General features: G+C 70.6%; 105 protein-coding genes and 1 tRNA gene (1 of these 106 only partly in view). 42 read left to right on the top strand and 64 right to left on the bottom strand.

Features of this window, described 5'->3' with window-relative positions; all coding sequences use genetic code 11:
- The 5 genes from AB0J91_RS17440 to AB0J91_RS17420 form a co-directional block, all read right to left on the bottom strand.
- Window positions 1-292, bottom strand: the 5' portion of a protein-coding gene (locus tag AB0J91_RS17440) for an MFS transporter (RefSeq protein ID WP_363869700.1). Its footprint begins 899 nt before the window's first position; 292 of the gene's 1,191 nt are visible here — the first part of the coding sequence; its start codon is at window positions 290-292; its stop codon lies beyond the left edge, outside the window.
- Window positions 293-369: 77 nt separating this feature from the next.
- Window positions 370-693, bottom strand: coding sequence for a putative quinol monooxygenase (locus tag AB0J91_RS17435; RefSeq protein ID WP_363869697.1), 324 nt, complete (start codon window positions 691-693; stop codon window positions 370-372).
- A gap of 15 nt (window positions 694-708) precedes the next feature.
- Window positions 709-1,734, bottom strand: coding sequence for an NAD(P)-dependent alcohol dehydrogenase (locus tag AB0J91_RS17430; RefSeq protein ID WP_363869694.1), 1,026 nt, complete (start codon window positions 1,732-1,734; stop codon window positions 709-711).
- A complete protein-coding gene (locus AB0J91_RS17425; protein ID WP_363869691.1) occupies window positions 1,731-2,465 on the bottom strand; it encodes an iron-sulfur cluster assembly protein in 735 nt (244 codons plus the stop codon). The genes AB0J91_RS17430 and AB0J91_RS17425 overlap by 4 nt, the downstream gene beginning before the upstream one ends.
- Window position 2,466: 1 nt before the next feature.
- A complete protein-coding gene (locus AB0J91_RS17420) occupies window positions 2,467-3,465 on the bottom strand; it encodes an amidohydrolase family protein (RefSeq protein WP_363869688.1) in 999 nt (332 codons plus the stop codon).
- 176 nt (window positions 3,466-3,641) lie between these two features.
- On the opposite strand from AB0J91_RS17420, the gene AB0J91_RS17415 reads away from it, so the two are divergent.
- The 3 genes from AB0J91_RS17415 (at window position 3,642) to AB0J91_RS17405 (ending at window position 7,177) form a co-directional block, all read left to right on the top strand.
- Window positions 3,642-5,108, top strand: coding sequence for a helix-turn-helix domain-containing protein (locus tag AB0J91_RS17415; protein WP_363869685.1), 1,467 nt, complete (start codon window positions 3,642-3,644; stop codon window positions 5,106-5,108).
- Between the two features lie 201 nt (window positions 5,109-5,309).
- Window positions 5,310-6,311, top strand: coding sequence for an alcohol dehydrogenase catalytic domain-containing protein (locus AB0J91_RS17410; protein ID WP_363869682.1), 1,002 nt, complete (start codon window positions 5,310-5,312; stop codon window positions 6,309-6,311).
- 20 nt (window positions 6,312-6,331) lie between these two features.
- Entirely contained in the window at window positions 6,332-7,177 is an 846-nt protein-coding gene (locus tag AB0J91_RS17405) for an SMP-30/gluconolactonase/LRE family protein (RefSeq protein ID WP_363869679.1), read from the top strand.
- Between the two features lie 13 nt (window positions 7,178-7,190).
- On the opposite strand, the gene AB0J91_RS17400 is transcribed toward AB0J91_RS17405, so the two are convergent.
- From AB0J91_RS17400 to AB0J91_RS17390, 3 genes are all read right to left on the bottom strand, one after another.
- The gene (locus AB0J91_RS17400) at window positions 7,191-7,979 is read right to left on the bottom strand and encodes an NPP1 family protein (RefSeq protein WP_363869677.1); all 789 of its coding nucleotides are present in this window, start codon (window positions 7,977-7,979) and stop codon (window positions 7,191-7,193) included.
- Between the two features lie 207 nt (window positions 7,980-8,186).
- Window positions 8,187-8,639 carry an NUDIX domain-containing protein gene (locus AB0J91_RS17395; RefSeq protein WP_363788315.1) on the bottom strand — a complete coding sequence of 151 codons (453 nt, stop codon included), beginning with the start codon at window positions 8,637-8,639 and terminating at the stop codon, window positions 8,187-8,189.
- Between the two features lie 139 nt (window positions 8,640-8,778).
- Window positions 8,779-9,681, bottom strand: coding sequence for a MerR family transcriptional regulator (locus AB0J91_RS17390; protein ID WP_363869674.1), 903 nt, complete (start codon window positions 9,679-9,681; stop codon window positions 8,779-8,781).
- A 609-nt stretch (window positions 9,682-10,290) separates the two neighbouring features.
- On the opposite strand from AB0J91_RS17390, the gene AB0J91_RS17385 reads away from it, so the two are divergent.
- Both AB0J91_RS17385 and AB0J91_RS17380 read left to right on the top strand, forming a co-directional pair.
- Window positions 10,291-11,079 carry an alpha/beta fold hydrolase gene (locus AB0J91_RS17385; RefSeq protein WP_363869671.1) on the top strand — a complete coding sequence of 263 codons (789 nt, stop codon included), beginning with the start codon at window positions 10,291-10,293 and terminating at the stop codon, window positions 11,077-11,079.
- Window positions 11,080-11,181: 102 nt separating this feature from the next.
- Window positions 11,182-11,859: a GntR family transcriptional regulator gene (locus tag AB0J91_RS17380; RefSeq protein ID WP_363869668.1), complete on the top strand. Its 678-nt coding sequence runs from the start codon at window positions 11,182-11,184 to the stop codon at window positions 11,857-11,859.
- Between the two features lie 3 nt (window positions 11,860-11,862).
- Here AB0J91_RS17380 and AB0J91_RS17375 read toward each other — a convergent pair whose 3' ends face one another.
- Both AB0J91_RS17375 and AB0J91_RS17370 read right to left on the bottom strand, forming a co-directional pair.
- Window positions 11,863-12,696 carry an alpha/beta hydrolase gene (locus tag AB0J91_RS17375; RefSeq protein WP_363869665.1) on the bottom strand — a complete coding sequence of 278 codons (834 nt, stop codon included), beginning with the start codon at window positions 12,694-12,696 and terminating at the stop codon, window positions 11,863-11,865.
- On the bottom strand, window positions 12,693-13,271 hold the full coding sequence (locus tag AB0J91_RS17370; protein ID WP_363869662.1) for a quercetin 2,3-dioxygenase: 579 nt from the start codon (window positions 13,269-13,271) through the stop codon (window positions 12,693-12,695). Before AB0J91_RS17370 ends, AB0J91_RS17375 begins: the two co-directional genes overlap by 4 nt.
- Before the next feature lie 121 nt (window positions 13,272-13,392).
- On the opposite strand from AB0J91_RS17370, the gene AB0J91_RS17365 reads away from it, so the two are divergent.
- Together AB0J91_RS17365 and AB0J91_RS17360 are read left to right on the top strand one after the other, a co-directional pair.
- Window positions 13,393-13,830 carry a MarR family transcriptional regulator gene (locus AB0J91_RS17365; protein WP_363869658.1) on the top strand — a complete coding sequence of 146 codons (438 nt, stop codon included), beginning with the start codon at window positions 13,393-13,395 and terminating at the stop codon, window positions 13,828-13,830.
- 282 nt (window positions 13,831-14,112) lie between these two features.
- A complete protein-coding gene (locus AB0J91_RS17360) occupies window positions 14,113-14,514 on the top strand; it encodes a VOC family protein (protein ID WP_363869655.1) in 402 nt (133 codons plus the stop codon).
- A 133-nt stretch (window positions 14,515-14,647) separates the two neighbouring features.
- Here AB0J91_RS17360 and AB0J91_RS17355 read toward each other — a convergent pair whose 3' ends face one another.
- The 4 genes from AB0J91_RS17355 to AB0J91_RS17340 are packed head-to-tail and all read right to left on the bottom strand — an operon-like array spanning window position 14,648 to window position 18,188.
- The gene (locus AB0J91_RS17355) at window positions 14,648-15,577 is read right to left on the bottom strand and encodes a TauD/TfdA family dioxygenase (RefSeq protein WP_363788322.1); all 930 of its coding nucleotides are present in this window, start codon (window positions 15,575-15,577) and stop codon (window positions 14,648-14,650) included.
- A 58-nt stretch (window positions 15,578-15,635) separates the two neighbouring features.
- On the bottom strand, window positions 15,636-16,433 hold the full coding sequence (locus tag AB0J91_RS17350; RefSeq protein WP_363869652.1) for an ABC transporter permease: 798 nt from the start codon (window positions 16,431-16,433) through the stop codon (window positions 15,636-15,638).
- Window positions 16,426-17,205, bottom strand: a complete 780-nt coding sequence (locus tag AB0J91_RS17345; protein WP_363869649.1) for an ABC transporter ATP-binding protein — start codon at window positions 17,203-17,205, stop codon at window positions 16,426-16,428. Before AB0J91_RS17345 ends, AB0J91_RS17350 begins: the two co-directional genes overlap by 8 nt.
- 17 nt (window positions 17,206-17,222) lie before the next feature.
- A complete protein-coding gene (locus tag AB0J91_RS17340; protein ID WP_363869646.1) occupies window positions 17,223-18,188 on the bottom strand; it encodes an ABC transporter substrate-binding protein in 966 nt (321 codons plus the stop codon).
- A 412-nt stretch (window positions 18,189-18,600) separates the two neighbouring features.
- Between AB0J91_RS17340 and AB0J91_RS17335 the strand changes: the two genes are divergently transcribed.
- Complete coding sequence (locus AB0J91_RS17335; RefSeq protein WP_363869643.1) at window positions 18,601-20,238, top strand: bifunctional NAD(P)/FAD-dependent oxidoreductase/class I SAM-dependent methyltransferase; 1,638 nt, start codon at window positions 18,601-18,603, stop codon at window positions 20,236-20,238.
- Between the two features lie 3 nt (window positions 20,239-20,241).
- On the opposite strand, the gene AB0J91_RS17330 is transcribed toward AB0J91_RS17335, so the two are convergent.
- Window positions 20,242-20,508 carry a helix-turn-helix transcriptional regulator gene (locus tag AB0J91_RS17330; RefSeq protein ID WP_132673455.1) on the bottom strand — a complete coding sequence of 89 codons (267 nt, stop codon included), beginning with the start codon at window positions 20,506-20,508 and terminating at the stop codon, window positions 20,242-20,244.
- An 86-nt stretch (window positions 20,509-20,594) separates the two neighbouring features.
- Here AB0J91_RS17330 and map point away from each other — a divergent pair, with 86 nt between their 5' ends.
- The gene (gene map, locus AB0J91_RS17325) at window positions 20,595-21,359 is read left to right on the top strand and encodes a type I methionyl aminopeptidase (protein WP_363788327.1); all 765 of its coding nucleotides are present in this window, start codon (window positions 20,595-20,597) and stop codon (window positions 21,357-21,359) included.
- 276 nt (window positions 21,360-21,635) lie between these two features.
- Window positions 21,636-21,866 (top strand): zinc finger protein, encoded by a 231-nt coding sequence (locus AB0J91_RS17320; RefSeq protein WP_363869640.1) that lies wholly within the window; start codon window positions 21,636-21,638, stop codon window positions 21,864-21,866.
- A gap of 45 nt (window positions 21,867-21,911) precedes the next feature.
- Here the strand turns inward: AB0J91_RS17320 and AB0J91_RS17315 are convergent, their stop codons facing one another.
- Window positions 21,912-22,670, bottom strand: a complete 759-nt coding sequence (locus tag AB0J91_RS17315; RefSeq protein ID WP_363869637.1) for a dienelactone hydrolase family protein — start codon at window positions 22,668-22,670, stop codon at window positions 21,912-21,914.
- Window positions 22,671-22,924: 254 nt separating this feature from the next.
- On the opposite strand from AB0J91_RS17315, the gene AB0J91_RS17310 reads away from it, so the two are divergent.
- Entirely contained in the window at window positions 22,925-24,961 is a 2,037-nt protein-coding gene (locus AB0J91_RS17310; RefSeq protein ID WP_363869634.1) for an AAA family ATPase, read from the top strand.
- A gap of 47 nt (window positions 24,962-25,008) precedes the next feature.
- On the opposite strand, the gene AB0J91_RS17305 is transcribed toward AB0J91_RS17310, so the two are convergent.
- Entirely contained in the window at window positions 25,009-25,980 is a 972-nt protein-coding gene (locus AB0J91_RS17305; RefSeq protein ID WP_363869631.1) for an alpha/beta hydrolase, read from the bottom strand.
- 88 nt (window positions 25,981-26,068) lie between these two features.
- On the opposite strand from AB0J91_RS17305, the gene AB0J91_RS17300 reads away from it, so the two are divergent.
- Window positions 26,069-26,659, top strand: coding sequence for a TetR/AcrR family transcriptional regulator (locus AB0J91_RS17300; RefSeq protein WP_363869628.1), 591 nt, complete (start codon window positions 26,069-26,071; stop codon window positions 26,657-26,659).
- Window positions 26,660-26,721: 62 nt separating this feature from the next.
- On the opposite strand, the gene AB0J91_RS17295 is transcribed toward AB0J91_RS17300, so the two are convergent.
- The 4 genes from AB0J91_RS17295 to AB0J91_RS17280 form a co-directional block, all read right to left on the bottom strand.
- The gene (locus AB0J91_RS17295; protein ID WP_363869625.1) at window positions 26,722-27,201 is read right to left on the bottom strand and encodes a (2Fe-2S)-binding protein; all 480 of its coding nucleotides are present in this window, start codon (window positions 27,199-27,201) and stop codon (window positions 26,722-26,724) included.
- Window positions 27,194-28,045: a xanthine dehydrogenase family protein subunit M gene (locus tag AB0J91_RS17290; protein WP_363869623.1), complete on the bottom strand. Its 852-nt coding sequence runs from the start codon at window positions 28,043-28,045 to the stop codon at window positions 27,194-27,196. The genes AB0J91_RS17295 and AB0J91_RS17290 overlap by 8 nt, the downstream gene beginning before the upstream one ends.
- Entirely contained in the window at window positions 28,042-30,408 is a 2,367-nt protein-coding gene (locus tag AB0J91_RS17285; RefSeq protein WP_363869620.1) for a xanthine dehydrogenase family protein molybdopterin-binding subunit, read from the bottom strand. The genes AB0J91_RS17290 and AB0J91_RS17285 overlap by 4 nt, the downstream gene beginning before the upstream one ends.
- Before the next feature lie 127 nt (window positions 30,409-30,535).
- A complete protein-coding gene (locus AB0J91_RS17280) occupies window positions 30,536-31,708 on the bottom strand; it encodes a PLP-dependent aminotransferase family protein (protein ID WP_363869617.1) in 1,173 nt (390 codons plus the stop codon).
- A gap of 268 nt (window positions 31,709-31,976) precedes the next feature.
- Here AB0J91_RS17280 and AB0J91_RS17275 point away from each other — a divergent pair, with 268 nt between their 5' ends.
- Both AB0J91_RS17275 and AB0J91_RS17270 read left to right on the top strand, forming a co-directional pair.
- Window positions 31,977-33,293, top strand: coding sequence for an MFS transporter (locus AB0J91_RS17275; protein WP_363869614.1), 1,317 nt, complete (start codon window positions 31,977-31,979; stop codon window positions 33,291-33,293).
- A complete protein-coding gene (locus AB0J91_RS17270; RefSeq protein ID WP_363869611.1) occupies window positions 33,290-34,708 on the top strand; it encodes an aminotransferase class V-fold PLP-dependent enzyme in 1,419 nt (472 codons plus the stop codon). The genes AB0J91_RS17275 and AB0J91_RS17270 overlap by 4 nt, the downstream gene beginning before the upstream one ends.
- On the opposite strand, the gene AB0J91_RS17265 is transcribed toward AB0J91_RS17270, so the two are convergent.
- A complete protein-coding gene (locus AB0J91_RS17265; RefSeq protein WP_363869736.1) occupies window positions 34,705-35,628 on the bottom strand; it encodes an alpha/beta hydrolase in 924 nt (307 codons plus the stop codon). The genes AB0J91_RS17270 and AB0J91_RS17265 overlap by 4 nt on opposite strands.
- Window positions 35,629-35,764: 136 nt before the next feature.
- On the opposite strand from AB0J91_RS17265, the gene AB0J91_RS17260 reads away from it, so the two are divergent.
- The gene (locus AB0J91_RS17260; protein WP_363869608.1) at window positions 35,765-37,000 is read left to right on the top strand and encodes a cytochrome P450; all 1,236 of its coding nucleotides are present in this window, start codon (window positions 35,765-35,767) and stop codon (window positions 36,998-37,000) included.
- A 182-nt stretch (window positions 37,001-37,182) separates the two neighbouring features.
- On the top strand, window positions 37,183-37,647 hold the full coding sequence (locus AB0J91_RS17255; RefSeq protein ID WP_363869605.1) for a CAP domain-containing protein: 465 nt from the start codon (window positions 37,183-37,185) through the stop codon (window positions 37,645-37,647).
- 160 nt (window positions 37,648-37,807) lie between these two features.
- Here AB0J91_RS17255 and AB0J91_RS17250 read toward each other — a convergent pair whose 3' ends face one another.
- Genes AB0J91_RS17250 through AB0J91_RS17240 form a run of 3 tightly spaced genes read right to left on the bottom strand, consistent with a single transcriptional unit; the run spans window position 37,808 to window position 41,046 of the window.
- Complete coding sequence (locus tag AB0J91_RS17250) at window positions 37,808-39,778, bottom strand: hypothetical protein (RefSeq protein WP_363869602.1); 1,971 nt, start codon at window positions 39,776-39,778, stop codon at window positions 37,808-37,810.
- Window positions 39,775-40,317 (bottom strand): hypothetical protein, encoded by a 543-nt coding sequence (locus AB0J91_RS17245; RefSeq protein WP_363869599.1) that lies wholly within the window; start codon window positions 40,315-40,317, stop codon window positions 39,775-39,777. Before AB0J91_RS17245 ends, AB0J91_RS17250 begins: the two co-directional genes overlap by 4 nt.
- A 33-nt stretch (window positions 40,318-40,350) precedes the next feature.
- The gene (locus AB0J91_RS17240) at window positions 40,351-41,046 is read right to left on the bottom strand and encodes a hypothetical protein (protein ID WP_363869596.1); all 696 of its coding nucleotides are present in this window, start codon (window positions 41,044-41,046) and stop codon (window positions 40,351-40,353) included.
- A gap of 296 nt (window positions 41,047-41,342) precedes the next feature.
- On the opposite strand from AB0J91_RS17240, the gene AB0J91_RS17235 reads away from it, so the two are divergent.
- The 5 genes from AB0J91_RS17235 (at window position 41,343) to AB0J91_RS17215 (ending at window position 45,819) form a co-directional block, all read left to right on the top strand.
- A complete protein-coding gene (locus tag AB0J91_RS17235; RefSeq protein ID WP_363869593.1) occupies window positions 41,343-42,290 on the top strand; it encodes a LysR family transcriptional regulator in 948 nt (315 codons plus the stop codon).
- A gap of 69 nt (window positions 42,291-42,359) precedes the next feature.
- Window positions 42,360-42,803 carry a Rieske 2Fe-2S domain-containing protein gene (locus tag AB0J91_RS17230; protein WP_363869590.1) on the top strand — a complete coding sequence of 148 codons (444 nt, stop codon included), beginning with the start codon at window positions 42,360-42,362 and terminating at the stop codon, window positions 42,801-42,803.
- Between the two features lie 3 nt (window positions 42,804-42,806).
- The gene (locus AB0J91_RS17225) at window positions 42,807-43,913 is read left to right on the top strand and encodes an amidohydrolase family protein (RefSeq protein WP_363869587.1); all 1,107 of its coding nucleotides are present in this window, start codon (window positions 42,807-42,809) and stop codon (window positions 43,911-43,913) included.
- Window positions 43,910-44,965 (top strand): amidohydrolase family protein, encoded by a 1,056-nt coding sequence (locus AB0J91_RS17220; protein WP_363869584.1) that lies wholly within the window; start codon window positions 43,910-43,912, stop codon window positions 44,963-44,965. Before AB0J91_RS17225 ends, AB0J91_RS17220 begins: the two co-directional genes overlap by 4 nt.
- Complete coding sequence (locus AB0J91_RS17215) at window positions 44,965-45,819, top strand: alpha/beta hydrolase (protein WP_363869581.1); 855 nt, start codon at window positions 44,965-44,967, stop codon at window positions 45,817-45,819. Before AB0J91_RS17220 ends, AB0J91_RS17215 begins: the two co-directional genes overlap by 1 nt.
- On the opposite strand, the gene AB0J91_RS17210 is transcribed toward AB0J91_RS17215, so the two are convergent.
- The 3 genes from AB0J91_RS17210 to AB0J91_RS17200 all read right to left on the bottom strand — a co-directional run bounded on the left by AB0J91_RS17210 (window position 45,812) and on the right by AB0J91_RS17200 (window position 49,622).
- On the bottom strand, window positions 45,812-47,230 hold the full coding sequence (locus AB0J91_RS17210; protein ID WP_363869578.1) for an LCP family protein: 1,419 nt from the start codon (window positions 47,228-47,230) through the stop codon (window positions 45,812-45,814). The genes AB0J91_RS17215 and AB0J91_RS17210 overlap by 8 nt on opposite strands.
- 255 nt (window positions 47,231-47,485) lie before the next feature.
- Window positions 47,486-48,052, bottom strand: coding sequence for a GNAT family N-acetyltransferase (locus tag AB0J91_RS17205; RefSeq protein ID WP_363788350.1), 567 nt, complete (start codon window positions 48,050-48,052; stop codon window positions 47,486-47,488).
- A 274-nt stretch (window positions 48,053-48,326) separates the two neighbouring features.
- Window positions 48,327-49,622, bottom strand: coding sequence for a lactate racemase domain-containing protein (locus AB0J91_RS17200; protein WP_363869575.1), 1,296 nt, complete (start codon window positions 49,620-49,622; stop codon window positions 48,327-48,329).
- 137 nt (window positions 49,623-49,759) lie between these two features.
- Here AB0J91_RS17200 and AB0J91_RS17195 point away from each other — a divergent pair, with 137 nt between their 5' ends.
- Window positions 49,760-50,152 (top strand): DUF5313 family protein, encoded by a 393-nt coding sequence (locus AB0J91_RS17195; RefSeq protein WP_363869572.1) that lies wholly within the window; start codon window positions 49,760-49,762, stop codon window positions 50,150-50,152.
- 46 nt (window positions 50,153-50,198) lie between these two features.
- Window positions 50,199-51,446, top strand: a complete 1,248-nt coding sequence (gene ilvA / locus AB0J91_RS17190; RefSeq protein WP_363788767.1) for a threonine ammonia-lyase IlvA — start codon at window positions 50,199-50,201, stop codon at window positions 51,444-51,446.
- Here the strand turns inward: ilvA and AB0J91_RS17185 are convergent.
- The 4 genes from AB0J91_RS17185 to AB0J91_RS17170 form a co-directional block, all read right to left on the bottom strand.
- Complete coding sequence (locus tag AB0J91_RS17185) at window positions 51,443-53,026, bottom strand: alkaline phosphatase D family protein (protein WP_363869569.1); 1,584 nt, start codon at window positions 53,024-53,026, stop codon at window positions 51,443-51,445. The genes ilvA and AB0J91_RS17185 overlap by 4 nt on opposite strands.
- A gap of 127 nt (window positions 53,027-53,153) precedes the next feature.
- Window positions 53,154-53,675, bottom strand: coding sequence for a lytic polysaccharide monooxygenase auxiliary activity family 9 protein (locus AB0J91_RS17180; protein ID WP_363869566.1), 522 nt, complete (start codon window positions 53,673-53,675; stop codon window positions 53,154-53,156).
- A 459-nt stretch (window positions 53,676-54,134) separates the two neighbouring features.
- On the bottom strand, window positions 54,135-55,715 hold the full coding sequence (locus tag AB0J91_RS17175; RefSeq protein WP_363869563.1) for an NAD(P)/FAD-dependent oxidoreductase: 1,581 nt from the start codon (window positions 55,713-55,715) through the stop codon (window positions 54,135-54,137).
- Window positions 55,716-55,793: 78 nt separating this feature from the next.
- Entirely contained in the window at window positions 55,794-57,095 is a 1,302-nt protein-coding gene (locus AB0J91_RS17170) for an MFS transporter (RefSeq protein WP_363869560.1), read from the bottom strand.
- Between the two features lie 110 nt (window positions 57,096-57,205).
- Between AB0J91_RS17170 and AB0J91_RS17165 the strand changes: the two genes are divergently transcribed.
- Complete coding sequence (locus tag AB0J91_RS17165; RefSeq protein WP_363869557.1) at window positions 57,206-57,394, top strand: hypothetical protein; 189 nt, start codon at window positions 57,206-57,208, stop codon at window positions 57,392-57,394.
- Window positions 57,395-57,419: 25 nt separating this feature from the next.
- Here the strand turns inward: AB0J91_RS17165 and AB0J91_RS17160 are convergent, their stop codons facing one another.
- From AB0J91_RS17160 to AB0J91_RS17140, 5 genes are all read right to left on the bottom strand, one after another.
- Window positions 57,420-57,830, bottom strand: a complete 411-nt coding sequence (locus AB0J91_RS17160; protein ID WP_363869554.1) for a hypothetical protein — start codon at window positions 57,828-57,830, stop codon at window positions 57,420-57,422.
- 1 nt (window position 57,831) lies between these two features.
- On the bottom strand, window positions 57,832-59,238 hold the full coding sequence (locus AB0J91_RS17155; RefSeq protein WP_363788755.1) for an Nramp family divalent metal transporter: 1,407 nt from the start codon (window positions 59,236-59,238) through the stop codon (window positions 57,832-57,834).
- Between the two features lie 207 nt (window positions 59,239-59,445).
- Window positions 59,446-61,575 carry an acetate--CoA ligase family protein gene (locus AB0J91_RS17150; RefSeq protein WP_363869551.1) on the bottom strand — a complete coding sequence of 710 codons (2,130 nt, stop codon included), beginning with the start codon at window positions 61,573-61,575 and terminating at the stop codon, window positions 59,446-59,448.
- Between the two features lies 1 nt (window position 61,576).
- Complete coding sequence (gene frc / locus AB0J91_RS17145) at window positions 61,577-62,803, bottom strand: formyl-CoA transferase (RefSeq protein WP_363869548.1); 1,227 nt, start codon at window positions 62,801-62,803, stop codon at window positions 61,577-61,579.
- 94 nt (window positions 62,804-62,897) lie between these two features.
- Window positions 62,898-64,598 (bottom strand): thiamine pyrophosphate-binding protein, encoded by a 1,701-nt coding sequence (locus tag AB0J91_RS17140; RefSeq protein WP_363788749.1) that lies wholly within the window; start codon window positions 64,596-64,598, stop codon window positions 62,898-62,900.
- A 299-nt stretch (window positions 64,599-64,897) separates the two neighbouring features.
- On the opposite strand from AB0J91_RS17140, the gene AB0J91_RS17135 reads away from it, so the two are divergent.
- On the top strand, window positions 64,898-65,905 hold the full coding sequence (locus AB0J91_RS17135; protein WP_363869545.1) for a 2-dehydropantoate 2-reductase: 1,008 nt from the start codon (window positions 64,898-64,900) through the stop codon (window positions 65,903-65,905).
- A 70-nt stretch (window positions 65,906-65,975) separates the two neighbouring features.
- Complete coding sequence (locus tag AB0J91_RS17130; protein ID WP_363869542.1) at window positions 65,976-67,097, top strand: acyl-CoA dehydrogenase family protein; 1,122 nt, start codon at window positions 65,976-65,978, stop codon at window positions 67,095-67,097.
- A gap of 248 nt (window positions 67,098-67,345) precedes the next feature.
- On the opposite strand, the gene AB0J91_RS17125 is transcribed toward AB0J91_RS17130, so the two are convergent.
- Window positions 67,346-68,032, bottom strand: a complete 687-nt coding sequence (locus tag AB0J91_RS17125) for a GntR family transcriptional regulator (RefSeq protein WP_363869539.1) — start codon at window positions 68,030-68,032, stop codon at window positions 67,346-67,348.
- A 257-nt stretch (window positions 68,033-68,289) separates the two neighbouring features.
- Here AB0J91_RS17125 and AB0J91_RS17120 point away from each other — a divergent pair, with 257 nt between their 5' ends.
- Window positions 68,290-69,081 carry a hypothetical protein gene (locus AB0J91_RS17120; protein ID WP_363869536.1) on the top strand — a complete coding sequence of 264 codons (792 nt, stop codon included), beginning with the start codon at window positions 68,290-68,292 and terminating at the stop codon, window positions 69,079-69,081.
- A 60-nt stretch (window positions 69,082-69,141) separates the two neighbouring features.
- Window positions 69,142-70,485: an amidase gene (locus AB0J91_RS17115; RefSeq protein WP_363869533.1), complete on the top strand. Its 1,344-nt coding sequence runs from the start codon at window positions 69,142-69,144 to the stop codon at window positions 70,483-70,485.
- Here the strand turns inward: AB0J91_RS17115 and AB0J91_RS17110 are convergent.
- Window positions 70,475-71,542, bottom strand: coding sequence for a tartrate dehydrogenase (locus AB0J91_RS17110; protein ID WP_363869530.1), 1,068 nt, complete (start codon window positions 71,540-71,542; stop codon window positions 70,475-70,477). The genes AB0J91_RS17115 and AB0J91_RS17110 overlap by 11 nt on opposite strands.
- Before the next feature lie 150 nt (window positions 71,543-71,692).
- On the opposite strand from AB0J91_RS17110, the gene AB0J91_RS17105 reads away from it, so the two are divergent.
- The 3 genes from AB0J91_RS17105 to AB0J91_RS17095 all read left to right on the top strand — a co-directional run bounded on the left by AB0J91_RS17105 (window position 71,693) and on the right by AB0J91_RS17095 (window position 74,287).
- On the top strand, window positions 71,693-72,658 hold the full coding sequence (locus AB0J91_RS17105) for a PHP domain-containing protein (protein WP_363869733.1): 966 nt from the start codon (window positions 71,693-71,695) through the stop codon (window positions 72,656-72,658).
- 119 nt (window positions 72,659-72,777) lie between these two features.
- Complete coding sequence (locus tag AB0J91_RS17100; RefSeq protein ID WP_363869527.1) at window positions 72,778-73,773, top strand: hypothetical protein; 996 nt, start codon at window positions 72,778-72,780, stop codon at window positions 73,771-73,773.
- A 28-nt stretch (window positions 73,774-73,801) separates the two neighbouring features.
- A complete protein-coding gene (locus tag AB0J91_RS17095; protein WP_363788736.1) occupies window positions 73,802-74,287 on the top strand; it encodes a MarR family transcriptional regulator in 486 nt (161 codons plus the stop codon).
- Between the two features lie 7 nt (window positions 74,288-74,294).
- Here the strand turns inward: AB0J91_RS17095 and AB0J91_RS17090 are convergent, their stop codons facing one another.
- Entirely contained in the window at window positions 74,295-76,151 is a 1,857-nt protein-coding gene (locus AB0J91_RS17090; RefSeq protein WP_363869730.1) for an ABC transporter ATP-binding protein, read from the bottom strand.
- A 286-nt stretch (window positions 76,152-76,437) separates the two neighbouring features.
- On the opposite strand from AB0J91_RS17090, the gene AB0J91_RS17085 reads away from it, so the two are divergent.
- Both AB0J91_RS17085 and AB0J91_RS17080 read left to right on the top strand, forming a co-directional pair.
- Complete coding sequence (locus AB0J91_RS17085) at window positions 76,438-77,181, top strand: GPP34 family phosphoprotein (RefSeq protein ID WP_363869524.1); 744 nt, start codon at window positions 76,438-76,440, stop codon at window positions 77,179-77,181.
- A 22-nt stretch (window positions 77,182-77,203) separates the two neighbouring features.
- Complete coding sequence (locus AB0J91_RS17080) at window positions 77,204-78,682, top strand: amino acid permease (protein WP_363869521.1); 1,479 nt, start codon at window positions 77,204-77,206, stop codon at window positions 78,680-78,682.
- A 53-nt stretch (window positions 78,683-78,735) separates the two neighbouring features.
- Here the strand turns inward: AB0J91_RS17080 and AB0J91_RS17075 are convergent, their stop codons facing one another.
- Window positions 78,736-78,948 (bottom strand): hypothetical protein, encoded by a 213-nt coding sequence (locus tag AB0J91_RS17075; RefSeq protein WP_132673410.1) that lies wholly within the window; start codon window positions 78,946-78,948, stop codon window positions 78,736-78,738.
- A gap of 163 nt (window positions 78,949-79,111) precedes the next feature.
- Between AB0J91_RS17075 and AB0J91_RS17070 the strand changes: the two genes are divergently transcribed.
- Window positions 79,112-80,143, top strand: a complete 1,032-nt coding sequence (locus tag AB0J91_RS17070; RefSeq protein ID WP_363869518.1) for a DUF3616 domain-containing protein — start codon at window positions 79,112-79,114, stop codon at window positions 80,141-80,143.
- Window positions 80,144-80,155: 12 nt separating this feature from the next.
- On the opposite strand, the gene AB0J91_RS17065 is transcribed toward AB0J91_RS17070, so the two are convergent.
- From AB0J91_RS17065 to AB0J91_RS17055, 3 genes are read right to left on the bottom strand one after another with little or no spacing between them, the layout of a single operon-like run.
- Complete coding sequence (locus tag AB0J91_RS17065) at window positions 80,156-80,791, bottom strand: LUD domain-containing protein (RefSeq protein WP_363869515.1); 636 nt, start codon at window positions 80,789-80,791, stop codon at window positions 80,156-80,158.
- Entirely contained in the window at window positions 80,788-82,215 is a 1,428-nt protein-coding gene (locus AB0J91_RS17060) for a LutB/LldF family L-lactate oxidation iron-sulfur protein (RefSeq protein WP_363869727.1), read from the bottom strand. Before AB0J91_RS17060 ends, AB0J91_RS17065 begins: the two co-directional genes overlap by 4 nt.
- 17 nt (window positions 82,216-82,232) lie before the next feature.
- A complete protein-coding gene (locus AB0J91_RS17055; protein ID WP_363869512.1) occupies window positions 82,233-82,967 on the bottom strand; it encodes a (Fe-S)-binding protein in 735 nt (244 codons plus the stop codon).
- A 150-nt stretch (window positions 82,968-83,117) separates the two neighbouring features.
- Between AB0J91_RS17055 and AB0J91_RS17050 the strand changes: the two genes are divergently transcribed.
- Window positions 83,118-83,879: a FadR/GntR family transcriptional regulator gene (locus AB0J91_RS17050; RefSeq protein ID WP_363869510.1), complete on the top strand. Its 762-nt coding sequence runs from the start codon at window positions 83,118-83,120 to the stop codon at window positions 83,877-83,879.
- 1 nt (window position 83,880) lies between these two features.
- Here the strand turns inward: AB0J91_RS17050 and AB0J91_RS17045 are convergent, their stop codons facing one another.
- The 9 genes from AB0J91_RS17045 to AB0J91_RS17005 all read right to left on the bottom strand — a co-directional run bounded on the left by AB0J91_RS17045 (window position 83,881) and on the right by AB0J91_RS17005 (window position 90,905).
- Window positions 83,881-84,681, bottom strand: a complete 801-nt coding sequence (locus tag AB0J91_RS17045) for an IclR family transcriptional regulator (RefSeq protein WP_363869507.1) — start codon at window positions 84,679-84,681, stop codon at window positions 83,881-83,883.
- A gap of 36 nt (window positions 84,682-84,717) precedes the next feature.
- On the bottom strand, window positions 84,718-85,101 hold the full coding sequence (gene pcaC / locus AB0J91_RS17040; RefSeq protein ID WP_210969394.1) for a 4-carboxymuconolactone decarboxylase: 384 nt from the start codon (window positions 85,099-85,101) through the stop codon (window positions 84,718-84,720).
- Window positions 85,098-85,856 (bottom strand): 3-oxoadipate enol-lactonase, encoded by a 759-nt coding sequence (gene pcaD, locus AB0J91_RS17035; protein WP_363869503.1) that lies wholly within the window; start codon window positions 85,854-85,856, stop codon window positions 85,098-85,100. The genes pcaC and pcaD overlap by 4 nt, the downstream gene beginning before the upstream one ends.
- Complete coding sequence (gene pcaB, locus AB0J91_RS17030; RefSeq protein WP_363869500.1) at window positions 85,853-87,169, bottom strand: 3-carboxy-cis,cis-muconate cycloisomerase; 1,317 nt, start codon at window positions 87,167-87,169, stop codon at window positions 85,853-85,855. Before pcaB ends, pcaD begins: the two co-directional genes overlap by 4 nt.
- A gap of 38 nt (window positions 87,170-87,207) precedes the next feature.
- Window positions 87,208-87,768 (bottom strand): protocatechuate 3,4-dioxygenase subunit alpha, encoded by a 561-nt coding sequence (gene pcaG / locus AB0J91_RS17025; protein WP_363869497.1) that lies wholly within the window; start codon window positions 87,766-87,768, stop codon window positions 87,208-87,210.
- Entirely contained in the window at window positions 87,768-88,520 is a 753-nt protein-coding gene (gene pcaH / locus AB0J91_RS17020; protein ID WP_363869494.1) for a protocatechuate 3,4-dioxygenase subunit beta, read from the bottom strand. The genes pcaG and pcaH overlap by 1 nt, the downstream gene beginning before the upstream one ends.
- 211 nt (window positions 88,521-88,731) lie before the next feature.
- Window positions 88,732-89,487 (bottom strand): CoA-transferase subunit beta, encoded by a 756-nt coding sequence (locus AB0J91_RS17015; protein ID WP_363869491.1) that lies wholly within the window; start codon window positions 89,485-89,487, stop codon window positions 88,732-88,734.
- On the bottom strand, window positions 89,484-90,305 hold the full coding sequence (locus AB0J91_RS17010) for a CoA-transferase (RefSeq protein ID WP_363788712.1): 822 nt from the start codon (window positions 90,303-90,305) through the stop codon (window positions 89,484-89,486). Before AB0J91_RS17010 ends, AB0J91_RS17015 begins: the two co-directional genes overlap by 4 nt.
- A gap of 114 nt (window positions 90,306-90,419) precedes the next feature.
- Window positions 90,420-90,905 (bottom strand): NUDIX domain-containing protein, encoded by a 486-nt coding sequence (locus tag AB0J91_RS17005; RefSeq protein WP_363869488.1) that lies wholly within the window; start codon window positions 90,903-90,905, stop codon window positions 90,420-90,422.
- A gap of 206 nt (window positions 90,906-91,111) precedes the next feature.
- Between AB0J91_RS17005 and AB0J91_RS17000 the strand changes: the two genes are divergently transcribed.
- Complete coding sequence (locus AB0J91_RS17000) at window positions 91,112-92,557, top strand: Nramp family divalent metal transporter (RefSeq protein WP_363869485.1); 1,446 nt, start codon at window positions 91,112-91,114, stop codon at window positions 92,555-92,557.
- Here the strand turns inward: AB0J91_RS17000 and AB0J91_RS16995 are convergent.
- Window positions 92,554-93,510 carry a DUF3048 domain-containing protein gene (locus AB0J91_RS16995; RefSeq protein ID WP_363869482.1) on the bottom strand — a complete coding sequence of 319 codons (957 nt, stop codon included), beginning with the start codon at window positions 93,508-93,510 and terminating at the stop codon, window positions 92,554-92,556. The genes AB0J91_RS17000 and AB0J91_RS16995 overlap by 4 nt on opposite strands.
- A gap of 166 nt (window positions 93,511-93,676) precedes the next feature.
- Between AB0J91_RS16995 and AB0J91_RS16990 the strand changes: the two genes are divergently transcribed.
- Window positions 93,677-95,005: a carboxypeptidase regulatory-like domain-containing protein gene (locus AB0J91_RS16990; protein WP_363869479.1), complete on the top strand. Its 1,329-nt coding sequence runs from the start codon at window positions 93,677-93,679 to the stop codon at window positions 95,003-95,005.
- Window positions 95,006-95,070: 65 nt separating this feature from the next.
- Complete coding sequence (locus tag AB0J91_RS16985) at window positions 95,071-95,814, top strand: SDR family oxidoreductase (RefSeq protein ID WP_363869476.1); 744 nt, start codon at window positions 95,071-95,073, stop codon at window positions 95,812-95,814.
- Between the two features lie 232 nt (window positions 95,815-96,046).
- On the opposite strand, the gene AB0J91_RS16980 is transcribed toward AB0J91_RS16985, so the two are convergent.
- The 7 genes from AB0J91_RS16980 to AB0J91_RS16950 all read right to left on the bottom strand — a co-directional run bounded on the left by AB0J91_RS16980 (window position 96,047) and on the right by AB0J91_RS16950 (window position 103,150).
- Window positions 96,047-97,171, bottom strand: a complete 1,125-nt coding sequence (locus tag AB0J91_RS16980) for an MsnO8 family LLM class oxidoreductase (protein WP_363869473.1) — start codon at window positions 97,169-97,171, stop codon at window positions 96,047-96,049.
- Window positions 97,172-97,189: 18 nt separating this feature from the next.
- A complete protein-coding gene (locus AB0J91_RS16975) occupies window positions 97,190-98,533 on the bottom strand; it encodes an NtaA/DmoA family FMN-dependent monooxygenase (protein ID WP_363869470.1) in 1,344 nt (447 codons plus the stop codon).
- Window positions 98,530-99,675 (bottom strand): LLM class flavin-dependent oxidoreductase, encoded by a 1,146-nt coding sequence (locus AB0J91_RS16970; protein WP_363869467.1) that lies wholly within the window; start codon window positions 99,673-99,675, stop codon window positions 98,530-98,532. Before AB0J91_RS16970 ends, AB0J91_RS16975 begins: the two co-directional genes overlap by 4 nt.
- A gap of 331 nt (window positions 99,676-100,006) precedes the next feature.
- A complete protein-coding gene (selD, locus tag AB0J91_RS16965; protein WP_363869464.1) occupies window positions 100,007-101,005 on the bottom strand; it encodes a selenide, water dikinase SelD in 999 nt (332 codons plus the stop codon).
- 28 nt (window positions 101,006-101,033) lie between these two features.
- Window positions 101,034-101,128, bottom strand: a tRNA-Sec gene (locus tag AB0J91_RS16960).
- 37 nt (window positions 101,129-101,165) lie between these two features.
- Window positions 101,166-102,149, bottom strand: coding sequence for a sigma-70 family RNA polymerase sigma factor (locus AB0J91_RS16955; protein WP_363869461.1), 984 nt, complete (start codon window positions 102,147-102,149; stop codon window positions 101,166-101,168).
- A 71-nt stretch (window positions 102,150-102,220) separates the two neighbouring features.
- Window positions 102,221-103,150, bottom strand: a complete 930-nt coding sequence (locus AB0J91_RS16950; RefSeq protein ID WP_363869458.1) for a siderophore-interacting protein — start codon at window positions 103,148-103,150, stop codon at window positions 102,221-102,223.
- A 60-nt stretch (window positions 103,151-103,210) separates the two neighbouring features.
- On the opposite strand from AB0J91_RS16950, the gene AB0J91_RS16945 reads away from it, so the two are divergent.
- On the top strand, window positions 103,211-104,218 hold the full coding sequence (locus tag AB0J91_RS16945; protein WP_363869455.1) for an ABC transporter substrate-binding protein: 1,008 nt from the start codon (window positions 103,211-103,213) through the stop codon (window positions 104,216-104,218).
- 146 nt (window positions 104,219-104,364) lie between these two features.
- Here AB0J91_RS16945 and AB0J91_RS16940 read toward each other — a convergent pair whose 3' ends face one another.
- From AB0J91_RS16940 to AB0J91_RS16930, 3 genes are all read right to left on the bottom strand, one after another.
- Window positions 104,365-105,351, bottom strand: a complete 987-nt coding sequence (locus AB0J91_RS16940; protein ID WP_363869452.1) for an LLM class flavin-dependent oxidoreductase — start codon at window positions 105,349-105,351, stop codon at window positions 104,365-104,367.
- Window positions 105,352-105,495: 144 nt separating this feature from the next.
- Entirely contained in the window at window positions 105,496-106,518 is a 1,023-nt protein-coding gene (locus AB0J91_RS16935; RefSeq protein ID WP_363869449.1) for a LacI family DNA-binding transcriptional regulator, read from the bottom strand.
- Window positions 106,519-106,587: 69 nt separating this feature from the next.
- Window positions 106,588-108,900, bottom strand: a complete 2,313-nt coding sequence (locus AB0J91_RS16930; RefSeq protein WP_363869447.1) for a glycoside hydrolase family 3 N-terminal domain-containing protein — start codon at window positions 108,898-108,900, stop codon at window positions 106,588-106,590.
- Window positions 108,901-109,200: 300 nt separating this feature from the next.
- Between AB0J91_RS16930 and AB0J91_RS16925 the strand changes: the two genes are divergently transcribed.
- Genes AB0J91_RS16925 through AB0J91_RS16915 form a run of 3 tightly spaced genes read left to right on the top strand, consistent with a single transcriptional unit; the run spans window position 109,201 to window position 112,246 of the window.
- Window positions 109,201-110,499: an extracellular solute-binding protein gene (locus tag AB0J91_RS16925; protein ID WP_363869444.1), complete on the top strand. Its 1,299-nt coding sequence runs from the start codon at window positions 109,201-109,203 to the stop codon at window positions 110,497-110,499.
- The gene (locus AB0J91_RS16920) at window positions 110,496-111,428 is read left to right on the top strand and encodes a sugar ABC transporter permease (RefSeq protein ID WP_363788684.1); all 933 of its coding nucleotides are present in this window, start codon (window positions 110,496-110,498) and stop codon (window positions 111,426-111,428) included. Before AB0J91_RS16925 ends, AB0J91_RS16920 begins: the two co-directional genes overlap by 4 nt.
- Window positions 111,428-112,246 (top strand): carbohydrate ABC transporter permease, encoded by an 819-nt coding sequence (locus AB0J91_RS16915; RefSeq protein WP_363869441.1) that lies wholly within the window; start codon window positions 111,428-111,430, stop codon window positions 112,244-112,246. Before AB0J91_RS16920 ends, AB0J91_RS16915 begins: the two co-directional genes overlap by 1 nt.
- Window positions 112,247-112,320 lie beyond the last annotated feature (74 nt).

The following is a 112,320-nucleotide window of genomic DNA, read 5'->3' as shown; positions in this document are numbered from 1 at the left end:
GCGCGGCCGCGCCTGCGCTGATGGCGAGCATGCTCAACCCGATCAGCAGCGACACCCGCTCGCCGATGCGGTCGACGATCGCGCCCCAGATGATCAGCGTGCACATGGTCCCGGCCAGCGGTGCCGCGGCGATCAAGCCGGTTTGGGACAACGACAGCCCGCGCTCGAAGTGCAGGTTCGGGATCAGCGCGGGCGGGGCGTTGGTGAACACCGTCGCTGCCAGCTGCGCGAACATCGAGATCGCCAGCATCAGCCAGCGGTTCGGAGCGCGCGTGATCGGCGGAGCGGGCATGATCCGAACGTTAGACCATTAGCGAAGGCAATGATTCGGGGTCGAGGGGGTGCGCGGGGCGCACCCCCTCCGGTCCGTCAGTCCACGGCCATCTCGCCCAGCTCCGACCAGCCGGTCTGGTCGATCTCGGCGTTGATGATGCGCGGGGTTTCCGCCAGGTAGGGCGGGAGCTGAGCGCGGGCGTCGTGGAAGTGCTGCGAGGTGACGTGGGCCGACCCCGCCTCGCCGTCGCGGAACGCCTCCACCAGCACGTACTCGGTCTCGTCTTCGAGGCTGCGGGACCAGTCGAACCACAGGCAGCCCGGCTCGGCGCGGGTCGCCTCGGTGAAGGACCGGGAGATCTCCGGCCACGCCTCCGCGTGCTCCGGCTTGATCCGCCACTTCGCGGTGATGAAGATCATCGTCGTTCCTCCGGGTCAGGGTGTGAGGATCGCGCGACCGCGGATGCGGCCCGCGTCGAGGTCGTCGATGGCGTCCTGGAAGCGCTCCAGCGGGTACTTGCTGGTGTGCAGGCGGACCTTGCCCTGGGCGGCCAGCACCATCAGCTCGCACAGGTCGTTGTACGAACCCACCAGGTTCCCGATGAAGTTGATCTCCGTCGAGATGATGTCGATCGTCGGCACGTTGATGTTCTCGCCGTAGCCGACCACGTGGTAATCACCGGCGCGGCGCAGCATCCGCACCCCGTCGGAGGTCGCACCGCCCTCGCCGACGAAGTCGATGACCGCCTCCGCGCCGTACCCGCCGGTGAGCTCCTGGACCTGCTCGACGTGCGTGCCGTCGGCCACCACGCCGTGATCGGCGCCGATGTCGGTGGCCAGCTTCACCGCGTCCGGATTGCGGTCGAGCACCACCAGCTCGGCCGCCGAGATCGCCTTGAGCACCTGGATGCCGATGTGGCCCAGCCCGCCGGCGCCGACCACCACGCACTTGTCGCCCGGGCGCAGCCTGCGCGCCGCCTTCGCCGCCGCGTGGTAGGCGGTCAGCCCGGCATCGGCCAGCGCCGCCACGTCCGACGGCTCCAGCGAGTCGTCGATGCGCACCACGCTGCGCGCCGAGGTCTTGAGGTAGTCGGCGTAGCCGCCCGCGGTGTCGATGCCCGGGAACAGCGACTGCTCGCAGTGCACGTCGTCGCCGAACCGGCAGGCCCGGCACAACCCGCAGGTCGCCAGCGGGTGCACGATCACCTTGTCGCCTTCGGAGACGTTGGTGACCGCGCTGCCGACCGCGTGCACCCAGCCCGCGTTCTCGTGCCCGATCGTGTAAGGCAGGGCGACACCCGACTTCTCGGCCCACTGCCCTTCGAGGATGTGGATGTCGGTGCGGCACACGCCCGCACCACCGATCTTGACCACCACGTCGTGCGGTCCGGATACCTCCGGAACCGGGACCTCGGTCAACCGCATCGGCTCGTGGTAGCCGACCACCTGCACTGCTCTCATCCTGCTCGTCCTTCCGAAGTCATGGCCCGCGGCGCCTGATCGGCCGCGGAGCCCGGGTAGCGGGTGCGCAACAGCCCGCGGCAGAAGTGCGAGTTGCCCTCCACCGAGATGCGCGTCGCGCGGGCGAAGCGCAGCCGGAACGGCACCTGCTCCGGCGTGCACGGCCGGCCCTCGTCGTCGACCAGGACCAGCGCGGACGCGGAGTTGTCGAAACCCACCGCCGCGCGCCGGTTCAGCAGCGAGCGCGTCGCCGGCTCCTCCGGCAGGTCGGCGACGGTGATCGCGTGCAGGTCGGCCTCTTTGAGCTCCGGCCGGTCCTTGAGCAGCCTGGTCAGCACGCGCTCCATCGCCGCCGCGTGCGCCTTGCGGCGGAACGTCGCGCGCAACTCCTCCAGGTCCTGCTCGGCCTCGTCGGGGAAGGTGCCGCGGTAGCCGGCGTCGGCCGCCAGCCCCGCGTTGATCAGCTCGGAGTCGTGGTGGTCGTCGAGCTCCACCAGCACTCCGGTCACGCCCGGGAGCGCCCGCAGCACGTCCTTGGCGTCCGAGGCCATCAGGTAGGCGAAGTTCGGGGCGCAGAACGACGTCGGCAACCGCAGGTGAGCCTCGACCTCACCGGACTCGCCGACCCGCAGCGAACGCACGAACCCCAGGTCGGTGATCGGCTCGTCCAGTTCCGGGTCGATGACCTGGTGCAACGCCTCCCACGCCGAGCTCTCCAGTCCGGCGCCCATCTCAGACGCCCACCTTCTCGGCCACGCCGAGCCCAGCGGGGACCTCGATGCCGTACATGCGAGCGGCGTTGAGGCCCAGGATCTTGCGCTTCTGCTCCGTGGTCAGCGGGGCGTACTCGGTCATGTCCTGCGGGATCTGGAAGTCCACGAACTTCTCGATCAGCCACTTCGGCGTCCAGATCGCGTAGTCGCTGGAGAACTGGATGCGGTCCTCGTCCAGCCAGTACAGCAACTCGCCGATGATCTGCGCGAAGTAGCGCGGCCGCGAGTGGATGAACGGCATGGCCACCGCCAGGCCCGCGTGCACGTTGGGCTCCTGCGTGGCGATCCAGCAGAAGTCCTCCAGGCGCGGCAGCCCGCAGTGCTCCACCACGAAGTTCAGGTCGGTGAAGTCGGTGGCGACCTTGTCCACGTCGGCGACGTCGAAGGCGTCGCGGTCCAGCGGCCGGATCGTCGGGCCCTTGTGGATGTGGATGTTGCGGACGCCCAGCTCCTGGCAGGCCTCCAGGTACTTGTAGGTCCACGGGTCGTCGAGCTTGTAGCCGCGCGAATCGCCCTGCCACTCGGCGGTGTAGAGCTTCACGCCCTTGAGTCCGAAGCGCTCGGCGTCGCGGCGCAGCTGGTCCAGCCCCGCCTGCTCGAAGCGCGGGTCCCAGCAGTGGTTGTAGGTCAGCTTGTCCGGGTGCTTCTGCGTCAGCGCGAAGGCCTCCTCGGTCTGCCCGAAACCGTTGCCGTAGAAGGCGCTCAGCAGCGCGGGCTGGAAGATCGCGTGATCGACGTAGCCGTCGGTGAACAGGTCCCGCATGAGCCGCTCGCCGCCCTGGTAGAGGAAGTCCTCGTAGGGCCAGACCTCGGATTCCGGGCTGAGGTTGCGGTGGTAGTCGTAGAAGCAGTCGATGAACTGCTTGCCGTGGATGTTGCGCTGGTTCTCGGCACGGGCGTCCCAGAGCGCGACGTGTGCGTCAACGATGAAGTAGTTCTCGCCGTCCTTGCTGTACATCTGCTTCCTCCGCTACGTGGCAGCCGTGGCACGTTGGGAGGGAACGCTAAGAGCGGCGGGAGCCTGCTGGGGACGCCGCGTGTCTCACTTTGAGACAGCGCGATCGGTGATGGCGGCCACGTCCTGCGCTTACCCTGATCCCACCGGCGCAACGACGCGTCCCTTGGAGGTTCGAGATGCACCTGCACCGGAGTGCGCCCGACCCCGCCGCCTGCCCTGCCACCGTCACTCCTCGGTTGCGGGCGTCCTGGCGGCGCAGCGAGCGCTACGGGATCAGCGCGGAGGAGATGCGCCCGGTGTTCACCGGCTCGGTCGACACCGGCTCGCTGCTCTTCGAGTGCGGTACCGCTGTGCTGCGCGGGCTGCAGGCCACCCTCGCCAACGAACCGGTCAGCATGATGATCACCGACCCGGAGGGGCTGGTGCTCAGCCGCGTCTGCGAGGACGGCACGATCAACCGCTCGCTGGACCGCGTGCACCTGGCGCCGGGCTTCTACTTCGCCGAGGAGAACGCGGGCACCAACGGCCTCGGCCTGGCGCTGGCCGACCGCGCCCCGTCCCTGGTGCGGGCCGAGGAGCACTTCTGCGCGGGACTGCGCGGCTACACCTGCGCGGCGGCTCCCGTGCTGGACCCGGTCAGCGGTGGTGTCGCGGGCAGCGTCAACCTCACGACCTGGTCGGACTCGGCCTCCGAGCTGCTGCTCGCGCTCGCCCAGTCGGCGGCGGGCAACACCACCGCGCTGATGCTGGCGCGGGGTGCCGGGCGCAGCGCGCACCCGATGCCGCGCGGGGAGGTCTTCCGCGTCTACGCCGACCGGATGCGCGCGCCGGAGGCCTCGGTGCTCACGCCCGGGTGGCGCAGCGTCTTCGCCGAGGCGCGCTCGGCCTTCCGCAACGGCCGGGCCGTCGCCGTGGTCGGCGAACCCGGGACCGGCAAGACCGCGCTGGCCTCGCTGGCCCGCCGGGAACTGCGCCGCGAGCGGGTGCTCAGCGTGCGACCGCCCGCGCCGGACGACGTCGAGGCGTGGCTGGAGCTGTGGGCGCCGGAGCTCGGCAAGGACAGCACCTGCGTGATCATCTCCGGTGTCGACCGGCTGCCCGCCTGGGTGATCAGCGAGCTCGCCGAGCGGTTGGGCGAAGTCCGCGCCGTCGGCGGCATGCAGCCCTACGTGCTCACCGCCGAATCCGCTGAGGCCGTGCCCGAGGAGCTGCGACGGCTGGTCGACACCGTCGTCGAGGTGCCCGCGCTGCGGTTCCGGCCTGATGACATCCAGCCGCTGGCCAGGCACTTCGCGCGTCAGCAGCGTCGCCGTGACGTGGACTTCACGGCCTCGGCGGCCCGGACCCTCAACGCCTACGACTGGCCGGAGAACGTCCGCCAGCTGCGCCAGGTCGTCCGCGAAGCCGCAGGTCGTGCGGACCTGATCGACCTCAACCACCTGCCGCCGGAGGTCTTCACCGGCCCGGGAAGGCCGCTGACCAGGCTCGAAGCGGTGGAGCGCGACGAGATCATCCGCTGCCTCACCGAACCCGGCACCACCGTCGGCGAGGCGGCCCGCGAGCTCGGCGTCAGCAGGGCCACCATCTACCGCAAGATGGCCCAGTACCGCATCACGGTCCCGGGCCGAGCACCCCGCGCCTGACCGGACCCCGCCTCGGGAGTTGCAGTCCGGGAGCAGGGCGGTTCTGGTCCGAACCGTCCGTGACCGAAGTCCGTTTCGTCCGGTCGGTTCAGGCCAAAACCGCCCGGCCCCCGGAGCCGAGGGGCGAGCCACTGGACAGCGGCCGTTCCGTTGAGCAGGCTCGGCGGAGTCGTCACGCCGTGGAAGGGGTTCGAAGCAGCGATGCCGCGCGCAGTCCGGATCGATTCTCCGCAGGCGCTGCGCGTCGTCGCAGCCGAACCCGAGCCGCCCGGCCACGACGAAGCACTCGTCGAGGTCGCCTGGTCCGGGATCTGCGGCTCCGACCTGGAGGTCTACCGCGGCACCCGGCCGTCGGAGTTCGTCCGCTATCCCGTCGTCGCCGGCCACGAGTGGTCGGGCACCGTCGTGCGGGCCGGAGCCGGCGTGGACCCGGGGGTGGTCGGCCGCAAGGTGGTGGGCGAGGGGTTCCGCAACTGCGGCCGGTGCACGGCCTGCCGGGAAGGCGACACGAGTCTGTGTTCGGCCGCCTACGACGAAACCGGCTTCACCCAGCCGGGCGCGTGGGCCGATCACCTCCGCATCCCCGCCCGACTGCTGCACCCGCTGCCCGAGGAGGCCGACTTGCGCGCCGCCGCGCTGCTGGAACCGGCCGCGTGCATGGCCTCGGCGGTGCTCAAGGCCGGCGTGCGGGTGGGGGAGAGCGTCGCGGTCATCGGCGGTGGAACCCTCGGCATGCTCGCCACCCAGCTCTTCGCGGCGGCCGGTGCCGGGAGCCTCGTGGTGGTCGATCCGCGAACCGACCGCAATGAGGCCGCCAAGGCGTGCGGCGCAACGGATTTCCGCACCCCCGACGAGCTCGGCGACGGTTTTGACGTGGTGCTGGAAGCCGCGGGCGCGTCGGGAACCGGGCGGCTCGCGGTGCGCTCCACCCGGCGAGGCGGGCGAACCGTGCTCACCGGTATCGCACCGGAGGAGCACGAACCGCTCACCCCGGCGGAGCTGGTCGGAGCCGCGGTCACCGTGCACACCGTGTTCGGGGCCTCCTCGCGCGCGTGGGCGCACGCGGTCCGCGCCTTCGCTGCGGGGCGACTCGACCCGGCGCCGTTGATCACGCACGAGTACGCGTTGGAGGATGCCGAGCGGGCGCTGCACGTCCTCGCCGACCCGGCGGTACCCACCGGGAAGGTTCTGCTGCACCCATGACTCGTCGCGGAGGTTCACCGATGCTGGAGCAGATCACCCCTCCGCTGGCCGGGCACGGCGAAGGGCCGGTGTGGTTCGGCCGCTGGCCGGGCCTGCGGTGGGTGGACATGCTGGTCGGTGACGTGCTGACCCTCGACGCCTCCGGTGAGGTCCAACGCCGTCACGTCGGCTCGGTCGCGGCAGCGCTGCGCCCGAGGGAATCCGGTGGCGCGGTGCTGGCGCTGGAACGCGGGTTCGCCTTCGCCGATGACGCGTTGCAGGACATCCAGGTGCTGCCGGAGCTGTGGAGCGGCGCGGACGTCCGGATGAACGAGGGCGGCTGCGGTCCCGACGGCGCGTTCTACTGCGGCTCCATGGCCTACGACGAGAAACCCGGCGCCGGAACCCTCTACCGCCTCGACCCGCAGGGCCGCGTCGAACCCGTCGTGCCCGAGGTCAGCATCTCCAACGGTCTCATGTGGACGGAGGACGGGTCGCGGGCCTACTACGCCGATACGCCGACCCAGCGGGTCGACGTGTTCGACTTCGAGGACGGGCAACTGGTCAACAGGCGGCCGTTCGCCCACATCGACCGGGCCGACGGGTCCCCGGACGGACTCACCGTCGACGCCGAAGGCGGCGTCTGGGTCGCCCTCTGGGGCGGCGGCGCGGTCCGCCACTACACGCCCGACGGTGCGCTGGCCGAGATCGTCGAGGTCCCCGCTCCGAAGGTCACCGCCTGCACCTTCGGCGGCGAGGACCTCGACCGCCTCTACATCACCACCTCGCAGGTCGGCACCGACCTCGAACACCACCCCGGCGCCGGTGCGGTGTTCGCCACCGATCCCGGGGTGCGAGGGCTCCCCGTGCGCACCTACGCGGGGTGATTCCTCCGCCTGGTCAGGCGTGGGGGTCGAAGGCGATGCCCTCGGGCTTGGCGCTCTCCAGGTTGCTGTTGAAAGCCCCGTCGGAGATGGCCAGGCTCGCGCTGCCGTAGTCGGCCGAGGTGAGCTTGTCGCGAAGACCGGTGTCCGGCCAGTTGTCCCAGCTCACCAGAGCGGGGTACTGCCAGGTGCCGTAGTGGTTCTCCGGCTGCTCGTCCGCGCCGGCCAGCCGGAAGCAGTGCGTGCTCGCGCCGTCCTTGTGGTAGACGACCTTGGCGTGGCTGCCGTCCCACTGGACCTCGTTGGCCGGGTAGGTCGAGTAGTCGCCGTGCGCCGAGGTCGAGACGTACTTGGCCTCGTCGTTCTCCACCCACACGATGACGTGTTCGAGGTCGTGGCGGTGTCCGCCGAGCCCGCTGCCGTCCACGGCCTGGTCCTTCTCGAAGTACAGGTCGTAGACGTAGGCGCACCAGCCGTTGTTGCACTTGGAGCGCGAGTAGGAGTTGGTGTTGTCCAGGTCCGACTGGTCGTGGCAGCTGCCGTTGATCGCACCGGTGGTGTCCAGGCCGGGAGCGATGGTGCCGTCCGAACCGATCGCCGGAGTCGGGTAGCAACCGTCCCCGTCGTAGTCGAAGGCGGGCTGCCACTTCGCGTCCGCCTCGGCGGCGCTGGTGGGCAGCGCGGCGGGCGGGTCGGCGGCGGCGATCGCCGGCGGCAGCGCGAGGAGCAGGACCGCGGCTCCCGCGACGCTGGCCGCGAACTTCCCGGCCCGGCGGGCGCGGGGCGTTCCGTCCACAGTGTTCATCAGGCGATCGTTCCTCTCGTCCGAATCCGAAAGTGGTTCGATCATAAATCGATTCCGGACCGGAACAGGAGAAGATGATCTGAACAGAATAGGACACGTCGGCGTCTCGCTCGCAGTTTTCCCAGTTTCACCGAATGAGAACGGCGAATCGCCGAAATTGTCTGGGAAGAGTGCGGAAGAACTTCGCTGAGCGAATTCGGGTGACCCCTACAGGAGTGTCGGACCTCGCACTGCGTGCCTGCTGATGAGGTCCCGGTCCCGCGGGCTGATCGGATGGGTGTCGTGCGCGTTCGTCCAGGTGTAGGCGTCGTGCTCGGTGAGTCGCACGTGCTCTCCGGTCACGGTCACCGACCACGTGTGCTGCCGGACGCAGCGGCCGTGGCGATTGACGTAGTCGAAAGCGGCCAGATGGCGGGTGAATCCGGTGACGGCGAGTCCGGTTTCCTCGCGGACCTCCCGTTGCAACGCGTCCAGCAGATCGCAGTCGTGCGGTTCGACCTTGCCACCCGGCATTTCCCACACACCACCACGGGATTCGTGCCGCGGACGACGCAGCATCAGCGCCTTGCCCGCGCGGATGATGAGCGCGCGGACGGCGTGCTGGCGGATCCCGTCGGCGGCGTCGCGGGCGATGAGTTCGGCGAGTTCTGCACTGTTCATGAGTCGCGGCCCCCTCGATCCGTGCGGCTCACCACCAGTTTGACGCCACAACCCCGAAAACGCTCCCCGGTATCCGAAAGTCGCCACGAGCGATCGCGAGACGCCCTCGGGTTCCGCGGCGGGACGGCTAGGCCGTGTTTTAGGTAGCGGGTGAGTCTTGGGCGGATAGTTCTATGGCCAGTTCCATACAGCGCAGGCGGGCTGGGGAGGCGTCGTAGGGCATCTTGCCGATGGCTTCGAACGCGCTCATGGAGTCAGCCTCCCGCCTGCCAGAGCTGATGTCGGCCTCGTCATCGGCGGTAGCAGGGTGCAAAGTGTCCCAGGCGTCGAAGAGGGCATCGTCGTCCTTATCCAGGCCGGACTCCTCGATGACGGCCTGCAGGGCGCTTTCGAAGGCGTGTCGCTCGACGGCCACTTGAGCCACCCGTGGATCATCGACGGCGACACTGTCATCGAGTGCCTCCTCGGCGTCATCGATGCGGTCGGAATCCTCCCGCAGAGTGGGATGCGTGGCCAGGGCGATGAAGCGGGTGGCCTGGACGGCCGCGCCGAGCGGGCCGAAGATCCGCTCAGTGACCAGCAGAGTGTCCAGGTCCGCCTGACGCAGGGAGCCTTCGGGCAGGCTCTTGAAGCGTTCGGTGACGAAGTCGGAGAGCAGTCCCATTCGGCTGCCTTCGGTGCGCATCCGCCGCACGGCGGTCCGTTGCCGCCCCAATTCCGCCTCCTGCTCGGCGAGCGTTTCCTCCAACCGCTCCAGGATGCCCGCGATACCGTCTCCGCTGTCCGCACCGACGGAAGCCATGCCGGTGGTAAAGGCGTCACGGATGTCGTCGAGGGCGATCCCGGCGTTGGCCATCTTGCGAATCCACAGCAGGCGGATTATGTCCTCGTACCCGTAGCGGCGGTGGCCATCGCCGCCTCGCTCAGGCTCGGGGAGCAGGCCGATCTCGTGGTAATGGCGAATCGCCCGTGGCGTGCTGCCGGCGAAGGCCGCCGCGTCACCGATCTTGACCTGGCGGGGTGGCATGAAAGACGAATGCATGAGCAGGGACCTTTCCTCAAGGGATCGGGACGTAAGTCCAGTCCACTGGACCACATGCCGCTACGGAAGGTGCAACCCTGTACACACCGCCCCGCGCCAATGCCAGGAAATGTGCCCTTCCTCCGTAATGACCGCAGGGCCGTCGTTTCCTGCTGGGGCATCCGCACGACGACAGGCTGAGGGTTCACAGCCACTGATGAACAGCAACGACTCCAGCACCGACCGCTGCTCATCAGAAAGATCGCCTCGCCCCACATCTTGATCATCATCGTGCAGGGCGCGCGCAGGAATCCGAACCTAAAACACGGCCTAGCGGGAACCTCGTGTCCGTCGGCTTCCGCAAACCCGCCGCCTTCGCCGAAACCTTCCACCCCCGGCATCTACAGCAACGGCTGAGGGTTGATCGCCCCTCCGGGCGAGGATTTTCGGAAACCTCGCCCCCAGTGGGTGGTGGCCGGAATACCGCGGTGATCGGGGTCGCGACGTGCCTGGTGTCGTGTCGTGGGACGTCGCATCGCTCACGAGCGCGCGTGAGTCTAGCCGCAGGTCGTGTCGGGTGGTGGTGGGGCTGCGTAGGGTTCCGGGGTGTTCGTCTTCGGGAGGGAACGCATGGCAGTCGGGCAGGAGTTCACGCGCGCGCAGGACGGCACCTCGCTGGCCTTCCAGGTGGCCGGTGCGGGGCGGCCGCTGGTGCTGCTCGCGGGGCAGGCCAACAACCACCGCTGGTGGGACGGCGTGCGCGAGGACTTCGAGGACGTCCACCGCACGATCACCGTGGACTACCGGGGGACCGGCGCCAGCGGCAAACCCGATGAGCCGTGCTCCACAGCGGGTTTCGCCGAAGACGTCATCGCCGTGCTGGACGCGCTCGGCGTCGATTCCGCTGACGTCTACGGCACGTCCATGGGCGGTCGCACCGCCCAGTGGCTGGCCATCAACCACCCGGATCGCGTGCGGCGGCTGGTCCTCGGCTGCACCTCACCGGGCGGTCCGCACGCCGTCGAACGCGACGCCGCGGTCCGTCGCGCCCTCGCGCAGCCGGACCGGGCCGCGGCCGAACGGGCGCTGCTGGAGCTGATGTACAGCCCGGAGTGGCTGGCCACGCACGACGGCCCGCGCACCGTTCTCGGCGACCCGGACATGCCGGCGCACGCCCGCCGCCACCACCTCGCCGCCAGCAACGGCCACAACGCCTGGGATCGGCTGGACGAGATCGGCTCGCCCACCCTGGTCGTGCACGGTGCCGATGACCGGATGACTCCGGCGAGCAACGCCGAGCTCCTGGCCCAACGCATCCCCGACGCCGAAGCGCACGTCCTGCCCGGACTCCGCCACGCCTACTTCCACGAGAACCGGCCGGTGGCGAGCAAGCTCGTCGGGGACTTCCTCGCCGACTGAGCCGCGCGCCGATCTTCCGCCTGGGGAGGATGGCGCGGGCCTGCGCGAACCCCGCCCGCTAGAATGGTGGACAAAATTGTTATCAATCTCGGGGTAGGGGCAGTGACCACAGCGAAGCGGGACGACGTCGGCCAGGAGGCTCCGGTCGTGAACGCGATCCGCGAGGCCATCACCAGCGGAGACTTCGCCCCGAACCAGCGGTTGGTGGAGGCCGAGCTCTCCGAGCAGTTCGGCGTGAGCCGCGCCGCCGTCCGCAACGCGCTGGTCCAGCTGACCACCGAGGGCCTGGTGGAGCGCATCCAGAACCGGGGTGCTCGGGTGCGCGCGGTGTCGCTGCAAGAAGCCATCGAGATCACCGAGGTCCGGATGGTCGTCGAGGGTCTGTGCGCGGCGCGCGCGGCCGAGCGCGCCTCCGAGCAGGAGCACGGTGAGCTGCGCGAGATCGGCGAGCTGATGCAGCAGGCCGTCGCCGCCGGCGACGTGCTCGGCTACTCCGAGATCAACAAGCGCCTGCACGCCCTGATCCTGCGCATCAGCGGCCAGGAGACGGCGTGCGCGGTGCTCGGGCGGCTGCGCGGCCAGAACGTCCGGCACCAGTTCCGCCTGGCCATGCACCCGGGCCGCCCCTCGGTGTCGCTGCCGCAGCACCTGGCGATCATCGAAGCCATCTGCGCCGGCGACGCCGAAGCCGCTGAGTCGGCGATGCGCACCCACCTGGGTAGCGTCATCGAAGCCCTGCCCGAGGTGGACAAGACCCAGTCGCGCTTCAACGCCCTGTGAGCGCTAGCGCGCGGTGACCCGCTGAGCGAACTCCAGGGCGCGGGTGAAGATCCGCTCGCCGTCGACCGGCCCGCACCACAGGTGTCCGGCTTCGGGCACCAGCTCGCAGTCGACCGGGCGACCGGCGGTGCGCAGCGCGTCGGCGAGCAGTCGGCTCTGCTCCGCGGGAACGGCGTCGTCCGCGGCGCCGTGCGCCAGGTGGAACGGGGGAGCGGCGGCGTGCACGTGCGACACCGGGCTGGCGGCTCTCGCCAGATCGGGCACCTGCGAGGCGGCTGCTCCGAGGAGCTGCGCCTCGCGCGAGTCCGGGTCGTCCCGCGAGGGCATCGCGCTCAGATCGCTCGGCCCGTACCAGTCGACCACGCCCGCCACCGCGCCCGGAGCCTCCCGGGTGGCGGTGAGGCCGAGCAGCGCGGCGAGGTGCCCGCCCGCGGACTCGCCCCACACCACGATCCGCTCCGCGTCGACCCCCAGATCGGCGGCGCGGTCACGGATCCAGTGCGCAGCGGTGGTCACGTCGTCGAGCTGGGCGGGGAAGACCGCCTCGCCGCTGAGCCGGTAGTCGGCCGAGATGACGGCGAAACCCGCCGCGACGAGCCGCGCGAACGGGCTCGGTGACCAGTCCTGCCAGGTCGGGCAGAACGAGGTCCGCGAGCCGAGCCGCCATCCTCCACCGTGCAGGAACAGCACCACCGGCGGTCTCCCCACCGGTGGCAGGTGGACGTCCGCCAGCAGCGGGCGGTACCCGTCCGGAGTCGCGTAGGGCACCGCGCGCAGGAGCTCTCCCGACGCGCCCATTCTGGCCGTCGCGTCGGGAAGCGGTTCGGTGCCGGTCATGGTCGCTGCTCGCTCGCCGACGGAGTGCGCCACCGGTGCTCCGGCAGGAACCGGACGTCGTAGCGCTCGCCCACGATGCCGAACCTGTCCGGTTCGGGAGCCACCGGTGCGGTCGGCAATCCCGGTTCGTCCGTGGGTGCGCCCAGGTTCTCGAAGAACCGCTCGAAGGTCCCACCCGGCCCGGCGGCCACGCCGACGATGCGGCTGTGGTGGCGTTCGATCCGGTAGGCGTGCGGGCAGTTCTTCGGCACGAACCCGAAATCACCCGCTGTCAGCAGCTTTTCGTGCTGATCACCGCCGGTCTCCTCGACGAAGAGTCGAACCGCGCCGTCGGTGATGAAGAAGACCTCGTAGGTCTCCGGGTGCGAGTGCGCGGGGATGATGTCGCCCTTCGGGCCTTCGCAGGTGAAGAAGTTGAAGGTGTTCTCGGTCTGCTCGCCGCCGGCGTAGATCGTGAACAGGTCTCCGAACAGGTGCGCGCGGTCGCCCTGCCCCTTCTCGATGAAGTAGGGCTTGCCCGGCTCAGGTGGGATCTGCGAGCGCGTCCGGTGCTGCGTCGCGAACTCGATCGTCATGAGCCCCTCCACGTCCCGGGTCGCCTACACCGTCAAGGTACCTGACGATCGGCGAGGTGTGAACGACCGGGCGGGAGATCGTGCGATCGTGTACCCCGACCGCACCCGGAAGCTGAGGATCATGGACGACACCCCGCCGAACGTGCCGCAACTGCTGGCATCGGCCAAGCGCTGGTTCGACGACGCGCTGCACAACAGCATGCGGCACTCCGGCGAGCAGCCGGTCACGGTCGCGCAGGCGGCGGTGTTCGCCAGTCTCGACGCCGCGGGAACCTCCGCCGCCGAACTGGCCCGGCGCATCGGCACTACTCGCCAGTCGGTCCACCAGGCGGTGCACGGGCTGATCGGGATGGGTCTGCTCGAACAGGTCCCCGATCCCACGTCGGCCCGCAACCTGCTGGTCCGCGTCACCGAGGAAGGCGCCCGCGTCCACCGCAAGGCGCTGCGCACCATCGAGGCCATCGAACGCGAGCTCGCCACCCGCATCGGCCACGACGCCGTCACCGCGCTGCGCGCCGCGCTGGACCAGCCCTGGGACACCCCGCCCCTCATCCGATGACCTGGAGGAGGGGGATTCGACGTGGTCGTCATCCGCGCTGCTGACCAGCACGGATGAGCCGCCGGGCTGCTCGACGGCCGCCGAGCCACCGCGCACTGGCTCGCGCTCGAACAGCTGACCCAGTTCGGTGCCGGGCCCACCGGAGAACGGGGCGGATCCCCGCCTGACGCGAACGGGCGACTCGAAAGAGGTTCCGAGACCGGCGCCGTGTGGGCACCATGAGAACACACCGCGCCGGGGCGGCCCTGCCGCACTCCCGGCGCAGTTCCCGAGGAGGCTGGCATGGCCGAGTTCCCACCCATCACGCACGTGGCGATCACCGTGTCCGATCTCGAACGCAGCACCCGCTGGTACCGGGCGCTGTTCGGTTCCGAACCCGTGCTGGACGAGGACGAGACCAGCGGCGGTTTCCACCACACGGTGTTCGCGCTGGCCGACGGACAGCTGTTCGGTCTGCACACCCACCCCGGCGGAGCCAAGGGCGGGGCGTTCGACGAGCACCGCACCGGACTGGACCACGTGGCCTTCGCCTGCCGCGACCGGGCCGAGCTGGAGAGCTGGTGCCACCGCCTGGACGACCTCGACATCCAGCACGGCGGCATCGTCGACGCCCACTACGGTTCCGGTGTGCAGTTCCGGGACCCCGACCACATCGCACTGGAGTTCTTCGCGCCACCGGGCTGAACCGGTGTTCGCGCGACGGTCTGCAACGCGACATCGAACGTGTCGCCCAGGGGCGGTTTTGGTCCGAACCGTCCATGATCAATGACTGAAACGTCAGATCAGTTCGGACCAAAACCGGCCGCTGCCCGGAGCGTCAGGCCGGGAGAGCGGAGTAGGCGGACGGGTCGCCCACGCGGGTCTCGCTGCGGCGGCCGTCCAGGGAGACCGGGACGTCACCGGCGACGGTCACCCGGTGCATCCTGCGCGCCTGCTCGTCGTAGTCGGCGAGGGCGTAGTGCTGCGTCGCGCGGTTGTCCCAGATCGCCACGTCGCCGGGCTGCCACTGCCAGCGGGCGGTGTTCTCCAGGCTGGTCACCCGGTCCTGCAACAACCGGAACAACGCCTGCGACTCCGGACTGCGCAACCCGACGAAACGCTTCACGAAATGCCCCAGCAGCAAAGCGCGTTCACCGGTCTCCGGGTGCACCCGAACCACCGGGTGCTCGGTCTCGTAGAGGTCGGAGACGAACTCCGCGCGGTGCGTCTGCTCCTTGACGTCCACCCCGCCGGTCCGGGTCTCGTCCACCCGCGCGGCGTAGTCGTAGTCGTTGGTGTGCACCGCCCACAGCTCGTTGACCAGTGCCTTCAGCGGCTCCGGAAGGCCTTCGTAGGCGGCCGCGGTGTTCGCCCAGGTGGTGTTGCCGCCGTAGGAGGGCAGCTGCACGGCGCGCAGCACGCTGATCGCGGGCACCCGGTCCACGAAGGTGACGTCGGTGTGCCAGCTGTTGGCCTTCCCGTACTCGGAGTCGATCGGCAGGATGTTGCCGATCGCCCGGCTCGTGGTCGTCGGGTGCGCGAGCGTCAGATCACCCAGCAGCGAGGCGAACTCCTGCTGACCGGTCTCGTCGAGGTGGTGCTGGTCGCGGAAGAACACGACCTTGTTGGCCAGCAGTGCCGAACGGATCTCGGCAACGGTCGACGCGTCGAGGTCGCCGCCCAAGCGCACGCCGTCGATGCGGGCGCCGATGTTGGCCCCCAGCTTGACGACGTCGAGGGCCTTCTTCTGCTGCGGAACAGCGGTCATGACGGGTTCTCCTCCATCAGTGCGGACCCGGCGCGGGACCCTCCCGCGCCCGGAAGAATCAACTGCGCCAGCGCGACAAGCGCCGCTCGACGGCGGTGAGCGCGTGGTTGAACGCGATGCCCAGCAGCGAGATCGTGACGATCCCGGCGTACATCTGCGGGACCTCGAAGTTGTACTGGGCCGCGTTGATCAGGTAGCCGAGACCGGCTTTGGCGCCGACCATCTCGGCGGCGACCAGCACCAGGATCGAGGCCGCCGCGGCGAGCCGGATCCCGGTGAACACCGCGGGCACCGAAGCGGGCAGGACGACCTTGCCGAACACCGCCGCCGAGCCGAACCCCAGCGACCGCGCGGACTTGATCAGCAGCGGGTCCACGGTGCGCACGGCGCTGATGGTGTTGAGCAGGATCGGCCACACGCAGGCGAACACGATCAGCGAGATCTTGGAGGTCTCGCCCAGTCCGAGCAGCAGCACGAACACCGGCAGCAGCGCCAGCGCGGCGGTGTTGCGGAAGACCTCCAACAGCGGTGTGAGCAGCTCGTCGGCCGTGCGGTACCAGCCGATGACCAGCCCCAGGGGCACCGCGATCAGCAGCGCGATGGTGAAGCCGGTCAGCGCGCGAGCCAGGCTCGCCGCCAGGTTCTCCCACAGCTGTCCGTCCGCGGCGAGTTCGAACCAGGTCGCGGCCACCCGGCTGGCCGGGGGCAGGAAGATGCTGTCCACCAACCCGATTCGCGGCACCAGCTCCCACACCGCGAGGAACACCAGGATCGCCACCGACGACCGAGCGGCGCGACCGGCCCGCACAGCCCCGTAGCTGGTGGCCTGCCGGAGTGGGGTGAGCGTGTCAGCCAACGCCGATCACCTCCGGCGCGGCGTGCAGCAGCGACCAGATCCGGTGCCGGTACTCGGCGAACTCCGGCCTGAGCAGGGTGTCCTCGCGGCTGGTGCGCTCGGCGATGTCGACCTCGACGGTCTCCCGGACGCGGCCGGGCCGCGAGGTGAGCACCGTGACCGTGCGTCCCAGGTAGACGGCCTCGTCGATGTCGTGGGTGATGAACACGACCGTCTTGCCGGTGCGCTGCCAGATGTCCAGCAGCTGCTCCTGCAGGCGTTCCCGGGTCTGGGCGTCGAGGGCGCCGAACGGCTCGTCCATCAGCAGCACGTCGGGATCGAAGGCGAGGCTGCGCGCGATGGCGACCCGCTGGCGCATCCCGCCGGAGAGCTGGTGCGGGTAGTGGCCGGCGAAGTCGGCGATTCCCACCAGGTCGAGGTGTTCGCGCGCCCGTTCGCGGCGCTGCGCCTTGGACGCGGAGTTGGCCTCCAAGCCGAGTTCGACGTTCGCCTGAGCGGTTCGCCAGGGCAGCAGCGCGTACTGCTGGAACACCACGCCCCGGTTGAGCCCTGGGCCGTCGATGGGCTCGCCGCCGATGCGGATCTGCCCGCTGGTGGGGGAGTCGAGCCCGGCGAGCAGGTCCAGCAGGGTGGACTTCCCGGAGCCGCTGGGGCCGACGATGACGGCCAGCTCGCCCGGCTCGATGCGCAGGTCGACGCCGTCGAGGGCGGTGACCTCGGAGTCGCGTCCCCTGAAGGTTCGGGTGACGCCGTCCAGAACGATGTCTGTCATGGGTGTGCCTCTTCGTGTCAGGCGAACGGGTTGAACTCGTTGGTGTGGATGCGGGAGACGTCGACAGAGCCGGGCCGGATGACTCCGGAATCGACCAGCCGCTCCAGCCAGAGGGAGAACTCGCGGGCGGCGATGGCCCCGCCGGGTCCTGCGACCCCGCTGGAGCGCCAGTACGCGGCGGTCTTGGTGTCCTCGTTGCGGCCGCGTCGCCGGATGATGTCGGTGAAGCGGGCGACGACCTCCGGGTACGGGCGGGTCTGCGTCCACCGCACCGCCTTCGCGATGCCGGCGACCAGCGCGCGGGTGGTGCTTGGGTTGGCGGCGATGAACTCGTCGCGCAGCACGTAGCAACCCGCGCTGAAGGCGCCCAGCAGCTCGAAATCGGTGAACAGCGGGCGGATCCCGCCGCGCGCCTTGGCCTTCTCCGAAACCGCTCCGGTCATCGTCGACACGTCGAGCTGACCGGACCGCAGCGCCTGCTCCGAGCTCACCGGCGGTACCACCACCGGTTGCACGTCGCGGATCTCGGAGTCGGAGAAACCGTTGCGGCGCAGGTAGATCCCCAGCACGTCCTGGTGGTGCGCACCGACGGTGTTCATGCCGACCGTCACGCCGTGCAGATCGGCCGCTCCGCGCAGCGGACTCTCGTCGAGCACGAAGTACCCGGCGTTGCTCAGCGCGTCGGACCCGTAGTAGGAGACCACGGCGGTGATCGGTGCGCCTGCGGCGACCAGCCGCAGGATCGAGCCGTTGAACGCGCCGCCGATGTCGACGTCGCCGGTCACGGTGGCCTGGATGTCCTGCGGCCCGCTGGTGGTGTTGCCGATCCACTCGAGGCGCACGTCGCCGAGCAGGCCGAGGTCGGCGGCGAGCTCCGGGAACGTCACCTGACCGGACCACCCCTGGTAGCGGACGACCGTCGTCTCCCCGCGCGGAGCGGCGGAGGAGGCGGCGCATCCGCTGAGGACCGCGGCGGTGGGCAATGTGGACAGACCGAGGCGTAGGAAGTCGCGGCGTCCCAGGGGACGCCGTGGTGAGGAAGGCACAGTGCGAAGACCCGTCTTCTCGATGAATCGCCGAGGGGGATCAGGCGCGACGTAGCGCAGTCGCGAAAAGGGGTGAGGTGAAGGGAAGACGCCGCTCGGATCAGTTCAGCGGCGTTGAGGTGTCAGCGACAGCGGGCGCTGGCGACGCGGAGGCAATCCACGTAGCGGCGCTCGACCAGAGCGATGTTCGCTGTCATGCCCTCGATAGAACCAGTGCTCGAACGAGGGTGTCAATCATGGTTCCCGGGCGTCCCGAAGGGCGGGACCGCCTCCCTTGTTGCTGGATCGGCAAAGAATGTTGCTGATTCTCGTGAGGGTTGGGCATGGTGGTCGCTGGAGGTGGTCAGTGATGGAGAACGAGGGTCTGACCAGGTACGACGTGGTCGTCGTCGGGGGTGGCGCAGCCGGGTTGAACGCCGCGCTGATGCTGGGGAGGGCGCGCCGCAGCGTTCTGGTGATCGACGGCGAGCAGCCCCGCAACGCCCCCGCCGCCCACATGCACGGGTTCCTCTCGCGCGACGGCGAGGCGCCCGCCGACCTGCTCGCGGCCGGTCGCCGCGAGGTGGCGGGCTACGGGGGAGAGGTCCTTTCCGGACAGGTGGTTTCGGCGCGACGCGAGGGCTCGGGTTTTGTCGTGGAGACTGCCGATGGCAGGCGGGCGAGCGCGCGACGGTTGCTGCTGGCGACCGGGCTGCGCGATGAACTGCCCGACGTGCCGGGGTTGGCGGAGAGGTGGGGCCGCGACGTGCTGCACTGCCCCTACTGCCACGGCTGGGAGTTCCGCGACGAGCCGATCGGCGTGCTGGCGACCAGTCCGATGAGCGTGCACCAGGCCCTGCTGTTCCGGCAGTGGAGCGAGCGGATCACGTTGCTGCTCAACGGATCCGAAGCGCCGTCGGGTGAGGACGCGGAGAAGCTCGCCGCTCGCGGCGTCGACGTCGTCGCGGAGCCGGTCGAGGAGCTGGAGGTCGTCGGCGACGAGTTGGCCGGAGTCCGCCTGGCGGGCGGGCGAGTGGTTCCGCTGCGGGCGTTGGCGGTGGCTCCGCGCATGGTCGCCCGGTCGGAACCGGCCGCCGGCCTCGGTTTGGAACCCGAGGCGCACCCCAGCGGAGGTGCGCACATCCCCTCCGACGAGAGCGGCCGGACGTCCGTGCCGGGTGTGTGGGTCGCGGGCAACACGACCGACCTGCGCGCCACCGTGATCGTCGCGGCGGCTGCCGGGGCGACCGTCGGGGGAATGATCAACATGGACCTGGTCGAGGAGGAGACCGCCCGCGCCGTGGCGTCCGCGCGGGAGCCCTTCAGCGCGGCGGCGGAGAACCGGACCTGCGAGGTCGCCATGGGCGACAACCGACACGGAATGACGCTCGACCAGGAGGAGCACATGAGCGCAGCGGAGTGGGACGAGCGCTACGGCAGCCAGGAGCGGCTCTTCAGCGGAGCCGCCAACGACGCCCTCGTCGCCGAGGTCACCGGCATGCCGCCGGGGCAGGCCCTCGACGTCGGCTGCGGTGAGGGTGGCGACGCGATCTGGCTGGCCGAGCAGGGCTGGAAGGTGACCGCGACCGACATCTCCCGGGTGGCGGTCGAACGCGGTGCCGCGGTCGCCGCGGAACGCGCTCCGGAGGTCGCCGCGAACATCGCGTGGGTGCGCGCGGACCTGGCCGCCGAGCTCCCACCGGCCCGCTCGTTCGACCTGGTCTCCGCGCAGTACTTCGCGCTGAAGAAGGAACGCGGTGAAGAGCCGGTGCGCGCCCTGCTGGCCGCCGTGGCGCTGGGCGGCACGGTGCTCTACGTCGGCCACGACCCCGCCGGGTTCCCGCCGGACACCGAGTTCGACCCGGCCGAGTACGTCATGCCCGCCGACGTCGCCAAGCTCCTGGACGGGGACTGGCAGGTGGAGGTCGACGAAACCCGCCCGCGCACCGGGCCCGGCAAGGAGGAGCACCCGCACGACGTGGTGCTCAGGGCCCGTCGAGTGCGCTGAGGGTCAGGAGGCGCTGCGCAGGCTCACTCCACCGCGCCAGACCTCGGCGACCTCGTGCACCGGGAGGTCCAGGGCATCGCACAGGCCCACCACGGTGCCGAACGCCGGGGTCGGCAGCCGGCCGGATTCGATCTTGCGCAGCGTTTCGGGGGAGATTCCCGCCGCGCGGGCGATCTCGACCGCGTCGCGTCCTGCGCGCGCGTCCCGCAGCATCTTGCCGACGCGCGCGCCGGACTCCACCTGATCAGGGGTGAGAGGAAGCCGTACCACGACTCGAAGGTTACGGTGGTATTTAAATACCTGCAAGTGCTAGGATTGGTATTAAAATACCGACACTGAGAGTCGTAGGAGTACGAGTGATCGAGTTGAAGACGCCGGCCGAGATCGACAAGATGCGCGTCACCGGCGCGTTCGTGGCCGAGATCCTCGCCGAGGTCGGGGACATGGCGAAGGTCGGCGTCAACTTGATGGACCTGGAGCACCACGCGCGTCGCCGGGTCGAGGAGCGCGGCGCCCAGTCCTGCTACTGGGACTACTCGCCGTCCTTCGGCGAGGGGCCGTTCCGCAACGTCATCTGCCTGTCGGTCAACGACGCCGTGCTGCACGGGCTCCCGCACGACTACGTGCTGCGCGACGGTGACGTGCTCACCGCCGACTTCGCGGTGAGCATCGACGGCTGGGTCGCCGACGCCGCCCGCACGGTCATCGTCGGAACCGAGGAGGAAGAGGATCGCAGGCTGGTGCGCTCGACCGAGGAGGCGTTGCGCGCGGCGATCGACGTCGCCAAGCCGGGCAACCGGCTCGGCGACATCTCGGCCGCGATCGAGGCCGTCGCCACCGACTACGGCTACCCGGTCAACACCGAGTTCGGCGGGCACGGTCTCGGTCGCACCATGCACGAGGGGCCGCACGTGGCCAACCGCGGCAAGCCCGGTCGGGGCCTGAAGCTGCAGCCGGGTTTGACCATCGCCATCGAGCCCTGGTTCGCGCGCACCACCGCCCGCATCGTCACCGACCCCGACGGCTGGACCCTGCGCTCGGCCGACGGCTCCAACACGGCCCACTCCGAGCACACCGTGGCGATCACCCCCGACGGTCCTCGGATCCTGACCCTTCCCTGACGCCCGTCCGCGGCGGGGTGGCGATGACCGCCCGTGATGACCTGAGCGGCAAATGGGATGTTCGCGGCTTCCAGCGTGGCTGGGAATCACGGAATTGTCACCGCGAGTGGTGGTCTCGGGTGGTCTCTCGTGCGTGCGGAGAGGTCAACTACTCCGAACGGGTTGCGTGTGATCGCTCGTTGTTCGGGTAGCGTTCAAGATCGTGGCGGGCGTGATCGAATCGACCGGGGGCGGGTGGCCGTGCCCCGGACCGCGCCCGCGCGAAGCGGTGGCCTGATGTACCGGCCGCATCCGTTCAGCTGGGTGCCCGCCGAGGGGGAGCGCCACGCCACCACCGACGCCAAGCCCCGCCACGGCTACCACGGCGTCACCGTGAGAACGCTGTGCTCCAAGAAGGTCACCGCCGACAACTCCGACATCGGCTGGTTGTGGCCCACCTGCCCGTCCTGCAACAGCGGAGCGCACGAACTCGCCGGCGTCCCCGAGGCGGGCGAGGGCGCGGACTGACGACGCCCACCCGGCACGCGGCCGCGCCGGCGTCGTCGACGCCGCTCAGCGCAGCGTGCGGTGGAAGAGCTCCAGCAGAGCCTCCCAGTGGCGCTCCGCCCCCGCCTCGTCGTAGGCGGCGGTGTCGGCCTGGGTGTAGCCGTGCAGTGCGCCCTCGTAGACCTCGGTGCGGAACCGGACACCGGCCTCGGTCAGCGCCTCGTCGAGCCGCTGGATCTGCTCCGGTGGCAGGGCGTGGTCCTGATCGGCGTGGCCGAAGTACAGCTCAGCGGTGATCTTCCCGGCAACCAGGTGCGGGCTGTCTTCCGCCTCGGTGGCCAGGTTGCCCCCGTGGAATCCGCCCACAGCCGCCACGCGCTCGGGATAGGCCCCGGCCGTGCGCAGCGCCATCACCGCGCCCATGCAGTACCCGGTGATCCCGACCGGTTCACCGGTGGTCAGCGGGCTGTCGGCCAGCCAATCCAGGTAGGCGCCGGCGTCGCGCATCGCCAGCTCCGGCGTGAGCTGCTGCATGATCGGGCCGATGGTCTGGAAGATCTCCGGCCGCGCACCCGGGTCGATGAACTCCGGCAGTTCGAACACCGGGGTCCGGCCCGCCCGGTAGAACAGGTTGGGCACCAGCACGGTGAAACCCTCGTCCGCCAGCCGGTCCGCCATGGCGCGGAGGTGCGGCCGCAGCCCGAAGGCGTCCATGTAGAACAGCACCGCGGGATGCTTCCCGCCGCCCTCCGGATGTGTGAGGTACGCATCTGCCACGCCATCCGGCGTGGTGATCTCCACCGAGGTCCCGCGTGCGGCCGTCATGGTGCTGTTCCTCCTCGTGGTTGACGCCGACCCGATCTAAACACTCGTTCACCAGCCGCGACGCACGGGGATCGGCCGCCGGGCGGTATGCCGGATCTGCCCCGAGCGCCCGCGAATCGCCGATGGATCCGTTCGTCCGGAACCCCGCTGCGCGGCCTCCGTCCACACCGGACGACGTGGGGCGACTGGAATTGTCGAACGCTCTCGGGCACTCTGTGCTGGTCGAACGTCCGAACATGGGGAGTCCTGGGGCTTTGAGCGGCGATGAGCTCGATTTAGAGCAGGAGCACCTGACCGAGTTGTACGCCCACGTGGACGCTCTGCGCGCACAGGCGGCTGCCCGGGTCGAAGCCGGCGGTGATCCCGACACCGTCGCCGTCTGGAAGGCCGAGGTGTCGCGCCTGGACGGGATCGAGCACGGGCTGTGCTTCGGCCGGCTCGACATGAACGACGGGACCAGCGCCTACATCGGCAGGATCGGCGTGTTCCGAGAATCAGACGACGAGCAGCTGCTGGTCGACTGGCGAGCGCCGCTGGCCCGCGCCTTCTACACCGCCACGGCGGCCGATCCGCAGGGAGTCCGGCGCAGGCGTCGGATCACCACGCGGGGCCGGACCGTGGTGGCCGTCGACGACGAGCTGCTGGACTCCGACGGGACCGAGGAGCACCTGGTCGGCGAGGCCGCGCTGCTGGCGGCCGTGACCGCCGAGCGCACCGGCCGGATGCGCGAGATCGTCACGACCCTGCAGGCCGAGCAGGACGCCATCATCCGCTCGGCGGAGCGCGGTGTCCTGGTCGTGCAGGGCGGGCCGGGCACGGGCAAGACGGCGGTCGCGCTGCACCGCGTCGCCTACCTGCTCTACACCCACGAGCACCTGCGCAACAGGGGAGTGCTGGTGATCGGGCCGAGCCGGATCTTCCTCGACTACATCGGGCAGGTGCTGCCGGGTCTCGGCGAGAACCGGGTGATCGCCTCCACCATCGCCGAGCTCGGCGGTGGCCTCGACGCCGACTCCGCCGATCCGGACGCGGAGCGCAAGGGGTCGGCCCGGATGGCCGAGGAGATCGCCCACGCGATCCGCGCGCGGGTGCGGGTACCCGATGAACCGGTCGAGGTGACCTTCGAAGAGCAGCTGCTGTCGCTGGACCCGGCGACGTGTCGTCGGGCGGCGGGCAGGGCGCGCGAGGCCGCGCTGCCGCACAACCAGGCGCGACTGGTGTTCCAGAACGAGCTCGTCGGCTCACTCGTGGGATCGCTCGTCGAGCGGATGGAATCGCTCGTGCTCAGCGAGGACGGTCGTGCCCTGGACGGAGGCAGCGCCGACGGACGGCTGAGCGCGGCCGACCGCAACGCGCTCTCGGCCGCCGGGGTGATCGTCGATCCCGATGACGACGCCCCTCGGGAGATGATCGACTCCGCCGATCGCGACGCGCTGCGCGCCTCGCTGCTGGCCGACGACGGCGTGGTGAGTGCGCTCGACGAGCTTTGGCCGGAGCTGACTCCCGAGCACGTGGTGACCGACCTGATCGGCGGTGGTCCGCGCACCTCGGCCGACGTGCCGCTGCTCGACGAGGCCGCCGCGCTGCTCGGGCACGACGCGGGCAAGGCCGTGTTCGGCCACGTCGTCGTCGATGAGGCGCAGGAGCTTTCGGAGATGCAGTGGCGGATGCTGATGCGCCGCTGTCCCTCCCGGTCGATGACCCTCGTCGGCGATCTCGCTCAGACGGGCAGCCCTTCCGGAGCCAGTTCGTGGGGTCGGATGCTGGCGCCGCACGTGGCCGACCGGTGGCGATTGGCCGAGCTGACCGTGAACTACCGGACGCCGTCGGAGATCATGGCCGCGACCGAGGACCTGCTCGCCGGCACCGGTATGCGGCCGCCGCGCTCGGTCCGGTCCTCCGGCGAGGTTCCGTGGCTGGAGCGGGTTTCCCGCGAATCGCTGGGCGATCTGGTCAGCGAGGTCGTGGCCGAGCACGCGGAGGGTCAGCTCGCCGTGATCGCGCCGCCCGTGCTGGTGGGCGAGCTCGCCTCGGTGGCGGGCGTGGGGTTGCCCGTCGACCTGACCGACGCGGTCGTGGTGCTGGAACCGGGCCAGGCCAAGGGGCTGGAGTTCGACTCGGTGCTGATCGTGGAGCCCGCCGCGATCCTCGGGGACGGCGGTTTCGGGCGCAGCGATCTCTACGTGTCGATGACGCGCGCGACCCGGAGGCTGGGTGTGGTCTGCGTGGACTCGGTTCCCGACCCGTTGGCGGGGATGGTCTCCCGCGAGCCCGCGTCGGCGGCGCGCTGAAAAGCGAGTCGCATCAGCCGCTTTCGTCTCGTCCTAGATCACCCGATCTAGTGTCCTGGGTGGTTGGTGCGTCGGCAGTCCGCACGTCCGCGATCGATGAACGCGGTCAACGCGTCCACAACCGCGTCGGGCTGCTCGTCGGGGATGAAATGCCCGGCATCTGGGATGACGACACCTGACACGTCGTCCGCCCAGGGGCTGATGGACGCGGCCATGTCGGGGATCGAGCCGTGGGAGCTGGAGATTCCCAGGGTCGGGACGGTCAAGCGACGTCGTCCGAGAACGTCGTGATTCTTGCGCGCCGATTCCGCGGCATCGCGGTAGTAGGCGAGAGACGCTCGGAGACCACCCTCGGCCGCGACGGCGGCGGCGTAGTGGTCGATCTCGGCGCTGTCGAACGTGTTCGGGGACAGCGCCTTGACCTTCAGGAACCAGTCGACGTAGTCGCGCTCGCGACCGGCGAGCAGCGTCTCGGGAAGATCGGGCACCAGGTGGAACGCGAAGTGCCAGGTCTTCCAGGCGCGGTCGGGATCCGTGGGGATGGCGTCCGGGAGGGTGATGCCGGGGATGCCGGCGTCGAGCAGAGCGACCCCGTGCAGGCGGTCTTCGTGCTTCAGGGCTAGCGAGAGGGCGACCCAAGCCCCGATGTCGTGGGCGACGAGCCAGTGCTTCGGGACGTTGAGCGCGGTCAGCGCGGCCTGGACGCGCGAAGCGACGGTGTGCGTGTCGTAGCTGTCGTGGGGGCGGTCGGAGTGGCCTTGTCCTGGCAGGTCGAGTGCGATCACGTGGCATCGCTCGGCAAGGCCCGGCATCACCTTGCGCCAAGCCCACCAGGTCTGCGGGAATCCGGCGAGCAGGACGACGGCAGGGCCGCTCGGCTGACCGCCTTCCACGGCGTGAAGTCGGATGCCGTCCGCGTCGACCCAGCGGTGGGTGAATCCCGCGAGATCGTGCAGCGGCAACCCGGAGATCGAGTTCTGGCCGCGAGAGCGGTTCGCGGTGGTCGCAGCGTCGGTCATGTCTCAAGCCTAACCCATCTTGGACCGAATGGTTCAAGATAGGATGGGCAAGGCACAACGGCCGGCTCACGAACGAGGTGCATGCGTGATGGCGGGGAAGAAGCAGTTCGATGTCGACACCGTGCTCGACGCGGCGATGGTGCAGTTCTGGCGAGCCGGGTACGCCGACACCTCCCTCGACGACCTCTCCAGGGCGACCGGGTTGAACCGCAGTTCCATCTACTCCTCGCTCGGCGACAAGGACTCGCTCTACCTGCGCTGCCTGGATCGCTATGTCACGCGCTACGGGGAAAGGTACGACCAGGCCCTGTCGAGTGCGTCCGAGGACCCGCTGCGGGCGATGCGGGAGTTCTTCGCGGTCACGCTGAAGCGCATCGCCGACCCCGACCTGCCGGACGGATGCCTGGTCGCCCAGACCGCGATGGCGATACCGGTGCTGAGACCTGACGTCGCCGCGCGCGCGAGCGAAGCTCTGGGCCTTCAGCGCGCGCGGCTGCGGACCGCCTTGAGCGCCGGGAAGTTGGCCGACAGCGACGCCGACAACTTCGCCGTTCACATCGCGGCGGTCAACCAGTCGCTGGCCGTGATGAGCAGGGCTGGGGCGAGTCAGCAGCAGCTCCGCACGATCATCGACATCAGCATGAGCGCGCTCTCGCAGGCGTTGCACGCCCGGAGCTAGGGCCTGAGCTCCAAGTTCGTCGGCAGTCCAGACCGAGCAAGTCCTGAGATGGCTGCGCCACCTCAGGAACGGCCCCACGCCTTGTTCACCGAGTCGACGATGTGCTGGTATCCGGTGCAGCGGCAGATGTTGCCGCCCAGCAGTTCCCGGATGCCGGCGTCGGTCGGGTGGTCCTCCGGTTCGGCCGCGGCGAGCGTCGTGAGCAAGCCCGGAGTGCAGAAACCGCACTGCAAGCCGTGGCACTCCTTGAACGCCTGCTGCATCGGGCTCAACCCGTTCTCCGGCGTGAGGCCCTCGACGGTGGTGATCTCGCAGCCGTCGGCTTGCACAGCGAGGGTGATGCAGGACCGCGCGGGCTCACCGTCGATGAGCACGGTGCACGCGCCGCAGACCCCGTGCTCGCAACCGGCGTGGGTGCCGGTGAGCGCCAGGTCGTCGCGCAGGAAGTCGACCAGCAGCCGCCGGGCGGGCACCGGACGCCGGATCTCGCGGCCGTTGACCATCAGGGTGACGTCGCAGCTCGCGGTGGGGGTGTCAGGCATGGGGGATCTGCTCCAGAGCTCGCCGGGTGGCCGCGCGCAGGGCGGCGCGGCGGGTTTCGGTGTCGGCGTGCACGTCCTCGGGCGGATCGACCGACGAGGCTGCGGCTGCGGCTGCGTCGTCGATCGACTCCGCGGTGAGCGGGCGGCCCAGCAGCGCCAGCTCGCCTGTGGGGAGGCGGCGAACGGTGCCCGCGACGCCCAGCGCCGCGAGCCGGGCCCGGGAGACCTCGGGTCCGTCGAGCTCGACGACGGCCGCGAGTCCGGCGAGGGCGAAATCGCCGGCGCGATGGGTGATCTCGGCGAACCCGTGACGGGCGTGCGGTCGGATCGGCCAGCGGGTTTCGGTGATGATCTCGCCCGGCCGCAGCGCCGTCTGGTACGGGGCCAGGAACAGCTCGGTGGCCGGGATCGCGCGGCGGCCGTCCGGACCGGTGGCCACCACCTCGGCGTCGAGCGCGAGGGCCGCGGCGCAGAGCTCGGCCGCCGGGTCGGCGTGGGCCAGTGAGCCGCCGACCGTGCCGCGGGTGCGGATCTGGTGGTGGCCGACGTGGCGCAGCGCGTCCACCAGCAGCGGGCAGGTCTGGGCGACCAGCGACGAGGTTTCGACCGCGCGCTGGCGGGTGGTGGGCCCGATCACCAGCTCCTCGCCGTCGCGGTGCAGTTCGGCCATGCCGGGCAGTCGGGTGATGTCGACCAGCGTGCTGGGCCGGGCCAGCCGGAAGTTCATCATCGGCAGCAGGCTCTGCCCGCCGGCGAGGAGCTTGGCGTCCTCGTCGGCTGCCAGCAGTTCGATCGCGTCGGTGACGGTGCCGGGGCGGACGTAGTCGAACGGCGGCGGTTTCACGAGCGGGCCTCCTCGATCAAGCGGCGCACCACCGGTGGAGTCAGCGGGGTCGTGGCGATCCCGGTGACGCCCAGCGGTTCGAGCGCGTTCTCGACCGCCCCGGCGATCGCCGCCGGCGGGCCGATGATGCCGGCCTCACCGGCTCCCTTGGCGCCGAACGGGGTCTCCGGAGCGGGACCGCCCAACTCCTCGACGAGCATCTCGGGGATCTCGCGGGCGCTGGGCAGCAGGTATTCCGCGAACGTGGTGGCCAGCGGCTGGCCGTCCTCGTAGGGGAGCTGTTCGTAGAGCGTTCCACCGATGCCCTGCGCGACCCCGCCGTGGATCTGGCCCTCGACGGTCAGCGGGTTGATGACGCGGCCGCAGTCGTGCACCACGGCGTAGCGCACCACCTCGACGACGCCGGTGTCGGCGTCGACGCGGACGACGGCGGCGTGGGTGGCGTTGGTGTAGCCGGCGGCGGCGTTCATCTTGCCGTCGGGACGCGGGACGTGGTCCAGGCCGGGCGGCTCGTAGACGGCGCGCGCCTCCAGACCCGGCTCGACACCTGGTGGGAGCTCGAAGGTCCGGTTCAGCGCCGACTGGGCCACCTGGGCCCAGGAGACGGCGCTGCCGGGACTGCCCCGGACCTGGAAACGCCCCTCGGTGAGCTCCAGGTCGTCCGGGGACGCCTCCAGTAGGTGTGCGGCGATGTCGGTTCCCTTGCGGCGCAACACCTCTGATGCGCGTTCGATCGCTCCGCCGGCCACGAGCGTGCCGCGGCTGGCCCAGCTGCCGAGGCCGAACGACGCCGTGTCGGTGTCGCCCATGACGACCCGGACCTGCTCGATCGGGATCGACAGCGACTCGGCGACGAGCGTGGCGACCGTGGTGTGCGCGCCCTGGCCCATCGCCGAGATCCCGACGGCCGCGGTGACGCCGCCGTCGGAGTCGAAGCGGACGTCGGCCGAGTCCTGGCTGCTCCAGGTTCCGGTGATGGAGAACGTGGTGGAGGCGACGCCCTCGACGTAGGTGGCGTAGCCGACGCCCAGGTGAGTACCGGGTTCGGCGGTGTCGCGCTCCTCGGCCAGCATCCGCGCGCCCAGCTCCACGGCGCGTTCGAAGGCCTCGCGGTGGGTGCCGGACACCAGCCGGGCACCGGCGGCGGTCTCGTAGGGCAGGTCTTGCGGGGCGAGGATCATCCTGCGCCGCAGCTCCACCGGGTCGATGCCCAGCTCGCGTCCGATCTTGTCCACCAGCCGCTCGATCGCGAAGGTCCCCTCCGGGGCGCCGAAACCCCGGTACCCGCCGGTCGGCGTCTTGTTGGTGACCACGCCCTGCACCGCGATGGCCTGGTGCGGGATCCGGTAGGGCCCGCACAGCGAGCCGACCGCGACCAGGCTCGGCCCGAACCCGGCGGGGAAGATCTCGCCGGATCCGAGGTCGGTGCGCACCCGGCCGCGCAGCGCTGCGATCGTGCCGTCCTCGCGAACGGCCGCCGACAGATCGATCCTGGTGTCGCGGGCGTGGGTGGCGGCGATCAGGTGCTCGTGCCGGTCCTCGATCCACCGGACCGGGCGCCGCAACCGCATCGCCAGCCACGGGACGAGGTATTCCTCCGGGTAGATCTCGTTCTTCTGCCCGAACCCGCCACCGAGGTCCGGCGTGATCACCCGGATGTCGCGCTCCGGCATGCCGAGGACGGTGGCGAGCATGGCGCGCACGACGTAGGCCGCCTGGGTCGAGGTCCACACCGTCAGCCGGTCGTCGCGGAACTCGGCCACCACCCCGCGACCTTCGAGCGGCACCGCCGAGTGGCGGTTCGTGGTGAACGTTCCGCTGACGGTGCGGTACCGCTCGAACGCGGCGTTCACCTCGGCGTCGTCGGGCTCGACCGACAGCAGCAGGTTGTCGTCCCAGTCCGGGTACAGCAGCGCGGCGTCGGGGGAGAGGGCGTCGTCGACGGTGTCCACGGTGGACAGCGGTTGCAGATCCGCGTCGACGAGTTCGGCAGCGTCCTCGGCGAGGTAGCGGTCATCGGCGACCACGACGGCCAGCGGGCAGCCGACGTAGCGGACCCGGTCGCGCGCGAGCGGGAAGTGCTGCACCGCCCGCACCCACGGCATCCGGTCGGGAACCGCGTCGAGGTCCAGGTCCGCTCCGTCGAACACCGCGTGCACACCGGGTGAGTCGAGCGCGGCGGTCTTGTCGACACCGCGCACCAGGGCGTGCGGGACGTCGCTTCGCACGAAGGCGGCCTCCACCATGCCCGGCAGCACGACATCGGCCACGTAGCGGGCTCGGCCGGTGAGCAGCCTGTCGTCCTCGACGCGTGGTGTGCGAACACCCAGCAGAGTGGGCCGCCCGCCCTGCATCGCCTGCATCAGACCTCCCCAGTGATCCCGCTGGACGGCTCAGTGATGGCCATCACAGCGGTGGACCCACGGTAGCCTGCTGCAGCTCCGGGGACGTGCGCAATCCTCCGGATGGACGGGACTCCGTGAGGTGCGCTCAGCCCAGGGCCTTGGCCAGTCTGCGCAGTCCCTCGGCGATGGTGTCGGGGGCGAAGGTGGTGAACGACAACCGCATCGTCGCGCGGTCGGGTTCGCTCACCTGGAACGCCGCGCCGGGCACGAACGCCACGTCGTGGCCGAGCGCCTCCTGCAGCACCTCGGCGGTGTCGACCTCGCCGGGAAGCCGCACCCACACGAACATCCCGCCCTCGGGTTCGGTGATCTCGGTGCCCGCCGGGGCGATCTCGCGCAGCCCGGCCAGCATCGCGTCCCGCCGTTCCCGGTAGGTCTCGCACAGCACGCGCACCCGAGCGTCGAGGTCGGCGGTCGCGAGGTATTCCGCCGCCGCGGCCTGATCGATCGTGGAGGTGTGCAGATCGGCGGCCTGCTTGAGGATCGTGAGCTGCTGCCGCAGCTGCGCGGGCGCGCGCAACCAGCCCACCCGCATGCCCGGTGAGACGATCTTGGAGAAGCTGCCCAGGTAGATCGACCGGTCCGGCACGCGCGCGGACAACGGGCGCAACGGCCGTCCGCTGTAGCGCAGTTCGCCGTAGGGATCGTCCTCGATCAGCCAGAAGTCGTGCCGCGCGGCGATGTCGGCGATCCGGTCGCGCCGCGCCTCGCCGATCGTGCGGCCGGTCGGGTTGGAGAACGTCGGCACCAGGTACAGCAGCGCCGGGCGTTCGTTCGCGGCGACGCGCTCCAGCGCAACGGGATCGATGCCCTCCTCGTCGGAGGGCACGGGCACGATCCGGGCCTGCGCGAGCTGGAAGCACTGCACGGCCGAGAGGTAGACGGGTTCTTCCACCAGCACCACGGCGCCGGGGTCCAGCAGCGCCGAGGCGACCAGGTTCAAGCCCTGCTGGGAGCCGGTGGTGACCAGCAGGTCGTCGCATCCGGTGGACAGGCCCTGCCGGGTGAGGCGGTCGGCCACGATCTCCCGCAGCGCCGGGTCGCCTTCGGTGGGCGAGTACTGCAGCGCGCGGGCGGCGTCGGGATCGGCGAGCGCCCGCGCGAACGCGGCGCGCAACCCGTCGGTGTCGAACAGCTCCGGGGCGGGAAGCCCGCCGGCGAAGGAGATCACGCCTGGTCGGCGGGTGAGCGCGAGCAGGTCGCGCACCGGTGAACTGGTGACCCCGTCCATACGGGTGGCACGGGCAAGAGAGGACATGAGAGCTCCTGGAACGACAGGCGATGACGAGAAGCGGGGCGTCGGGCCGCAGTGTTGCCGCTGGCGCGCCTCACGGAACGGCTTCGCTGTTCGAGGAGCCACCGGGATCGTAAAGCACCGGATCCGGCCGGTCACCCGAATTTGGCGCGGCTCACCCGACGATGAACCCGAATGGAATAGTTGCGTAACGAAACGATTCGATGTGATCCGGAAACCGCCCCGGTGGTGCGACCATGCGGAAAGGCGAGCGATTCTGGAGGACGTCTCAGTGCCACTACCCGTCGAGGTCGGGATCGGTACCCGCACCAGGATCGGCTACTCGTTCGGCTCGCTGGTCACAGGCTCGTTCTCCACAGTGCCCGGTCTGCTCCTGCTGCCGTACCTGACCGACACCTTGGCCGTTCCCAGCGCGGTCGCCGGGGCGATCGTGCTGCTGCCGAAGGTGTGGGACGTGGTGTTCAACCCGATCGCCGGGAGGCTGTCGGACGCGAGCCTGGTGCGCCACGGCAGCCGACGACCGTTCCTGCTCTTCGGCGGACTGGCCGTCGCAGTGCTGTTCGCGTGCATCTTCGCCCACCCCGGCTTCGGTGACACCGCGCTGGACGCCGGCTACGTGATGGTCGTGTACCTGCTGTGCGCCACCGCGTTCGGGCTGTTCCAGGTGCCCTTCAACGCGCTGCCCGCCGAACTCACCGCCTCCTACGGCGAGCGCACGCGGCTCACCAGCTGGCGGATGGGATTCCTGGCGGTGGCGGTGCTGCTGGCCGGAGGCGGCGCGCCGGGCATCGCCAACGGCATCGGGGGAGTGGCCGGCTACCGGGTGATGGGTGTGGTGATCGGGCTGGTCATCCTGCTCGGGGCGGTGCTGATGGTCCTGGGCATCCGCGACGCGCCGGTCGGCAGGCGACGCCCCGGCGCGCAGGGGTGGCGCGATCTGGTGAGCACGATGCGGCGGTGGCGTTCGTTCCGGCGCTTGGTGCTGGCCTATTCGGTGCAGGCACTCGGGCTGGCGACGCTGCTGGCCGGGGTCAGCTACGCGTCCCGGTACGCCTTCGGCGATCCGGCGGTGCAGACCTGGCTGTTCGTCGGGTTCGTCCTCCCGGCCCTGGTGACGATGCCGCTGTGGCCGAGGATCGGCGAGCGCCAGGGCAAGCTGTGGGGATTCCGCGCGGCCTGCATCACCTTCGGCGTGGCCTGCGCCGGGTTGTGCGCGGCACTGGTGCTTCCGGTGGGCGTGTCGTTCGTGTTCGTCGCGCTCGCCGGAGTCGGCTACGCGGGCATCCAGGTGTTCCCGCTGGCGATCATGCCGGACCTCATCACCACCGAGGAAGAACGGACCGGCGAGACCCGCGCGGGCGTGGCAGCCGGGGTGTGGACCGGCGCGGAGACCTTGGGCATGGCACTCGGCCCGGGGCTTTTCGGGATGGTGCTCGGAATCGGCGGATACGTGTCCGGTGTGGACGGAGCCGTGCCGCAACCGGGCAGCGCGGTGACCGCGATCGTGCTCGGATTCTCGCTGCTGCCGGGTGCGCTGGTGCTGCTGGGACTGCCGCTGCTGCGGCGTGACGTGCTGGAGGGACGATGAGGTCCGCCGACGAAGTCCTCGCCGAACTGCGCGCGCTTCGCACCGCCGACGTCCCCACCCACGGCGGGCGCACCCTGGCCTACGTCTACGACAGCGGGCTCGACGGGCTCGATGAGCTCGCGGCCGCGGCGCACGCGGTGGCCTCCAGCGCCAACGGCCTGGACCCGACCGCGTTCCCCAGCCTGCTGCGCATGGAGAACGACCTGGTCGGCGCCGCGTCCCGGCTGCTGGGCGGCACGGAGCGCACGGTCGGCTCGGTGACCTCGGGTGGCACCGAGTCCTGCGCGCTCGCGGTCCTGGCGGCCCGCGAGGGAAGCCCCGGCGTCACCGAGCCGAACGTGGTGCTTCCCTCCACCGCGCACGCCGCGTTCCACAAGGCCGCGCACCTGTTCCGGGTCCGTCCCGTGGTGGTGCCGGTCGATCCGACGTCCTTCCGGGCCGACCCGTCGTCGATGGCCGAGGCCATCGACGAGAACACGGTGCTCGTGGTCGCCAGCGCGCCGTCGTACGCGCACGGCGTCCTGGACCCGGTTGCCGAGATCGCCGCCGCCGCAGCCGCGCGCGGGGTGCGGATGCACGTCGACGCCTGCATCGGGGGCTGGGTGCTGCCCCACTTCCGGCGCCTGGGCAAGGCGGTGCCCGAGTTCGGCTTCGCGGTCGAGGGCGTCACCAGCGTGTCGGTCGACCTGCACAAGTACGCGTACTGCCCGAAGGGCACGTCGGTGCTGCTGCACGCCGACGCCGAACTGCGCCGGGGTCACTTCTTCGCCGGGGCCGGGTGGCCCGGGTACACGATGCTGAACTCGACGCTGCAATCCACTCGTTCCGGCGGCCCGCTGGCCGCGGCCTGGGCGGTGTTGCAGCACCTCGGCGACGACGGGTACCTCGCGCTCGCGCAGGCGTCGCTCGACGCGGTGGAGAAGGTGCGGGCGGAGATCGCAGCCGTCGACGGCGTGCGGCTGCTCGCCGAACCCGACTCCACGCTGCTCGCGCTGACCACCGACGACGGGATCGACCTGTTCACCGTCGCCGACGAGATGAGGACTCGCGGCTGGTACGTGCAACCGCAGTTCGCCCACGAGAACTCGCCCGCGAACCTCCACCTGACGATCACGGCGGCCAACCGGGGCGGCGAGGCCGAATTCGGCGCCGCCCTGCGGGAGTCGGTCGCCGACGCCCGGGCCGCGGGTCCGGTGGAGGTCGACGAGGACGTCGCGGCGTTCCTCGCCGACCTCGACCCGGACGCGCTCTCGCAGGAGGAGTTCGGCGCACTGCTCACAGCAGCGGGCATGGGCGGTGGGGCGGCCCTGCCCGAGCGCATGGCCGAGATCAACGCGATGCTCGCGCTCGCGCGCCCGAAGCTGCGAGAACGCCTCCTGCAGGAGTTCCTCGGCCTGCTCTACCGCCCGTCCTAGTGCTCGAAGTGCGCTCGGCGGAGGTGCTCGACGATCAGGTCGTAGGTCGCGCGCGCCAGGTCGTCACCGCCTCCGAGCTGGTCGTAGCCGTGATCGACACCGGGGATGTCGCGGTGTTCGCGCAGCACCCCGGCGCGACGCAACGCCTCGGCGTAGCGCAGCCCCTCGGCGTTGAGCAGGTCGAGCTCGGTGGTGATCAGCAGCGCGGGTGCTGTGCCCGCCAGATCCGCGCCGTTGTCGCCGTGGGCGGGTGAGGCCAGCGGGTCGAGGCCGAGCGCCTTGTCGGGCAGGTAGGAGTTGTGGAACACCGCGGACATCCACGGTTTCAGGAACGGCGGCTCGGTGCGGTTGCGGGCGCTGAGCTTCTCCTCCGTCGAGGTCACCAGGTCCAGCGCCGGGTAGTGCAGCACCTGCAGGGCCAGGTGCGGGCCACCGGCGTCGCGTGCCTGCCGGGCCACCGCGGTGGCCAGCGAACCACCCGCACTCGCCCCGCCGACGCTGAGCCGCTGCGGATCGACGCCGAGTTCTCCGGCGTGCTCGGCCGCCCAGCGCGTCACCTCGAAGCACGCCTTCGGCGGGATCGGGAACGGGTGCTGCGGCGCGACCGGGTAGTCGACGTTGAGCACCGCGACCCCGGCGTGGGCCGCGAGGTAGCGGCACAGCGGATCGTCCTGCTCGGGATAGCGGATGATGAATCCGCCGCCGTGCAGGTTGATGTGCAGCGGTGGGGCGTCGCCGCTCGGCGGCAGGTACAGCGTCGCGGGCACCACGCCGTAGGGGGTGGGAACCTCGATCCGGCGGGTCGCGCACGCGATGTCGGGGAATCGGCGCTGGCGGCGGAGGTGCGGTGCCAGCGAGGTGGCGCGCTGGATCAGCGTGGCGGCGACGCGCGTGACGACGGGATGGCTGAGCACGGGCATGGCGATCACGGTAGTCACCTGTCCTGCGCGAGGGGAGTGGTCACCACCGGCTCGCCGGATTCGCGGTGTTGTTGTCGGTGTCGCGATCACCTGAGTAACGTCGAGGCGGGGGAACGATGTCCAGGGGGATGCGCACGTGAACATCGACGACGCCGGCCTGACGCTCGCCGACCCGACCGCCTACGCCGACGATCAGCGGCTGCACGCCGCGTTGAGCGCGCTGCGGCGCGAAGATCCGGTCCACCGGGTCGACCCGCTGCCCGAGGTCAACCCGTTCTGGGCCGTGACCAGGCACGCCGACGTGCTCGAGGTCGAGCGGCAGCACGAGACGTTCATCAACGAGCCGCGACCGATCCTGGTGAGCGCGGCGCAGGACCGCTACACCGCAGAGCACGGCCGGATGCTGCGCACCCTGGTCCACATCGACGACCCCGAGCACAAGGCGATGCGGTCGGTCGTGGCCGACTGGTTCCGGCCCCGAGCCCTGCGCGAGATCGAGGTGGACGTCCGGCGCCTGGCCAAGCGCTCCGTGGACAAGATGGCCGAACTGGGCGGTGAGTGCGACTTCGCGCAGCAGATCGCGGTCGACTACCCGCTCTACGTGATCCTCTCGCTGCTGGGCCTGCCGGAGTCGGACTTCCCCCGGATCCTGCAGCTGACGCAGGAGCTGTTCGGCAGCGACGACGCCGAGCTGCGGCGCGGCCGCTCACCGGAAGAGCTGCTGCAGGTCCTGCTGGACTTCTTCGACTACTTCAACCGCATCACCGCTGACCGGCGCGCTCACCCGACCGGCGACCTGGCTTCGACGATCGCCAACGCGCGCATCGACGGAGAGCACCTCTCGGAGGCCGACGCGGCCTCGCAGTACGTCCTCATCGCCACTGCGGGGCACGACACCACCAGCTCCACGATCGCCGGCGGCTTGCAGGCGCTGGTGGCCCACCCGGGCGAGATGGAGCGGCTGCGACGGGATCCGGAGCTGATCCCCTCCGCGGTCGAGGAGATGATCCGCTGGGTCACGCCGGTCAAGGAGTTCATGCGCACGGCGACGACCGACTACGAGCTGGGTGGCAAGCGCATCGAGGCGGGTGAGTCGCTGCTGCTGTGCTATCCCTCGGCGAACCGGGACGAAGCGGTGTTCGACGACCCGTTCCGGTTCGACGTGGGCCGTGATCCGAACCGCCACTTGTCGTTCGGCTTCGGCGCGCACGTCTGCCTGGGCGCGACGCTGGCCCGGATGGAGGCGCGGGCGTTCTTCGCCGAACTGGTTCCTCGCCTGCAGTGGGTGGAGCCTGCGGGGGAACCGGAGTGGAGCGACACCACGTTCGTCGGCGGGCTCAAGCACTTGCCGTTGCGCTACCGCATCACGTGAGTCCGCGCAGGGTGGCGGGTGTGGCGCGCGTGGCCGGATACTGTCGTCGGGACGCGTGGCGGCGGCCCCCGCATCGCGCTGCCCGAGGTGATCACTCTGAGTAGCGAGATGGTGTGAAGTGTTGGCACAGCAAGGTTTTTGATCTGAATGCCGTCCCGTGAACTGCCGTAGTTTTCGGGGCCATGACACCGAAGACAACGCTGTCCGTAGTCGCAGCCGCCCTGTTGATCGGTGCCGGGATGAGCACCGCGGCGGTGTCCATGGCGGCCCCGCCGGCGCCCCCGGCGCAGGACGAGGTCGTGGCGCTGGTCAACAAGGTCCGCACCGGGGCCGGGTGCGCCCCGCTCGTCGTCGACGGCAGGCTGACCAAGGCCGCCACCGAGCACAGCGCCGACATGGCCCGCCGCGGCTACTTCAGCCACACCACGCCCGAAGGCGTCACCTTCGACGAGCGGCTGCGGGCCGTCGGCTACCCCGGGCCCGGTGCCGAGAACATCGCCCGCGGCCACACCAGCGCGGACGAGGTCGTCGACGGCTGGCTGAAATCCCGCGGCCACCGCAAGAACATCATGAACTGCTCGCTGCGCACCATCGGCGTCGGCGTCGAGCACGACGGCAACTACTGGACCCAGGACTTCGGCCGCTAGCGGCCGTGCGAGCAGCCGGTGATCTCCACGTCCAGCTCTGCCTCGCCGAGCAGGTTGCGGACGAACCGCTGTCGTGGCCCCAGGTGGTGGGATCTGCTGCGGCGCGGCGGGTTTGGTGCGGGTGACGTCGGCGCTCCAGCAGCCGAACCGGACGAGCCGTTCAGAGTTCGTGGGGCGTGGGGCGGTTTCCCGCGACCACTCCGACGATCACGTACCTGTCGGTTCGGCTGTGCGGTGGCCGGTGCCTGGCGAGCCAGACGGATTCGTCGACGCGCGGTGCGCCGTGCGGGTGCGGGGTCAGGTCCAGCACCAGCAGCTGCCCGAACGGCACGTTCGTGCCGCCGTACTCCGCGGCTTGCGGCACGTGCTCGGCCTCGATGCGGCCGCGCGAGGAGTCGCGGAGCTCGCGCTTGATCTCGGTGACGTAGCGCAGCGATCCGAAGGTGGTGGTCACGTCCGCCCGGCCCATCGCCAGGTCGGTGGCCTCCACCGCCACCAGGCCGCCGAGCTGCCCGGTCGCCAGCCACTGGTGGTAGTCGCGCTGCAGGTCCGACTCGCGCGGACGGCGTTCGCCCTCGCGCAGCGGACGCCGGTAGTCGGCCTCCCCGCGGCCCCAGGTCGTCGACGTCAGGTCCGCGCGGCTGAACAGGAATCGCAGGGTCTGCTCCAGCAGCATCCCGAACGTGGCCCGGATCCGGCCGGTGAACTCCGGGGAGTCGGCGAGCTCTCCCAGAAGCCTCTCCAGCAGCGGGTCGAGGACGGGGTGCGCGGTGCGGGAGCGTGCGATCTCGCTGCTGTGCACCACTCCGTCCAGCAGCCGCAGATCGTCGTCGCACAGGCCCGCGGTCAGCCCGGTCGCGTGGCGTTCTCCGAGCACGCGCACCAGCGCGGGTGCGAGTCGGCGGGCGCGGGAGGCCGCAGCATGGCCGTCCTCGTCCTCATCCACGTCCGGCGGGGTCCGGGTGGCCTGCGGCAGGTCCGGGCGGCGATCGGCTCCGGTGCACTCGATGCGGTCCAGCAGCAGCTGCACCGTGCGCGGCGGCAGTGGCGGGTTCTCGGTGGCCGAAGCCTCCACGACGGTGCGGCGCAGCGCCGCGAGCCGGCTCTGGCTGCGCACGATCGCGTTCTCGATGGTCGGCTCGATCACCACCGCCAAGCCGGGTGCGGTGCGCGCTCCGGGGAGCGGTTGCAGCGACCGGACCTGGGTGTAGGCGTCGAGCACGGCACCGAGGGCCTCCCAGACGTCCATCCAGATCGTCTCGGCCAGCCGCGCCGCCGCCGCGCGCAACAGCAGCACGAGCCGCCGCCACGCGGGCTCGGCGGCGTGCCGAGGTCGCAGCCACCGCGGTTGGTGAGTGCCGCGCAACCAGGCAGAACGCTGGTCCAGCGCGGTGGTGAGCCGATCCGCGGCGTCGGCCAGTCGGTCCTGGTCCTGGGCCGCGAACGCCAGGATCGCGTCGCACGCGGCCGCGTAGGCGCGGGCGTCGTGGCGCGCCTGCTCCGCGGCGTCGACCGTGGCGAACCGCGACCGGGCCGCCGTCAGCGATTCGAGCACGGCGGGCATCTCGGTGGCGGTCAACGCCGTCCGCAGGTCGTCGCAGGCCAGCTCGAACGCCGCGTCGATCGCGGCGGCCTCGTCGTGGCGCAGCCGGTCGAGCGCTTCGCGCAGCGGCGTGGTGATCGCGGGTTCGCCGACCCACCGGTCCATGGCCGCACCCAGCAGCCGGGGCAAGGTCTCGGTGAACTCCTCCGGCGACGTCGGTGCGAACCCGGTGAGCCTGCCCAGCACCGTGAACGGCGAGACGGCGTCGGCGATCGCCAACCGGACGGCCCCTTCCAGCCGGCTCGCCGCGATCAGCGGATCGCGCTCGACGACCGGGCCGAGATCGTGCAGCAGCGCGTCGTGCAACCGAACGCCGTGCGCCTGGACCACGTCCGGTCCGGCCAGCAGTTCGTCGATGGTCGAGGCCAGCGCCAGGAGGCTGCGCTGCGCCGGGAGACCGTCGATGAACTCCGCCAGCGCGCCGCGCCAGCCGGGGGCACCTCGGCCCGCTGCGGCCGTCAAAGCCCTGGCCAGAACCGGGGCCTGCGGTCGGGCCGCCACCGCCCCCGGTGGTCGCTGCGGGGTCACCGGCGCCGATCCGGCGCGGGAGTGCCGGTGGGGTTGTCGCCGCTCCGCGGCCGGGGCGGCACGGTGAGCTCTGCGACCAGCTCGGCCAGCGCGACCTCGGCGCCGCGCAGCCTCCCCAGCGCCGCGGTCTCGGCCGCCTCGCTGGAGGCCAGCCGCAGCCGCGCGGCGATCTCCGGTTCCGCGGCCTCCGACGCCGTGGCCGACAGGTCGCTGGTGCACACCGCGCACCGGTGGTTCTCGCGCTCCTCGCGACGTCGCTGCTCGGAGATCGGGGTGTCGCAGCGGGGGCACGAATGCGGTTCCAAACCGTGGAAGAGCACCCGCGCGACGTCCCTCTCGGCGCTGTCGTTGAGCGAACGCTCGTCGGCCTGCCTGCGGTGGCGGGCCGACCGGTGCAGCTGGTCGAGCCGGTCCCACTTGCGTTCCGCCTCGGTGATCCGGCGCCGCAGGTCCGGGGTCGGCGAGTTGCCGCCGGAGGCGAGCAGGCGGGCCACGGCCTGAGCGGGCATCCCGGTGATCGTCGAGAGTCGTTCGTGCATCGGCGAAGGTTGGGTGCTCATCGTCAAAACCCCCTACGCGGCTCGCAGTTCCGCGCGAAGCCGGGCGAGCCGGTCGCGGACCCGCTCGGCGATGGTGGCGATGGGTGTGCCGCGTCGCGTGCTGGCGTACTCGGCTTGCAGGTACTGGCGGTTGCGGAGTTCGTTGCCGCCGCGCCCGTCGGCGAGGTCGAGCACCAGCGTCACGCGGTCGACGTAGTAGCGGAAGACCGGTGCTCGGGCGATGATCGTGCGGGCGACTCGCCTGCCTCGTTCCAGCAGGTAGTAGTCGTGCCGCCTGGTGTGCCCGACCCGGCCGCGGCGGCGGCGCACGATCAGGCCGGCGCTGCGCAGCACCGCCAGCGCGTCGTCGAGCGGTTCGTAGGCTCCGAAGTGGTGGCGCAGCATCGGATACCGGCGCACTTCGGGTTCTTCGGAATCGAGGATTCGGCCCGCCAGTTCGAGCAGGTGCCCGTCCGCGGTCCGCTCGTACTCGTTGAGCAGTTCGTCGGCGAGGAAATCAGGGCTGCGAAGCCAGAAATCGAGCTTCTGCAACCTCGTCTGCCCGGTCACCACACCGACCGCGTCGGCCAGCGCCGGGTCCGGGACCGGGAAGGACAGCTGTTCGGCGGCACCGTCGATCAGCAGCAGCAACCGCACCGCATCCTGTTCCCGGCTCGTCACGGGCGAGTCAAACGTCTCGTCTGGCTGGTCACCCTCAACGTTGCGCACGTTCAACGAGCGTGCGGTCCGGTGGAATGGTTGAGCTGTACTGCGAACCAATGGGAGGTGTCGTTTTCGGAACCAATCGGTGCTCCGAATTCGTGACGTGCGACGACGCAACCCGAATGGATCAATCCCCAGGCTTCTCGCCATCCGATCGGCGCAACGTCGCAACGTTGTGAGCACGACCCGTGCGTGCACGCTATCGGGACCCGATGACCGGCGCAAGCGGTTCTTGACACCGCGAATGCGGTGGGTGTGAATGTTCCCGGGGACCGGGCAAGGGCGCGACGGGAGCTGATCAGGTGAAGCAGTCCGGATCGACGACGCTGGCGAACCTGGACCTCAACCTGCTCGTGTTCCTGCGCGAACTGCTGCGCGCCCGCAACGTCACCCGAGCCGCCGAGAGCATCGGCGTCACCCAGCCCACCGCCAGCGCCGCGCTGGCGAGGCTGCGCAGGCACTTCGACGACGAGCTGCTGGTGCGCAAGCGCGGCGGCTACGTCCTGTCGCCCCTGGCGGTGGAGCTCGACGCGCAGATCGAGCCGCTGTGCGAGGCCACCGAGCGGCTGTTCACCACCGCGCCCTTCGACCCGGCCAGCACCCAGCGCGAGTACAGCCTGCTGATGCCCGACTACGTCCTGGAAGCCGTCGGGGAACCGATCTCGCGGGCGCTGCACCACCAGGCACCGGGCGCGAAGCTGCACATCATGCTCGTCACCGGCCGCCTGCCGACCGACCTGGTGGAGACGCTGCGGCTGATGGACGGCCTGGCCTCCACGCCCAACGCGCGCCTGCGGGTGTCGGGGATGCGCTGCACCGAACTGTTCCGGGACCGCTGGGTGTGCGTCGTGGACGCCGCCACCGTTCCCGCGGGATGGCGCGCGCTGCCGGCCGCGGAGCTGCGCCGGCGTCCCTGGGTCGTCCCGCACCACCCCGGCCGCGAGTACCCCTCCACCGCGCCGCTGGCGCCGCTGATGGCCTCGTTGCAGCTGGTCCCGGACGTGGCGGTGCGGGTGGACAGCTACCGCGCCACTCCCTACTTCGTGGGCGGCACCGACCGGGTCGCGGTGGTGCAGGAAAGGCTCGCCAGGCGCCTCGGCGACCGGACCGACCTGCGCATCCTCGACTGCCCCGGCGAGCCCGAACCCATCGTGGAAACGCTGTGGTGGCACGAGAAGCACGAGACCGACCCCGGTCACCGGTGGATGCGCGAGACGGTGCGCGAAGCGGTGCGCGACACCCCGGTATAGAACGCCTCGATGCTGCGCATCCTGATTTTCAGTTTCCGTTGGCAGCGCGGAACTTCCTACCGTCGGAGCATGAGAATCGTGGTGGCCAGGCTCGACGAGTTCCCGCCCGGCTCGCGCAAGGTCGTCGAGGCCGGACGCCGCTCGATCGGCGTCTTCCGGGTCGGGGACCGGTTCTACGCGCTGAACAACCACTGCCCGCACATGGGCGGGCCGCTGTGCGTCGGTCACACCAAGCCCTGGGTGGTCTCCACCCAACCCGGCGAGTTCGCGATGCGGGGGGAGGACGCGCTCATCGCCTGCCCCTGGCACGGCTGGGAGTACGAGCTGGCCACCGGCCAGTCCTTCCTCGGTCCCGGCGAACCACCCGTGCGCACCTACGAGGTGCGCCTGGAAACCGCCGACGAACCAGCCGAACCCAAGAACGGCCGGATGCCCGGCCCCTACGTCGCCGAGACGTTCCCGGTCAGCGTCGAGGACGCCTACGTCGTGGTCGACACCAGCCCTCGGAGGTGAACGATGACCAGCACCGTCGCTTCGCAGAACACGGCGCGCAACCGCGCGGCCCGCACGCTCGTCGACTCCGACATCCACCCGCAGGCGCTGCCGCGCGACATCCTGCCCAGGCTCGATGCCCGCAACCGGCGCCGATTCGAGATGTTCGGCAGCCGCGTACCCGGACCGCCGGAGATCTACCCCAGGGTGAGCAACGGCGGCTACCGCCTCGACGCCTGGCCGGATGGCGGGTTCCCCGGCAACGACCTCGCCCTGATGCAGCAGCAGCTGCTCGACGAGTTCGACATCGACCACGGGGTGCTCATCCCGCTGCAGTCGCACAGCTGGGGCGTGGAGGCCCGCGAGTTCGCCGACGCGCTGTGCCGCGCCCTCAACGACTGGATCGTCGAGGAATGGCTCGATCCCGAACCGAGGCTGCGCAGCTCCATCGCCGTCCCGCTGGAGTCGCCGGACCTCGCCGCCGAGGAGATCCGCAAGCGGGCGGGGGACCCCAGGTTCGTGCAGGTGCTGCTGTCGACCGGGGGAGAAGCGCTGTTCGGTCGCCGCCGCTACTGGCCGATCTACGCCGCGGCCGTCGAGGCCGGCCTGCCGATCGCCGCGCACACCGGTGGCCTGGAGCAGCACCGAGGTCCGGGCTGGCCGTCGTTCTACCTGGAAGAGCACGTCTGGAACGGCAACACGATGTCCGCGCTGATCACGAGCATGATCTGCGAGGGCGTGTTCGAGGAGTTCCCGACGCTGAAGGTGATCTGCGTCGAGGGCGGCATCGCCTGGCTCGGACCGCTGATGTGGGCGATGGACGAAGCCTGGACGATGCTCCGCGAGGACGTCCCGCACTTGAGCAGACCGCCCTCGGAGCACATCCGCGAGCACTTCTGGTTCACCACGCAGCCCATCGAGGAACCGGCCGATCCCGCGCACCTGGAGGTCGCGCTGCGGCACGTCGACATGAACGACCGCATCATGTTCGCCTCCGACTACCCGCACTGGGACTTCGACTCGCCGCGGATGGCTCCCCGGCTGCTGCCCGCGGCGATCCGCGAGCAGGTGATGGGTGCCAACGCGTGCCGGCTGTTCGGCCTTCCGCAACGAGCTCAGGAGGCTCGATGAGCGCCCCCGCCCGCACCGCGGTGATCGACACCGACGTGCACTGCGCCCCGGCCGGTTTCGCCGACCTGGAGCCCTACCTGGACGACTACTGGCGCGGCTACCTGCGCGACGGGAGTCAGCGCATCAACCACGCCCAGGGCGGCGCCTACCCGCCGCTGGCCCCGACCACGGCGACCCCGGCCGCGCGGGAAGCCGGATCCGTTCCGCCGCACGAGGTCTCCGCACTGCGCGCCCAGCTGGACGCGGGAACGGCGATCCTCAACTGCACCACGTCGTTCGGCTGCAACCGCAACCCCTACTACGAGACCGCGCTGACCCGCGCCATCAACGACTGGCTCATCGAGCGCTGGCTCGCCGCCGACGGCGGGCTGCGCGCCAGCATGGTCGTGCCGACGCTGCACACCGAGGCCGCCGTCGCCGAGATCGAGCGCATCGGCGACCACCCGGGCATCGTGCAGGTGCTGCTGCCGGTGCGCGGCGACCAGCCGTGGGGCAACGTCCGCCACCGGCCGCTGCTGCGCGCCGCGGCCGACAAGGGGCTGGTGGTGGGACTGCACGCGTGGGGGAGGGTCGGCAACGCCATGACCTCCAGCGGGTTCACCCACACCTACCTGGAGGACTACCTCGGCAACTCGCAGAGCATCGTCCAGGCCCAGCTGGTCAGCCTGCTCGCCGAAGGCGTGTTCGCGCAGCTGCCGGACCTGCGGGTCGCACTGCTGGAGTGCGGGTTCTCGTGGCTGCCGACGCTGCTGTGGCGCTTCGACAAGGACTGGAAGGGCGTCTGGCGGGAGGTTCCGTGGATCAACCGCAGGTCGGGTGAGGTGATCGCCGACCACGTCCGGCTGACCACCGCGCCCGCGCACCTGCCGCGGGATCCCGTCCAGGTCCGCGAAGCCCTCGACCTGCTGGGGCCGGCGGAACTGCTGATGCACGCCACCGACCACCCGCACGACCACGGCAGCGGTGGAGAACGCCTCCTGGCGGCCCTGACCGACACCGAGCGCGAGGCGGTGCTGCGCGGCAACGCGGCGCAGTGGTATGGAATCGCGTGATGCTCGACGACTTCCGGCCGCACGACCTGCCCACGCCTTCCGGTGCCACGATCCGCGCCCGGGTCGGCGGATCGGGCCCGCCGGTGCTGCTGCTGCACGGGTGGCCGCAGACCTCGGCGATGTGGCACCGCGTCGCTCCCGGGCTGGCGCGCACCCGCACGGTCGTGCTGGCCGACCTGCCCGGCTACGGCGACAGCACCACCGCCCCGGACGCCGAGGTCGCCTCGTTCGGCAAGCGCGCCATGGCCGCGGACCTCGTCGCGGCGATGGCGGCGCTGGGCCACGAGTCCTTCGCGGTCGTCGGCCATGACAGGGGAGCCCGTTGCGCCTACCGCATGACCCTCGACCACCCGGACGTCGTGACCGCCGTGGCGGTGCTCGACGTCCTGCCCACCGCTGAGGTCTTCGCCCGCGTCGACGCGGCCTTCGCGCTCGGAGCGTGGCACTGGTTCTTCCTCGCCCAGCCCGAGATCCCGGAACGCCTCATCGGCGCCGATCCGGACGTCTTCTTCACCGGATTCCTCCGGCCCGCCGAGGCCTTCGCCGCCGAGGCGCTGGAGTGCTACCGCGCGGCGTGGCGCCGACCCGAGGTCGTGCACGCCATGTGCCAGGACTACCGGGCGGGCGCGAGCATCGACGTCGCCGATGACGAGGACGACCGGGGCGCCACCATCGACTGCCCGGCACTCCTGCTGTGGGGGCGCAGCGGTCCGCTCGGTCGTGGCCCGGACCCGCTCGCGGTCTGGCGGAGCCGGGCACCGCAGGTGTCGGGCCGCCGGCTGGACTGCGGCCACCACCTCGCGGAGGAGGCGCCCGGGGAGACCCTCGGCGAGCTCACCCGATTCCTCAGTTGACGCAGGGAATTCCCGCCGCGCTGATCGGTGCCTCCGCCGGTTCCTGCTGACGCGCGGTCCCGTCCAGCGCCATCGCGCCGCCGGAGGAGAAGCGCGGGGCGGCCGGCCCGTCGTAGTCCGAGCCGATGATCACCTGGACGCGACCGGAGGACAACGAGGAACTGGCCTCCGTCGGCATCCCGCCCATCAGCGAGGCGACCTCCTGCGCGGCCGCTTCCGAGCCCGAGCCGTAGCGGATCACCGACGAACTGCGCTTGCTGGTGTTGCCGACCGTGCCGACGTCGAGACCTTGGGTCTTGAGCTGGTCCTGGACCTTCGAGGCCAGACCGGAGGTGCTGGTCCCGTTGAGCACGTCCACCCGCGCCGCCGCGGCCTGCTGGGAAGCCGAGGTCGGCGGCGGTTGCGGAGTCGGCGAGGCCGGGGCGCTCGGTGGCACGGTCGCCGCGCGGACGGCCGCCTTGACCGCGCGCGGATCGATCTTGAGGGCCTCGCCGTCGGGCGTGTCGTAGGCGGCGTCCTCGATGGGGATCGTGTCGAACTTGATGGCACCGCCGGCCAGCCCGCGCAGCCGCTCGGCGAACGACAGCACGTCGGTGTCGTCACCCAGGTCGAGCACGACCGAGTCCTGCACCGAGTTGATCAGCTCCCGCAGCTTGTTCGGGTTGGCCAGCACGCCGCCGGACAGGGCGGTCTGGGTGAGCCCGGCGAGGAAGGCCTGCTGCCGCACCACGCGGTCGAGGTCGCCGCGCGGCAGGCCGTGGCGCTGCCGCACGAACGCCAGGGCCGCCGGGCCGGCGATGGTCTGCTGGCCGGCTTGGAAGTCCGCACCGGAGTAGGTGTCGCTGGTGGCCGAGTTCAGGCACACCGGAACGCCGCCGACCGACTCGGTGATCTTGGCGAAGCCCAGCAGGTTGACCTCGGCGTAGTGGTCGATGGAGGAGCCGGTGAGGTTCTCCACGGTGCGCAGCAGCATCTTGCGGCCGGCCTCGTTGCCGGCGCGGTCCAGCGCCGCCGGGTCGGTCACGCCGCTCTGCTGCTGACTGGCGATCTCGGTTTCCTTGCCGCGCCCGTACGCCGAGTTGATCTTGTGGTTCCCCTGTCCGGGGATCGACACGTAGGAGTCGCGGGGGAAGGAGAAGCCGACCGCGCTGGTCCCGTCGTTGGGGATGTGCAGCATGATGACCGTGTCGGTCAGCGACGCGTCGTTGGATCCCGCGTGCAGCTCGCGCAGCACCTCCTCGGGCAGCGGATTGCCGTGCGCGTCGGTGCGGCTGTCCATCCCCACCAGCAGGATGTCCACGGCACCGTCCGCACCGCCGCCGTCGGCGACGTCGCTGGTGGCCAGGCCGTTGAGCAGGTGCCGGTAGTTGCTCCAGCCGTAGCCGGTGACCAGCAGGATCACCAGCGACATGATCGTGGCGACGACCCGAGGACCGATCGGCTTGCGGCGCCGACGCGGCGGGAGCGGTCTGGCCGGCTGCCGCCCCCCGGGGCGCCGGGGCGGGACCGGATTCCTGTCGTGTGGCCGTGGCAAGGTTCCTCCGTCGGGTGCGCCCCTCTCGGCGCTCGAGCGACAACTCCAGGATTACATCCTGAAACCGCCGTCCGGGCCTGTTGTGATCACCCGATGGCGGCTTATTTCGCCACGGATAGTGATGTTTCCGGCTCAGTCCTCGGTGTCCCCGACGCCCGGGACGTCGGGCAGATCGCTGTACCTGACCCGGTAGACCTGCAGCGAGGTGTCGTAGTACTTCGTGGTCTCGCCCGCCCAGTCCATGCCGATGCGCTGCGCGGTGGCGATCGCGCGCGTGTTGTCCGGCCGGGCCAGCGCGAAGATCTCGTCGATGTCGAAGGTGAACGCCCAGTGCAGCAGGGCGATCGCGGCCTCGGTGGCGTAGCCGTGGCCCCACTCGTCGGGCCGCAGCTGCCAGGTCAGTTCGAGGTCGTGGTCGTAGGGCGGCAGCATGCGCAGCACCAGCCCGCCCACGACCTGGGAGTCCTCGCGGCGGTGCATCGCGAAGCGGCCCGTCGGTGGCACGAGGTTGGGCTGCGACTCGATCCAGGAGTGCACCACGGCGCGCATCGCGGCCAGGTCGGCGACGTTGGAGATCACCGGGGTCAGCCATTCGGTGACCTCGGGACGGCCGTAGAGGTCCAGCGCGGCCTGCACGTCGGCGTCGTCGGCGGTCCAGTCCCGGACCACGAGCCGTTCGGTGGTCAGCGGAAGTTGCATCGTCTGCCCTCGCCTTCCGCGCAACCGGCGGAACTCGCCGGATCGGGTGATGGGGGTAGCCACCTCGGATTCTATCCGCCCAGCGCACACCCCATACACCCGTTACTGACACCTATCCCTTCAGTGCCGACCAAAATCAATGCTCGAAGCCAACGAGAAGAAGCCGGCCCCGACGCGCAAAGACCGGATTTCAGTGGAAATCGGGACCCGGATTTCCACTGAAATGTGGGGCCTGATTTCCACTGAAATCCGGTCGTCGGACCGGTGGGACGGGTCAGTGCGCGGGTGGGAGCTTCGGGAGGCGGCCGGTGGCGTCGAACTGCCAGGGCAGCGGCTCGCCCAGGGCCGTCATGTCCGGGTGTTCGGCGACTTCCCGGGCGTACGCCTCGGAGACCTCGACGCGCGGCATCGACAGGGTGTTGCGGATGCGCACCACCTTCGCGGGTCGCTCCTGCGGGCCTCGCGTGAGGTGCAGGGCGGCCACGATCGCGTCCCGGTCGTTGGCCAGCGCCATCGGGATCCGCGCGCCGTCCGGAACGCCCGATGTCAGCGAGTTGGTGTAGAACGAGCCGAACTCGATCTGGTCCACGCACCCCTGCGTGGTCAGGTCCGCCAGGCCCAGTCCGCACGCGTTGCCGTTGGTGTGCTCGGTCAGCCCGAGCACCACGATCCGCTTGATCGGCGTCGCGTGGAACTTGTCGGCGTTGACCGGTGCGCGGCCGGTGATGTTGGGGTCCATGCCCGCGCCGCTGATGTCCTTGCCGATCTCGTCGACCACGAGGACGTCGATGTCGGACATCAGCAGCTTCGGCATCAGCGACTTCGCCTCCGCCAGCAGCTCGGCTTCGCGCTCCAGCATCCGGTCGGTCGCGACCAGCTCGAGCCGGGCGATGTTCTCGTAGGCGTTCTCCACGACCGCCACCGCGAACTCGAACGGGACCACGTCCAGTGCTGCCGAGGCGGCCTCCGGGATCAAGGTGTCGAACTTCTCGAAGCCGTGCCTGTGCAGCGTGGCCGCGCCCCGGTGCTTGCCCAGGCCGATCGCGATCATCTTCGCCAGACCGCTCTCGTGCGTGCCCCGGAAGTCGGTGTGCGGCTTGACCCTGCCGAGCACGACGACGCTGTCGGCTTGCGCGGCTTCGGCGTCGAAGTGCACCGGTGTGCCGTCGGCGAGGCTGGTGATCACCACGGTTTCCATGGACGAGATCACCGGTGCCCCGACGGTCTCCTCGGTGACCCCGTACTCGGCCAGCACCTGCCGCTGCCCCTCCGCGGTGCCGCCGCCGTGGCTGCCCATCGCCGGCACCACGAACGGCTTGGCGCCGTGCTCGGCGAGCGCCCCGACCAGGGCGATCACGATGCGGTCCAGCTGCGCGATGCCCCGGCTCCCGACCGTCACCGCGATGCGCTTGCCGCTGACCGGGTGCGCGCGGTCGTGCTCGGCCACCTGCGCGCGGAGGGTGCCTTCGAGGTCGTCGACCGACTCGGCGGCGTAGCGCTGCTCGATGGGGAGCATCCTGGGCAGCTCGACATCGGCACCGGCCAACCGGACTTTCTCTACGTTGAACATCTCTGCGAGTCCTTCTCAGCGCTGCGACCAGGGGTTCTCCCACCTTGGCAGCTCGAACGACCGGGATCACCCCCGTCTTCGGCCGTGATCACCGCGGTTCCCGGAGGCCGTCCCACGGTCTCTATCGTGGGGGGATGATGCGTCCGGGGCCTGCGCGGTGGGTGGCCTACCAGTACGGCGGCAGGTTGCCCGAGCGGTACCGCGACTGGGTCCTGCACGACGCGACCTGCCGGACGTGGGTGCTGCGGGTGCTGATCCGGGGGTTGTTGCAGGTCGCTCCGATCGGGGTGGTGCTGTTCGTCGGGCTCGGCGTGCTGGGCGGGGCGTGGCCGATCGCCGCGGGAGCCGTGCTGCTGGGGGTGCTGGTGGTGGCGCGGATCGTGCTGACCAGTTCGGTCGACAGCGTGGACAGCAGGCTCACCCGGTACGGGTTCCCGCCCGGGCACGGGTCGGCCGTGCGCGGACGTCGGGATGCCGAGGCCGCGGAGCGGTACCGGGCGGTGTGGCGGCGGGATCCGCCTGAGACCTGAGCCACCCGGCGGCCGTCTGATTCACCAGCGGCTTTAGTATCAGCGGGTGTCCGTTGAGCTCACTCCCGCCGCGATCTTCCGGGCCGGCACCAGCCTGCGACAGGTGGTCCGGCGCACGCCGCTGGAAACCAGCAGCCGCCTCAGCGCGGAGCTCGGCGTGCCGGTGCGCCTCAAGCGCGAGGACCTGCAGGTCTGCCGTTCTTACAAGGTGCGCGGTGCGTTCAACCTCATCTCCGGGCTCAACGCCGAGGAGCGCGAGCGCGGGGTGGTCTGCGCGAGCGCGGGCAACCACGCGCAGGGCTTGGCGTTCGCCTGCCGCGAGCTGCAGATCAAGGGTCGCGTATACCTGCCGGCGAACACCCCCCGGCAGAAGCGCAAGCGGATCGCCACCATCGGCGGCGAGTGGATCGAGCCGGTGATCGTCGGTTCTTCGTTCGACGAGGCCAGCGCCGCGTCCAAGGCCGACGCCGAGCGCACCGGCGCGGTGTACGTGCACCCCTTCGACGATCCGCGCACCATCGCCGGTCAGGGCACCGTGGGCCTGGAGATCGCCGAGCAGCACGACGGCCCCATCGACACCGTGATCGTGCCGGTGGGCGGGGGCGGACTGCTGGCCGGGATCGTGCTGTGGCTCAAGGAGCACTTCCCGGAGATCCGCGTGGTCGGTGCCGAGCCCGCCGGTGCGGCGAGCATGCGGGCCGCCTTCGACGAGGGCGCGCCGGTCAAGCTTCCCGCGGTGGACACCTTCGTCGACGGCGCGGCCGTCGGCCGGGTCGGCGACCTCGGGTACGAGGTGGCGCGCGAGCTGGTCGACGAGCTGGTGGCCGTGCCCGAGGGCGCGGTGTGCACGGAGATGATTGAGCTCTACCAGACCGAGGGCATCATCGCCGAGCCCGCGGGTGCGCTGGCCAGCGCCGCTTCGCGGATGCTGGAGCGGGAACCGCGCGGTCCGGTGGTGTGCGTGGTCTCGGGTGGCAACAACGACCTGAGCCGCTACGGCGAGATCGTCGAGCGCTCCCTGCTGCACGAGGGGCTGCGGCACTACTTCCTGGTCACCTTCTCGCAGGAGCCGGGAGCGCTGCGGCACTTCCTCGACGACGTGCTCGTCGAGGGTCAGGACATCGTCGCCTTCGAGTACGTCAAGAAGAACAACCGGGAGACCGGTCCGGCGCTGGTGGGCATCGAGCTCGACAACGCCGACGACCTCGACGACCTGCTGACGCGGATGAAGGAATCGCCGCTGCAGATCGAGCAGGTTTCCCCGGGTTCGCCGCTGTTCTCGTTCCTGGTCTAGGTCAATCGGCGGACGCGGGTTCGCGCGAGGGCGTCGTCGGCGGTGGCTTCCCAGAGGGTCACCTGTGCGCGGCTGCCGTGGTAGTCGAGCTGGGCGATGGCGTTGCCGAAGAACGGCCCGTCGATCCGGCGCCAGTGCAGCGGCAGCGGGGGGATGCCCGCGCGTTGCGACATCGTCCGCAGCAGGCGGGCCGCGTTGTGCGACCAGGCGGCGTGCAGCGGCCCGCGCAGCGGTTTCGGGGCTTGGTTGTGCAGTGGCGAGCAGGTCAGCTGGGTGATGCGGGAGTTCAGCGCGCGCGGGTAGTCGGCTTCGGCGAAGTAGCTGTGGTGGACGTCGCCGGAGAGCACGCTGATCGTCGCGGGTGCGTCGGTGTCCGCGGCGCGGTCGCCGATGAGCTCGGCGAGGCGGTCGAAGGACGCGCGGAACGCGGCCCAGTGCTCCAGATCGCCTGCTTGGCGGACCTTCTCGGCGAGCGCGGCGTGCTCGCCGGTGCAGGCGCGTTCGTTCCACGACTGCAGGTGGTGCACGGCGGGCGGCAGCAGCCACGGCAGGGATGAGGCCAGCACCAGGTGCCGGCGGTCGGCGGCGGCGATGTCGCGCAGCCAGGTGAAGTCGCTGTCGGAGAGCATGGCGCGTTCGTTGGTCTCCAGGATCCGCCCGCAGCGGGTGTCGAGCACGACCAGCCGCACGCCGCCGAGGTCGCGGTAGTAGCTCCAGCGCATGCCCTTCTCGCCCTGGTCCTCGCGGTCGGCGCGGGCGGCCATCTCGCGCAGCACCGGCAGCGCGTCGCCGTGGCGGCCGACCTCGCGGACCTCGCGGAAGACGGGGTCGGCGGCGAGGTCGTCGGGGCTGAGGTTGCCGATGTGCTGGTAGATCCAGTAGGCGACGAGTCCGCCGAGGAGGCGTTCGCGCCACCAGGGTTGTCCGGAGATCGCGGTGCGCCAGCTCCGGGAGGTGTTCCAGTCGTCGCGCACGTCGTGATCGTCGAAGATCATCATGCTCGGCAGCGTCGAGAGCAGCCAGCGGATCGGGGGGTCCCGCCAGGCGTGCCGGTAGAGGCGCGTGTACTCATCGAAGTTCACGACCTCGTCGGTCGTCGGTCGGCGCAGGCCGCGCAACTCGGCCAGTTCGCGGCGCACGGGAGGCGTGGGCTGGTCGGCGTAGACCTGGTCGCCGAGCAGCATGATCAGGTCTGGTCGCTCGTCCTCCGGGGTCGCGGCGATGCGGGCGGCGGTGGCGGTCAGCGCGTCGGGTCCGTGGCGGTCGCGGCCCGCGGTGGGCCGGTCGAAGTGGCACGAGCCGAACAGGGCGGTGAGCCGGTCGGTTCGGGTGACCGGGCGGATCACGCTGGGGGCGGTGTCCGGTGGGGGCCAGACCAGGTGGTCGTCGAGTCGCACCTGGTAGGGCGTCGGGCCGGTGACGTGGGTGGTGAGCAGCGCGTAGTGGTGGCCGCCGACCTGGAAGGTGTGCTCGGCGGCGTCGAGCACCTCGACGGTGCAGGGCCCGTCGGTCTCCACCCAGACGGTCGCCCGGTTCTGGTCGACGTAGCGCAGCAGGGGGCCCAGCACCAACTCGGTCACCGGTCCTGGATACACCACGTGGGAGCCCGGGGAAACTCGGCGCCGCGGTGTCCACTGTGGTCTGGACGTGAGAAGGCGGGCCCGGTGTCGAGGGGTCGGGCCCGCCTTCTCGTCATCGCGGTGGTGCCTACTTGATGGCGCCGACGTTGACGTCGATGCAGGCGTAGAAGGCGTTGGCGGTGTCGGCGACGTTCCACACCGCGAGCACCTTCTGCGGTCCGCTGAAGCCGGACAGGTCGAGGTTGTGCGACAGCTGCTGCGGCGGCTGCTGGCCACCCTGGTCGAACGAGCCGACGAGCTTGTCGCCGATGTAGTACTCCCAGGTGGTGGTGGAGTGCGCGGCGGTCAGCTTCCAGTTGAAGGTGGCCTGGGTGCCGATCGGGGTGGCGGTCCAGCCCTTGGAGTCGTCGTCGAGCTCGGCGAAGCTCTCGTTGCCGCCGCTGCAGCTCTTGAGGCCCTTCGGGCCCTCGACGCTCTGCGGCTCGTAGGTGATGGAACCGCACTGCACGGTGCCGGCGGCGCACTGGGCCTGGCGGCTCGGCGGGGCGTCGACGTAGCCGTGGGCGCTCGCGGTCCCGGCGGGGATCGCGATCAGGAACGGTGCGACGGCGGCACCGACCATGGCTGCGGAGATCTTGCGATTGGGCATTGTCAGCTCCTTCGGGGGAAGTCGCGACAGGGTGAATCGATTCCGAACAGCGGAACCCATCGGCTGCGATCCGTTGTTCACAATGCCTGTCGCGGAAGGGGAATCGCCGAATCTGTTAGTGGTCTGGACCATAATTCGGGCCCACGAGCCGGTCAAGGACGAATCGGCCGCGCATCGTGGGCGGGTCGTCATCCGCGCGAGCTGACCTGCGATGACGGACGAAATCTTCGGTTGTTCCGGATTTTCCCAATCCGATTGCCATTTTTCCCGGGGGTTCGAAGGGGCGAGTTGGAATTCGGCGGTATGACGCAATGCCTTGGGCTGATCGGTCATCTGGCGATAATGATCATCGCGCAGCGAAGATCATTATTCCATTCTCCGAAATTACACCTCATCTCGAGGTCGGTCACCCCGGAAACGTCGTAGTACGTGATTCCCGGAGTTCGCGGAGGGCTGGGTTCAGCGGGTGCGCTTGATGAGGGCGTTGGCGGCCGCGTAGCCGGAGCCCCCACCCATGCCGGGGCCCGGGTGGGTGGAGGCTCCGATGTGCCACAAGCCGGGGATCGGGGTGGCGTGGTTGCCCGCCGCGGGAAGCGGACGGCACAGGTAGTTCTGGTCGAGCTCGGTGCTGCCACCGTAGGGGTCGCCCTCGGCGGCGCTGGGGTTGTGCGCGGTGAGCTCCGCCGGGCTGATGATGTCGACCGCGCACACCAGGTCGTGCAGCCCGGGGGCGTGGGCGTTGAGCCGGTCGAGCACCCGGCGCGCGTATCCCTCGGCCAGCTCGCGGGTCCAGCCCTGGCTGGTGTCGAGCTCCCCGGCGGAGTCGCCGAGCGGGTGGAACGGCAGTTCCTGCAGCTGCAGCCACAGCGATGCCGCGCCCCGGGGCACGCGGGTCTCGTCGAGCAGGTACTGGCTTCCCACCACGACGGTGGGACGGCGCGGCAGGAGTCCCGCTTCGGCTTCGGCGCAGGCGATGCCGGTGCTCGACGAGCCGTCGGTGAGGTGCACGATCGGGAACGCCGACAGCCGCTCGTCGCGCCACTTCAGCGGGGCGGACAGGGCGACGTGGATCTGCATCGCCGCTCGCCCGTACCGGAACTTCTCGGCCTGGCGCACCAGCTGCGGCTTGACCGCGCTGGGCGGCAGCAGCCGGCCGTAGAGCGCGGAGGGCGCGACCGAGGCCATCACTCCGCGCCGCGCGCGCAGCACCCGTCCGCCCGCGACGACGCCGCTCGCGCGGCCGTCCTCGACGAGGACGCGCTCGACCTCGGTGCCGGTCTCGACCTGCACGCCCAGCGAGTCCAGCAGCTTGGAGAACGCGGTCACGAAGTTGCTGGCGCCGCCCTCCACGACGGGCAGACCCGCGCCGTGCAGCCCGGCGGCGAGCAGGCCGGTCATCAGCCCGCCGGAGGCGTGGTCCGGTCCCAGTCCGGCGTGCAGCAGCCAGGGCGTGAAGAGGTGGTCGACCTCGTGGCCTCGGAACTCGCGCCGGTACAGGGCCCGGCCGCTGGTGGCCAGTTGCCGCAGCCAGCCCTCGGCGCCGCGCACACCACCGGTGTTGATCAGCTTGGCGCCCTGCCACAGCATCGACCAGGACCGCAGCTCGCCGCCGAGCATCCGGTTGATGGCGGCGATGTTGGCGCCGATCCGGTCCAGCATGGACAGGTAGGCGTCCCGGTCGTCGTCGTGCTCGAATGCTTCGACGGTCGTGGCCGGGTCGCGGTGGCTCATCGTCACCCGGCCGTCGTCGGCGACGCTGGCCGCGGCCCAGGAGTCGGTGTTGCGGTAGACCAGCCCGTGCTCGTGCAGCTGCGGGCCGAGGGAGGCGTAGGCCGGGCCCGCCAGGAACAGCGGGTGCCACGACGAGTAGGTGTCGTGGATGTAGCCGGGGACGGTGCGCTGCTCGGATGCGATGAACCCGCCGAGCCGGTCGCTGCGCTCCAGCACCAGCACCGACCGGCCCGCCCGTGCCAGTTCGGCGGCGGCGACCAGGCCGTTGATGCCGGCTCCGACGACGATCACATCGATTTCGGCGTTCATCGGCCGACCTTCCCGGGGCTCGCGAGCCCATGATCACCACATCAAGCGGAAAGATCTTCGCATTCGAACCTATACCGATCAAGGCTTGGCGGTGGGAAGGGTTTTCGGGAACCCGGGTCGGTGCCACCGTCCACACAGCACCGCCGAGCCCAGCGACAGCACCGCGGCGAGCGCCAGCGCGACCGGTGCGCCCCACGTCGCGAGCGCCACCCAGCCGAGTCCGATGCCGACCACGCCGCTGACGGCTTTCGCGCTGTAGACCAGCCCGTGCACCTCGATGCTGCGGTGCTGGCCGAAGGACTCCCGGGCCAGCGCGGCGAACAGCGGGTAGAAGGCTCCGCCGCCGGCTCCGGCGATCGTCGCTCCGGCCACCAGCCATCCGGCGGAGGCCTGCTCGATGCCGATGAGCAGCAGCACCTGACCCGCGGCCTGGACGGTCACCACCCAGCGCAGCGTGCGGCGGCGACCCAGGCGTGCGGCGATCGCCATCGCCAGCGTCCGGCCCGCGCCGTTGGTGGCCACGAACAGCGCGATCGCCGCGACCGGGGACAGCGGCGCGGCCAGCAGCGCCAGGAAAGCCGCGTCGAACAGCGAGACCGCGGCCGCGCAGAACAGGCTCGCGGCCATCACCGCGAGCGCCGGGGTCCGCAGCGCCTCGGTGACCGAGAACTCCCGCGCGGCGGGTGGGTTCGCCCGCGCCCAGCGGTTGTGGTCGACGTGCGCCGGCCACCAGTGCCGCGGCGGGTCCGCGATGAGCAGGCCGCATCCGGTCACGGCCACGAGCAGCGCGGGGGCGAAGGCGGTGAGCCCGGCCTCGACGTGCCGTGGCGCGAGGGTCAGGGCGATGACGAACGGGGTGGCGCCGTAGGCGAAGGCGCCGGTGACGATGCCGACCCTGGCGGCGGGGTTCTCCGGGAACCACTTCTCGGTGGTGGAGGTGCAGGCGGCGTAGACCAGCCCGGCCCCGATCCCGCCGAGCGCGGCGTACCCGGCGAGCACGCCCTGACCGAGGCTGAGAACGCCTGCGGCGCAGAGGAAGCCGCCGGTGAGGAGCATCGCCCGCGGTCCGGTCCGGTCGTGCTGGCGCAAGTGGGCGCTGGGCAGTCCGGCGCCAGCCTGCAGCACCGCCCAGGCGGCCAGCGTCCAGCACAGGCCCGCGAGGTCGTGCCCGGCGGCCAGCAGTCCGGGTATGGCCGCGCCGAAGGCGTACTGCATGGTTCCGACCAGCAGCATCGGCAGCCAGCAGGCCCACAGCATCGCCGCGCGGGGCAGGCCGGTGAGCTCGCGCGGTCGCTCGCCGACCCGGTAGCGGCGGCCGTGGTGGTCGCGCGCCTCCAGCTTCGGCGTGTGCAGTCCGATCATCGCCCACTTCTCGGGCATCGGTGTCACCGTCCGCTCGGCTCGGGTGTTGCTGCTCACAAGGACTTCGCCAACCGGACATCCCGACGGCATACTGTATGCAAGGAACGAATCGGGAGGAGGTGAGCACAATGCGGATCATCGGAAGCATCCTGCGCCGTCTCGAACGCATGCCGCGTGGATTCGCGGCGGACGGGCGCATGTTGGGACTGGCCACGTCCGCCGCGATCGAATCGGCTCGTCAGGACGACCGGCGCGGTGGCGCGCGGCCCGAGCCGAAGCACGTCGACGAGGGGCGACTCGTCAACGCGCGCGGCTGATCGTCGGTGGTGGTGACCGGTGCGCTCATCTCCCGGCACCACCCCGGACCAGCCGTTCCTGCACCCACACGAAACCGATCGCGAACCCGACGCTGATCAGCGCCTGGTAGATCAGGAACGAAACCGGTTGCGGCGGCAGCGAGAAGCTGTCGCCCACCGCCAGCCTGGTGCCCACCTCCTGCACCAGCCGCGCCAGCGGGAACGCGATCAGCCAGTACAGCGCGACGGGTGCGAACGCGCCGCCGCGCAGCACCCCGCGCAGCCGCAGCGCGCTGCACCCGGCGCCGAAGGCCGCCAGCGGCACCGCCAGCATCAGCCCCGCGGTGACCGCCCACGCCGCCGGTGCGCCGGCGATCAGCGTGAACAGCGCGGTGAACAGCCCGGCGACGGTGCCGATGACCAGTCCTGGGGCGGTGATCCTCGTCGTCTCGGTCATGTCAGCTCACGACCACTCCGAAGCGCACCAGGCTGTAGAACAGCATCCCGAGGTAGAACACCGCGCCCGCACCGATGATCAGGTTGCTCCACCACTTCGGGCGGATCGGCTTGGGCAGCATCCTGTTGTTCACCAGCAGCAGCACCACGCAGTAGGCGCCCATCGCGAAGGTGGACAGGAACGCGAGGATGTCCAGGATCGCGCTCGGTCCGTCAGCCGGGCCGAACAGCAGGATCAGGATCCCGAAGATGATCACGCCCCACAGGAACGCGGCGTAGAGGTGCGACATCCGGAAGCGCTTGGCCCCCGGCACGAAGTTGTAGGTCATGTCGGCCTGGCCCCGGGAGAACGAGTCGAACAGCCCGAGCGTCGCGTTGAGCCCGATCAAGGCGATGAACCCGAGGAACACCGTGCCCAGCAGCGGAGAACCCGCCGAGGAGAAGGCGTCCGACATCGCCGACAGCGCGGCCTCCCGCTCGCCGCTCTCGATCAGCGACTTCACGTCGGGGTTCTCTCGCGAGGCCGACTGCGCCAGCACCGTGAACGAGATCGTCACCAGCATCGTGACGCCCCAGAACAGCAGCAGCGCGTCGAAGGTGACCCAGCGCCGCCAGCCCTTCCACTTGGCCATCTCGGCCGGGTCGTCGGTGTCGAACATGAACCCGCGCGAGGGCATGACCTCCTCCTCGCCCGCGTGCCTGAGGCCGCGGATGCGGGGGATGTGCGCGCCCATGCCGGCGCCGGAATCGCGCAGGTGCAGCGTGTACCACATCTGCTGCATGCCCGACGGGCCCGCGAAGGCGATCGCGCCGACCACCACCGGGAACCACTCCGGTGACATCGCCGCCTCCGGGAAGTACCCGAAGTGGAACATGCCCGCGATCGTGCTGGTCAGGTCGCCGAGGTTGCCCACCAGCGAGGCGATGACCGCCGTGCCCACCACCAGCAGGCCGATGAGGATCGACAGCACGCTCTCCAGCAGGCTGTAGATCACCTTCGCCATGGTGAAGATGACCCCGACCAGCAGCAGCCCGACACATCCCGATACGTACCAGGGGATTCCGGTGATCTGCTCCAGGGCCGCGGCTCCGGCCGAGAGGTGACCGGGCCAGATGTAGACGGCCATCGCGGTGATGAAGAAGAACCACATGAGCGGTTTCGCCACGCGCGCCGCACCGGAGAAGATGCTCTCCCCGGTGGCCATCGCGTAGCGCGCCATCTCCAGCATCACCACGGCCTGCAGCGTGACCCCGATCAGGAACAGCCACCGGATCTCCGGGCCGAAGATCAGCACCAGCCGGGGCCACATGTAGGACTCGCCCATGCCCACACCGAGCGCGACGAGGAACACGGTGGGGCCGAGCAGGTGGATGGACGGCGGCGCGTCGGGAAGCTTGCGGATGGGCATGGGCTCCAGCCCGCCCGCGCTCCAGACCCGGCCGTCGGATTCTAATACCGGTTCTTGATCGTCTCTCCCAGGCGCCTTGTCAGCGTCCACATCGGACCTCCTTGTCCATTGTTTGCTGTGGAGCTTTGCTCGGCGGTGCAGGCGGCGGAACCGGCTCAGGTGAGGTGAGGAGAAGGCGGTTCCGCCGCGTGCCTGTCGGGCGGCCGATCAGCCGAGCAGTCCGGCGGACCTGGCCCACCGGTACTTCGCGCCCAGCACCGCCACCGGCTTCTCGGTGGTGTACGGGAAGGCGACGATGCCGTGGTCGAACAGGTAGTCCGCCGCCTTCTCCACCTCGGTGTCGCCCGCCAGCGACACCACGATCGGCTTGTCGATACCTTCCGCGCGCGCCTCCTCGGCCACGCGGGAAGCCAGTTCGGCGAACACCATCGGAGGAGTGACGATGGTGTGCCAGTAACCCAGGATCAGCGAGTGGATCCGCGGATCCCGCAACCCGAGCCGGATGGTGGCCTCGTAGGTGCTCGGCGGCTCACCACCGGTGATGTCGACCGGGTTGCCCGCCGCGCCGAACGGCGGGATGTAGCGCCGGAACTCCGCGTCGAGGTCCGGCGGGATGTCCATCAGGTCGAGACCGTTGGCCACGCAGGCGTCCGACAGCAGCACACCTGACCCGCCGGCACCGGTGATGATCACGACGTTCTCGCCCTGGGGAGTCGGCAGCACCGGAAGTCCGCGCGCGTACTCCAGCATCTCGTTGAGCCCGGGAGCCCGCACCACGCCCGAGTGGCGCAGGATGTCGTCGTAGACCTTGTCGTTGCCGGCCAGCGCCCCGGTGTGCGAACTGGCCGCTCGCGCGCCCATGTCGGTGCGGCCCGCCTTGAGCACCACCACGGGCTTCTTCTTCGTGATGCTCTTGGCGGCCCGCACGAACGCCCGGCCGTCCTTGAGGTCCTCCAAGTGCATCGCCACGACGTTGGTGTTGTCGTCGTGCTCGAAGAACGTCAGCAGGTCGTCCTCGTCCACGTCGGACTTGTTGCCCAGTCCGACGATCGCCGACACACCCATCTTCGTGGTGCGCGAGAAGCCCAGGATGGCCATGCCGATGCCGCCGCTCTGCGAGGTCAGCGCCACCCCGCCGCGCACGTCGTAGGGCGTGCAGAACGTCGCGCACAGGTTCTGCGGGGTGTAGTAGTAGCCGTAGATGTTGGGGCCCAGCAGCCGGATCCCGTGCTTGCGGGCGACCGCCACGACCTCCTCCTGCAACTCGTGGTTGCCCGTCTCGGCGAATCCCGAGGGGATCAGCACGGCCGCCGCAACGCCCTTCGCGCCGCACTCCTCCAGCGCGGAGGCCACGAACTTCGCGGGCACCGTGAACACCGCGACGTCCACCTCGCCCGGCACCTCGGCGATGCTCTTGTACGCCTTGCGGCCCATGATCTCGTCGGCCTTGGGGTTGATCGGGTGGATCTCGCCCGCGTACCCGCCGTTGATCAGGTTCTTCATCACCGAGTTGCCGATCTTGCCGTCCTCGTTGGAGGCCCCGATCACCGCGATGCTGCTCGGCGTCATCAGCCGCCGCATCGACTCCAGGATCTCCTCCTGGGAGCGCTGCGGCGCCACGGCGGTTTCCTCGGTCTGCAGCACGATCCGCACGTCGGCCGCGGTGGCGCCCAACGGCGTCGCGAAGACCGGGTTGAGGTCCAGCTCGGCGATCTCCGGGAAGTCGCTGACCAGCTCGGAGACCCTGCGCAGCACCTCCGCGAGCGCTGCGGCGTCCACCGGTTCCGCGCCGCGCGCACCGCGCAGCACCTCGGCGGCGGCGATGTCGTCGAGCATCGCCCTGGCCTCCCCGGCGCTCAGCGGCGCCAGCCGGAACGTGACGTCCTTGAGCACCTCCACCAGCACACCGCCGAGCCCGAAGGCGACGACCTTGCCGAAGGTGGGGTCGGTGGTGGCCCCGACGATCACCTCCTGGCCGCTGACCATCTGCTGCACCTGCACCCCGGCGATCGCCGGGTTCTCGGTGTGGGCGTGGGCGTTGGCCAGGATCTGCCGGTAGCCGGCCCGCACGTCGTCCTCGCCGCTGACGTCGACGAGCACGCAGCCGGCGTCGGTCTTGTGCAGGATGTCGGGGGAGACGATCTTCAACGCCACCGGGCCGCCGAACTCGGCTGCCAGCGCGACCGCCTCGTCGGCGTTGGTGGCCAGGCCCTCACCGGCGGTGGGGATGCCGTAGGCGTCGCACAGCTGCTTGGCTTCGGGCGCGGTCAGCGCGGCCCGGCCCTCGGACCGCACCGCGTCGAGCACCTCCCGCACGCGGGCACCGTCGTATGCCACTTCAGATCACTCCGTTCGCCTTGAGCTCGGCCAGTTCGGACTCGTCGATGCCCAGCCGGTCCCGGAAGACCTCGGCGGTGTGCTCGCCGAGCAAGGGCGAGCGCTGGACGTCGACGGGGGAGTCGGAGAGCTTGATGGGGCAGCCGACCGTCTTGAACTCGCCGCGCTCGGGGTGATCGACGCTGACGATCATGTCGTTGTCGGCCAGCGAGGCGTCCTCGATGATCTCCTTGGTCGACAGGATCGGACCGCACGGCACGTTGTGCTCGTTGAGCGCGGCCAGCACGGTCCACTTGTCGTGACCGAGCGTCCACTCCTCGATCATGCTGAACATCTTGTCCAGCTTGGACAGGCGGACTTCCGGCGTGGCCCAGTCGGGATCGTCGATCAGCTCGGGCCTGCCGATCAGCTTCGCGATCGGTGCCCAGCCCTGCGGCTGCACGATGACGTAGATGTAGTCGTTGTCGCCGCCCGGCTTGCAGCGCACCGCCCAGCCCGGCTGACCACCGCCGGAGGCGTTGCCCGAACGCGGGACCTCATCGCCGAAGTCGGCGTTGGGGTACTCCCGCAGCGGCCCGTGCGCCAGTCGTTGCTGGTCGCGCAGCTTCACCCGGCACAGGTTGAGCACCGCGTGCTGCATCGCCACCGACACGCGCTGGCCGGCTCCGGTGCGCTCGCGCTGCAGCAGCGCGGCGAGAATCCCGGCCACCGTGTGGATCCCGGTCCCGGAGTCGCCGATCTGCGCCCCGGTGGCCAGCGGCGGGCCGTCCTCGAAACCGGTGGTGGACATCGACCCGCCCATGGCCTGGGCGACCACCTCGTAGGCCTTGAAGTGCGTGTAGGGCCCGTCGCCGAACCCCTTGATGGAGGCGTAGACCAGCTTCGGGTTGATCTCGCGCAGCCTCTCCCAGGTGAAGCCCATGCGGTCCACGGTCCCAGGGCCGAAGTTCTCCACCAGCACGTCGGATTCGGCCACCAGCCTGGTGAAGATCTCCTTGCCCGCCTCGGACTTCATGTTCAGCGTGATGCTGCGCTTGTTGCAGTTGAGCATCGTGAAGTAGAGGCTGTCGGCCTCGGCGACGTCGCGCAGCTGCTTGCGGGTGATGTCGCCGGTGGGTGCCTCCAGCTTGACCACGTCGGCCCCGAGCCAGGCCAGGATCTGCGTCGCGGACGGTCCGGACTGGACGTGCGTCATGTCCAGGACGCGCACGCCTTCCAATGCACTCATGACTGGCACCTCTTTGCTCCTGAAGCGGCGAAGCCGCTCGGTCGACTCTCGCTACTGGCACCTCAACGCGGAAAGGGCTCCGGGAACGGGGTTTTCACTTGTACATGGTCTGGTTCATCGTTCCGGGCGCGTAGACCTCGGGATCGACCCAGACGTTGATCAACGAGGGCTTGCCGGATTCGCGCGCGCGTTGCAGCGCGGGAGCGATGTCGGCGGGGTCGTGGACCTCTTCGCCGTATCCGCCGAGCATCTGCGCGAACTTGCTGTAGGGGATGTCGCCGAGGGTGTTGCCGACCCGGCCGCGGTCCTCGCCGTACTTGGCGATCTGGCCGTAGCGGATCTGGTTCATCGAGGAGTTGTTGCCGACGATGCCCACGAACGGCAGGTCGAAGCGCACCATCGTCTCGAAGTCCCAGCCGGTGAGGCTGAACGCGCCGTCGCCGAACAGGCAGACCACTTCCTTGTCGGGGCAGGCCTTCTTGGCGGCCATCGCGAACGGCACGCCGACGCCGAGGGTGCCCAGCGGCCCGGGGTCCATCCAGTGGCCGGGGGCCTTGGGCTGGATGACCTGGCCGGAGAAGGTGACGATGTCGCCGCCGTCGCCGATGTAGATCGAGTCCTCGGTGAGGAACTCGTTGATCTCGTGCACCAGCCGGTAGGGGTCGATGGGCGAGGCGTCGGAGTGCTGGCGCGGGAGGCGCTTGGTCAGCGCGGCGTTCTCGACCTCGCGCAGTTCCTGCACCCAGCTCCTGCGGCCGCCCGCCCCGTTGTCGGTGCGTCCGGACGCGGCCTGCGACAGGGCGGTGAGCACCGCGTCGGCGTCGCCGACGATGCCCAGGTCGACGTCGCGGTTGCGGCCGACCGTGCGGTAGTCCAGGTCGATCTGCACGACGGTCGCCTCGGGGGAGAGGCGCTTGCCGTAGCCCATCCGGAAGTCGAACGGAGTGCCGAGGATGATGATCAGGTCGGAGTTCTGGAACGCGTAGCGGCGCGCGAGCTGGAAGTGCAGCGGGTCCCCGGGCGGGAGGGTGCCGCGGCCGGCGCCGTTGCAGAACGCGGGGACGTTGAGCTCGCGTACCAGCTTGACCGCCGATTCGGTGGCTCGGCAGGTCCAGGTCTGGCTTCCCAGCAGGATGCAGGGCTTTTCGGCCTTGACCAGCAGGTCGGCCAGCTTCTGCACCGCGTCGGGATCGCCGGCCGAACGGGTGGTGGCCCGGTATCCGCCGGCCTGCGGGATGCGGGCCTTGTCGGCCGGGACCTTGGCGTCGAGCACGTCGCGCGGGATTTCCAGGAACGACGGGCCGGGGGAGCCGTGGAAGCACTCGCGGAAGGCCATCGACACCATGTCGGCGGCGCGTTCGGTGTGCGGCACGGTGGCGGCGAACTTGGTGATCGGGTTCATCATGTCCACGTGCGGCAGGTCCTGCAGCGAGCCCATCTTGTGCTGTGACAGCGCGCCTTGGCCGCCGATGAGCAGCATCGGGCTCTCCGCGCGGAAGGCGTTGGCCACACCGGTGACCGCGTCGGTGGTGCCGGGGCCCGCGGTGACCACCGCGCAGCCGGGCTTGCCGGTGATGCGGGAGTAGCCGTCGGCGGCGTGGGCGGCGACCTGCTCGTGGCGCACGTCGATGACGTCGATGCCCTCGTCGACGCAGCCGTCGTAGATGTCGATGATGTGGCCACCGCAGAGGGTGAAGATCGTGTCCACGCCTTCGGCTTTGAGCGCCTTGGCGACGAGGTGACCGCCTGAGATCTGTTCGGGTTCGCCTGCGTTGTCGGGTGCCGTCTGGGCCATCAGCGCTCATCCCCTTGTGTGAACACGCGTCTGCGGTCGTCTCCATACTGCATACCGTATGAGGTTCGTATCAGGGATACCGCAGCGAAGGGCGGGTGTCCATAGGTCGTCGCGGGATTCGTCGTCGTCCGCAGTGCGTCCACAGTCGACACGAGGAGTGCGGATCCGCTGGTCGGCGGGTCGATTCCGGCGTTCTTCGGGAGTCTGAGCGAGCGAGAATCTTGCCCGGTGATTCACATACTGTATACTGAATGCACCGACACCTGCGCCTGGCCGCAAGACCAGAGCGGAGATCGATTGTGAGAGTCGCTGTTGTCGGCGCCGGTGCCATCGGCGCGTACGTGGGTGCCTGCCTGCATCGGGCGGGAGCGGACGTGAGCCTGCTGGCTCGTGGGGACAACCTGGCCGCGCTGCGCGCCGACGGCGTGCGGGTGCTCAGCCCTCGCGGGGACTTCCAGGTCACGCCCCACGCCACCGACGATCCGGCTGAGATCGGCGCGGTCGACCACGTCGTCCTCGGCCTGAAGGCCTATTCCTACGCCACCTGCGGACCACTGGTCCACCCCCTGCTCAAGGAGGACACCACGATCATCGCCGCGCAGAACGGAATCCCGTGGTGGTACTTCCACGGACTGCGCGGTCCCTTCGAAGGCCACCGCATCGACACGGTCGACCCCGGTGGCGCCGTCAGCCGGGTCCTCCCACCACGCCGCGCCATCGGCTGCGTGGTCTACGCCGCCACCGAACTCGACGCCCCCGGAGTGGTGCGGCACCGGGAGGGAACCCGCTTCTCCATCGGCGAACCCGACGGCAGCGATTCCGATCGCTGCCGCGAGTTCAGCGACGCCATGATCGCCGGCGGGCTGAAGTGCCCGGTCGAGGACGACATCCGCCGCGACATCTGGATCAAGCTGATGGGCAACGTCGCCTTCAACCCGATCAGCGCGCTCACCGGAGCCACCCTCGCCGGGATGTGCCGCCACTCGGGCGTGCGGGCGCTCGTGGCCGCGATGATGCGCGAATCCCTGGAGATCGCCGGCGCGCTCGGCTGCTCTCCCGACATCGCCATCGACCGGCGTCTGGCCGGTGCCGAACGCACCGGCGACCACAAGACCTCCACCCTGCAGGACCTGGAGAGGGGAAAACCCCTGGAACTGGAGGCGATGCTCACCGCGGTCGTCGAACTGGCCGACCTGGTGGGTGCCGAAGCCCCCACGTTGCGCACCGTCAACGCACTCGGCGACCTGCTCGGCCGGCGGCTCGCGCCCGGCGAACCCGCGACGGCCGGGCGCATCCCACGGGAGTGAGCATGTTCGACCGCAGCAGCACCCGGGCCCGCCGCGCGCTCGTCGCGGCGGGCCCGGCCAGGGGCCGGCGATGACGGCCCGCAACCACCGCGACGCCCTCGACCGCGTCCTGCGCAGGACCATCGAGCCGCGCGCCCGCGAAACCGACGGTGCAGGACGGTTCCCGCGCGAGAACGTCGACGCGCTCGGCCAGGCCGGACTGCTGGGCCTGACCCTGCCCACGCGGTACGGCGGCTCAGGCCGCGGCCTCGGCGAAGCCGTCGAGGTCACCGACCGGGTCGCCCGCGTCTGCGGATCCACCGCCGCAGTGCTGGCCGCCCACTACGCGGCAACGGCGGTGCTGGCCCGCCACGCCGACTCCGAACTCCTGCGGGCTATCGCCGCAGGCGGGCACCTCAGCACCCTGGCGCTGGCCGAAACCGGAAACCCGGGACTGGTCCCGGCGGGACGGGCCGAATCGCGCGGGGGAGTGGTCGCCCTGTCGGCCCGCAAGAACTGGGTGGTCTCGGCCGGTGAAGCCGACAGCTACGTCTGGACCGGCCCGCCCGCCGGGCGGCGCGGCGGGCTGTCGCTGTGGCTGATCCCGGCCGAAGCGCCCGGCCTGTGCGTTCCCGCATCGGCCGACGCGGTCGGGTTGCGGGGGAGCGCCACCGCGACGATCACCGCGGACCCGGTCCTGGTGCCTTCCTCCGCGGCGATCGGGGATGAGGGAGGAGCCGCGCAGGAGCTGCTGGAGGTGATCCTGCCCTGGTTGTGCGCCCTGCAATCCGCGCTCGCGCTCGGACTGATGGAGGCGGTGCTCGCCCGGGGCGTTGAATGCGTGACCGGCCCGCAGCCCTCCTGGTCCCGCTGGCAGGCCCCGCCCGCCGAGCAACCCGAGGTCAGGGCCGATCTCGCCCGGATGCGGACGAAGGTGGACACCGCCGAGCTGGTGCTGGCCGACGCCGTCCAGCACGGCTGGCACCCCGACGGCCTGCAACGACTGCTGCAAGCCCGCGCGCTCGGCGGCGAGAACGCCGTCCAGGTCGCCGAACTCGGCATCAAGGTGTGCGGTCAGCACGCGTTCCGGCAGGACTACGGCGTGGAACGCCGCTTCCGGGACGCCCACACCGCGGCCCACGGGCAGTTCGCGGTGGATCAGGCCTGGGACCACCTGGGCAGAATCGCCTGCGGCAACGCGCTTTTGGCCTAGGAAGAGGCTGTGAGAAGGAAAGAACGGCCGCTCCCCACAAGCGGCCGCTCCCGGTCCCCTCCCTGAACGGTGACGCCGGCGCCGGCGCGATGAATCCCCCATCACCCATCGAACCGGCGCCCGGCCACCCGAGCGACCGCCGATCCAACACCGGACGCCCATGTGCCCCAGGCAGGCACCACGAATGGTGCACGAATCAGCTTTCTCGGTGCTTTCACAACGGAGAACCCGGAGCGTGTGGAGTTGATCTAGTCCTCGGCGCTGTGATCGAGGTAGGTCTTGCGGGTGTGCTCGGTGTGCTCGCGCATGAGGCGGGACGCGGTGTCGCCGTCCTTCTTGGCGATGGCGTCGATGAGCGCGGAGTGCTCGTCCCAGGCCTGCTTGCCGCGGCTCTTGGCGACGGGCGTGTGGTACCAGCGGACTCGGCGGTTGATCTGCGCGGCCAGCTCGTTGAGGACCTTGTTGCCGGACATCTCGGTGATCTTGGCGTGCAGCTCGGCGTTGGCGGCCACGACCGCCTCGACGTCGTCGGCCTTGAGCGCGGCGAGACCGGACTTGTAGATCTGCTTGAGCTCGGCGACGCCGTCCTTGGTGGAGTTCACCGCCGCCAGCCGGGCGGATTCGGCCTCCAGCAGGGTGCGCACGCCGAGGAGCTGATCGGCCTCTTCAGGGGTGGGGCTGTGGACGAAGGCGCCGTACCCCGGGCGCAGATCGACCCACTCGTCCTTCTGCAGCCACTGGAGGGCCTCGCGAACGGGTTGGCGGGAGACGCCGAGCGCCTCGGCCAGTTCCTTCTCGACCAGGTGCTGACCGGGTTTGAGCTCACCGGTGATGATCAGTTCGAGGATGGCCTCGTAGACCGTCTCGCGCAGCGGGACCGGGCGTGCCACCTGGCGGGCGGCGATGCCCTCGGACAGCTTCGAGGTCAGCGACATGCGGTCAGCTCCGGTTGCTCGTACCGACGGTGGCCACGGGCTCAGCCCGTGGTTTTAGCATACAGTATTCCGGCCGGTGAGCGTGGAACCGCGAGCGCGGAACCGGTGAGTCCAGTGTGGACCAGCCGCTGGGCCGAACGGATGGATAACCGGTGTGGTCCTGGACACCATCCTCGGGTCGGACTACAACCACCGGTGCCAGGCCCCAGAGCCGAGGTCCGCGGGGAACGATTCGCTCCCCACTGCCGGAGGCGCCGATGAGCGTGCCCGCGTTGCTCCCGTTCGCAGCGGTCGCCGTGCTGCTCGCAGCAGTGGCCACCGACCTGCTCGCCTGCGCCCGGGGCCGCGCCCCCACGCGGCACGACCTGCCCGTGGCCGCAGCGGGGATCGCCGCCGCGCTGGTGGTCGCGGCCGGGCTGAGCATCGGGTCACCGGTGCCGGCCGGGCAGTTCCTGGCGGCCTGGGGTTCGGCGTTCGCCGTCACCGTGGACCTGGTCGTCGTGCTCGTGGTGCTGACCCACCAGGTCCCCGCCGCGAGGAGGCTGGTGGTGCTCGCGGTCGGCGCCTCGGCTCTGACGCGGATCGTGCTGGCCGCCACCGGAGTCACCGGGGTCGCGTGGATCTCGGCGCTGTTCGGACTGCTGGTGCTCCTGGCCGCGTGGTGGCTCTTCCGCGGCGGCGGATCAGCCCTGCCCCGGGCCGGGGCGCTGAGCCTCGGCGCGGTTCCGGCGGCGGTGGCGCTCGGCGCCTTCGCGGTCTCGGCGACCGGCGGAGGATCGGTGGTGGTGCTGTGCGCGAACCTGCTCGCGCTGCTCGGCGCGGTCCGGCTGGTGCGGTTGATCGCCCGGCTGTGCGCGCGGGCGCCCGACGCGTCCGTCGGGTTCTCGGCGCTGCTGGTGTTCCTCGGCGTCAAATCCCTGCTCTCCGGGCTGTCCGGGCTGTCCGGGCACGGGCCCGCGCACGACGCCGGGGTGACGGTGCTGTCGCTGGGGATGGCGCTGCTGGTGGCGGCGCTGATGGTGATCACCGCGGTGCGCGCCGAGCGTTGACGGATCGTCGTTCGCGAGCCGAAGATGTCCCCTTCGCTGATCAGCCGGGCGGGAGGCGCGTTGAGCACCGGGACGCAGCACACGACAGGTTTCTTCCACGGCCGCACCATCGATGAGCTCGGTGAGCAGCTGCGCCGCGAGGAGCTGCGCGCCGTCGACCTCGCCACGGCCGCGCTCGCCGCGGTGGACGCGCTCGACGGCGAGCTCAACGCCGTGGTCACCCTCGACCGCGCAGGCGCGCTGCGCGCGGCGGAGAAGGCCGACGCCGAGCTGTCCGACGGACTCGACCGCGGCCCGCTGCACGGCATCCCGGTGGCGGTCAAGGACATCATCGACGTGGCCGGGTCGCGCACCACCATGGGTTCGGCGCACTTCGCCGACCACGTGTCCACATCGGACGCCGAGTGCGTGCGCCGGTTGCGGGAGGCCGGTGCGGTGATCATCGGCAAGACCACCACGCACGAGTTCGCCTTCGGCCCCACCGGGGACCGTGCCCACAACGGGCCGTCGCGAAACCCGCACGCCACCGGGCGGATGACCGGCGGGTCCAGCGGCGGCAGCGGCGCGGCGGTCGCGGCCGGGATGGTGCCGCTGGCGCTGGGCACCGACACCGGCGGCTCGGTGCGCATCCCGGCATCGCTGTGCGGGGTCGCCGGTTTCAAACCCGCCCACGGCGCGATTCCGACCGACGGCGTGTTCCCGCTGTCGCAGACCCTCGACCACGTCGGCGTGCTCGCCGGCAACACCGCCGACTGCCGACTGGCCTACCGGGTGCTGGCCGGACTGCGGCCGATGCCCAGCCGCGAGCACGGCTCGGAGGTGTCGATCGGCTGGATCCCGCCGGACCTGCTGCACCCCACCGACCCCCGGATCACCGGCGTCGCGCGGACGGCGCTGGACGTCGGCGGGATCGACGTGCGCGAGGTACGTCCGAGCGGGCTGGAGGGGATGCTGCGGGCGTTCGGCGCGATCCAGTTCAGCGAGGCTCACGCCGTGCACGCCGAGCGCATCGCCGATGCGCCGCAGCTGTTCACCGACGACGTCCTGGCGATCCTGCGGCTGGCCGGTGAGACCGCGGGCTGGCAGTACGTGCGGGCGCTCGGCGAGCGCGACGACTGGCGCGCCGAGGTCGCCGAGCTGCTCGGCGAGGTCGAGGTGCTGGCCATGCCCACCACCTGCGTCACCGCGCCCGAGATCGACCAGCGCGAGATCGAGGTCAACGGCACGCGGACTCCGGTGCGCGGGTCGCTGATCGGCCTCACCCGGCCCTGGAACCTCGCCGGAGCCCCGGCGATCTCGGTGCCCGCCGGAACGGTGGACGGGCTCCCGGTCGGCCTGCAGCTGGTCGGCCGACCGGGACAGGAGGACCGGCTGTTCGCCGTGGCCGCCCGCGTCAGCCGTTGATCGCCTCGGCGATCGCCTTGCCGAGGTCCTCGGTCGTGGCGGTGCCGCCCAGGTCCGGGGTGCGCGGGGCGGTGGCGTCGCCGAGCACCTGCTCGATCGCGGTCACCACGTCCGCGCCCGCCTCGGTCAGGCCCAGGTGGTCGAGCATCATGCCGACCGACCAGATCTGGCCGATCGGGTTGGCGATGCCCTTGCCCGCGATGTCCGGCGCCGAGCCGTGCACCGGCTCGAACGTCGACGGGTAGCGGCCCTCCGGGTTGATGTTGCCCGAGGGGGCGACGCCGATCGTGCCGGTCACGCCCGGGCCGAGGTCGGAGAGGATGTCGCCGAAGAGGTTGCTGGCCACCACCACGTCGAAGCGCTCCGGGGTCATCACGAACCGCGCGCACAGGATGTCGATGTGGTCCTGGTCCACGCGGACCTCCGGGTACTCCCGGGAGATCTCGGCGAACCGCTCGTCCCAGAACGGCATCGAGTAGTAGATCCCGTTGGACTTCGTCGCCGAGGTCACGTGCGGTTTGCCGAGCCTGCGGGCCAGGTCGAACGCGTAGCGCATGATCCGGTCGGTGCCGAAGCGGCTGAACGACGCGGTCTGCAGCACCGTCTCGCGGTCGGTTCCCTCGTTCTGGCGGCCGCCGAGCTTCGAGTACTCGCCCTCGGTGTTCTCCCGCACCACCCAGAAGTCGATGTCACCGGGCTGCTTGTCGCGCACCGGAGGCGTCACCCCCGGCAGCAGGCGCACCGGGCGCAGGTTGACGTACTGGTCGAACACCCGGCGGATCGGGATCAGCAGTCCCCACAGCGAGATGTGGTCCGGAACGCCCGGGTAGCCGACCGCACCCAACAGGATCGAGTGGTGGTCGCGCAGCCGGTCGAGGCCGTCCTCGGGCATCATCCGCCCGGTCTTGCGGTAGGTCTCGCAGCTCCAGTCGAAGTGGCGGTGCTCGAACCACACGCCGTACTTCGCGGCGATCACGTCGAGCACGCGCAGCGCTTCGGGCATGACCTCGTTGCCGATGCCGTCGCCGGGCAATACCGCGATCTCGTACTGCTGCATGGGCACATCCCGTCGCAAGGTCGATTGGACACGTTCAGGTTCATCTAACGCGTGGGGACATCGGCGGGGAAGGGGCGTGCGGCAACGGTGGCGGACGACGCCATCACCGGCTACCAAGGACGGGTGACCGATGATGGCGCGGTCTCGGCGCTGCGCGAGATCGCCTTCTGGCTGGAACGGCAGAACGCGCCCACCTACCGGGTCCGGGCGTTCCGCCGGGCCGCCGCGGTCGTGTCCGAGGTCTCCGACCTGGACCGGCGGGTCGAATCCGGCGCGCTCACCGACCTGGAGGGCATCGGCCGCACCACCGCCGCGGTCATCACCCAGGCCCACCGCGGTGAAACCCCCGACTACCTGGCGAAACTGCGCGACGAGGCGGAGGTCCCGGAGCACGGCGAGACCCTGCGCGCCGCGCTGCGCGGGGACTGCCACGCCCACTCCGACTGGTCCGACGGCGGGAGCCCGATCGCCGAGATGGCCACCACCGCGCAGGAGCTGGGGCACGAGTGGATGGCGCTGACCGACCACTCACCCCGGCTGACGGTGGCGCGCGGCCTGTCGGCCGACCGGCTGCGCGAACAGCTCGGCGTGGTCGGCGAGCTCAACCGGAGGCTGGCGCCGTTCCGGATCCTCACCGGCATCGAGGTCGACATCCTCGGTGACGGCAGCCTCGACCAGGACGAAGACCTGCTCGCCGAGCTCGACGTCGTCGTGGCCAGCGTGCACTCGGACCTGCGGATGGCCTCGGGGCCGATGACCCGCCGCATGGTCGCCGCCGCGCGCAACCCGCACGTCGACGTGCTCGGGCACTGCACCGGCCGGCTCATCGGCGACCGCAAGCGACCCCAGTCGACCTTCGACGCGCGCGAGGTGTTCACCGCCTGCCGCGACCACGAGGTCGCCGTGGAGATCAACTCCCGGCCCGACCGGCTCGACCCGCCCCGCGAGCTGCTGAAACTCGCCCGCGACCTCGGCTGCGAGTTCAGCGTCGACTCCGACGCCCACGCGCCCGGCCAACTCGACTGGCTGGTCCACGGCTGCGCCCGCGCCGAGGAGTGCGGCATCGGTCCCGACCGCGTCATCAACACCCGCTCGGCGGCGGATATCGCCACCTGAAAGCCCCACTTGCGTGGTTCTCGGGCGGGCTGTCACCGTACGCGTGAGCCGCCGTTGCGACGAAGCAGCAGGTCCGAGCCCGGTTTTCGGGGCAACGGCACGTCGAGAGCGAGGCGCTCATGCCGGCCACCGAACACGCCGCACCCATCCGGCCGGGCCCCGGCGGGCCGCAGAACCTCGAGCGCTTCCGCGCGGACGTCGCGCGCATCATCGACGACTACCCGCACCAGCCGGTGTTCCCGCTGTTCGTGGAGCTGCGGGACCTGCGCGACCGGGCGATGAAGGTGCTGGAACGGCGGGTGCCCGCCGAACACGCCCGCGACTGGTTCCACACCACCGGACTGGTGTGCGCGGCGATGGCCAACGCCGCCTTCGACCTCGGGCACTCCGTGGCGGCCGAAGCCCAGGCCCGCACCGCGTTCCAGTGCGCCGAGCAGGCGGGCAGCGATGCGCTGCGCTGCTGGATCCGGGGCACGCAGAGCCTGGTGGCCTACTGGGACGACCGCTGCCGCGACTCCGTCGAACTCGCCCAGGACGGACTGCGCCACCAGCCCGAATCCGGCACCGCCCTGGTGCGGCTGGCGGCCGTGGAGGCCCGCGCGCAGGCGCGGCTGGGCGATGCCCACGCCGCCGAACGCGCCCTGACCCGGGCCGAGGAGGCCCGCGAGCGGGTCGTGGAGGCCGACGACCCGGCCGGATTGATGGAGTTCCCGGTCGCCAAGCAGTACGGCTACGCCTCCTCGACCGCCCTGTGGCTCGGCGGTCAGGTGGGTCTCGCGCGGGCCGAGCGGGACGCGATCACCGCCATCGCCGGGTACGCGCAGGAACCCGTCGAGCGGCAGCGCATCGGCGAGCTGTGCCTGGCGCGGCTGGACCTGGCCGCCGCGCGGCTGCGAGGCGGGGAGCTCGACGGAGCGGCCGAGCAGGTCGACCTGGTGCTGGCGGCGGCTGCCGGGCGACGGACCGAGGCCGTGCTGCGGCGCCTGCGCCGGCTCGGCAAGGCCTTGGAGCGCACCCCGCTGCAGGCGGCCCCGGCGGCGGTGGAACTGCGCGAGAAGATCGGCTCGTTCTGCGCGGCCCGAGGGGTGTCGCCACTGGTCGGGCAACCTCGTTGAACCTTGAACTGCTGTTAAGCTCTGGAACGTGAGCGACACGCGCTGGTTGAGCGACCACGAGCAGCGCGCCTGGCGGAAGCTGGCCGCCCTGATGGCGGTCGTGCCGGCCGCTCTGGACGCGCAGCTGCAGCGCGACGCCGGACTGACGATGTTCGGCTACTGGGTGCTGGCGATGCTCTCGGAGGCGCCCGGACACCAGCTGCGGATGAGTCACCTCGCGCAGCAGTCCAACGCCTCGGCCTCGCGCGTCTCGCACGTGGTGTCGCGGCTGGAGAAGCAGGGCTACGTCTCCCGCCGCAAGGCCGAGGACGACGCGCGCGGCAGCATCGCCGAGCTCACCGACGCCGGGATGGACAAGGTCGTCGCCTCCGCCCCCGGCCACGTCGAGCAGGTCCGCTCGCTGATCATGGACGGCCTCGACGACGACCACGTCCAGCTCCTCGACGAGCTCTGCACCGCCCTGCTGGCCCAGGTCGACCCGGGCGGAACCCTCTCGGTGGCCCCGCCCGGCTGACCCGGTCTCAGGCCGCTTCGTCGGAGTCCGACTGCGCGGCGAACTGCGTGCGGTAGAGCTCCGCGTAGTGGCCGCCCCGGGCGAGCAGCTCCTCGTGGGTGCCCTCCTCGGCGATCGTGCCGTCGTCGATCACCAGGATGCGGTCGGCCTCCCGGATGGTCGCCAGGCGGTGGGCGATGACCAGTGCCGTGCGACCCGACAGCGCCGTGGCCAGCGCCCGCTGCACCGCCGCCTCCGACTCCGAGTCCAGGTGGGCGGTGGCCTCGTCGAGCACCACGATCGGCGGCGCCTTGAGCAGCAGCCGCGCGATCGCCAGCCGCTGCTTCTCACCGCCGGAGAGCCGGTGCCCGCGATCGCCGACCACGGTGTCCAGCCCGTCGGGCATCGTCTCGATCAGGCCTCCCAGCTGCGCGGTCCGCAGCGCTGCGAGGAGCTCGTCCTCGGTGGCCTCCGGGCGGGCGAAGGCGAGGTTCTCCCGGATCGTGTCGTGGAACAGGTGCGCGTCCTGGGTGACCACCCCGACGTGCTCGTACAGCGACGCCAGCGACGCCTCCCGCACGTCGATCCCGCCGATGCGCACCGCGCCCGCGTTGACGTCGTAGAGCCGGCCGGCCAGGTTCGTGATGGTCGTCTTGCCCGCACCGGAGTGACCGACCAGCGCGACCGTCTGGCCCGGTTCGGCGCGGAAGCTGATGTCGTGCAGCACCGGGTGAGCGGGGGAGTTGTCGGCCCGCGCCACCGATTCCAGCGATGCCAGCGACACCTCGCTGGAGGCGGGGTAGCGGAACGAGACCTGGTCGAACTCGACGTCGGAGGCCCCGGCGGGCAACTTCCGGGCGTCGGGCTTCTCGGTGATCATCGGCTTGAGGTCGAGGACCTCGAAGACCCGGTCGAAGCTCACCAGCGCCGTCATGATGTCCACGTGCACGTTCGACAGCGCCGTCAGCGGCCCGTAGAGCCGGTTGAGCAGCGTCGCCAGCGCCACCAGCGTGCCCAGCTGGAACGCCCCGGCCAGCACCAGACCGCCGCCCAGGCCGTAGACCACGGCCGTGGCCAGCGCCGCCAGCAGCGTCAGCGCCACCATGAACACCCGGCTGTACATCGCCGAGATGATGCCCATGTCGCGGACCTTCTCGGCGCGGCTCGCGAAGCGGTCGGACTCCTCGTCGGCGCGGCCGTAGAGCTTGGCCAGCATCGCCCCGGCAACCCCGAAGCGCTCGGTCATCAGCGAGCTCATCTCGGCGTCGAGCTGCATCTGCTCGCGGGTGATGCGCTGGAGCTTGCGGCCCACCCAGCGCACCGGTAGCAGGAACAGCGGCAGCATGATCAGTGAGATCACCGTGATCTGCCAGGACAGCGTGAACATGGTGGCCAGCACCAGCACCAGGCTCAGCACGTTGGACACCACAGACGACAACGTCGAGGTCAGCGCCCGCTGCGCGCCGATGACGTCGTTGTTGAGCCGGCTGACCAGCGCGCCGGTCTGGGCGCGCACGAAGAACGCCACCGGCATCCGCTGCACGTGGTCGAAGACCTCCCGGCGCAGGTCGTAGATCAGGCCCTCGCCGAGGCGCGCGGAGTACCAGCGCTGGGCGAGGCTCATCGCGGCCTCCAGCACCGCGACCGCGGCCACCGCCAGCGCCAGCCACACCACCAGCGAGAAGTTCCGGGGCACGATGCCGTCGTCGATGATGGCCTTGAACAGCAGCGGGTTGACCACCCCGAGCACGGCGGCCAACGCCACCAGCACCAGGAACGGCACGATGTCGCGCACGTAGGGCCGGGCGTAGCCGGCGATGCGGCGCAGCAGACCGGCGGACAGGCGTTGCCGGGTGACGGACTTGTCGCTCGCGAACGAGCGCATCGTCGACCAGTTGGCGTTCACTTGGTGGTCCTTCGTGACGTGGTGGTGTTGAGCGTTCGGGTGATTACATCCTCGGACTTCGTGTTAGGTGGAAGTCAATGCGGCTCCCGGATGTTCCCCGCGCGCTGCCAAGCGGACGGTTGACCACCACAACGATTCGGCCACATCCCACGTCCGTTCGATGCGCCCGCAGAGGTTGATCTTGAACGATGGGCCTGCACCGCGCGGAGCGCCGCCCCTGGACACCTTCCGGTGTGCGGAGAGCTCGGCGAACCCGGTCTGGCAGGTGAAGGAGAACGACCACGTGGTGAAGGGCGCGGCCCGGGACGGTCGAACCGTCGCGGAGCTCGACGGCACGCGACTTCCGCTGCGCGTCGCGGACCGGTTCTTCCTAGCCGCGCACATCGGGGAGAGCCGCATCTCCCCTCGGATCGACGGGGAACTGCTGGCGCTGGGATGTGCCGGCGGTCTGCTGGCCGAGCTGATCATCGAGGAGGAGGTCGCCCTGACCCCCGACGTGCGGCCCAGCGGCAACGGGCGCTGCCCGGACTTCCTGTCCTGGACGGTGCTGCGCGAAGTCCGTCGCGAGTCCGGGCACGACCTGCGCACCTGGCTGGAGTACCTGGCGCAGACCGCGGTGGAGAAGGTGCGGTGCAGGCTGGTCCTGATCGACGTGCTGCGCGAGGTCCCGGTGTCCGGCGGGCTGCGCGGCGGTTCGGCGGCCGCGTGGCGCATCGCCGACGAGCAGCGCCGGAACACCACCGCGGAACTCGAAGAGCTGTTCACCGGAACCGAAACCGCCACCGGCAACGGCCTGATCACCGTGCCCGAACGGCTCGCCGAGATCACCTTCGCCCTGCTGGTGCGCGAGACCGGGGGGCTGCGCCACCTGCGGCTGTCCAAACAGGCGCAACGGCAGGGGGCGTTCCGCATGAACTCCTGGGAATCACTGCTGCCCGGCACGTTGCGCAGCCTGGTGCACGAGATCGCCGTCGCCCGCGGGAGATCCGCCATCACCCCACGCCACTGAGAAGATCCGAGGAGCGCGAAACTTGCCACCTTCGAACGTCTCGGCGGCACTGGCCGGATCCAAGCTGGGCGTGCTGTCGATCGTGTTCTTCACGGTGGCCGCCGGCGCCCCCGCCACCATCGTCGGCGGTGTCTCCGCCAACGGGTTCGCCGTGGCCGGAACACCCGGGTTGCCGCTGGGCCACCTGGCGATGGCGCTGGTCGTGGGAGCGTTCGCCATCGGCTACGTGACCATGTCCCGGCACGTCGACAACGCCGGCGCCTTCTACGCCTACATCGCCAAGGGTCTCGGCGGCGCCACCGGAACCGGGGCCGGGGCGGTCGCCGTGGTGTCCTACCTGATGATCCTCGCCGGGCTGCTCGGCGGGTTCGGCGTCGGCGCAGCGGATTTCGCCGAGCGGCTCACCGGCGTCGCGGTGGCCTGGTGGTGGTTCTCGGCCGCCGCGATCCTGCTGGTCGCGGCCCTGGGGGTGCAGCGCATCGACGTCAACGGGCGGGTGCTCGCCCTGCTGCTGCTGGCCGAGGTGACGGTCCTGGTGGTCTTCGACGTGGCGTTCGTGGCCGCACCCGCCCCCGGCGGCGTCGGGTTCGGCGCGCTGAACCCCGCAGTGCTGCTGACCGGTTCGGCCGGGTCCATCCTGCTGATCGCCTTCACCGGTTTCATCGGCTTCGCCAACCTCACCGTGCTGGCCCAGCAGGCGCGCGACCCGCGCACCGTCATCCGCGCCGCCTCCCTGTCGCTGCTGATCATCAGCGCGCTGTTCGCGGCCTCCACCTGGGCGATCACCGAGGCCGCGGGGCCGGGCGGGGTGGTGGCAGCAGCAGACCGGCACTCCACGCGCCTGCTGTTCGTCCTGGCCGCCGAGCGCCTTCCGGTCGCGCTGGTCGACCTGGGCAACGCCCTCTACCTGACCTCGCTGTTCGCCGCGGCCCTGGCCTTCCACCACGTGTGCGCCCGCTACCTGTTCGCCCTCGGGCGGGAGGGGATCGGCGCGGCGTGGTGGGCGCGGACGAGCACCCGCACCGCCGCGCCGGTCGCCGGATCGCTGGTGGCGACCGGTGCCGCGAGCGTCGCGGTGCTGGTCACCGGGATGCTGGGGCTGGACCCGGCCGTGCACCTGTTCTTCTGGGGTGCCACGACCGGTGCGCTGGGCGTGCTGCTGCTGGTGCTGCTGACCTCGGTCGCCGTGGTCGGGTACTTCCGCCGCGTCGGCGGGCACGGCCACGGCGCGTGGCCCACCACGATCGCGCCCACCGCGGCATCGGTGCTGCTGGCGGTCGTGCTGGTGCTGGCGGTCTCCTCGTACGGCACCACGCTCGGCGTCGGCCCGGGGCACGCGCTGGGCTGGGTGGTTCCCTCGGGCCTGGCGGTGGTCTTCACGCTCGGCCTGGTCTGGGGCGTGGTGCTCAAGCACGCCAGACCGCAGGTCTACGCGCGCATCGGACTCGGCGCGCGGGCGACCGTGGTGCGGATCGGTCCGGAAGAGCTGGTCGGTCGTTGACCGACGGTCGCGGCAGGGCACCCGGCTCCGTGCCCTGCCGTGGCGACGAGACGTCAGGTTTCGGCACCCGTGTAGCGGAACTCCCAGGTTCCATCACCGTTCTTGCCGGCGCGCTCGTAGATCAGCCGCGGTGGCACGGCCTCCGGATTGCGAGCACGAGCGGGAAGGGTGATGCGCGGGATCGGTTTGCCCGATGAGTCGGCCGAAACGGTCAGCTCCTGACCGTCCTGCGGCCCACCGCGGAGCCGGACCCGGATGTCTGGCACGGCGACCCCTTTCCTTCTCCCAAAGACGCGAGGACAACGACATCGGCTAGGACCCGCGGCACCCGTGGCCCGGTTCCCGCAGTCACTTGATCGTGTGGGCGAGGAGGATCGTCCCGTCCCAGATCCAGGAGCTCATACCCGTACATCCTGGTAGAAACGATGAATGAACGTAGCACGAACGGTGCGATTGACCTTCACCGCCGGTGCGGTCGAGTCCGACACGCACGTGAACCTCTCGGCGGTGCGCACCGACGGTGAGCACCTGTGGATCGCCGGCGACGAGACGGCCACGGTCGAGCGGCTCACCTGTGACGACCCCGGGAAGCCCGCCGAGTACCGCGAGCACGTGAGCTTCCCGCTCGCCGACGTCGTCGACCTGCCCGGCGAGGCCGACGAGGAGGTCGACGTCGAGGGGATCTCCCGCAACGGGCCGTTCCTGTGGGTGGTGGGGTCGCACAGCGCCAAGCGGCGCAAGATCAAGTCGCACCACTCCGACGCCAAGGCCGCCAAGCGGCTCGCCTCGGTCAGCGCCGAACCGAGCCGCCGGGTGCTCGCGCGCATCGCGCTGTCCGACGACGTGCCCGCCGAACGCACCCCGGAGGGCGCGCGCAGCGCCGGACTCGGCAGGGGAGGGCTGTACGAGCTGCTGGCCGACGACGACCACCTGGCGCCGTTCCTGAACATCCCCGGCAAGGACAACGGGCTCGACGTCGAAGGCATCGCGGTGCACGGCGACCCCGGCGAGGAACGCGTCTACCTCGGACTGCGCGGTCCGGTGCTGCGCGGCTGGGCGGTGGTGCTGCTGCTGGAACCCCGCGAGGACGACGGGGAGCTGGAGCTGCGCAAGCTCAACGGCCACCGCTACGCCAAGATCTTCCTCGACCTCGACGGGCTGGGCATCCGCGACATGTGCGTGCACGGCGACGACCTGCTGCTGCTCGCCGGGCCCTCGATGGACCTCGACGGCCCGGTCCGCGTCTACCGCTGGGGCGGCGCGGCCACCCTCGACGCGGCGGACGTCGTCCACCGCGGCGAACTGCACCGCGAGCTCGACCTCCCGCACGGTGAAGGCGACGACCACGCCGAAGGGATCGCCCTGCTGCCCTCCGGTGAGCTCCTCGTCGTCTACGACAGCCCCGCGCCCCGCCGGCTGGAGGAGTCCGGCGCGGTGCTGGCCGACGTCGTCGCGCTCTGACCCGCCAGGCGGTCAGGCGTCCGGGTGGACCAGGACGTGGAGGGTCCTGGGGCCGTGCACGCCCTCGACGCGGTTGAGCTCGATGTCGCTGGTGGCCGAGGGGCCGCTGATGAACGTCATCGGGCGGACCGGGTCCAGGCGGGACAGCGCGGCAGGCACGTCGTCGCTGACCTGGGACTCGCCGACCACGCAGATGTGCAGGTCCGGGACCAGGGTGGCCGCTCGGCGGCCCTGGCCCGGACCGTGGTCGAGCACGATCGTGCCGGTCGAGGCGATGCCCACCGCGGCTGTGGTGATCACCGCGTCGACCTGCTCCAACGCCGCCGTGTCGGCCTCCGGGTCGACGAGCTCGAACTCCTCGCCCAGCGCGTCCGACCACGTCTGTGGTGCCCCGTCCGGGATGAGCAGCCGCCGCGCTCCCGCCGCGCGAGCGGTCGCGGCGATCGCCGGTGCGACGGCGTCGGCGGCCACCCGGTCCACGGTGGCCTGGTAATCGGCCACCGCTTCGCAGAAGGTCCCCACCAGATCCGCCTGCGGGCGCGTCCTGCGGTAGTCGCGGGGAACGGACGACGGGGGAGTGCGCTCGGCATCGCGCAGCGCCCGCCGCACCCGGCCCAGCACGGCCTCGCGGGCCGAATTCGAACTCATGCCTTGCCTCCTCGGGTCCGCTCCCACCAGGACCGGAACGACTCCTGTGCGGGTGCGGGCGCGTCCCGCGCGTCGGTCCACCGCGACAGCGGCGCGGGCAACCGGCCGATCGTGCCGCGGCGGCCGATCACCTTCCGGCTCCACGACGCCAGCTTCTGCGCCACCGCCAGCCGCTTGGCATCGCCCAGCACCCACGAGGCCACGCCCATCAGCGCGTCCATCGGCTTGTCGCGGGCGCCCGAGTGCTCCTCGACGACGCGAGTCCGCAGGTGCACCAGCAGGTCCGGGATGTCGATGGCCACCGGGCACACGTCGTAGCACGCCCCGCACAGCGAGGACGCGTACGGCAGGGATTTGTCCACTTCGGACGCGGTCCCGCGCAGCTGCGGCGTCAGAACGGCGCCGATCGGGCCCGGGTACACCGACCCGTAGGCGTGGCCGCCGGTGCGCTCGTAGACCGGGCACACGTTCAGGCAGGCCGAGCAGCGGATGCAGCGCAGGGCCTGCCTGCCGACCTCGTCGGCCAGCGCGTTGGTGCGCCCGTTGTCCAGCAGCACCACGTGGAACTCCTGCGGCCCGTCACCGGCGGTCACACCGGTCCAGGTCGAGGTGTAGGGGTTCATCCGCTCACCGGTGCTCGACCGCGGCAGCAGCTGCAGGAACACCTCCAGGTCCTGCCAGCTCGGGACGATCTTCTCGATGCCCACCACGCTGATGAGCGTCTCCGGCAGCGTCAGGCACATGCGCCCGTTGCCCTCGGACTCCACCACCACCAGCGTGCCGGTGTCGGCGACCGCGAAGTTCGCGCCCGAGATCGCGACCTTGGCGCGCAGGAACTTCTCCCGCAGGTGCCGGCGCGCCGCCTCGGCCAGCCGCGCGGGCTCGTCGGTGAGGTCCTCCGGAGCCGGGGTGCCGACCTTGCCCATCTCGCGGCGGAAGATCTCCCTGATCTCCGCGCGGTTGCGGTGAATCGCGGGCACCAGGATGTGGCTGGGGGTGTCGTGTCCCAACTGGACGATCAACTCCGCCAGGTCCGTCTCCCACGCGTCGATCCCGGCCTCGGCCAGCGCTTCGTTGAGCTCGATCTCCTGGGTGGCCATCGACTTGACCTTGACGACCTCGCGTTCGCCGGTGGCCCGCACCAGCTCGGTGACGATCCGGTTGGCCTCCTCGGCGTCGCGGGCCCAGTGCACCGTGCCGCCCGCCTCGGTCACCGCGGTCTCGAACCGCTCCAGGTAGGTGTCCAGGTTGGACAGCGCGTGGGCCTTGATCGCCGCCCCGGACTCGCGCAGCTGCGCCCAGTCGTCCAGCTCGTCGACGACACCGGCGCGCTTGCGGCGGATCGTGGTGGTGGCGTTGGCCAGGTTGTGCCGCAGCTGCGAATCCGCGAGCTCGCGCTTGGCCGCGTCCGGGAACGAGGGCATGCCCAGGTGGGTGGCGCTCACAGCCGGTCTCCTTCCGTTGAGGCCAGGATCTCGGCCAGGTGCAGCACCCGGACCCCGGAGCGCTGGCGGGACAGCAATCCGCCGATGTGCATCAGGCACGAGGAGTCCCCGGCGCACAGCACCTCGGCGCCGGTCTCGCGCACGTGGCGCGCCTTGTCCGATCCCATCGCCACCGACACGTCGGGGTTCTTCAGAGCGAACGTCCCGCCGAAGCCGCAGCACTGCTCGGACGCGGGCAGCTCCACCAGGTCCAGCGACCGCACCGCGCGCAGCAGCCGCACCGGCCGTTCCCCGACCCGCAGCAGCCGCGCCGAGTGGCAGGTGGGGTGGTAGGTGACCCGGTGCGGGAAGTAGGCGCCGACGTCGGTCACGCCCAGCACGTCGACCAGGAACTCGGAGAGCTCGTGCACCTTCGGCGCGATGTGCTCGACGGCCCGGGTCAGCGCGCGGTCGCCGTCGGCGACCATCGCGTGCTGGTGGCGGACCGAAGCGACGCAGGAACCCGACGGCGCCACGATCGCGTCGTAGCCGGCGAAGGCGTCGACGAAGGTCCGCACCGAGGACTTCGCCTGCTTCCGGTACCCGGTGTTGGTGTGCATCTGGCCGCAGCAGGTCTGGGCCGCGGGGAAGTCCACCTCGCAGCCGAGCCGCTCCAGGACTTGCAGCGTGGCCTTCGGGGCTGACGGGAATAGCGTGTCGCCGAGACAGGTCGCGAACAGTGCCACCCTCATGGCCGCATCACCGGTTCCTCTCCGTCCGGGGCTCACGAGCATCCTCGCGCACCGCGCGCCACAACACCGGACCTGCGGACCATTGTATGGTCCGACCACAGCGGAGACTTACCCTGGGTGCCGTTGACAGCGCGTGCGAAGGGGACCCGATTGACCGGCTTCGAATCTGGCGCGGAAGCGGGGGACGCCGAATGGCGCCCGGTTGCGCGCACCCGCACCTACGAGCTGGTCATCGACCGGGTCGAGGAGCAGATCGTCTCCGGCACGCTCCAGGTCGGTGACCGGCTGCCCGCCGAACGCGACCTGGCCAAGATGCTCGGCGTCAGCCGAGCCGCGGTCCGGGAGGCCTTCCGCGCGCTGGAAGCCCAGGGCGTGCTGCGCATGAACGTCGGCACCGGGCCCGATTCGGGCACGACCGTGGCGGCCCTGCCCAGCGAGGCGCTGACCCGGCTGCTGCGACTGCACGTGGCGCTGGCGAACTTCCCGGTCGCCGACGTGGTGCGCGCCAGGATCATGCTCGAACGCGAGAGCGCCCGGCACGCCGCCACCCGCGCCAGGCCCGACGACCTGCGCAGGCTCGGCGAACTCCTCGACGAGATGGACTCGCCCGACTGCGACCGCGCCCGCTTCAACGACCTCGACGCCGAGTTCCACGTCGGCATCGCCGAAGCCGGCGGGAACCGCCTCGTCGCGGACATGACCATCGCCATCAGGGAGTCGATGCGGCGACCGCTGCTGGCGGCGTTCGACGAGCTCGGAGACGACTGGTACCCGATCGCCGAGGAACTGCGCCACCACCACCGCGGGATCTACCAGGCGCTGCGGGACGGCGACGCCGACGCCGCCGAGAAGCTCACCGAGTCCCACATCCGCGCCTCCTACCGGCACGGCTGGGCCCAGGAGCTGACCTAGTTCAGCGGACCACCGCGCGCGACTGCGGGGAGACCGCGAGGTCGGCGGCGATGCGGCGGGTGGTGTCCAGCAGGGGCGGCAGCAGGTCCTCGTGCGCGGCTTCGAGAGTGGTCCGGCTGGCGTGCGAGGAGATGTTGGCGGCGGCGACGACCCGGCCGTAGCGGTCGCGGATCGGAGCCGCGATCGAGCGCAGGCCCGCCTCCAGCTCCTGGTCGACCAGCGCCCAGCCCTGCGCCCGGATGCGCGCCAGCTCCTCGATCAGGTCGGCGCGGGTGGTGATGGTGTGCGGGCCCAGCGGCGCGAGATCGACCTGGTCGAGGTGCGCGTGCAGCTTGTCCTCGGGCAGATCGGCCAGCATCACCCTGCCCATCGAGGTCGCGTAGGCGGGGAAGCGGGTGCCGATGTTGATCGAGACGGCCATGATCCGCGAGGTGGGAACGCGGGCGACGTAGACGACGTCGGTGCCGTCGAGCACCGACACCGACGCCGATTCGTGCACCTCGGAGACCAGCTGCTCCAGGTGCGGCTGGGCGATCTCCGGCAGCGAGACGCTCGACAGGTAGGAGAAGCCCAGCTCCAGCACCCGCGGGGTCAGCGCGAACACCCGACCGTCGGTCCACACGTAGCCCAGGTGCACGAGGGTGTGCAGGAACCGGCGGGCCGCCGCGCGCGAGAGATCGGTCGCGCGGGCGACCTCCGACAGCGTCATCTCCGGGCTGGCCTCGTTGAACGCGCGGATCACCAGCAGTCCGCGCGCCAGCGACTGCACGTACCCGGTGCCGGTGTCGGACTCGGACTCCATCGGTGATCCCCCTCGTCGGCGCAGCTCCAGGTGAAGTTACTCCGTCTGCTCTTCGGCCAGGATCGTATTGGCGATGCCGAAGGCGGTGTTCGCGCGGGGAACGCCCGCGTAGATCGCCACGTGCATCAGCACCTCCTTGATCCGCTCCGGTTCCAGGCCGTTGCGGCGGGCCGCGCGCACGTGCATCGCGAACTCGTCCTCGCAGCCGGTCGCGGCCAGGATCGCCAGCGTCAGCATGCTGCGCGTCGGCCGGTCGACGCCGTCGCCGGTCCAGACCTCACCCCACGCGTAGCGGGTGATGAAGTCCTGGAAGTCCTCGGTGAACTCGGTCTTGCGCGCGTTGGCGCGGTCGACGTGCGCATCGCCGAGGACCGCGCGGCGCACCTGCATCCCCGCGTCGTGACGGGCTTCGTCGCTCATGCGGCTCCTCCGAAGTGCTCCAGCAGCAACCGGTTGACGGCCTCGGGCTGCTCGGCGTTGGCCAGGTGCGCTGCCGGCGACAGCACTTCCACTCGCGCGCCCGCGACGCCGGCGGCGATGCGCTCGGCGTGCGACGGGGGAGTGGCGGGGTCCTCCGCACCGGCGATCACCAGGGTGGGAGCGGTGATGCCGGGCAGACCGTCGAGGATGTCCATGCCGGCGATCGCCTCGCAGCACGCCGCGTATCCCTCGGCGTCGGCCTTGGTGATCATGTCGCCGAACTTCGCCCGGATGTCGGGACGCTCGGCCGCGGCCGGGGTGAACCAGCGCGGCAGGGACGGCTCGACCATCGCGGCCATGCCGTGGGCGCGCACGGTCGCGGCGCGGTCGAGCCACGCGCTGCCGCCCAGGTCCGCCGAGGTGCAGATCAGCGCCAGCCGGCCGATGCGCTCGGGCGCGTGCTCGGCCAGCCACATCCCGGTCATGCCGCCCAGCGACACCCCGGCGAAGTGCGCCTCGGAGATGTCCAGTCGGTCCAGCAGTTCCAGCACGTCGCCGCCCAGCTGCGCCAGCGTGTAGGGGCCGGGCTTGCCCTCGGTGCCGCCGTGCCCGCGCTGGTCGTAGCGCAGCACGCGGAACCTGCCGGTCAGCGCCGGGACCTGCTCGTCCCACAGGCGCAGGTCGGTGCCCAGCGAGTTGGACAGCACCACGACCGGCGCCCCCTCGGGCCCGGTCAGTTCGTGGTTGACGTTCACCGCTTCTCCAATCGGGTGTGTGCGGCCAGTGCCCGGTCGATGAAATCCGATGCGGCGCCCAGGTAGTCGCTCGCCGACGTGGCCGCGATGACGTCCTGTTCGGACAGCACGTCGCGCACCCTCGGCTCCGCGAGCAGTTCGGCCCGCAACGTGCTGCCGCGTTCGACGGTGCGGCGGCACAGCTCGGCGACGAGTTCCTGGGCCTCGGTGCGGCCGAGCGCGCCGGCCAGCCGGGCTGCGGCGTTCTCGGCGAGCACCAGGCCGCGAGTGAGTTCGAGGTTGGCGGCCATGCGCTCGGGGTGGACGCGCAGGCCCGACAGGAGCTCTCGGGTTCGGCGGGCGGCGCCTGCGGTGAGCCTGAGCAGTTCGGTCAGCGGCTCCCACTCGGACTGCCACGCCCCGGCTGCGCGCTCGTAGGGCTGCGGCATCGCCGACAGCAGTGTCGCCACCAGGCCCGGAACCCGATGGGTCGCGGCGGTGATGAGCACCGACGTCGCCGGGTTCTGCTTGTGCGGCATGGCCGAGGAACCGCCCGGCTTGCCCTCGGTGAGCTCACCGACCTCGGTCTGGGCGTGCAGCTCCACGTCCAGCGCGATCTTGCCCAGCACCCCGGACACCGCGCCCAGGGCACCGGCGAGCTCGGCGATGCGGGTGCGGTCGGTGTGCCAGGGCAGCACCGGTTCGGCCAGGCCGAGCCGCTCGGCGAGCCCGGCCAGGACTCGGGGGCCGTCGGGTCCCAGGGAGGCGAGAGTGCCCGCCGCGCCGCCGAACTGGACGGCCAGCGGCACCCGCTCCAGTCCGGCGATCGCTTCGTCCAGGCCGGTCAGCCAGCCCGCGCAGCGCAGCCCGAACGTGGTCGGGAGCGCCTGCTGCAACAGCGACCGGGCGACGAGCACCGTGTCCCGGTGCTCGTCGGCCAACCGCGCGCACTCCCGAGCGGCTTCCCGGAGATCGCCGAGGATCAGGGCCAGGACGTCGCGGGTCACCAGCATCGCGGCCGTGTCGATGACGTCCTGGCTGGTCGCGCCCTTGTGCACGTGCGGCCGGGAATCCGGGCCGACCAGGGCGGTGAGGTCCTTGACCAGGGCGATCACCGGGGTCGCCGAGGACACCGCGCGCTCACCGATGGCGGCCGAGTCGAACTCCGCGGCACGGCAGTGCGCGGCGATGTCCGCGGCCGCCCCGGCGGGCACGATCCCGGCTTCGGACTGGGCGGCGGCCAGCGCCGACTCGAAGTCCAGCATCGCCTGCAACCACGCGTCGTCGCCGGTGCGCGCCGTCGCCTCCGGGGTGCTGAACATCGCACCGAACAAGCCGGCCTCCCTCGATCCCGTGTGGACTCGCGGCACCATCAGACCGCGAAGAACACCGTCTCGCCACCGCCCTGCAGGCGGATGTCGAACCGCAGGCCGTCGGCATCGGCGACCCCGATCAGCGTGTCCCGGCGTTCAGCGGGCACCGCCGAGAGCACCGGGTCGGTGTCGTTGGCCGCCTCGTCCGGGAAGTACACGCGGGTGACGACCCGGTTGAGCATGCCGCGCGCCAGCACGGTGACGTCGATGTGCGGCGCCTCGGTCTGCCCGTCCGGGGTCGGCAGCGGACCCGGTTTGACCGTGCGGAACCAGAAGCGGCCCTCGGGGTCGGTGCCGCACCGGCCGAACCCCTGCCAGCCGGAGGACTCCGGGCGCGGGTCGTCGGGGTGGTCGAAGCGGCCCTGCTCGTCGGCCTGCCAGATCTCGATCACGCCGTCCGGGACGGGATCGCCGTTGCCGTCGCGGAGAACGCCGCGCAGCACGAACGCGCCCTCGCGGTCGGCGGGGACCAGTTCGGGGCCGTCGTCCCAGAGCATTCCCTCCGGCAGCGCGAAGAACGGGCCGACCGTCTGCGACGGGGTGGTGGCGGGAGCGCCCATCAGTCGTCGTCCTCCTCTTCCTCGTCCTCGAACACCGTGGCTTGGGGACCGCGCAGCACGATGTCCCACTTGTAGCTCAACGCCCACTCGGGCTCGGTCGACTCCAGGTCGAACCGCGAGATCATCCGCTCCCGCGCCTTCTCGTCGCGCACCGAGTTGAAGATCGGGTCCTGGGAGAACAGCGGATCGCCCGGGAAGTACATCTGGGTGATCAACCGCTGCGTGAACGCCTGCCCGAACAGCGAGAAGTGGATGTGCGCGGGTCGCCAGGCGTTGTCGTGGTTGCGCCACGGGTAGGCGCCCGGCTTGATGGTGACGAACCGGTAGTTGCCCTCCGCGTCGGTCATGCAGCGCCCGGTGCCGGAGAAGTTCGGGTCGAGCGGCGCCGGGTGCCGGTCTCCCTGGTGCAGGTAGCGGCCTGCCGAGTTCGCCTGCCAGATCTCCACCAGGGTGTTCGGCACCGGCTTGCCGGAGGAGTCCAGCACCTTGCCGGAGACGATGATCCGCTCGCCCAGCGGTTCCCCGTCGTGCTGGGTGGTCAGGTCGTCGTCGTTGTCCGCGCACCGGTCTTGGCCGAGCAGCGGGCCGGTGACCTCGGTCAGGTACTGCGGCAGGTACTGCAGGGGCTGCTTCGGGTGCCGCAGCGTCGAGGACCGGTATTCGGCCGAATCCAGCGGCGCGTGCGAGGCATCGTCGGACGCGTACTCCGGCAGGATGAGACCGGATTCCGACCGAGTCTCATGAACAGTCATGGAAAAGCTCCTTGGACTTCACTGCGTTGTGGTCTCTTTGCTCGGCGGTGGTGGCGGAACCTCAGACGTCTTCTGGCTCCGGGATCCGCGACTCATGTGTGGCCAATGCACTTCGCTGCGGCTGTCCTCCCCAGGCGACGTCTGAGAACCCGCGGCGGTGCGTGTTGCTCAGGTGGCGAAAGAGGAAGCAACTTCGGTGCCCGCCTCGCGGTTAGACCGTAGCTTTCAGGGCGCGCAGGACTTCCAGCTCGTTTTCACTGGGCGGATCCTGGGTCCCGAGGTCGTCGGCGACCTTGAGGTCCCAGCCGACGGCCGCTCGGGCCTGCTCGACGGTGGAGCCGGGGCTGAGCTCGGTGAGGGTGAGCTCGCAGGTCTCCGGATCGGGCCGCAGGACGCCGAGGTCGGTGATCACCTTGACCGGGCCGCGTCCGCGCAGGCCCAGCGCTTCGCGGTCGCCCTTGCCGGTCCCGTAGCCCAGCGAGGTCACGAAGTCCACGCGGTCGACGAAGCTGCGCGGGCTCATCCGCATCACGATCAGCACCTCGCGGCACGACGCCGCGATCTCCGGAGCGCCGCCCGCGCCGGGCAGGCGCACCTTGGGGTTGCGGTAGTCGCCGCCGATGACGGTGGTGTTGATGTTGCCGAAGCGGTCGACCTGCGCCCCGCCGAGGAAGCCGATGTCGATGCGGCCCGGCTGCAACCAGTAGTTGAAGATCTCCGGGACGCTGATCACCGAATCCGCCGTGTCGGCCAGCACTCCGTCGCCGATGGACAGCGGCAGTCGATCCGGCTTGGTGCCCAGGGTGCCCGATTCGTAGATCAGCACCAGGTTCGGCGCGTGCGTGCGGCGCGCCAGGTTCGCCGCCGTGCTGGGCAATCCGATGCCCACGAAGCACTTCGCTCCGTCGTCCAGCGACCGGGCGGCACCGACGGTCATCATCTCGTCGGAGGTGAACTCCAGGCTCATCGCGCGCTCCTCTCCGCACCGCGGACCTCGGTCGTCAGCCACTGCTCGAAGCGCTCGCGGTCCCGGCCGATCGGGTCCCATTCCTGGTAGTAGTCGTTGTCGCGCTCGTAGTAGCCCTGGGCGTAGGAGGGGTGCGCGCCGCGCGGCACCTCGGCGACGGCGGTGACCGCCCACTGCGGCAGCACGACGGCGCCGGGCACCGGGGTGAGCTCCTCGACGACCTCCTCGACGGTCACCAGCGATCGCTTCGAGGCCAGGACCGCCTCCTTCTGCACGCCCGTGATGCCCCACATCTGCACGTTGCCCGCCTTGTCGGCGCGCTGCGCGTGGATGATGCCCACGTCCGGGTTCACCGCGGGCACGGCCGTGAGCCGCTCGCCGGTGAACGGGCACTCGATGGGCTTGATGGTGTCGGTCTGGCCGGGCAGATCGGTTCCGGTGTAGCCGCGCAGGACGGCGAAGGGCAGCCCGGAGGCGCCTGCGGCGTAGCGGTTGGCCATGCCGGCGTGGCTGTGCTCCTCGATCTCCAGCGGCACCGGCCAGGAGTTCTGGATGGCGTCGCGGAAGCGGTGCAGCGACCCGACTCCGGGGTTGCCGCCCCAGGAGAAGACCAGCTTGCGCGCGCAGCCCGCGCCGATCATCTGGTCGTAGACGATGTCCGGCGTCATCCGGATCAGGGTCAGGTCCTTGCGGTGTTGCCGGATGATCTCGTGACCGGCGGCGACCGGGATGAGATGCGTGAAGCCCTCCAGCGCCACCGTGTCACCGTCGTGGACCAGCTCCGCGACGGCCTCGCGAAGGCTCAGGATGCGTGCCACCCCGACCACCTCTCGTTGTGCGCATAGTGAACAAGTGTGCTGTATGCGAACGATAGAGGACCCACTGCGGCCAGGTCAAGGGCGGTTTCGCCTGGTTGAAGGGTGTGGGAGCGGTCAGAGCTCGCTGGCGGCCGGGAGTCCGGCGGCGGGCAGGCCGAGGATCTCCACGGCGGCTTCGGCGGCCGCCGTGGCCTGCAGGTACCCGGTCTCGCCCCAAGCCAGCAGGTCACCGGCCTTGCTCGGGTGCACCAGCAGTCGCCGGTAGGTGCGCCCGCTGTCGGGGTCCGGCGCGGGCGGGTAGGCGCAGGAGATCAGCGCGGCCATCCGGACCTGCGCGTAGGGGGAGATGCCGTCGTTGACGCACTGGTAGCCGAGGTAGTGCGGCTCGTCGATGTCGACGGTGACCTCTTCCATGGCTTCGCGGCGCAGGATGTCGACGTAGGCGATCTCGCCCGGCTCCGGGCGCCCGCCGGGCAGCGTGTGCTTGGTGCCGTCGAGGCGGATCAGCAGCCTGCCGTCCGGCACGAAGAGGAACCCGTACACCTGCCGCACCGCCAGACCCGCCGGAACGGGGTCGGTGTGCCAGGAGAACTTGGGCATTGGTGCGGGTCCCTTCGGCAAGGTGCGGAGAAAAGATCACTTTACCCGAGGGGGCTGTGCGAGCACCTGCGTTCGAAAGGGTGTTTCCGCTGCGCAGAGGTCTCAAATCAGACATTCGGGATGGATCAAGTTCTGTGATCTGGTTCACAGATCTGGTTCGGGTTGCTACACCAGATCGGCCGAATCCGCTCCAGCCAGGAGGCATCGTGGCCATCCAGGACCGAGAGGTACCGGAGGCAGGGGCCGAGGCCCGCGAACTGCCCAGCAGATTCCTGCCCGCGGCCAAGTACCGAGACCTGCCCGAACCCCGCACGTTCCGCCAGATCTTCGGGGCCAGCATCATCCTCACCGCCACCGCGATCGGTTCCGGCGAGTTCGTGCTGTGGCCCTACATCACCAGCCAGGTCGGGCTCGTTCTGATGTGGACGGCCGTGCTCGGCTTCTTCATGCAGTACATCCTCAACATGGAGATCGAGCGGTACACGCTGGCCACCGGCGAAACCGCGGTCACCGGCTTCACCCGGATCTGGCCGCCGCTGGGTGTGCTGATCACCGTCATCGCGATCATCCCGAACCTGTGGCCGGGCTGGGCGACCGGCGCGGCCACCATCGTCACCTACGTGGCCGGGGCGGGATCTCCGGTGCCCATCGCGATCGTGGCCATGGTCGCCATCGGCTCCGCCCTGACACTGTCCAAAGTGGTCTACAAGACCGTGGAACGCGTCGAGATGGTCCTGGTCGGCGGGATCGCGGTGTTCCTCGTCGTGGCCCTGTTCGTCGGAACCGGGCTGTCCGACTGGGCCGCGTTCGGCGCGAGCTTCTCCCACGTCGGCCAACTCCCGCCGATGGAGGAGGTCGGCGGGATCGCCGCGCTGCTGGGCGCGATCGCCTTCGCCGGGGCCGGCGGCGGCAACAACCTGGTCCAGAGCAACTGGGCGCGCGACAAGCAGATGGGCATGGGGCAGTACATGCCGCGCGTGACCTCGCCGTTCACCGGCCAGGAAGCCGCCGCTGCGGGGACCGGGCACATGTTCCTCGACAGCGACGAGAACCGGCGCCGCTGGAAGGGCTGGTGGAAGGTCGCCAACGCCGAGCAGTTCGGCACCTTCTTCCTGCTCGGCTGCGGCACGCTGGTGATCATGTCGGTGCTGGCCTACGCCACGGTGTTCGGCGTGCCGCTGCCGGAGGACGACTTCGACTTCATCCGCGCCCAGGGCGAGATCTTCGGTCAGCGCTTCGGAGGCTGGTTCCAGACCGCCTTCTGGATGGCCGGTGCGATCGCGCTGTTCTCCACCCAGCTGGGCATCATGGACTGGGTCAGCCGGCTGACCGCCGACACCGTCAAGGTCACCTTCTTCCGCGGCAGCACGAAGGTCACCGAGAGCCGCATCTACTTCGCGGTGATCTGGGTGATGATCATCGCCGGGTCGGCGATCCTGCTGTCGGGCACCGAGGAGCCGCTGGCGCTGATCCTGATCTCCTCGTCGGCCGGCGGCGTCGTGATGTTCCTGTACTCGATGCTGCTGATCTTCACCAACCGCCGGTTCCTCCCGCGCTCGATCCGGCTCGGCGGCTGGCGGATGGTCATGATGTGCGTGGCCGTGGTGTTCTACGGCTACTTCTCCATCGCCCTGCTCGTCGACCAGTTCTAGACGGGGCTGAGCACGACCCAGACCTGACCGGCGTCCACCGGCAGCGGTGCGCCGGTCTGGTCCGCGTAGGTGGTGGGAGCTTCGGGGGACGGCCGGTTCCAGGTGCCCTCGAAGCTCTTGCCGTCGCGCAGCATCACCATCGGACCGCTGCCGATGCTCTCGGCCACCGGAGACGGGTTGCCCGCGGCGTCGCGCACCGCCGAATCGTGCGTGCGGACCTTCTGGACGATCACGGTCGAGACGCCGATCCGGCCGCTGTTGACCGCCGCGTAGGGCTCGCCGTCCATCGAGACCATCCACCGCCGCGACGGGTGGTTGTAGAAGAACCCGATGGTGGCGGCGGGGTAGCGGACCTCGTAGCGCTCGGTGGGCGCGCCGCCGCTGGGAACCTCGCCGATCAACGGCCTGCTCGCTCCCGGCCACGGTTGCGCCGGCGGCAGCTTGGTCGAGTCGACGAACAGGTTGTGCGGCACCGGGCGGGCGTCGTCGCGGGAGTAGGCCTCGGGCGCGTTGGCGTCGGAGGCGTCGGTCAGCGGGGCCGCCGCGATGATCGGCAGCACCTCGGGAGCCGCGCCCGAGTAGGCCAGCGTCGGTCTCCCGTACTGCGGGAGGATCTCGGCGTCGGTCTCGCGGGCGCTGCGCACCGGGCCGACGGTCTGGGGCTTGTGGGTGGCGAAGATGCTCAATATCCGGCTCAGTCCGCCTTCGACCGGTTCGACGTAGACCACGTCCGCCGCGTCGAGGCCCACCGGTGGGCGCCCATCCGAGGAGTTGTCGATCTTGATCGCCACCACGGGCGGCCCGTCAGGAGGCGCTGCGCCACCGCCCTGCTGGCCGGAGGTCGTCCCGCCGCCCTGCGGTGGGGGTGGAGCCGGAGTCGTCTGGCAACCCGTCAGAGCAAGGGTCGCGAGCATGATCAGCGCGGCGAAGAACGCGCATGAGCGGGTGCGCATGGTGCTGCCGAACTCCTTCCCCCCGCTTTCCGAGGTTACGTATCCGGAAAGAATTCGCATTTCGATCGAGGTCGTGAGCCCGGGGGAGGCGCGAGCCGAGGTAAGTTAGCATTGCTAATGGTTGTTCGGAGCAACCGTTCTCCCGCGCCGCGAAGAAGGAGGTTCCTTGACCGAGGCACAACCGCCCTCGACGGTCCGCACGCTGGTCAGCACCCTGTGGTTCCCCGCGTTCTTCATCTGCGGGTTCATGCTCTGCTACCTGCTGCCGATGCACGCCCCGAAACCCCACGACATGCCCGTCGTGGTCGTCGGTGACCAGGCCGCCCACCAGCTCGCCGAGACCTTCCAAGCGCGCATGCCCGGTGGCTTCGACATCACCCCGGTCCCCGACGAGGCCAGTGCGCGCGAGGCCATCACCCAGCGCGAGGCCGTCGCCGGGTACGACCCCGCCACCGGCGAACTGCTCTACGCCAAGGCCAACGGCTCGGCGCTGATGATGATCCTGCAGCAGATCTTCACCCCGGTCGCCGCGACCACCGGACACCACCTGGTGCTCACCGACCTGGCGCCGTCCGCTCCCGGCGACGTGATGGGCACCGGTCTGCTCTACTGCCTGCTGGCGATGAACATCCCGCCTTACGTCACGGTGATGATGCTGCTGCGCGCCGAACTGCGCACCCGGCAGAAGCTCGCCGCGCTGGTCGGGGTCGGCGCGTTCGCCTCGATCGTCTGCTACGTCGCCGCGCTCTCGATGGGCGTGATCTACAACCAGCCGTCGCTGCTGCTGGTCGGTTTCCTGCTGACCCAAGCCGTGGGCTGGACGTCGTTCGGGCTCGTGCCGTTCGTCAAGCAGTTCCTGCCCGGCGTGGCGATGGGTCTGTTCGTGCTGCTGAGCATGCCGTCCTCGGGCGGTGCGATCCCGAAGGAACTGGTGCCGCCGTTCTTCCAGGCGCTGCACGGGGTTCTGCCGCTCGGGCAGGCGGTCGACGCGATGCGCGGCATCCTCTACTTCGACGACGTCGGCGCTGCTCGCGGCATCCTCGGGCTGTGCTGCTGGTACGCCTTCGGTATCGCGCTGGTCGTCGGCCACCAGTGGTGGGTGCGGCGCAAGGCCGGAGCCGACCCGGAAGCGGTGACCGCTGCGGGCACCTACGAGCACGAGGACGACGGCGGCGTCGTGCTGGACCCGGTGTTCGAGGCGCCGAAACCCCGCAGGCACCGCACCCTCTCCGGCGCCGTGCGCGACAGCGGGGGAACCCCGGTTCCCGGCGCGGTCCTGACCGTCACCGACCAGTCCGGCCTGCAGCTGGCGCGCCTGGTCGCCTCGCCCGCAGGCGAGTACGAGGTGCACGACCTGCCCGAGGGTTTCGTGACGGTCGTGGTCTCGGCCCCGGGCAGGAGACCAGCCGTGGACCGGGTCAAGATCCGCTCAGGGCGGGTCGAGGGCCAGGACTTCGAGCTGCCGTCCGAGCGCGCCGTGGCGGCGCGGCAGTAGCCGAGGCCGCCGCCCGGACACGGGGGCTGATCCGCGTTCGGGCGACGAGAGGTGACAATGAGGTCATGAGCAACACGCGGGTCGCGGTCGTGACGGGTGCCGGTTCGGGACTGGGGCGGGTGATCGCCCGAGCGCTGCTTGCGGAGCGGTACGGGGTGGCGCTGGCCGGGCGTCGCGCCGAGCCGCTGACCGAGGCGGCCGGAGACGCCGCGGGCGCCGAGGTCGTGCCCACCGACGTCACCGACCCCGACTCGGTGTCGACGCTGTTCGACGCCGTTCGCGAGCGGTGGGGGCGACTGGACCTGCTGGTCAACAACGCCGGCACCTTCGGTCCCGCCGGTGACGTCGGCGAGCTCCCGGCCGCTGACTTCACCGCCGTGGTGCAGGCGAACCTGACCGGCTCGTACCTGTGCGCCCACCACGCGTTCCGGATGATGAAGGACCAGGACCCGCGCGGCGGCCGCATCATCAACAACGGTTCGATCTCCGCGCACGCGCCCCGCCCGCGCAGCGTCGCCTACACCGCCACCAAGCACGCCATCACCGGGCTGACGAAGTCGATCTCGCTGGACGGCCGAGCGCACGACATCGCCTGCGGGCAGATCGACATCGGCAACGCCGCCACCGACATGACCTCCGGCATCGCCACCGGTGCCGCCCAGGCCGACGGAACGGTGCGCCCGGAACCCACCTTCGACCCCCAGCACGTCGCCGACGCCGTGCTCTACATGGCCGGGCTGCCGCTGAACGCCAACGTCCAGTTCATGACCATCACCGCCACCACGATGCCCTTCATCGGCCGCGGCTGAGGCTTGGGTCTTTGGGGCTTGCTTTGCTGGGCGGTGCGGGTAGCAGAAACCCCCGAAGGGGAAAGCACAGCGGTTTCGTGGACTCCGTGCGCCACTCCTGATGTATTCCGCTTACCCAGGGGGTGGACATCGGCGTCGCGGCGTACTCGCCACGAAACCGCTCAGAACCTGCGGCGGTGCTGGTTGAGTCCCACACCTGATACTGCGGTTAGCTCGTTGTGGAAGCCGGCCCCTACGCCCCGATCCAGGTCTTGGCGAGCAGTTCGTAGGAGCGGACCCGGTCGGGGTGCTGGTGGGTGATGGTCGTGATGACCAGTTCATCGGCCTCGGTCACCCGCTGCAGGGTCGTGAGCCTGTCGGCCACCTCGTCCGGGGTGCCGACGAACTGGGTGGCCAGCCGGTCGGCGACGACGTCCCGCGCTTCGGCGTCCCACTCGAACTCGGCGGCTTCGGCGGGGGAGGGGAACGGGAGGGCGCCCGCGCCCGCCCGGATGCTGTGGACCCAGGCGCCGTAGGGCGAGGCGAGTTCGCGCGCTCGCTCGCCGGTGTCGGCGACCACGACGTCAGCCGACACCACCACGTAGGGCCGGGCCAGGCGTTCCGACGGCCTGAAGTGCTCCCGGTAGGACCGCACGGTTTCCAGCACCGTGGACGGCGTGATGTGGTAGCTCGCGGCGAACGGGATGCCCAGTTCCGCTGCGGTGACGGCGCTTTCACCACCGCTGGAGCCCAGGATCCACAGATCCAGGTCGGCGCCCTCGGCCGGGTTCGCGCGCACCGGCTCGCCGTCCGGTCCGGGGAAGCCGCCGTCGACGAACCGCCGCACCCGCTCCACCTGCTCCCGGTAGTCCAGTTCCTCGGCGGGGGCGCCGACGAGCTCGGCCTGCTGGCGCAGCCGCGCCGCGTACTTCTCCGATCGGGCCACCGCACGGGGTTTCGGCGGCACCACCAGGCCGTCGACGGTGGAGCCTTCGCTCTCGGCCAGCGCGGTCAGCCGTTCGGCGAGCTCCTGCGTGCGCTTCTTCCCCGACCGGCCCACGCCGAGGTCCACCCGACCGGGGTGCAGCTGGGCGAGGGTGCCGAACTGCTCGGCCACGGTCAGCGGCGAGTGCTGGCCCAGCAGCACCGCCGCCGAGCCGACGCGGATCGTGCTGGTCGCCGCGGCGATCGCGGTCAGCAGCACGGCCGGTGCCGCCGAGGCCACGCCCGGCGTGAGGTGGTGCTCGGCGACCCAGTAGCGGCGGTAGCCGAACTCCTCGGTGCGGCGCGCCAGGTCGAGCGTGTTGCGCAGCGCGTCCTCGGCGGTCTGCCCGGAGACGATGGGCGAGAGGTCCAGGACCGACAGCGGGACTGGCATCGAAAGCCTCCGGAAATCCTAGGAAACGGGCGCGGGTGTCAGGCCGAGGTTCTCGCGCAGCGTGGACCCCGGATATTCGGTCCGGTAGACGCCGCGCTCCTGCAGCAGCGGAACGACCTGTGCGGCGAAGTCGTCCAGCCCGCCGGGAGTCAGGTGCGGCACCAGGATGAACCCGTCGGAGGCGTCCTCCTGCACGAAGCGGTTCATCTCCTCGGCGACCGTGGAAGGACTGCCGATGAACGACTGCCGGGCGGTGACCTCGATGATCAGCTCACGGATGGAGAGGTTCTTGGCTTCCGCGAGCTCCCGCCAGCCGCGGGCGGTGGCCACCCGGTCGCCGAACATGCGGGTGCTGGCCCTGCCCTGGGTGATGGATTCGGCGTCGACCACCGGGTCGAACTCCGGCAGCGGGCCGTCCGGATCGAGCTCGCTGAGGTCGGTGTTCCACAGCTGTTCCAGGAACGATATCGCGGTGGGCCCGCTGACCTGCTGCTTGCGGATGATGGCGGCCTGCTCCTGCGCGTCGGCGTCGGTGTCGCCGAGGACCACCGTGGTCGCCGGGAACACCAGCAGGTCCTCGTGGGAACGACCGTGCGCGGCCAGCCGGGACTTGACGTCGGCGTAGAAGTCCTTGCCCGCCTGCAACGTCCCGTGCCGGGTGAAGATCGCATCGGCGGCCGAGGCCGCGAACTCCCGGCCGGCTTCCGAATCGCCCGCCTGGAAGATCACCGGTCGGCCTTGCGGGCTGCGCGGCACGTTGAACCGGCCCCGGATGTCGAAGTGCGCGTCGGCGTGCTCGAACTCGCCCGCCCGCGGATCGGCCAGGAACACGCCCGACTCCGCGTCGGCGACGATCTCGTCACCGCGCCAGGAGTCGAACAGCTCGGTGGCGGTGCGCAGGAACTGCCGCGCGCGCTCGTAGCGCTGGTCCTCGGGCAGGAACCCGCCGCGCCGGAAGTTCTCGCCGGTGAAGGCGTCCCAGGAGGTCACCACGTTCCAGGCGGCCCGCCCGGCCGAGAGGTGGTCGAGGCTGGCGAACTGGCGCGCCACTTCGTAGGGCTCGTTGAACGTGGAGTTGATGGTGCCCGCCAGCCCGAGCCTCTCGGTCACCCCGGCCAGCGCTGCGAGCACCGTGAAGGTGTCGGGTCGGCCCACCACGTCGAGGTCGTAGATCCGGCCGGCGTGCTCGCGCAGCCGCAAGCCCTCGGCGAGGAACAGGAAGTCGAACTTCGCCCGTTCGGCGGTCTCGGCCAGGTGCGCGAACGAGGAGAACTCGATCTGGCTCAGCGACCGCGGATCGGTCCACACCGTGGTGTTGTTGACCCCGGGGAAGTGCGCGGCCAGGTGGATCTGCTTGGTCACGACGTGCCTCCAGCGGTCGCGTAGCGGTTGACCGGACGGGCCAGCCTCAGCCGTTCGCGCAGCGAGCCCGTCGCGTGCTCGGTGCGGAAGGCCTCGCGCCGCTGCAGCTCCGGCACGAGCTCATCGGTGATCGCGGTCAGGTCGCGGGGCAGTTCGCCCGGGTGCAGGCGGAACCCGGTCACGCCGCGCTCGGCCAGCGGCAGCAGCAGGTCCGCCAGCTGCTCGGCCGTGCCGGTGAACACCGGTGCGTCCGAAGTGGATGGTTGGTCGAGTTCGTCCAGTCGTGCCCTGCGGTCCGCGGCGTCGGCGCCGAGGAACACCACCAGGTCGCCGAAGACGTGCGGCGGATCGCCCGAACCCCGTTGCGAGCGAACCGCGTCGACGGCTTCCCCGGCGGCCTGCGGGTCCGGCGCGGGGATGAGAACGACGTCGGCGGAGCGGGCGGCGAACCGGTATCCGGCGGGTTCGTCGGCAGTGGCGATCACCAGCGGTTGGCCCTGCGGTGGGCGCGGGGTGATCGACGGTCCCTTGACGTCGAACCACTTGCCGCGGAAGTCGATGTAGTGCAGCTTGTCGCGGTCGATGAACCGGCCGGTGGCCACGTCGCGGATCTCCGCGTCGTCCTCCCACGAATCCCACAACCGGCGCACGACCTCGACGTGATCGGCGGCCTCGTCCAGCAGCTCGTCCGCGACGATCTCGCGGCGACCGAAGTGCGCGTTGTCGCCGGGGCTCGTGCTGACCTGCGGCAGCCACCCCGCGCGGCCACCGGAGACGTAGTCGAGCGTGGCGATGGCCTTGGAGACGTGGAACGGCTCGGTGTGGGTGACCACGACGTGCGGCACCAGCCCGATGTGGTGCGTGCGCGGTGCCACGCGCGCGGCGATCAGCCCCGCGTCCAACCTGCCGCGCACCCGATCGACCCGGTCGTCGGGTCCGTCCGGGAGGCTGGACTGCGGGCCCAGCGAGTCGGCGAAGGTGACGAAGTCCAGCAACCCGGACTCGGCGCGACGCACCAGGTCCAGCCAATATCCGGCGGTGAACAGCTCGCCGGGTCTGGCGTGCGCGGAGCGCCACGAGGCCGGGTGCCAGCCGGTCCCGTCGAGCGCCACTGCCAGGTGCAACTGCGTTGGTCGAACCATCCTCGTGACCTCCCTGCGTCAACGGCGCGGGTCGAGGGGAACACCGCTGCGACGCGGTGCTGGGGGAGCGCGACGCACCACCGGCGTCGAGCCGGGGACGTGCGGGGAACGGGTGAGAAGCGGCGGGCTCTCGGCCTCTACCGCGGACAGGCGGCGGCGATGACCCGGAGCAGGTCGATGTGGTCCCGCGTGACCAATCGCAGCCGGTGACCCATGAACCCCAAGCTAGAACCGCGCCCGAACACCGTCAACGCAGCCCAAGATGTGGGCACCACGGAACACACCCCAACCCCCACCCGGATTACCCCGGTATTCGGGTACCTGAGGTGGTTCAGCGCAGGGTGATCCGGATGTCGTCCGGTCGGCCGGGGAGGACGTGGCCGATCACCGGGGAGCCGGGGACTTCGCCCACTACCAGGAGGCCGCCTGAGGTCTGGGCGTCGGCGAGCAGGAAGAGGTCTTCGGCGCTGGTGCCGCCCGGGTCCAGGTGGGGCCTCACCCAGTCGAGGTTGCGGCGGGTGCCTCCGCTGACATATCCGTCGCGCACGGCTTCCCGGGCACCCTCCAGGTAGGGCACGGCCGAGACGTCGAGCTCGGCGGTCGTTCCGGAGGCACGCATCGTCTTGAACAGGTGCCCGAGGAGCCCGAAACCGGTGACGTCCGTGGCGCAGACCGCTCCGGAGCGCAGCGCCGCCTTCGAGGCGTTCCCGTTGAGCTCGGTCATCGCCGCCACGGCGTGGGCGAACCGCTCGCCGGTCTGCTTGTGCCGGGTGTTGAGGACTCCGATGCCCAGCGGTTTGGTCAGCGTCAGCGGCAGACCCGGCCGGGCCGCGTCGTTGCGCAGCATCCGGTCGGGATCCACCAGGCCGGTCACCGCCAGCCCGTACTTGGGTTCCGGGTCGTCGACGCTGTGCCCGCCGCCCAGGTGGCATCCGGCCGCGGCCGCGACCTCCGAGCCGCCGCGCAGCACCTCACCGGCCAGCTCGAACGGCAGCACGTCCCGGGGCCAGCCGAGCAGGTTCACCCCGAGCAGTGGTGTCGCGCCCATCGCGTACACGTCGGACAGCGCGTTGGCCGCCGCGATGCGCCCCCAGTCGAACGCGTCGTCGACCACGGGCGTGAAGAAGTCCGTGGTCACCACTATCCCCGCGCCCTCGTCGGTGCACACCACCGCGGCGTCGTCGCCGGTGTCCAACCCGACCAGCAGCTTCGCGTTCGGCTCGGCGACCTCCGGCATGAGCCCGCCGACGACCTGCTCCAGCTCGCCCGGCGGGATCTTGCATGCGCATCCACCGCCGTGCGCGTACTGCGTGAGCCGATACCCGCCCATCGACGTCCCTCGCGGTCGGGGAACAAGTTGGCGGAGACGGACGGGAATCGAACCCGCCGCGCCGAGGTGCTCGGCGCCATCGGCTTTGAAGGCCGTGGGGGCCACCAGACCCCGAACGTCTCCGGCGCCCACTCTAGGAGCTAATGCCGATCAGCACAGATCAGTCGGTCACCGAGTCCGGGAGGCCGAACTTGGCGAAGTCCACGCCGAAGAAGCACACCACGTGCTCCACCCGCGTTTCGCCGAGTTCGAGCACGTGCAGTTGAAAGGGGCGGAACACGTCGTCGTCACCTCGGATGTAGACGCCGAAGGCCAGCTGCCCGTTGGCGCGGGTGTGGCGCAGCCGCAGCCCGTCCGGCCCGGCCGGGCACTGCCTGGCGTTGAGCTGCGCGATGCGCTCGCCGCCGCGCACCCACAGCCGGAAGGGAGGCATCTCCCAGACGGCCTCTGCGGTGAACAGGTCGACGATCGTCGACACGTCCTTGGCCTCGAACGCGGCCACGTAGCGCTCCAGCAGCCGCTCCTGCTCGGCGGTCAGCGGTTGAGGCCGGTCGTCCTCGGACGGGGAGACGTCGGCGATCTGGGCGCGGGCGCGCTGCAGCACGCTGTTGACCGCAGCGGTGGAGATCTCCAGGGCGCCGGCGACCTCCGCGGCCTGCCACTTGAGGACGTCGCGCAGGATCAGAACCGCGCGCTGCCGCGCGGGCAGGTGCTGCAGGGCGGCGATGAACGCCAGCCTCGTGCTCTCCCGGAGCCCCACGATCGAGGCCGGGTCGGTGGCGGTGTCGGCGATCATCCCGTCCGGGATCGGCTGCAACCACGGCACCTCACCGGATTCGACCACCTTCTCGTGCGGCACGTCGTCGGCCGGAGCGCCCAGACCGCTGGGCAGCGGACGCCGCTTGCGGCTCTCCAGCGCCGTCAGGCAGGTCGTCGTGGCGATCTTGTACAGCCAGGTGCGCACCGAACTGCGGCCTTCGAAGCGGTCGTAGGACCGCCACGCCTTGAGGTAGGTCTCCTGCACGAGGTCCTCCGCGTCCTGCAGGGACCCCATCATCCGGTAGCAGTGCGCGATCAGTTCCCGGCGGTAGGAGTCCGCCTGCGCGACGAAGTCGTCGGTTGGCGCGGTCGAGGTGACTGGCATGGCGCTGTCCTTCGGTGTGAGGTGGCCCAACCCATTGCCGAGGACGCTAGCGCGCGAGACCGACGAATGGGTCAGCAACGACCTTCGCGCCAATAGCCCATGAACGCCACCGCCTGCTTGGGGACGCCGTGCTCGTCGATCAGCAATCGGCGCAACCGCTTGATCACGGCCGCCTCACCCGCCAGGAATCCGTAGATCGAGCCGGTCGCTCCTTCCGGCACCTCCCAGAGCACCCCCGTGTCGACGTCGACGTCGTCGAGCTCGGTCGCACGCGGGGAGGTGTCGCGGACCGGGCGCAGTTCGCGCAGCGCGCCGGCCACGCCCTCGGTGAGGCGCTTGCCGTGAGGTGCTCCGCCGCGCGGGTACCAGCGGACGTCCACCCCGGCGGGGCGTGCCCACTCCTGCGCGTCGCCGCTGTCGGGGACCTCGACGCAGACCACGCCGCGCGAGTCGTAGGGCAACGATTCCACGATGGCCGCGAGCGCGGGCACGGCCGTCTCGTCGCCGGCCAGCACCAGGCGGTCGGCGGAGGCCGGGGGAGCCCACTCGCAGCCCCACATCCGGCCCGAGCCGGGCCGGTCCGGCGCGAGCAGGCCGATGACCTGGCCGGGGCGTGCGGAGGCGGCGAAGGTGGAGGCGGGGCCTGCGTGGCCGTCGTCGAGCCCGTGCAGCACGAAGTCGACGTCGACCTCCTGATCGTGGGGCCGGTAGTCGCGCACGGTGTAGGTCCGCAGGTCGGGCCGGACCTCGTCGGGCAGGTCCAGCCAGCGCGGGTACCAGTCGTGGCCCTCGGGGAAGTCGTCGAGCGCGCGGCCTGGTTTGGGCAGCACGACCTTGATGCGCTGGTCGTGACCGCCGAACCCGAACTCGGACAGGCAGGCGCCGCCGAAGGTGATCCGCACGAAGCTGGGACCGAGCCGCAGCACCCGGGTCACCTCGACCGGGAACAGGCGGTATTCCGGCTTCTCGACTGCGGTTCGTCCGGTTCGTGCGACTGTCATCCGTAACCTCCCGATGGTGGTGCTAGGTTAGCCTAGCCTTAGAACCATGGGAGGTCGACCTTGCGTCACACGATCCGGGCCGCCGCGCTGACCGCGGTCTCGCTCGCCGCCATCGGCACGCTGTCCGCGTGCGGATCATCGCAGCCAGAACAGACCGGCAACGGCTGGTCCTACACCGATGACCGCGGCATCACGGTGACCCGCCCCGAGCGTCCCCAGCAGATCGTCGCCCAGGTCTCGGCCGGTGCCGCGCTGCAGGACTTCGGCGTGAAGATCGCCGGCACCTTCGGTCCGCTGGTGCGCGACGACGGCTCGGTCGAACCCGAGGCCGGCAGCCTCGACCCCGGGAAGGTCACCGACGTCACCGGCGCCGGGTACGGCGAGGTCAACCTGGAACGGCTCGCCTCGCTGCATCCGGACCTGCTGGTCAGCGGCAAGTACGCCGAGTACCCGGGCCTGTGGCACCTGGTCGAGGACCAGGAGCAGAAGGTCAAGCAGATCGTGCCGACCGCGGGCGTGCAGCAGTCGGGCATCGCGCTGCCCGCGGCGATCGGCAAGTACAAGGAGCTCGCCCGTGCGCTGGGCGCGGACGTGGAGTCGCCGAAGGTCAAGGCCGACGAGCAGGCGTTCAACGCCGCCGCGTCCCGGCTGCGCGACATCGGCGCGCGGATGAAGGCCGAGGGCAAGTCGATCCTGGCGATCGGTGGCACGAAGGAGGAGTTCTTCGTCGTCGTGCCCGCCCGCAACCCCGACCTGGACTACTACGTCAAGGAGCTCGGCCTGCCGATCACCACGCCGGCCAACCCCGACCAGGCCGGCGGCGGCTACTTCGAGCGGTTGTCCTGGGAGAAGGCCAACGCCTACCCCGGCGACATCATGCTGTGGGACGCGCGGTCGGCGTCGATGACGCCAGAGCAGATGAAGCAGAACCCCGTCTTCGCCGCCACGCCCGCGGCGAGCGCGGACCGGTTCGTCGAGTGGGACGCGGTCGCACCGATGAGCCACGCCAGCTACGCCAAGATCATGAACGAGCTCGCCGACCAGCTCGAATCCCGGCTGGCGGCCTGATCTCGCCTTCGGGTGCTCCGTGACCGGGGGTGAGCACCCGGAAGTTTTGGTCCGAACCGTCCATGATCGATGTCTGGTACGTCCGGACGGTTCGGACCAAAACCGCCTCGCTCCAGGGACTTCGAGGTCGGGAGCGGGGGATGGTGTCAGTCGCCGAGTCCGCGGACGTCGGCGAGGAGTTCCAGGGAGCGCAGCCAGGCGGCGCGGTCGACGGCCGAGGAGACGACCATGAGCTCGTCGGCCTGGGCCTGCTTGGCGAACTTGTCGAGGTAGTCGTCCACCTCGGCCGGAGTGCCGACCGCGCTGTAGCGGGTCATCCCCTCGATCTGGCGGCCCGCGGGAGAGGCGAGCAGGGCGTCGATCTCCTCGGTGCTCAGGTTGCGGCCCTGAGCCAGCATCCGGCCCGCCCGGTAGCGCTTGGCCTCCAGGAGCTGCTGCTGGGCGTACTCGGTGGTGTCCGCGGCGATCACGTTGACCCCGGCGATGACGTAGGGCTCCGACAGCTGCGCCGAGGGCTGGAACTCCTTGCGGTAGTGCGAGGTCGCCGCCTCCAGCGCGTCCGGGGCGAAGTGCGAGGCGAAGGCGTAGGGCAGACCCAGCAGGGCGGCCAGCTGCGCCCCGAACATCGACGAACCCAGCACGTACAGCGGCACCTTCGTGCCGTAGCCGGGCGTGGCGTTGACCCCGGCGATGCGGGTCTCGCCGGCCAGGTAGCCCTGCAGCTCCAGCACGTCCTGCGGGAACGCGTCGGCCGAGGTGGGATCGCGGCGCAGCGCCCGCATCGTGCGCTGGTCGCTGCCCGGCGCACGACCCAGGCCGAGGTCGATCCGGCCCGGGAAGAGGGTTTCGAGCGTGCCGAACTGCTCGGCGATGGTCAGCGGCGAGTGGTTGGGCAGCATGATGCCGCCCGCGCCCAGCCGGATCGTGCTGGTCCGGGAAGCGATGTGGCCGATCAGCACGCTCGTCGCCGAGGAGGCGATGGTCGGCATGTTGTGGTGCTCGGCGTACCAGATGCGGTGGTAGCCCCAGCGCTCGGCGCGTTGGGCCATGTCGACGCTGGCGGTGAAGCTGTCCGCGGCGGTCTCCCCCTCGCCGATGTGCGCCAGATCGAGAACGGAGAGAGCCACAGTCACGACAGGATCAGCCTTTCCACACGCGCCACGATCCGGGACCCGTCGTCCCGGCCACCCTGGGCAACGCATCGCCGAGTCACGATATTTCCGGCCGCCGTGTGATCTGGTCCCCGATGCGCGGTGTGGCCGGGTGTGCGCCGTGCGTCAGGCGCGGGGGCCGGGCCCGGTGCTGGCGCGCAGGACGAGGTCGGTGGCCAGTTCAACGCGGTTGGTCTCGAAGCGCCCGGTTTCGGCATGCCGCAGCACCATCCGCGCGGCCTCGGCCGCCATCGTCGCGACCGGCTGGTTGACCGTGGTCAGGGCGGGCGAGATCCACTGCGCCATCGGGAGGTTGTCGAAGCCGATGACGCTGATGTCGTCGGGGATGCGCAGCCCGCGCTGCTCGACGGCTCGGTAGGCGCCCAGCGCCTGCTGGTCGTTGGCCGCGAAGATCGCCGTCGGCGGCTCCGGCAGGGCCAGCAGCTCGCCCGCGGCGTCCTGACCCCGGTCGTGGGTGAAGTCGCCGTCCACGATCAGCTCGTCGGCGACCGGGAGGCCCGCCGCCATCAGCGCGGAGCGGTAGCCGTCGAGGCGCGCGACTGAGCACTGCAACTGCGGTGGGCCGCCGATGAAACCGATGCGCTCGTGCCCGTGCTCGATGAGGTGCTCGACGGCGGCGCGGGCCCCGCTCCAGTTCGTCGCGCCCACCGACGCGACCCGTGGATCGGGCTGGCCGAGGGAGTCGATGATGATGACCGGTACGCCGAGGCCGTGCAGCTGCTCGGCGTGGCGCGGGCCGAGCTCGGTGACGGCCAGGATGATGCCGTCGGAGCGCCGCGAGGTGAGGTTGTCCAGCCACGCGCGCTCGGTCTTGCGGCCGTCGTGCACCGCCGAGACCACCATGCCCACCCCGGCGTCGTGGGTGACGCTCTCGACGCCCCGCACTATCTCCAGCGCCCACTCGTTGTCGAGGGTGTGGAAGACGAGGTCGATCAGGCCCGCGCGCCCGCTGCCGTGGTTGGCCCGGCGCGAGTAGTTGTGGCGGGTGATGAGCTTCTCGACCCGCTCGCGGGTGTGGGCGGCGACCTCCGGACGTCCGTTGAGGACCTTCGAGACCGTCGGGACCGAGACGCCGGCCTCCCGCGCGATGTCGCTGATCGTCACGCGGCTCTTCTTCGCCTCAGCCACCCTGCCTCCTCGCTCGACCGACGTCACCGTACCTGAAAGTTTCGGAGCAACCGCCCGCACCCGATCACCTCACGGCGTCACCGTCACCGGCGTGTCCAGGACGCGGTCGGCTCCGACCTCCCGCACCTCGCCGACCAGCCGGAACTCGCCGGACAGCCGAGCGCGCGCGCTGTCGCCGCCCACGTGGACCTCGATCAGCCCGGGATCGACGATGCGCTCGCCGCGCGCGCCGGTGTAGGCGGTCCGGTCGGCGTGCAGGCGGAACGACACCGTTCGAGACTCGCCCGCCGGCACCGAAACCCGCTTGAAACCGGTCAGCTGGCGGACCGGGCGGGTCACCTGCGCGACGGGGTCGCGCAGGTAGAGCTGCACGACCTCGTCGCCGTCGCGGTCGCCGGTGTTGGTGACCGAGCAGGAGATGTCCACCGAGCCGTCGGTGGCGATCTCCGCGGCGCTGATCGCCAGGTCCGAGTAGGCGAACGTCGTGTAGGAGAGGCCGTGGCCGAACGGGAACAGCGCCGTCGGGTCCAGCGAGCTGACCTCGCTGGCGGCACCCAGGGGAGCGGTCAGGTAGGTGCCCGGGTTGCCGCCCGGGGTGGCCGGGATCGACACCGGCAGCCGACCCGACGGGTTGACCTCACCGGTCAGCACGTCGGCGAGCGCCGCGGCACCGGCCTCGCCCGGGAAGAACACCTGCACCACCGCCGCGACCCGGTCGGCGAACCTGCCCAGCGCGTACGGGCGACCGCTGGAAACCACCAGCACCACGGGTGTTCCGGTTTCCAGCAGCTGCTCCACCAGCGCTTCCTGGTCGCCGGGCAGTCGCAGGTCGGCGGCGTCGCAGCCCTCGCCGGAGGTGCCGCGTCCGAACAGGCCCGCCCGGTCGCCCACCACCGCCACGCACAGGTCCGCCTCGGCCGCGGCCGCCCGCGCCGCGTCGAAATCGGCGCCGCCCTCGGGGAGATCGCAGCCCTTGACGTGGTCGAGCTGCGTGGCGATCCGGGCGATCTCGTCGCGGAAGGTCGGCAGGTCGATGCCGTGTGGCCAGTCCGGGTAGGACACGCCGATGTGCGCCGGGAAGGAGTAGCAGCCCAGCAGTGCGAACGGGTCGTCGGCCAGCGGGCCCACCAGCGCCACCCTGCCGGGGTCGCGCACCGGCAACGTGCCGTCGTTGGCCACCAGCACCACCGATTCCTCGGCCAGCCGCCGGGCCAGGTCCCGGTTGCGCGCGGAGTCGAACTCGCGCGGCTGCGCGACCTCCGGCGACCAGTCCGGGTCCAGCAGGCCCAGCTCGACCTTCTGGTTCAGCACCCGGGTCAGCGCGCGGTCCACCAGCGCCTCGTCGACCTCACCGGAGCGCACCAGGATCGCCAGCGGCTCGACGAAGCAGCGGGCGTTGGGCAGCTCCACGTCCACCCCGGCGCGCAGCGCGGCCGCGCCAGCCGTCCCGGGACCGTCGGCGACGCCGTGCAGCTTGTGCAGGAACGACACGCCGAAGTAATCGGCGACGACGGTTCCGGTGAAACCGAGCTCGTCGCGCAGCAGACCGGTCAGCAGCGCCTCGTCGGCGGCCGAGGGCATGCCGTCGACGTCGGTGTAGGAGTGCATGACCGAGCGGGCGCCACCCAGTCGCAGCGCCATCTCGAACGGCGGCAGGACGACGTCGGCGAACTCGCGCGGACCCATGCTCACCGGAGCCAGGTTGCGGCCGGCGCGGGAGGCGGAGTAACCCGCGAAGTGCTTGAGGGTGGCCACGATTCCGCTGGACTCGAGTCCGGCGACGTAGGCGGAGCCGACCGCCCCGATCAGGTACGGGTCCTCGCCGATGGTCTCCTCGACCCGTCCCCACCGCAGGTCCCGCACCACGTCGAGGACCGGGGCCAGTCCCTGGTGCACGCCCACCGAGCGCATGTCGGCGCCGATGCTCGCGGCCATCTCGCCGACCAGGTCGGGGTCGAAGGAGGCGCCCCAGGACAGCGGAACCGGGTAGGCGGTGGCACCCCAGGCGGTGAAACCCGCCAGGCACTCCTCGTGCGCCACGGCGGGGATGCCGAACCGGCTGGACCCGGTGATCTCGCGCTGCAGTCGGGTCAGGGCGGCGGCGCCCTCGGCCGGTTCGATGGGCGCGCTGCCGAACACGCGGGTGAGCTGCCCCAGCCCGTTCTTGATCATCTCGTCCCAGGGCGGGGTGTCGTCGGCGAAGTCCTCCTGGTGCGGAGCGACGCGCTCCTCGGCTCCGGAGACGTAGATCCACATCCCGACGAGCTGGTTGAGCTTCTCCTCCAGCGTCATGCGGGACACCAGGTCGGCGACCCGCTCCTCGACCGGTAGTGCGGGATCGCGGTAGGGCTGGCGGTCCTCGGTCGGGCGCGACTGCGGCATGTGCGGCGACTCCCGTCGTGGTGGTGCGGTCGTCCGGACGTCGCCTTCGAAACAGTTTCGGGCGACGTTTCCGGAAACCAGGGGTCCAACGTTCGACAGATTGCCACATGGTTCACCGAAAGTCCTGCGTTGGGACCGATGAATCACGGATGGAGCACGGCAAGAAAGTTTTGGAAACCGACTCTTGTAGATCGCTTCGGCGCTGCGGTACGGTCTCGCCGACCGGAAGCCGGGTGTGACCGCGTGCACACCGGCCGCCGGGACTCCGGAAGGTCCGCAACGGTGCGACGGGAGTTGACGATGCGTGGACTGCGACGTCTGTGCGCGATGGGTGCGGCGCTGGCGTTCGCGCTGACCTCCACCGGCTGCGCCGTGCTGCTGCCGCCGAGCGATGGCAGCGCCGACGTGGTCACCACCTGGGCGATCAGCGGTGGCGGTGAGGAAGAGCTGATGCCCGCCGAGGGCGAGAAGTTCCAGCAGCGAACCGGTCGCCCCATGCAGACCCAGTTCTTCCAGAACGATCCCTACAAGAACAAGCTCTGGGTCTCGATGGGATCCGGCACGCCGCCGGACACCTTCTTCGGCTGGGGCGGGGGAGCGCTGCAGGCGTTCATCGACGCGGGCAAGGTCGCAGACCTCGGCCCGGCGATGCGCGAACACCCCGAGTGGCGGCAGAACTTCCTGCCCAGCGTGATGAGCCCCGTCGACATCAACGGCGGCACCTACGGCATCCCCGTCGGCGGCATCCAGCCCGTCCTGCTGTACTTCAACAAGGACGTCTTCGCCCGGGTCGGCCTGCAGCCACCGCGCACCTGGGACGAGCTGCTCGACCAGATCCCCAAGTTCCAGCAGGCGGGCGTCCTCCCGATCGCGCTGGGCGGCGCGGACTCCTGGACCTACCTGATGTGGGAGGAGGCCATCGTCGACCGGGTCGCGGGACCGGAGGCCTTCCGGGACGTGGTCGAGGGCAAACCCGGGGCGTGGCTCAACCCCGACATCATCAAGGCCAACGCCATGCTGCAGGACCTCGTGCGCAGGGGAGCGTTCGGCAACGCCTTCGCCTCCATCAGCGCCGAGCTCGGCCAGCAGCGCACGCTGCTCGCGAGCGAACGCGCGGCGATGATGGTCCACCTCGGTTCCGGCTACTCCGACCTGCTCGGCGACGACGAGAAGTGGGTGCGCGAAGGACATCTCGGCTGGGCGCCGTTCCCCGCCGTCGAAGGCGGCAAGGGTGATCCGGCCAACCTCGTCGGCAATCCCACCACCTTCATGTCCGCGACCGCGGGCCCGGACCAGCGCGAAGCGGTGGAGTTCCTGCGCAAGGAGCTGTCCAGCGACGCCTTCACCGAAGGACGCCTGAAGCGCGGCGACGTCCCGCCGGTGACCGGCATCGAGGACCAGCTGCGCGCCTCCGAGGACGCCGACTTCATGACCTTCGTCTACGACCTGGCCAAGAACGCACCGCACTTCCAGCAGTCCTGGGACCAGGCGCTGCCGCCCGGTCCCGCCCAGAACGTGCTGATCAACCTGCAGAAGCTGTTCCTCGACCAGATCAGCCCGGAAGAGTTCTCCCAGCTGATGGAGGAGTCCTCGCGATGACCGCCACCGAGGCGCTGCGCCCGACGGCGCCGGCCACCACCGAACGACGGAGTCGCTCCGCGCGGCACTGGACCGAGCCCTCCACCTGGTTCGCCGCACCCGCGCTGGTGTTCTTCGCGGCGTTCGTCGTCGCGCCCATCGTCGTGGTGATCGTTCTGTCCATGATGGACTGGAACGGCATCTCCGCCCCCGAGCTCAACGCCGCGGAGAACTGGGGCAAGCTGGCCTCCGACTCCGGCATGTGGCACTCGGTGTGGGTGTCGCTGCAGGTGATGATCCTGTGCTGGGTCGTGCAGACCCCCATCAGCATCCTGCTCGGCGTCTACGTCGCCGGGCAGCAGCGGCACCGGGCGGTGCTCGCCGCGCTGTTCTTCCTGCCGCTGGTGCTGTCGTCCACCGGCATCGGCATCCTGTGGCGCAACCTCGTCGACCCGGAGTTCGGGGTGCTGCCCGCGCTCGGGCTGCCCGGCCTGAACCTGCTGGGCGATGCGAGGCTGGCGCTGTTCACGCTCATCTTCGTGGTGTCCTGGCAGTTCATCCCGTTCCACACGCTGATCTACCAGGCGGGCGTGCGGCAGATCCCCGCGCAGCTCTACGAAGCCGCCGAACTCGACGGCGCCGGGCCGGTGCAGCGGTTCTTCCTGATCACGCTGCCGCAGCTGCGCAACACCATCGTCACCTCCAGCACCCTGATGCTGGTGGGCTCGCTGACCTACTTCGACCTGTTCTACGTGCTCAGCGAAGGCGGGCCCGGCGACGCCACCCGGATCCTGCCGGTGAACATGTACGTCACCGGTTTCCAGCAGTACCAGCTCGGATACGCCAGCGCGATCGCGCTGCTGCTGGTGGCGCTCGGCACCGCGCTGTCGCTGGGACTGACCAAGTACTCCGGCTTCGCCCGGATGCGCAGCGACCAGGAGGGCGCGTGATGCTGCGAATCAGAGGTCTGCTGCCCAACGCCGCGGCCCTGCTGTGGGCGCTGGTGGTGGCCGTGCCGCTGTACTACGTGGTGGTCACCAGCCTGCGGGCCCAGGAGGACACCACCGGCGCCAACCCGTTGTCGCTGCCCGGTTCTCCGACGCTGGAGAACTACGGCCTGGTGTTCTCCGACGGGTTCCTCAAGTTCCTGTTCAACAGCCTGCTCACCACCGGGCTGACCGTCGTGGTGGTGCTGCTCGTCGCGCTGCCCGCCGCCTACGTGGTGGTGCGCGGCAAGCGACGTCGGCACCAGTGGCTGTTCCGGATGTTCCTGGCAGGACTGGCGATCCCGCTGCAGGCCACGATCATCCCGGTGTACGTGATGATCGTGGAGGCCGGGCTCTACGACAGCCTGCTGGCGATCATCCTGCCCGCCATCGCCTTCGCGATGCCGCTGTCGGTGCTGATCCTCAGCAACTTCCTGCGCGACATCCCCGAGGAGCTCTACGAGTCGATGTGCCTGGACGGCGCGGGGCAGCTGCGGGTGCTGGTGAACCTGGTCCTGCCGCTGTCGCGTCCGGCGCTGCTGGCGGTGGGCATCTACCAGGCGCTGCAGGTGTGGAACGGGCTGCTGTTCCCGCTGATCCTCACCCAGCGCGAGGAGACCGCGATGCTGCCCGTGATGCTGTGGCAGTTCCAGGGCCAGTACACGGTGAACGTTCCTGCCATCATGGCCGGTGTGGTGCTCTCGGCGATCCCGGTGCTGGTGCTCTACATCCTCGGCCGACGCTTCATGATCGCCGGACTCACCGCGGGCGCGGGCAAGTGAGAACCGTGCCGGTCGGCGGTGAAGGCGGGTGCGGGCGTCGGGCACGAGGGCCAGGTCGTCGTGCTGACCTTCGG

The sequence above is a fragment of the Saccharopolyspora sp. NPDC049357 genome (assembly GCF_040677225.1).
GTDB lineage: Bacteria > Actinomycetota > Actinomycetes > Mycobacteriales > Pseudonocardiaceae > Saccharopolyspora.
The sequence above is the reverse complement of the archived record's forward strand: the minus strand, read 5'-3'. Positions and strand labels throughout refer to the sequence as shown.

Bases quoted from the DNA above. Each gene is read 5' to 3' on its own strand.
- AB0J91_RS17435 (WP_363869697.1), bottom strand. From the start codon at position 693: ATGATCTTCATCACCGCGAAGTGGCGGATCAAGCCGGAGCACGCGGAG.
- AB0J91_RS17430 (WP_363869694.1), bottom strand. From the start codon at position 1,734: ATGAGAGCAGTGCAGGTGGTCGGCTACCACGAGCCGATGCGGTTGACC.
- AB0J91_RS17425 (WP_363869691.1), bottom strand. From the start codon at position 2,465: ATGGGCGCCGGACTGGAGAGCTCGGCGTGGGAGGCGTTGCACCAGGTC.
- AB0J91_RS17420 (WP_363869688.1), bottom strand. From the start codon at position 3,465: ATGTACAGCAAGGACGGCGAGAACTACTTCATCGTTGACGCACACGTC.
- AB0J91_RS17415 (WP_363869685.1), top strand. From the start codon at position 3,642: ATGCACCTGCACCGGAGTGCGCCCGACCCCGCCGCCTGCCCTGCCACC.
- AB0J91_RS17410 (WP_363869682.1), top strand. From the start codon at position 5,310: ATGCCGCGCGCAGTCCGGATCGATTCTCCGCAGGCGCTGCGCGTCGTC.
- AB0J91_RS17405 (WP_363869679.1), top strand. From the start codon at position 6,332: ATGCTGGAGCAGATCACCCCTCCGCTGGCCGGGCACGGCGAAGGGCCG.
- AB0J91_RS17400 (WP_363869677.1), bottom strand. From the start codon at position 7,979: ATGAACACTGTGGACGGAACGCCCCGCGCCCGCCGGGCCGGGAAGTTC.
- AB0J91_RS17395 (WP_363788315.1), bottom strand. From the start codon at position 8,639: ATGAACAGTGCAGAACTCGCCGAACTCATCGCCCGCGACGCCGCCGAC.
- AB0J91_RS17390 (WP_363869674.1), bottom strand. From the start codon at position 9,681: ATGCATTCGTCTTTCATGCCACCCCGCCAGGTCAAGATCGGTGACGCG.
- AB0J91_RS17385 (WP_363869671.1), top strand. From the start codon at position 10,291: ATGGCAGTCGGGCAGGAGTTCACGCGCGCGCAGGACGGCACCTCGCTG.
- AB0J91_RS17375 (WP_363869665.1), bottom strand. From the start codon at position 12,696: ATGACCGGCACCGAACCGCTTCCCGACGCGACGGCCAGAATGGGCGCG.
- AB0J91_RS17370 (WP_363869662.1), bottom strand. From the start codon at position 13,271: ATGACGATCGAGTTCGCGACGCAGCACCGGACGCGCTCGCAGATCCCA.
- AB0J91_RS17365 (WP_363869658.1), top strand. From the start codon at position 13,393: ATGGACGACACCCCGCCGAACGTGCCGCAACTGCTGGCATCGGCCAAG.
- AB0J91_RS17360 (WP_363869655.1), top strand. From the start codon at position 14,113: ATGGCCGAGTTCCCACCCATCACGCACGTGGCGATCACCGTGTCCGAT.
- AB0J91_RS17355 (WP_363788322.1), bottom strand. From the start codon at position 15,577: ATGACCGCTGTTCCGCAGCAGAAGAAGGCCCTCGACGTCGTCAAGCTG.
- AB0J91_RS17345 (WP_363869649.1), bottom strand. From the start codon at position 17,205: ATGACAGACATCGTTCTGGACGGCGTCACCCGAACCTTCAGGGGACGC.
- AB0J91_RS17335 (WP_363869643.1), top strand. From the start codon at position 18,601: ATGGAGAACGAGGGTCTGACCAGGTACGACGTGGTCGTCGTCGGGGGT.
- AB0J91_RS17320 (WP_363869640.1), top strand. From the start codon at position 21,636: ATGTACCGGCCGCATCCGTTCAGCTGGGTGCCCGCCGAGGGGGAGCGC.
- AB0J91_RS17315 (WP_363869637.1), bottom strand. From the start codon at position 22,670: ATGACGGCCGCACGCGGGACCTCGGTGGAGATCACCACGCCGGATGGC.
- AB0J91_RS17305 (WP_363869631.1), bottom strand. From the start codon at position 25,980: ATGACCGACGCTGCGACCACCGCGAACCGCTCTCGCGGCCAGAACTCG.
- AB0J91_RS17300 (WP_363869628.1), top strand. From the start codon at position 26,069: ATGGCGGGGAAGAAGCAGTTCGATGTCGACACCGTGCTCGACGCGGCG.
- AB0J91_RS17295 (WP_363869625.1), bottom strand. From the start codon at position 27,201: ATGCCTGACACCCCCACCGCGAGCTGCGACGTCACCCTGATGGTCAAC.
- AB0J91_RS17285 (WP_363869620.1), bottom strand. From the start codon at position 30,408: ATGCAGGCGATGCAGGGCGGGCGGCCCACTCTGCTGGGTGTTCGCACA.
- AB0J91_RS17280 (WP_363869617.1), bottom strand. From the start codon at position 31,708: ATGTCCTCTCTTGCCCGTGCCACCCGTATGGACGGGGTCACCAGTTCA.
- AB0J91_RS17270 (WP_363869611.1), top strand. From the start codon at position 33,290: ATGAGGTCCGCCGACGAAGTCCTCGCCGAACTGCGCGCGCTTCGCACC.
- AB0J91_RS17265 (WP_363869736.1), bottom strand. From the start codon at position 35,628: ATGCCCGTGCTCAGCCATCCCGTCGTCACGCGCGTCGCCGCCACGCTG.
- AB0J91_RS17255 (WP_363869605.1), top strand. From the start codon at position 37,183: ATGACACCGAAGACAACGCTGTCCGTAGTCGCAGCCGCCCTGTTGATC.
- AB0J91_RS17245 (WP_363869599.1), bottom strand. From the start codon at position 40,317: ATGCACGAACGACTCTCGACGATCACCGGGATGCCCGCTCAGGCCGTG.
- AB0J91_RS17230 (WP_363869590.1), top strand. From the start codon at position 42,360: ATGAGAATCGTGGTGGCCAGGCTCGACGAGTTCCCGCCCGGCTCGCGC.
- AB0J91_RS17225 (WP_363869587.1), top strand. From the start codon at position 42,807: ATGACCAGCACCGTCGCTTCGCAGAACACGGCGCGCAACCGCGCGGCC.
- AB0J91_RS17220 (WP_363869584.1), top strand. From the start codon at position 43,910: ATGAGCGCCCCCGCCCGCACCGCGGTGATCGACACCGACGTGCACTGC.
- AB0J91_RS17215 (WP_363869581.1), top strand. From the start codon at position 44,965: ATGCTCGACGACTTCCGGCCGCACGACCTGCCCACGCCTTCCGGTGCC.
- AB0J91_RS17210 (WP_363869578.1), bottom strand. From the start codon at position 47,230: ATGTCGCTGGTGATCCTGCTGGTCACCGGCTACGGCTGGAGCAACTAC.
- AB0J91_RS17205 (WP_363788350.1), bottom strand. From the start codon at position 48,052: ATGCAACTTCCGCTGACCACCGAACGGCTCGTGGTCCGGGACTGGACC.
- AB0J91_RS17200 (WP_363869575.1), bottom strand. From the start codon at position 49,622: ATGTTCAACGTAGAGAAAGTCCGGTTGGCCGGTGCCGATGTCGAGCTG.
- AB0J91_RS17195 (WP_363869572.1), top strand. From the start codon at position 49,760: ATGCGTCCGGGGCCTGCGCGGTGGGTGGCCTACCAGTACGGCGGCAGG.
- AB0J91_RS17180 (WP_363869566.1), bottom strand. From the start codon at position 53,675: ATGCCCAATCGCAAGATCTCCGCAGCCATGGTCGGTGCCGCCGTCGCA.
- AB0J91_RS17175 (WP_363869563.1), bottom strand. From the start codon at position 55,715: ATGAACGCCGAAATCGATGTGATCGTCGTCGGAGCCGGCATCAACGGC.
- AB0J91_RS17170 (WP_363869560.1), bottom strand. From the start codon at position 57,095: ATGCCCGAGAAGTGGGCGATGATCGGACTGCACACGCCGAAGCTGGAG.
- AB0J91_RS17165 (WP_363869557.1), top strand. From the start codon at position 57,206: ATGCGGATCATCGGAAGCATCCTGCGCCGTCTCGAACGCATGCCGCGT.
- AB0J91_RS17160 (WP_363869554.1), bottom strand. From the start codon at position 57,830: ATGACCGAGACGACGAGGATCACCGCCCCAGGACTGGTCATCGGCACC.
- AB0J91_RS17155 (WP_363788755.1), bottom strand. From the start codon at position 59,238: ATGCCCATCCGCAAGCTTCCCGACGCGCCGCCGTCCATCCACCTGCTC.
- frc (WP_363869548.1), bottom strand. From the start codon at position 62,803: ATGAGTGCATTGGAAGGCGTGCGCGTCCTGGACATGACGCACGTCCAG.
- AB0J91_RS17140 (WP_363788749.1), bottom strand. From the start codon at position 64,598: ATGGCCCAGACGGCACCCGACAACGCAGGCGAACCCGAACAGATCTCA.
- AB0J91_RS17130 (WP_363869542.1), top strand. From the start codon at position 65,976: ATGACGGCCCGCAACCACCGCGACGCCCTCGACCGCGTCCTGCGCAGG.
- AB0J91_RS17125 (WP_363869539.1), bottom strand. From the start codon at position 68,032: ATGTCGCTGACCTCGAAGCTGTCCGAGGGCATCGCCGCCCGCCAGGTG.
- AB0J91_RS17120 (WP_363869536.1), top strand. From the start codon at position 68,290: ATGAGCGTGCCCGCGTTGCTCCCGTTCGCAGCGGTCGCCGTGCTGCTC.
- AB0J91_RS17110 (WP_363869530.1), bottom strand. From the start codon at position 71,542: ATGCAGCAGTACGAGATCGCGGTATTGCCCGGCGACGGCATCGGCAAC.
- AB0J91_RS17100 (WP_363869527.1), top strand. From the start codon at position 72,778: ATGCCGGCCACCGAACACGCCGCACCCATCCGGCCGGGCCCCGGCGGG.
- AB0J91_RS17090 (WP_363869730.1), bottom strand. From the start codon at position 76,151: ATGCGCTCGTTCGCGAGCGACAAGTCCGTCACCCGGCAACGCCTGTCC.
- AB0J91_RS17070 (WP_363869518.1), top strand. From the start codon at position 79,112: ATGAACGTAGCACGAACGGTGCGATTGACCTTCACCGCCGGTGCGGTC.
- AB0J91_RS17065 (WP_363869515.1), bottom strand. From the start codon at position 80,791: ATGAGTTCGAATTCGGCCCGCGAGGCCGTGCTGGGCCGGGTGCGGCGG.
- AB0J91_RS17060 (WP_363869727.1), bottom strand. From the start codon at position 82,215: ATGCCCTCGTTCCCGGACGCGGCCAAGCGCGAGCTCGCGGATTCGCAG.
- AB0J91_RS17055 (WP_363869512.1), bottom strand. From the start codon at position 82,967: ATGAGGGTGGCACTGTTCGCGACCTGTCTCGGCGACACGCTATTCCCG.
- AB0J91_RS17045 (WP_363869507.1), bottom strand. From the start codon at position 84,681: ATGGAGTCCGAGTCCGACACCGGCACCGGGTACGTGCAGTCGCTGGCG.
- pcaC (WP_210969394.1), bottom strand. From the start codon at position 85,101: ATGAGCGACGAAGCCCGTCACGACGCGGGGATGCAGGTGCGCCGCGCG.
- pcaG (WP_363869497.1), bottom strand. From the start codon at position 87,768: ATGGGCGCTCCCGCCACCACCCCGTCGCAGACGGTCGGCCCGTTCTTC.
- pcaH (WP_363869494.1), bottom strand. From the start codon at position 88,520: ATGACTGTTCATGAGACTCGGTCGGAATCCGGTCTCATCCTGCCGGAG.
- AB0J91_RS17015 (WP_363869491.1), bottom strand. From the start codon at position 89,487: ATGAGCCTGGAGTTCACCTCCGACGAGATGATGACCGTCGGTGCCGCC.
- AB0J91_RS17005 (WP_363869488.1), bottom strand. From the start codon at position 90,905: ATGCCCAAGTTCTCCTGGCACACCGACCCCGTTCCGGCGGGTCTGGCG.
- AB0J91_RS16995 (WP_363869482.1), bottom strand. From the start codon at position 93,510: ATGCGCACCCGCTCATGCGCGTTCTTCGCCGCGCTGATCATGCTCGCG.
- AB0J91_RS16985 (WP_363869476.1), top strand. From the start codon at position 95,071: ATGAGCAACACGCGGGTCGCGGTCGTGACGGGTGCCGGTTCGGGACTG.
- AB0J91_RS16980 (WP_363869473.1), bottom strand. From the start codon at position 97,171: ATGCCAGTCCCGCTGTCGGTCCTGGACCTCTCGCCCATCGTCTCCGGG.
- AB0J91_RS16970 (WP_363869467.1), bottom strand. From the start codon at position 99,675: ATGGTTCGACCAACGCAGTTGCACCTGGCAGTGGCGCTCGACGGGACC.
- selD (WP_363869464.1), bottom strand. From the start codon at position 101,005: ATGGGCGGGTATCGGCTCACGCAGTACGCGCACGGCGGTGGATGCGCA.
- AB0J91_RS16955 (WP_363869461.1), bottom strand. From the start codon at position 102,149: ATGCCAGTCACCTCGACCGCGCCAACCGACGACTTCGTCGCGCAGGCG.
- AB0J91_RS16950 (WP_363869458.1), bottom strand. From the start codon at position 103,150: ATGACAGTCGCACGAACCGGACGAACCGCAGTCGAGAAGCCGGAATAC.
- AB0J91_RS16930 (WP_363869447.1), bottom strand. From the start codon at position 108,900: ATGCCGCAGTCGCGCCCGACCGAGGACCGCCAGCCCTACCGCGATCCC.
- AB0J91_RS16925 (WP_363869444.1), top strand. From the start codon at position 109,201: ATGCGTGGACTGCGACGTCTGTGCGCGATGGGTGCGGCGCTGGCGTTC.
- AB0J91_RS16920 (WP_363788684.1), top strand. From the start codon at position 110,496: ATGACCGCCACCGAGGCGCTGCGCCCGACGGCGCCGGCCACCACCGAA.
- AB0J91_RS16915 (WP_363869441.1), top strand. From the start codon at position 111,428: ATGCTGCGAATCAGAGGTCTGCTGCCCAACGCCGCGGCCCTGCTGTGG.